The sequence below is a fragment of the Curtobacterium sp. YR515 genome (assembly GCF_900113095.1).
Lineage (GTDB): Bacteria > Actinomycetota > Actinomycetes > Actinomycetales > Microbacteriaceae > Curtobacterium.
The window spans coordinates 398,707-514,049 of the sequence record NZ_FOOD01000003.1 but is presented as its reverse complement, the minus strand read 5'-3'; the positions used below and the strand labels follow the sequence as shown (position 1 = coordinate 514,049).

Annotated in this window: 100 protein-coding genes, 6 tRNA genes, 1 other RNA gene and 1 pseudogene (2 of these 108 only partly in view); 34 read left to right on the top strand and 74 right to left on the bottom strand. The window is 71.6% G+C overall.

Annotated features, from left to right (window positions below; all coding sequences use genetic code 11):
• Nucleotides 1-1,891, top strand: the 3' portion of a protein-coding gene (acs, locus tag BM028_RS10595) for an acetate--CoA ligase (protein ID WP_092386413.1). 98 nt of this gene lie to the left of the window's left edge; only the last 1,891 of its 1,989 coding nucleotides appear in the window; its start codon lies beyond the left edge, outside the window; it ends in the stop codon at nucleotides 1,889-1,891.
• 78 nt (nucleotides 1,892-1,969) lie between these two features.
• Here acs and BM028_RS10590 read toward each other — a convergent pair whose 3' ends face one another.
• Nucleotides 1,970-2,431, bottom strand: a complete 462-nt coding sequence (locus BM028_RS10590) for a RidA family protein (protein ID WP_092386411.1) — start codon at nucleotides 2,429-2,431, stop codon at nucleotides 1,970-1,972.
• Nucleotides 2,428-2,586, bottom strand: coding sequence for a Sp36 family protein (locus tag BM028_RS18525; RefSeq protein WP_022907077.1), 159 nt, complete (start codon nucleotides 2,584-2,586; stop codon nucleotides 2,428-2,430). Before BM028_RS18525 ends, BM028_RS10590 begins: the two co-directional genes overlap by 4 nt.
• Nucleotides 2,587-2,636: 50 nt before the next feature.
• Between BM028_RS18525 and BM028_RS10585 the strand changes: the two genes are divergently transcribed.
• The 3 genes from BM028_RS10585 (at nucleotide 2,637) to BM028_RS10575 (ending at nucleotide 6,319) form a co-directional block, all read left to right on the top strand.
• Nucleotides 2,637-5,198 (top strand): transglycosylase domain-containing protein, encoded by a 2,562-nt coding sequence (locus BM028_RS10585; RefSeq protein ID WP_092386409.1) that lies wholly within the window; start codon nucleotides 2,637-2,639, stop codon nucleotides 5,196-5,198.
• Entirely contained in the window at nucleotides 5,195-6,151 is a 957-nt protein-coding gene (locus BM028_RS10580; protein ID WP_092386407.1) for a metallophosphoesterase, read from the top strand. The genes BM028_RS10585 and BM028_RS10580 overlap by 4 nt, the downstream gene beginning before the upstream one ends.
• Before the next feature lie 94 nt (nucleotides 6,152-6,245).
• Nucleotides 6,246-6,319 (top strand) — tRNA-Pro (locus BM028_RS10575).
• A gap of 177 nt (nucleotides 6,320-6,496) precedes the next feature.
• Here the strand turns inward: BM028_RS10575 and BM028_RS10570 are convergent.
• From BM028_RS10570 to ffs, 13 genes are all read right to left on the bottom strand, one after another.
• The gene (locus BM028_RS10570) at nucleotides 6,497-7,540 is read right to left on the bottom strand and encodes an LLM class flavin-dependent oxidoreductase (RefSeq protein ID WP_092386405.1); all 1,044 of its coding nucleotides are present in this window, start codon (nucleotides 7,538-7,540) and stop codon (nucleotides 6,497-6,499) included.
• Nucleotides 7,541-7,670: 130 nt separating this feature from the next.
• On the bottom strand, nucleotides 7,671-8,297 hold the full coding sequence (locus tag BM028_RS10565; protein ID WP_071295952.1) for a thymidine kinase: 627 nt from the start codon (nucleotides 8,295-8,297) through the stop codon (nucleotides 7,671-7,673).
• On the bottom strand, nucleotides 8,297-8,998 hold the full coding sequence (locus tag BM028_RS10560) for a response regulator transcription factor (RefSeq protein ID WP_229086463.1): 702 nt from the start codon (nucleotides 8,996-8,998) through the stop codon (nucleotides 8,297-8,299). The genes BM028_RS10565 and BM028_RS10560 overlap by 1 nt, the downstream gene beginning before the upstream one ends.
• Complete coding sequence (locus BM028_RS10555; protein WP_092386403.1) at nucleotides 8,985-10,223, bottom strand: hypothetical protein; 1,239 nt, start codon at nucleotides 10,221-10,223, stop codon at nucleotides 8,985-8,987. Before BM028_RS10555 ends, BM028_RS10560 begins: the two co-directional genes overlap by 14 nt.
• Nucleotides 10,220-11,443 (bottom strand): sensor histidine kinase, encoded by a 1,224-nt coding sequence (locus BM028_RS10550; RefSeq protein WP_070418406.1) that lies wholly within the window; start codon nucleotides 11,441-11,443, stop codon nucleotides 10,220-10,222. Before BM028_RS10550 ends, BM028_RS10555 begins: the two co-directional genes overlap by 4 nt.
• A gap of 170 nt (nucleotides 11,444-11,613) precedes the next feature.
• A complete protein-coding gene (locus BM028_RS10545; protein WP_092386401.1) occupies nucleotides 11,614-12,777 on the bottom strand; it encodes an Rv2578c family radical SAM protein in 1,164 nt (387 codons plus the stop codon).
• A gap of 46 nt (nucleotides 12,778-12,823) precedes the next feature.
• Complete coding sequence (locus tag BM028_RS10540; RefSeq protein ID WP_092386399.1) at nucleotides 12,824-14,311, bottom strand: malate:quinone oxidoreductase; 1,488 nt, start codon at nucleotides 14,309-14,311, stop codon at nucleotides 12,824-12,826.
• A 93-nt stretch (nucleotides 14,312-14,404) separates the two neighbouring features.
• Nucleotides 14,405-15,457, bottom strand: a complete 1,053-nt coding sequence (locus tag BM028_RS10535) for an aspartate-semialdehyde dehydrogenase (protein ID WP_092386397.1) — start codon at nucleotides 15,455-15,457, stop codon at nucleotides 14,405-14,407.
• Between the two features lie 17 nt (nucleotides 15,458-15,474).
• Nucleotides 15,475-16,740, bottom strand: a complete 1,266-nt coding sequence (locus BM028_RS10530) for an aspartate kinase (protein ID WP_070418403.1) — start codon at nucleotides 16,738-16,740, stop codon at nucleotides 15,475-15,477.
• 131 nt (nucleotides 16,741-16,871) lie between these two features.
• Nucleotides 16,872-17,471, bottom strand: a complete 600-nt coding sequence (gene recR, locus BM028_RS10525; protein ID WP_070418402.1) for a recombination mediator RecR — start codon at nucleotides 17,469-17,471, stop codon at nucleotides 16,872-16,874.
• Nucleotides 17,471-20,446: a DNA polymerase III subunit gamma and tau gene (locus tag BM028_RS10520; RefSeq protein WP_092386395.1), complete on the bottom strand. Its 2,976-nt coding sequence runs from the start codon at nucleotides 20,444-20,446 to the stop codon at nucleotides 17,471-17,473. Before BM028_RS10520 ends, recR begins: the two co-directional genes overlap by 1 nt.
• Nucleotides 20,447-20,588: 142 nt before the next feature.
• Nucleotides 20,589-28,157, bottom strand: coding sequence for a choice-of-anchor G family protein (locus BM028_RS10515; RefSeq protein WP_139219802.1), 7,569 nt, complete (start codon nucleotides 28,155-28,157; stop codon nucleotides 20,589-20,591).
• A gap of 163 nt (nucleotides 28,158-28,320) precedes the next feature.
• Nucleotides 28,321-28,417, bottom strand: an RNA gene (gene ffs, locus BM028_RS10510) — signal recognition particle sRNA small type.
• Nucleotides 28,418-28,454: 37 nt separating this feature from the next.
• Here ffs and BM028_RS10505 point away from each other — a divergent pair.
• Complete coding sequence (locus BM028_RS10505) at nucleotides 28,455-29,129, top strand: SDR family oxidoreductase (RefSeq protein WP_071302619.1); 675 nt, start codon at nucleotides 28,455-28,457, stop codon at nucleotides 29,127-29,129.
• Nucleotides 29,130-29,278: 149 nt separating this feature from the next.
• Here the strand turns inward: BM028_RS10505 and BM028_RS10500 are convergent, their stop codons facing one another.
• Nucleotides 29,279-30,475 (bottom strand): acetate/propionate family kinase, encoded by a 1,197-nt coding sequence (locus BM028_RS10500; RefSeq protein WP_092386391.1) that lies wholly within the window; start codon nucleotides 30,473-30,475, stop codon nucleotides 29,279-29,281.
• A gap of 52 nt (nucleotides 30,476-30,527) precedes the next feature.
• Nucleotides 30,528-32,636: a phosphate acetyltransferase gene (gene pta, locus BM028_RS10495; RefSeq protein ID WP_071302617.1), complete on the bottom strand. Its 2,109-nt coding sequence runs from the start codon at nucleotides 32,634-32,636 to the stop codon at nucleotides 30,528-30,530.
• Nucleotides 32,637-32,756: 120 nt separating this feature from the next.
• Here pta and BM028_RS10490 point away from each other — a divergent pair.
• Together BM028_RS10490 and BM028_RS10485 are read left to right on the top strand one after the other, a co-directional pair.
• Nucleotides 32,757-32,844 (top strand) — tRNA-Ser (locus tag BM028_RS10490).
• A 320-nt stretch (nucleotides 32,845-33,164) separates the two neighbouring features.
• Nucleotides 33,165-33,806 (top strand): hypothetical protein, encoded by a 642-nt coding sequence (locus BM028_RS10485; protein WP_070418396.1) that lies wholly within the window; start codon nucleotides 33,165-33,167, stop codon nucleotides 33,804-33,806.
• A gap of 4 nt (nucleotides 33,807-33,810) precedes the next feature.
• Here the strand turns inward: BM028_RS10485 and BM028_RS10480 are convergent, their stop codons facing one another.
• Both BM028_RS10480 and BM028_RS10475 read right to left on the bottom strand, forming a co-directional pair.
• Nucleotides 33,811-35,781 carry a helicase HerA-like domain-containing protein gene (locus tag BM028_RS10480; protein WP_092386661.1) on the bottom strand — a complete coding sequence of 657 codons (1,971 nt, stop codon included), beginning with the start codon at nucleotides 35,779-35,781 and terminating at the stop codon, nucleotides 33,811-33,813.
• A gap of 62 nt (nucleotides 35,782-35,843) precedes the next feature.
• Entirely contained in the window at nucleotides 35,844-37,100 is a 1,257-nt protein-coding gene (locus tag BM028_RS10475) for a multidrug effflux MFS transporter (protein WP_070419497.1), read from the bottom strand.
• Between the two features lie 271 nt (nucleotides 37,101-37,371).
• Between BM028_RS10475 and BM028_RS10470 the strand changes: the two genes are divergently transcribed.
• On the top strand, nucleotides 37,372-37,953 hold the full coding sequence (locus BM028_RS10470) for a TetR/AcrR family transcriptional regulator (RefSeq protein ID WP_070418395.1): 582 nt from the start codon (nucleotides 37,372-37,374) through the stop codon (nucleotides 37,951-37,953).
• Between the two features lie 19 nt (nucleotides 37,954-37,972).
• Here the strand turns inward: BM028_RS10470 and BM028_RS10465 are convergent, their stop codons facing one another.
• From BM028_RS10465 to BM028_RS10435, 7 genes are all read right to left on the bottom strand, one after another.
• Nucleotides 37,973-38,518: a substrate-binding domain-containing protein gene (locus BM028_RS10465; RefSeq protein WP_175496048.1), complete on the bottom strand. Its 546-nt coding sequence runs from the start codon at nucleotides 38,516-38,518 to the stop codon at nucleotides 37,973-37,975.
• 10 nt (nucleotides 38,519-38,528) lie between these two features.
• Nucleotides 38,529-39,917 carry an MFS transporter gene (locus tag BM028_RS10460; RefSeq protein WP_092386387.1) on the bottom strand — a complete coding sequence of 463 codons (1,389 nt, stop codon included), beginning with the start codon at nucleotides 39,915-39,917 and terminating at the stop codon, nucleotides 38,529-38,531.
• Nucleotides 39,918-39,990: 73 nt separating this feature from the next.
• Nucleotides 39,991-41,136: a cystathionine gamma-synthase gene (locus BM028_RS10455; RefSeq protein WP_092386385.1), complete on the bottom strand. Its 1,146-nt coding sequence runs from the start codon at nucleotides 41,134-41,136 to the stop codon at nucleotides 39,991-39,993.
• Nucleotides 41,137-41,183: 47 nt separating this feature from the next.
• Nucleotides 41,184-42,548, bottom strand: coding sequence for a cystathionine beta-synthase (locus tag BM028_RS10450; protein ID WP_092386383.1), 1,365 nt, complete (start codon nucleotides 42,546-42,548; stop codon nucleotides 41,184-41,186).
• A gap of 10 nt (nucleotides 42,549-42,558) precedes the next feature.
• Nucleotides 42,559-43,992, bottom strand: a complete 1,434-nt coding sequence (locus BM028_RS10445; protein WP_070418391.1) for a mechanosensitive ion channel domain-containing protein — start codon at nucleotides 43,990-43,992, stop codon at nucleotides 42,559-42,561.
• Nucleotides 43,989-46,214, bottom strand: a complete 2,226-nt coding sequence (locus BM028_RS10440; RefSeq protein WP_092386381.1) for an adenylate/guanylate cyclase domain-containing protein — start codon at nucleotides 46,212-46,214, stop codon at nucleotides 43,989-43,991. The genes BM028_RS10445 and BM028_RS10440 overlap by 4 nt, the downstream gene beginning before the upstream one ends.
• 226 nt (nucleotides 46,215-46,440) lie before the next feature.
• Complete coding sequence (locus BM028_RS10435) at nucleotides 46,441-48,327, bottom strand: ABC transporter ATP-binding protein (protein WP_254789540.1); 1,887 nt, start codon at nucleotides 48,325-48,327, stop codon at nucleotides 46,441-46,443.
• A gap of 92 nt (nucleotides 48,328-48,419) precedes the next feature.
• Between BM028_RS10435 and BM028_RS10430 the strand changes: the two genes are divergently transcribed.
• Nucleotides 48,420-49,889 carry an amino acid permease gene (locus BM028_RS10430; protein WP_441294443.1) on the top strand — a complete coding sequence of 490 codons (1,470 nt, stop codon included), beginning with the start codon at nucleotides 48,420-48,422 and terminating at the stop codon, nucleotides 49,887-49,889.
• Between the two features lie 193 nt (nucleotides 49,890-50,082).
• A complete protein-coding gene (locus tag BM028_RS10425) occupies nucleotides 50,083-51,009 on the top strand; it encodes a hypothetical protein (protein WP_139219801.1) in 927 nt (308 codons plus the stop codon).
• A 151-nt stretch (nucleotides 51,010-51,160) separates the two neighbouring features.
• On the opposite strand, the gene rplL is transcribed toward BM028_RS10425, so the two are convergent.
• From rplL to BM028_RS10405, 4 genes are all read right to left on the bottom strand, one after another.
• On the bottom strand, nucleotides 51,161-51,544 hold the full coding sequence (gene rplL / locus BM028_RS10420) for a 50S ribosomal protein L7/L12 (RefSeq protein WP_022907351.1): 384 nt from the start codon (nucleotides 51,542-51,544) through the stop codon (nucleotides 51,161-51,163).
• Nucleotides 51,545-51,595: 51 nt separating this feature from the next.
• On the bottom strand, nucleotides 51,596-52,111 hold the full coding sequence (gene rplJ, locus BM028_RS10415; RefSeq protein WP_070418388.1) for a 50S ribosomal protein L10: 516 nt from the start codon (nucleotides 52,109-52,111) through the stop codon (nucleotides 51,596-51,598).
• Between the two features lie 269 nt (nucleotides 52,112-52,380).
• Nucleotides 52,381-53,949 carry a sensor histidine kinase gene (locus BM028_RS10410; RefSeq protein ID WP_217647248.1) on the bottom strand — a complete coding sequence of 523 codons (1,569 nt, stop codon included), beginning with the start codon at nucleotides 53,947-53,949 and terminating at the stop codon, nucleotides 52,381-52,383.
• A gap of 10 nt (nucleotides 53,950-53,959) precedes the next feature.
• Nucleotides 53,960-54,700 carry a response regulator transcription factor gene (locus BM028_RS10405; protein WP_031274250.1) on the bottom strand — a complete coding sequence of 247 codons (741 nt, stop codon included), beginning with the start codon at nucleotides 54,698-54,700 and terminating at the stop codon, nucleotides 53,960-53,962.
• Between the two features lie 105 nt (nucleotides 54,701-54,805).
• On the opposite strand from BM028_RS10405, the gene BM028_RS10400 reads away from it, so the two are divergent.
• The 5 genes from BM028_RS10400 (at nucleotide 54,806) to BM028_RS10380 (ending at nucleotide 60,403) form a co-directional block, all read left to right on the top strand.
• The gene (locus BM028_RS10400; RefSeq protein WP_139219800.1) at nucleotides 54,806-55,882 is read left to right on the top strand and encodes an acyl-CoA dehydrogenase; all 1,077 of its coding nucleotides are present in this window, start codon (nucleotides 54,806-54,808) and stop codon (nucleotides 55,880-55,882) included.
• Nucleotides 55,879-57,237: a PIG-L family deacetylase gene (locus BM028_RS10395; protein WP_254789521.1), complete on the top strand. Its 1,359-nt coding sequence runs from the start codon at nucleotides 55,879-55,881 to the stop codon at nucleotides 57,235-57,237. The genes BM028_RS10400 and BM028_RS10395 overlap by 4 nt, the downstream gene beginning before the upstream one ends.
• Nucleotides 57,234-57,962, top strand: coding sequence for a glycosyltransferase family 2 protein (locus BM028_RS10390; protein ID WP_254789518.1), 729 nt, complete (start codon nucleotides 57,234-57,236; stop codon nucleotides 57,960-57,962). The genes BM028_RS10395 and BM028_RS10390 overlap by 4 nt, the downstream gene beginning before the upstream one ends.
• 87 nt (nucleotides 57,963-58,049) lie before the next feature.
• Complete coding sequence (locus BM028_RS10385) at nucleotides 58,050-59,588, top strand: ABC transporter permease (protein ID WP_092386371.1); 1,539 nt, start codon at nucleotides 58,050-58,052, stop codon at nucleotides 59,586-59,588.
• A gap of 83 nt (nucleotides 59,589-59,671) precedes the next feature.
• Nucleotides 59,672-60,403: an ABC transporter ATP-binding protein gene (locus tag BM028_RS10380; RefSeq protein ID WP_229087103.1), complete on the top strand. Its 732-nt coding sequence runs from the start codon at nucleotides 59,672-59,674 to the stop codon at nucleotides 60,401-60,403.
• 118 nt (nucleotides 60,404-60,521) lie between these two features.
• On the opposite strand, the gene BM028_RS10375 is transcribed toward BM028_RS10380, so the two are convergent.
• From BM028_RS10375 to BM028_RS10350, 6 genes are all read right to left on the bottom strand, one after another.
• Nucleotides 60,522-61,454, bottom strand: a complete 933-nt coding sequence (locus tag BM028_RS10375) for a TolB family protein (RefSeq protein WP_092386369.1) — start codon at nucleotides 61,452-61,454, stop codon at nucleotides 60,522-60,524.
• Nucleotides 61,455-61,644: 190 nt separating this feature from the next.
• The gene (locus BM028_RS10370; protein WP_092386367.1) at nucleotides 61,645-62,484 is read right to left on the bottom strand and encodes a carbohydrate ABC transporter permease; all 840 of its coding nucleotides are present in this window, start codon (nucleotides 62,482-62,484) and stop codon (nucleotides 61,645-61,647) included.
• On the bottom strand, nucleotides 62,477-63,472 hold the full coding sequence (locus tag BM028_RS10365) for a carbohydrate ABC transporter permease (protein ID WP_092386365.1): 996 nt from the start codon (nucleotides 63,470-63,472) through the stop codon (nucleotides 62,477-62,479). The genes BM028_RS10370 and BM028_RS10365 overlap by 8 nt, the downstream gene beginning before the upstream one ends.
• Before the next feature lie 262 nt (nucleotides 63,473-63,734).
• Entirely contained in the window at nucleotides 63,735-65,036 is a 1,302-nt protein-coding gene (locus BM028_RS10360) for an ABC transporter substrate-binding protein (RefSeq protein WP_070418380.1), read from the bottom strand.
• 92 nt (nucleotides 65,037-65,128) lie between these two features.
• Complete coding sequence (locus tag BM028_RS10355) at nucleotides 65,129-66,286, bottom strand: Gfo/Idh/MocA family protein (RefSeq protein WP_070418379.1); 1,158 nt, start codon at nucleotides 66,284-66,286, stop codon at nucleotides 65,129-65,131.
• Entirely contained in the window at nucleotides 66,283-67,029 is a 747-nt protein-coding gene (locus BM028_RS10350; protein ID WP_092386363.1) for a sugar phosphate isomerase/epimerase family protein, read from the bottom strand. Before BM028_RS10350 ends, BM028_RS10355 begins: the two co-directional genes overlap by 4 nt.
• A gap of 145 nt (nucleotides 67,030-67,174) precedes the next feature.
• On the opposite strand from BM028_RS10350, the gene BM028_RS10345 reads away from it, so the two are divergent.
• Both BM028_RS10345 and BM028_RS10340 read left to right on the top strand, forming a co-directional pair.
• Nucleotides 67,175-68,386: an ROK family transcriptional regulator gene (locus BM028_RS10345; protein ID WP_071302604.1), complete on the top strand. Its 1,212-nt coding sequence runs from the start codon at nucleotides 67,175-67,177 to the stop codon at nucleotides 68,384-68,386.
• A gap of 135 nt (nucleotides 68,387-68,521) precedes the next feature.
• The gene (locus tag BM028_RS10340; RefSeq protein ID WP_092386361.1) at nucleotides 68,522-69,241 is read left to right on the top strand and encodes a YqaJ viral recombinase family protein; all 720 of its coding nucleotides are present in this window, start codon (nucleotides 68,522-68,524) and stop codon (nucleotides 69,239-69,241) included.
• Here BM028_RS10340 and BM028_RS10335 read toward each other — a convergent pair.
• From BM028_RS10335 to BM028_RS10310, 6 genes are all read right to left on the bottom strand, one after another.
• Nucleotides 69,238-69,846, bottom strand: coding sequence for a Pr6Pr family membrane protein (locus BM028_RS10335; protein ID WP_092386359.1), 609 nt, complete (start codon nucleotides 69,844-69,846; stop codon nucleotides 69,238-69,240). The two genes, BM028_RS10340 and BM028_RS10335, sit on opposite strands and share 4 nt — an antisense overlap.
• Before the next feature lie 87 nt (nucleotides 69,847-69,933).
• On the bottom strand, nucleotides 69,934-70,623 hold the full coding sequence (gene rplA, locus BM028_RS10330) for a 50S ribosomal protein L1 (protein ID WP_070418374.1): 690 nt from the start codon (nucleotides 70,621-70,623) through the stop codon (nucleotides 69,934-69,936).
• A gap of 88 nt (nucleotides 70,624-70,711) precedes the next feature.
• Nucleotides 70,712-71,143: a 50S ribosomal protein L11 gene (gene rplK, locus BM028_RS10325; protein ID WP_022906459.1), complete on the bottom strand. Its 432-nt coding sequence runs from the start codon at nucleotides 71,141-71,143 to the stop codon at nucleotides 70,712-70,714.
• 142 nt (nucleotides 71,144-71,285) lie between these two features.
• Entirely contained in the window at nucleotides 71,286-72,335 is a 1,050-nt protein-coding gene (gene nusG / locus BM028_RS10320; protein WP_092386357.1) for a transcription termination/antitermination protein NusG, read from the bottom strand.
• Nucleotides 72,336-72,454: 119 nt separating this feature from the next.
• Complete coding sequence (secE, locus tag BM028_RS10315; protein WP_370871658.1) at nucleotides 72,455-72,718, bottom strand: preprotein translocase subunit SecE; 264 nt, start codon at nucleotides 72,716-72,718, stop codon at nucleotides 72,455-72,457.
• Nucleotides 72,719-72,753: 35 nt separating this feature from the next.
• Nucleotides 72,754-72,826: transfer RNA gene (locus BM028_RS10310), tRNA-Trp, on the bottom strand.
• 181 nt (nucleotides 72,827-73,007) lie between these two features.
• Between BM028_RS10310 and BM028_RS10305 the strand changes: the two genes are divergently transcribed.
• Nucleotides 73,008-74,189: a pyridoxal phosphate-dependent aminotransferase gene (locus BM028_RS10305; RefSeq protein ID WP_092386653.1), complete on the top strand. Its 1,182-nt coding sequence runs from the start codon at nucleotides 73,008-73,010 to the stop codon at nucleotides 74,187-74,189.
• Nucleotides 74,190-74,264: 75 nt separating this feature from the next.
• Here BM028_RS10305 and BM028_RS10300 read toward each other — a convergent pair whose 3' ends face one another.
• From BM028_RS10300 to BM028_RS10290, 3 genes are read right to left on the bottom strand one after another with little or no spacing between them, the layout of a single operon-like run.
• Nucleotides 74,265-75,293 (bottom strand): UDP-N-acetylmuramate dehydrogenase, encoded by a 1,029-nt coding sequence (locus tag BM028_RS10300; RefSeq protein ID WP_092386355.1) that lies wholly within the window; start codon nucleotides 75,291-75,293, stop codon nucleotides 74,265-74,267.
• A gap of 2 nt (nucleotides 75,294-75,295) precedes the next feature.
• Nucleotides 75,296-75,721, bottom strand: coding sequence for a MaoC/PaaZ C-terminal domain-containing protein (locus BM028_RS10295; RefSeq protein WP_092386353.1), 426 nt, complete (start codon nucleotides 75,719-75,721; stop codon nucleotides 75,296-75,298).
• Entirely contained in the window at nucleotides 75,718-76,167 is a 450-nt protein-coding gene (locus BM028_RS10290; protein WP_092386351.1) for a MaoC family dehydratase N-terminal domain-containing protein, read from the bottom strand. Before BM028_RS10290 ends, BM028_RS10295 begins: the two co-directional genes overlap by 4 nt.
• Nucleotides 76,168-76,284: 117 nt before the next feature.
• Between BM028_RS10290 and BM028_RS10285 the strand changes: the two genes are divergently transcribed.
• Complete coding sequence (locus tag BM028_RS10285) at nucleotides 76,285-76,656, top strand: hypothetical protein (RefSeq protein ID WP_071296713.1); 372 nt, start codon at nucleotides 76,285-76,287, stop codon at nucleotides 76,654-76,656.
• A 606-nt stretch (nucleotides 76,657-77,262) separates the two neighbouring features.
• Here the strand turns inward: BM028_RS10285 and BM028_RS10280 are convergent.
• From BM028_RS10280 to BM028_RS10260, 5 genes are all read right to left on the bottom strand, one after another.
• Nucleotides 77,263-77,336 (bottom strand) — tRNA-Met (locus BM028_RS10280).
• Nucleotides 77,337-77,368: 32 nt separating this feature from the next.
• Nucleotides 77,369-77,440, bottom strand: a tRNA-Thr gene (locus BM028_RS10275).
• A 91-nt stretch (nucleotides 77,441-77,531) separates the two neighbouring features.
• On the bottom strand, nucleotides 77,532-78,785 hold the full coding sequence (locus BM028_RS10270; RefSeq protein ID WP_092386349.1) for a M23 family metallopeptidase: 1,254 nt from the start codon (nucleotides 78,783-78,785) through the stop codon (nucleotides 77,532-77,534).
• Nucleotides 78,786-78,898: 113 nt separating this feature from the next.
• Nucleotides 78,899-79,720: an inositol monophosphatase family protein gene (locus BM028_RS10265; protein ID WP_092386347.1), complete on the bottom strand. Its 822-nt coding sequence runs from the start codon at nucleotides 79,718-79,720 to the stop codon at nucleotides 78,899-78,901.
• A 57-nt stretch (nucleotides 79,721-79,777) separates the two neighbouring features.
• Nucleotides 79,778-79,862 (bottom strand) — tRNA-Tyr (locus BM028_RS10260).
• A gap of 139 nt (nucleotides 79,863-80,001) precedes the next feature.
• Between BM028_RS10260 and BM028_RS10255 the strand changes: the two genes are divergently transcribed.
• Together BM028_RS10255 and cls are read left to right on the top strand one after the other, a co-directional pair.
• Nucleotides 80,002-80,490 (top strand): YajQ family cyclic di-GMP-binding protein, encoded by a 489-nt coding sequence (locus tag BM028_RS10255; RefSeq protein ID WP_069712130.1) that lies wholly within the window; start codon nucleotides 80,002-80,004, stop codon nucleotides 80,488-80,490.
• A gap of 16 nt (nucleotides 80,491-80,506) precedes the next feature.
• Nucleotides 80,507-81,967, top strand: coding sequence for a cardiolipin synthase (gene cls, locus BM028_RS10250; RefSeq protein WP_070418368.1), 1,461 nt, complete (start codon nucleotides 80,507-80,509; stop codon nucleotides 81,965-81,967).
• Nucleotides 81,968-82,094: 127 nt separating this feature from the next.
• Here the strand turns inward: cls and BM028_RS10245 are convergent, their stop codons facing one another.
• The 4 genes from BM028_RS10245 to BM028_RS10230 form a co-directional block, all read right to left on the bottom strand.
• A complete protein-coding gene (locus tag BM028_RS10245) occupies nucleotides 82,095-83,213 on the bottom strand; it encodes a heparan-alpha-glucosaminide N-acetyltransferase domain-containing protein (RefSeq protein WP_092386345.1) in 1,119 nt (372 codons plus the stop codon).
• Nucleotides 83,214-83,232: 19 nt separating this feature from the next.
• Nucleotides 83,233-84,615, bottom strand: a complete 1,383-nt coding sequence (locus BM028_RS10240) for an FAD-dependent oxidoreductase (RefSeq protein WP_070418366.1) — start codon at nucleotides 84,613-84,615, stop codon at nucleotides 83,233-83,235.
• A gap of 82 nt (nucleotides 84,616-84,697) precedes the next feature.
• Complete coding sequence (locus BM028_RS10235) at nucleotides 84,698-85,777, bottom strand: polyprenyl synthetase family protein (RefSeq protein WP_070418365.1); 1,080 nt, start codon at nucleotides 85,775-85,777, stop codon at nucleotides 84,698-84,700.
• Between the two features lie 33 nt (nucleotides 85,778-85,810).
• Nucleotides 85,811-86,602, bottom strand: coding sequence for a demethylmenaquinone methyltransferase (locus BM028_RS10230; RefSeq protein ID WP_070419487.1), 792 nt, complete (start codon nucleotides 86,600-86,602; stop codon nucleotides 85,811-85,813).
• Nucleotides 86,603-86,661: 59 nt separating this feature from the next.
• Here BM028_RS10230 and BM028_RS10225 point away from each other — a divergent pair, with 59 nt between their 5' ends.
• Nucleotides 86,662-87,921, top strand: coding sequence for an isochorismate synthase (locus BM028_RS10225; RefSeq protein WP_092386343.1), 1,260 nt, complete (start codon nucleotides 86,662-86,664; stop codon nucleotides 87,919-87,921).
• Nucleotides 87,922-87,977: 56 nt separating this feature from the next.
• Here the strand turns inward: BM028_RS10225 and menD are convergent, their stop codons facing one another.
• Together menD and BM028_RS10215 are read right to left on the bottom strand one after the other, a co-directional pair.
• On the bottom strand, nucleotides 87,978-89,726 hold the full coding sequence (gene menD, locus BM028_RS10220; RefSeq protein ID WP_092386651.1) for a 2-succinyl-5-enolpyruvyl-6-hydroxy-3-cyclohexene-1-carboxylic-acid synthase: 1,749 nt from the start codon (nucleotides 89,724-89,726) through the stop codon (nucleotides 87,978-87,980).
• On the bottom strand, nucleotides 89,719-90,117 hold the full coding sequence (locus BM028_RS10215; RefSeq protein ID WP_092386341.1) for a PLDc N-terminal domain-containing protein: 399 nt from the start codon (nucleotides 90,115-90,117) through the stop codon (nucleotides 89,719-89,721). Before BM028_RS10215 ends, menD begins: the two co-directional genes overlap by 8 nt.
• 65 nt (nucleotides 90,118-90,182) lie before the next feature.
• Between BM028_RS10215 and BM028_RS10210 the strand changes: the two genes are divergently transcribed.
• The gene (locus BM028_RS10210; RefSeq protein ID WP_071296706.1) at nucleotides 90,183-90,509 is read left to right on the top strand and encodes a DUF4229 domain-containing protein; all 327 of its coding nucleotides are present in this window, start codon (nucleotides 90,183-90,185) and stop codon (nucleotides 90,507-90,509) included.
• A 9-nt stretch (nucleotides 90,510-90,518) separates the two neighbouring features.
• Here the strand turns inward: BM028_RS10210 and BM028_RS10205 are convergent, their stop codons facing one another.
• The 4 genes from BM028_RS10205 to BM028_RS10190 form a co-directional block, all read right to left on the bottom strand.
• The gene (locus BM028_RS10205; RefSeq protein WP_254789514.1) at nucleotides 90,519-91,514 is read right to left on the bottom strand and encodes a 1,4-dihydroxy-2-naphthoate polyprenyltransferase; all 996 of its coding nucleotides are present in this window, start codon (nucleotides 91,512-91,514) and stop codon (nucleotides 90,519-90,521) included.
• An 86-nt stretch (nucleotides 91,515-91,600) separates the two neighbouring features.
• A complete protein-coding gene (locus tag BM028_RS10200) occupies nucleotides 91,601-92,737 on the bottom strand; it encodes an AMP-binding protein (RefSeq protein WP_092386339.1) in 1,137 nt (378 codons plus the stop codon).
• Nucleotides 92,737-93,666, bottom strand: a complete 930-nt coding sequence (locus BM028_RS10195; RefSeq protein ID WP_070418360.1) for a 1,4-dihydroxy-2-naphthoyl-CoA synthase — start codon at nucleotides 93,664-93,666, stop codon at nucleotides 92,737-92,739. The genes BM028_RS10200 and BM028_RS10195 overlap by 1 nt, the downstream gene beginning before the upstream one ends.
• A 22-nt stretch (nucleotides 93,667-93,688) precedes the next feature.
• Nucleotides 93,689-94,066 carry a hypothetical protein gene (locus BM028_RS10190; RefSeq protein WP_139219799.1) on the bottom strand — a complete coding sequence of 126 codons (378 nt, stop codon included), beginning with the start codon at nucleotides 94,064-94,066 and terminating at the stop codon, nucleotides 93,689-93,691.
• A 285-nt stretch (nucleotides 94,067-94,351) separates the two neighbouring features.
• On the opposite strand from BM028_RS10190, the gene BM028_RS10185 reads away from it, so the two are divergent.
• Nucleotides 94,352-95,329: an o-succinylbenzoate synthase gene (locus BM028_RS10185; RefSeq protein ID WP_092386335.1), complete on the top strand. Its 978-nt coding sequence runs from the start codon at nucleotides 94,352-94,354 to the stop codon at nucleotides 95,327-95,329.
• Between the two features lie 248 nt (nucleotides 95,330-95,577).
• Here BM028_RS10185 and ccsB read toward each other — a convergent pair whose 3' ends face one another.
• The 6 genes from ccsB to BM028_RS10155 form a co-directional block, all read right to left on the bottom strand.
• A complete protein-coding gene (gene ccsB, locus BM028_RS10180) occupies nucleotides 95,578-96,564 on the bottom strand; it encodes a c-type cytochrome biogenesis protein CcsB (RefSeq protein WP_071296730.1) in 987 nt (328 codons plus the stop codon).
• Between the two features lie 5 nt (nucleotides 96,565-96,569).
• Nucleotides 96,570-98,261, bottom strand: a complete 1,692-nt coding sequence (gene resB, locus BM028_RS10175) for a cytochrome c biogenesis protein ResB (RefSeq protein WP_254789512.1) — start codon at nucleotides 98,259-98,261, stop codon at nucleotides 96,570-96,572.
• Nucleotides 98,245-98,943: a cytochrome c biogenesis CcdA family protein gene (locus BM028_RS10170; RefSeq protein ID WP_071296728.1), complete on the bottom strand. Its 699-nt coding sequence runs from the start codon at nucleotides 98,941-98,943 to the stop codon at nucleotides 98,245-98,247. Before BM028_RS10170 ends, resB begins: the two co-directional genes overlap by 17 nt.
• A 45-nt stretch (nucleotides 98,944-98,988) precedes the next feature.
• Nucleotides 98,989-99,606 carry a TlpA family protein disulfide reductase gene (locus BM028_RS10165; protein ID WP_083413893.1) on the bottom strand — a complete coding sequence of 206 codons (618 nt, stop codon included), beginning with the start codon at nucleotides 99,604-99,606 and terminating at the stop codon, nucleotides 98,989-98,991.
• Nucleotides 99,603-100,259, bottom strand: coding sequence for a histidine phosphatase family protein (locus BM028_RS10160; protein ID WP_092386333.1), 657 nt, complete (start codon nucleotides 100,257-100,259; stop codon nucleotides 99,603-99,605). Before BM028_RS10160 ends, BM028_RS10165 begins: the two co-directional genes overlap by 4 nt.
• A gap of 68 nt (nucleotides 100,260-100,327) precedes the next feature.
• Entirely contained in the window at nucleotides 100,328-101,818 is a 1,491-nt protein-coding gene (locus tag BM028_RS10155) for a SulP family inorganic anion transporter (protein ID WP_092386331.1), read from the bottom strand.
• A gap of 53 nt (nucleotides 101,819-101,871) precedes the next feature.
• Here BM028_RS10155 and BM028_RS10150 point away from each other — a divergent pair, with 53 nt between their 5' ends.
• Both BM028_RS10150 and aspS read left to right on the top strand, forming a co-directional pair.
• Nucleotides 101,872-102,246 carry a MerR family transcriptional regulator gene (locus BM028_RS10150; RefSeq protein ID WP_092386645.1) on the top strand — a complete coding sequence of 125 codons (375 nt, stop codon included), beginning with the start codon at nucleotides 101,872-101,874 and terminating at the stop codon, nucleotides 102,244-102,246.
• A gap of 229 nt (nucleotides 102,247-102,475) precedes the next feature.
• On the top strand, nucleotides 102,476-103,816 hold the full coding sequence (aspS, locus tag BM028_RS10145) for an aspartate--tRNA(Asn) ligase (RefSeq protein WP_092386329.1): 1,341 nt from the start codon (nucleotides 102,476-102,478) through the stop codon (nucleotides 103,814-103,816).
• A 139-nt stretch (nucleotides 103,817-103,955) separates the two neighbouring features.
• Here aspS and BM028_RS10140 read toward each other — a convergent pair whose 3' ends face one another.
• The 5 genes from BM028_RS10140 to BM028_RS18520 form a co-directional block, all read right to left on the bottom strand.
• The gene (locus BM028_RS10140) at nucleotides 103,956-104,249 is read right to left on the bottom strand and encodes a Dabb family protein (protein WP_070418355.1); all 294 of its coding nucleotides are present in this window, start codon (nucleotides 104,247-104,249) and stop codon (nucleotides 103,956-103,958) included.
• The gene (locus tag BM028_RS10135; RefSeq protein WP_092386327.1) at nucleotides 104,246-104,500 is read right to left on the bottom strand and encodes a glutaredoxin family protein; all 255 of its coding nucleotides are present in this window, start codon (nucleotides 104,498-104,500) and stop codon (nucleotides 104,246-104,248) included. The genes BM028_RS10140 and BM028_RS10135 overlap by 4 nt, the downstream gene beginning before the upstream one ends.
• A 72-nt stretch (nucleotides 104,501-104,572) precedes the next feature.
• On the bottom strand, nucleotides 104,573-104,671 hold the full coding sequence (locus BM028_RS10130) for a 30S ribosomal protein bS22 (protein WP_003792170.1): 99 nt from the start codon (nucleotides 104,669-104,671) through the stop codon (nucleotides 104,573-104,575).
• A gap of 118 nt (nucleotides 104,672-104,789) precedes the next feature.
• Nucleotides 104,790-104,984, bottom strand: a complete 195-nt coding sequence (locus tag BM028_RS10125) for a helix-turn-helix domain-containing protein (RefSeq protein WP_022902482.1) — start codon at nucleotides 104,982-104,984, stop codon at nucleotides 104,790-104,792.
• A gap of 82 nt (nucleotides 104,985-105,066) precedes the next feature.
• Nucleotides 105,067-105,582: an ArsR/SmtB family transcription factor gene (locus tag BM028_RS18520; RefSeq protein WP_070418353.1), complete on the bottom strand. Its 516-nt coding sequence runs from the start codon at nucleotides 105,580-105,582 to the stop codon at nucleotides 105,067-105,069.
• 72 nt (nucleotides 105,583-105,654) lie between these two features.
• Between BM028_RS18520 and BM028_RS10115 the strand changes: the two genes are divergently transcribed.
• Together BM028_RS10115 and BM028_RS10110 are read left to right on the top strand one after the other, a co-directional pair.
• A complete protein-coding gene (locus BM028_RS10115) occupies nucleotides 105,655-107,088 on the top strand; it encodes a TrkH family potassium uptake protein (protein ID WP_071302595.1) in 1,434 nt (477 codons plus the stop codon).
• A complete protein-coding gene (locus BM028_RS10110; RefSeq protein WP_175473676.1) occupies nucleotides 107,081-107,773 on the top strand; it encodes a potassium channel family protein in 693 nt (230 codons plus the stop codon). Before BM028_RS10115 ends, BM028_RS10110 begins: the two co-directional genes overlap by 8 nt.
• A gap of 60 nt (nucleotides 107,774-107,833) precedes the next feature.
• On the opposite strand, the gene BM028_RS10105 is transcribed toward BM028_RS10110, so the two are convergent.
• Nucleotides 107,834-108,421, bottom strand: coding sequence for a TetR/AcrR family transcriptional regulator (locus tag BM028_RS10105; protein WP_092386325.1), 588 nt, complete (start codon nucleotides 108,419-108,421; stop codon nucleotides 107,834-107,836).
• A gap of 51 nt (nucleotides 108,422-108,472) precedes the next feature.
• On the opposite strand from BM028_RS10105, the pseudogene BM028_RS10100 reads away from it, so the two are divergent.
• Nucleotides 108,473-109,708: pseudogene (locus BM028_RS10100) on the top strand (MFS transporter); the annotation flags it as partial.
• A 196-nt stretch (nucleotides 109,709-109,904) separates the two neighbouring features.
• Here BM028_RS10100 and proC read toward each other — a convergent pair.
• Nucleotides 109,905-110,735, bottom strand: a complete 831-nt coding sequence (gene proC, locus BM028_RS10095) for a pyrroline-5-carboxylate reductase (protein WP_092386323.1) — start codon at nucleotides 110,733-110,735, stop codon at nucleotides 109,905-109,907.
• A gap of 64 nt (nucleotides 110,736-110,799) precedes the next feature.
• Here proC and BM028_RS10090 point away from each other — a divergent pair, with 64 nt between their 5' ends.
• Together BM028_RS10090 and BM028_RS10085 are read left to right on the top strand one after the other, a co-directional pair.
• Complete coding sequence (locus BM028_RS10090; protein ID WP_092386321.1) at nucleotides 110,800-111,756, top strand: cation diffusion facilitator family transporter; 957 nt, start codon at nucleotides 110,800-110,802, stop codon at nucleotides 111,754-111,756.
• Between the two features lie 48 nt (nucleotides 111,757-111,804).
• On the top strand, nucleotides 111,805-112,182 hold the full coding sequence (locus tag BM028_RS10085; RefSeq protein ID WP_092386319.1) for a hypothetical protein: 378 nt from the start codon (nucleotides 111,805-111,807) through the stop codon (nucleotides 112,180-112,182).
• 10 nt (nucleotides 112,183-112,192) lie between these two features.
• On the opposite strand, the gene BM028_RS10080 is transcribed toward BM028_RS10085, so the two are convergent.
• Entirely contained in the window at nucleotides 112,193-112,624 is a 432-nt protein-coding gene (locus BM028_RS10080) for a nucleoside deaminase (protein WP_070419477.1), read from the bottom strand.
• 76 nt (nucleotides 112,625-112,700) lie between these two features.
• Here BM028_RS10080 and upp point away from each other — a divergent pair, with 76 nt between their 5' ends.
• From upp to BM028_RS10065, 3 genes are all read left to right on the top strand, one after another.
• Nucleotides 112,701-113,336, top strand: coding sequence for a uracil phosphoribosyltransferase (upp, locus tag BM028_RS10075; RefSeq protein WP_070418346.1), 636 nt, complete (start codon nucleotides 112,701-112,703; stop codon nucleotides 113,334-113,336).
• 477 nt (nucleotides 113,337-113,813) lie between these two features.
• Nucleotides 113,814-114,584, top strand: a complete 771-nt coding sequence (locus BM028_RS10070) for a winged helix-turn-helix domain-containing protein (protein WP_092386317.1) — start codon at nucleotides 113,814-113,816, stop codon at nucleotides 114,582-114,584.
• Between the two features lie 282 nt (nucleotides 114,585-114,866).
• Nucleotides 114,867-115,343, top strand: partial view of a MarR family winged helix-turn-helix transcriptional regulator gene (locus BM028_RS10065; RefSeq protein ID WP_229086351.1) — the 5' portion only. 36 nt of this gene lie beyond the right edge of the window; the window shows 477 of its 513 coding nt (coding positions 1-477); its start codon is at nucleotides 114,867-114,869; its stop codon lies beyond the right edge, outside the window.

Below are 115,343 nucleotides of genomic sequence, written 5' to 3'. Positions count from 1 at the left end.
GGAGTTCGTCGCCGACGCCGTCGCGCACGAGGACCTGCACGAGGCCGCCTCCGCCGACCGCGAGGCGTTCTGGGCGGACCAGTCCCGCGCGCTCCTCGACTGGCGGACGCCGTTCACCCAGAACCTCGACTGGTCCGGAGCCCCGTTCGCGAAGTGGTTCGCCGACGGCACGCTCAACGTCGCCGAGAACTGCCTCGACCGGCACGTCCGCGCGGGCAACGGCGACCGGGTGGCGATCCACTTCGAGGGCGCTCCCGGGGACACCCGACGCATCACCTACGCCGAGCTGACCGCCGACGTGCAGCGCGCCGCGAACATGCTCACCGACCTCGGCGTCGGGCAGGGCGACCGCGTCGTCGTCTACCTCCCCCTCATCCCCGAGGCCGTCGTCACGATGCTCGCCGTCGCCCGCATCGGCGCCGTGCACTCGGTCGTGTTCGGTGGCTTCAGCGCCGAGAGCCTCCGCGCCCGCATCGAGGACGCCGGCGCGAAGCTCGTCGTCACGGCCGACGGCGGCTGGCGCCGTGGCGCGGTCTCCGCGCTCAAGCCCGCGGTCGACGAGGCACTCGAGGGCGAGGGCACCGACAGCGTCGAGCACGTCCTCGTCGTCAAGCGCGGCGGCAACGACATCGCCTGGAACGAGCGTGACCTCTGGTGGCACGACGAACTGGCGAAGGCGGACCCCACCCACGAGGCGCAGGCCTTCCCCGCGGAGACGCCCCTCTTCATCCTCTACACCTCGGGCACGACCGGGAAGCCGAAGGGCATCGTGCACACCTCCGGCGGGTACCTGACCCAGGCGGCGTACACGCACAAGAACGTGTTCGACATGCACCCGGAGAAGGACGTCTACTGGTGCACCGCCGACATCGGCTGGATCACCGGGCACTCCTACGTCGTCTACGGTCCCCTCGCGAACGGCGTCACGCAGGTGCTCTACGAGGGCACCCCGGACGAGCCGAAGCCCGGCCGCTGGTGGGACATCGTCGACGCGTACGGCGTCACGGTCCTCTACACCGCGCCGACCGCGGTCCGCGCTGCGATGAAGGCCGGCCGCGCGGTCCCGGAGTCCCGCAGCCTCGAGACCCTCCGCCTGCTCGGCAGCGTCGGCGAACCGATCAACCCCGAGGCGTGGAACTGGTACCGCCAGGTCATCGGCCACGACCGCACGCCCATCGTCGACACGTGGTGGCAGACCGAGACCGGCGCCATCATGATCTCCGCGCTCCCCGGCGTCACGAAGCTCAAGCCCGGTGCCGCCCAGACACCGCTGCCCGGCATCGTCGCCGAGATCGTCGACGACGACGGCCACCGCGCCGACCCCGGCGAGAGCGGCTACCTCACCATCACCGAGCCGTGGCCGTCGATGGCGCGCGGCATCTGGGGTGACCCGGACCGCTTCGTCGAGACCTACTGGTCACGCTTCCCCGGTCGGTACTTCGCGGGCGACGGCGCCCGGCTCGACGGCCAGGGCGACATCTGGATCCAGGGTCGGGTCGACGACGTCATGAACGTGTCGGGACACCGCCTCTCGACGGCCGAGATCGAGTCGGCCCTCGTCGGGCACGAGGGCGTGGCCGAGGCCGCGGTCGTCGGTGCCGCCGACGAGACGACCGGGCAGGCGGTCGTCGCCTACGTCATCCTCACGTCGGAAGCGGCGGCCGACGTCGACCGCGAGTCGGCCGCCGCGGAGCTCCGGAACTGGGTGGGCAAGCGGATCGGCGCCATCGCGAAGCCCCGGCAGGTGGTGATCGTGCCCGAGCTGCCGAAGACACGCTCCGGCAAGATCATGCGTCGCCTGCTCCGCGACGCGGCCGAGGGCCGTCGCATCGGCGACACGACCACGTTGGCGGACCCGACGATCATGGCGACCATCTCGGAACTCATGTAGCAGGAACGACGCGAGCCGCGCCTCCTGTCCGATCGGACTGGAGGCGCGGCTCGCGTGACGTGCGCTGCTGACGGTCCGTCAGTCGGTGAGCTCCACCACCAGCTCCACCTCGACCGGCGCGTCCAGCGGGAGCACGGCGACGCCCACCGCGCTCCGCGCGTGGACGCCGGCGTCGCCGAACACGTCGCCGACGAGCGTCGACGCGCCGTTCGCGACACCCGGCTGCCCGGTGAAGGACGCGTCGGACGCGACGAACACCGTGACCTTGACGATCCGGGCGACCCGTTCGAGCGAACCGGCGACCGACTCGACGGCGGCGAGGGCGTTGAGTGCCGCCACCCGCGCCTGGGCGGTGGCGGTCTCGGCGTCGACCGCGCCGCCCACCTTGCCGGTGACCGGCAGCGAACCGTCCACGAACGGCAGCTGACCGGCCGTGTAGACGTACCGGCCGGTGACGACGGCGGGCACGTAGGCCGCGACGGGGGCCGCGACCGCCGGCAGGGTCAGCCCGAGCTCGGCGAGCCGGTCCGCGACGGTCATGCGTCGGCCTTCGGGCGCTTCAGGTAGGCGACGAGTCCGCCCTCGGGGCCGGTGACGACCTGGACGAGTTCCCACCCCTCGTCACCGAAGTTGTTGAGGATGGCGGTGGTGTTGTGGATGATCAACGGGGTCGTGAGGTATTCCCAGCGAGTCATGGAGATCCTTGCCAGCCTTTCAGTCGGCGGTGTCGTTTAGGCTGCATTCTATGTCTGCCCAGAAGACGTCTGCCTCGCGGACCAAGCCCGTCTCTGCAGTCGGCGCCTTCGTCGGTTTCGTCGGTTTCAGCGTGCTCGCCGGTCTGCTCGTCACGATCGGTGTCACCCCGGCCATCGCGGTCGCCGGTGTCACGACGACGTCGACGATCGGCGTGTTCGAGTCCCTGCCGGAGTACATCGAGATCGGTGACCTCCCGCAGCGCAACGAGCTGTACGCGTACCAGGGCGGCAAGAGCGTGCACTTCGCGACGGTCTACGACCAGAACCGTCAGGAGCTGAAGTTCGACCAGATCAGCGACCAGCTGAAGAACGCGGCGATCGACGGCGAGGACAAGCGCTTCTACGACCACGGCGGCGTCGACATGACCTCGCTCGTCCGTGCGGGCGTCGGCTCCCTCGCGGGCGGCCTCGGCGAGTCGGGCGGTGGGTCGACGCTGACCATGCAGCTCGTCCGCAACATCAAGATGAACCAGGCGCTCGAGCTCACCACTCCGGAAGAGCGTCTCAAGGCGTACAACGACGCGGTCGAGCAGACCATCCCCCGCAAGCTCGAGGAGATGAAGCTCGCCATCGGGCTCGCGAAGAAGTACACCCACAAGGAGATCCTCACCGGGTACCTCAACATCGCGTACTTCGGCGACCAGACCTACGGCGTGCAGGCCGCCGCGCAGCACTACTACAACAAGAGCGCGACCGACCTGACCCCGGCCGAGGCCGCCTCGATCCTCGCGATCGTGCAGTCGCCGAACACGCGCAACCTGTCGAACCCGAAGTACTACGACGCCAACGTCGCTCGCCGCAACGTCATCCTCAAGTCGATGTACGCGCAGAAGCACCTGACGAAGGCCGAGTACGACGAAGCCGTCAAGTCGAACCCGAAGGACTACGTCCACCTGACGCAGCCGTCCCAGGGCTGCAAGGCCTCGGTCGGCGACGGCTCGCAGTTCTTCTGCGACTACGCCGTGCAGGTCGTCAAGGAGATGTCGCAGCTCGGCGCCACCCAGAAGGAGCGCGACGCCGCCTGGCGCAACGGCGGCTACAAGATCCAGACGACGCTCGACATCGACGCCAACGCGCAGCAGAAGCAGGTGCTCAACACCTACGACAACAAGGCCGAGACGAACTTCAAGCTCGGCGCAGCGCTCGACTCGGTCGAGGTCGGCACGGGTCGCATCCTGACGATGGCGCAGAACAAGGACTACGACCAGTCGCTGCAGTCCCCGCCGACGTCGACGTCGATCAACTACAGCGTCGACAAGAAGTACGGCGGCGGCATCGGCTTCCAGGTCGGGTCGACCTACAAGCTCTTCACGCTGCTGCAGTGGCTCAAGGCCGGCCACGGCCTCAACGAGACCGTGAACGGGACGCCGCACAACACCGCCGTCTGGCAGCACTGTGGCGAACCGAGCTACACGAACTGGGCGCCGAAGAACGACTCCGCGGGTGAGAACGGCAACTACACCGTCGCCCGTGCGACCGCCCTGTCGGTGAACGCAGCGTTCGCCTCGATGGCCGCCAAGCTCGACCTCTGCGACATCAAGCAGACCGCGCAGGACCTCGGCGTGCACTCCGGTGACGACAAGACCGAGCTCAACTCGTACCCGTCGTCCATCCTCGGCACGAACAACATCGCGCCGCTGACGATGGCCGCCGCGTACGCCGGCGTCGCCAACAACGGCACCTTCTGCGAGCCCATCGCGATCGACAACGTCACCAACGCCGAGGGCAAGAGCCTCGGCGGCCAGCCGAAGGCCTGCAAGCAGGTCCTCGACCCCTCCGTCGCGCAGACCGCGGTCTACGCGATGAAGGGCACGATCTCCGGCGGTACCGCGGTCGGCGCCCAGACCTACGACGGCACCCAGCTGTTCGGCAAGACGGGCACCACCGACGACGCCGACCAGATCTGGCTCGTCGGGTCGAGCACCCGCGTCGCCACGGCCTACTGGCAGGGCAACACCGACGGTGGCAAGAACAACCTCCGTCACTACGGCAACGGTGTCAGCGGCACGTACGCGAGCGCCCGTGCGGACGTCTGGCGGCAGGCGCAGACCCCGATGAACGCGCTGTACCCGGCCGGTGCCTTCACGGACCCGTCGTCCTCGGCCCTGCGCGGCAACGCGAAGGCCGTCCCGGACGTGACCGGCAAGACCGCTGCCGACGCGAAGGCCGCGATCGCCGGCGCCGGGTTCACCTACGTGGACGGCGGCGCGCAGCCGGGCTCCGCGAAGGCCGGCACCGTCTCGTCGACCTCGCCGTCGGCCAACTCGCTGCTCTCGAGCGGTTCGAGCGTCACCGTCTACACCTCCGACGGCTCGCAGATCGTCATGCCCGCGATCGCGGGAGCAACGCTGGACACGGCGCGATCGAAGCTCAACGAGCTCGGGTTCTCGAACGTGAGCATCTCCGACTCGTACGTCAAGGGCGGCGCCGGCAAGACGTGCCGTGTGGCCTCGGTCGACCCGGGCGTGCACGCCGCGGCGAGCAAGGACTCCGCGGTGACGCTGACCCTCTACGGCGACAAGAACGGCAAGGCTCCCAAGGACTGCAAGTGAGTCGCGGTCGCGCTGCGCTGGGGGTCATCGCAGCCGGCGCGGCCTTCGGTGCCGCGTCGGCGGCCTGGGGCACGCTCGTCGAGCGACGTCGGTTCGGCATCCGGTGGGAGACCATCCCGGTGCTCCCGCCGGGGTCGCGCGACGTCACCGTGCTGCACCTGTCCGACATCCACATGGCGCCGTGGCAGGCCGACAAGCAGCAGTGGCTGCGTGACCTGAGCCTCGTCGAGCCCGACTTCATCGTCAACACCGGCGACAACCTCGGGCACCCCACGGCCAACGCTGCGGTGGAGTACGCGCTCGAGCCGTTCCGCGGCGTCCCCGGGGCGTTCGCGTACGGGTCGAACGACTTCTACGGGCCGACGCCGCGCAACCCGCTCAAGTACTTCGGCGGTCCGAGCACCCACAAGCACGGCACCCGTCCGGTCGAGCTCGACATCGACCGGCAGACGGCGTTCTTCGAGTCCCTCGGCTGGCTGGACGTGAACGACCAGGCACACGCCATCGAACTCCGCGGGTCGCGGTTCGAGCTCTTCGGGACGTCGGACGCCCACCGCGACTGGGACCGGCTCGACCTGCTGCCGACCAACGTCGACGAGATGCGCGGCGACGTGCCCTGGTCGGAGGACGAGGACGGCCCCTCCCCCGTCGCCCTCGGCATCACCCACGCGCCGTACCGCCGGGTGCTCGACGCCTTCGTCACCCAGGGCGCCGACGTCATCTTCGCCGGGCACACCCACGGCGGACAGGTCCAGGTCCCCGGCGTGGGTGCCCTCGTCACGAACTGCGACCTGCCGCGTCGGTACGTCAGCGGGCTGCACAAGTGGCAGCACCGTGGGCACTGGTCGTGGCTCGAGGTCTCTGCGGGCCTGGGCACGTCGATCTACGCGCCGGTCCGCTTCGCCTGCCGACCCGAGGCCGTCGTGGTCACCCTGACCGCCCGCACGGACTGAACACGACGCGCCCGGGAGTTCGCCGGATGGTCACGACCACCCCCGATCATCGGATAGACTTCTGGGGTTGCTCCGGTACGGAGTGACCACACCGCGGGGTGTGGCGCAGCTTGGTAGCGCGCCTCGTTCGGGACGAGGAGGTCGCAGGTTCAAATCCTGTCACCCCGACACTGTGTTGAGACAGTACGAAGAAGGCCCTGGTTCTCCGGAACCAGGGCCTTCTGCCTTGCGTGGGGTGTCGGCCGGGGGCGCTCGCGCGTTCGTGAGCAGAAATGGTCGGGTGGCGTGCGGCGACCCGACCATTCCTGCTCACGAAGTGGCCGCGGGCAAGCGCCCGCGGGCGCGTCAGACCGCGGCGCCCTCCCCCGCAGCCACGAGCCGCCCCTCCGCGTGCAGCCCCGCCACCACGTCGAGCGCCTGGTGCCGGTACCGCGCCTGCGCCGCGCCAGGAGCGACGATCACGCCGTTCGCCCCGGTCGACGCCACGAGGGCGTTGATCTTCGCCGCGACCTCGTCCGCGGTGCCGTACGCCTGACGCTCGGTCCGTGCCTGGATGAACCGCCGCTCGAGGTCGCTGAACTCGTACGCGCGGGCCTCCTCCATGGACACCGGCTCGGGCTTCGCGCCCTGCCGCATCCGGATGAACGAGATCATGCCCGGGGCACTCTGCTCGTCGATCACGGCGGGGTCCTCGTCGGTGACGACCTGCACGCCGATCAGCGCGTTCGGGGTCTGTCGGAAGCGCGACGGCCGGAAGGAGTCACGGTAGAGCGCGAGCGCGGCCTCGGTGTTGTCCGACGCGAAGTGGTGCGCGAAGGCGAACGAGACACCGAGGGCACCGGCGACCTGCGCGCTGTACCCGGAGGACCCGAGCAGCCAGAACTCCGGCACGTCGCCGTAGCCCGGCACCGCTTGGATCCTGGCGAGGGGGTTCGCGGGGTCCATCCCGGTGAAGAAGCCGATCAGGTCGGCCAGCCGGTCGGGGAAGTCGTCGACGTCGAGCCGGTCGGTCCGGCGCAGCGCCATCGCGGTCGCGCCGTCGGTGCCCGGGGCACGCCCGAGGCCGAGGTCGACCCGGTCGCCGTAGAGCGCGCGGAGCGTGCCGAACTGCTCGGCGATGACGAGCGGCGCGTGGTTCGGGAGCATGACGCCGCCGGAGCCGATCCGGATGGTGGACGTCGCGGCACCCACGGCGCTGAGCAGCACCGCCGGCGCGGAGGACGTGATCCCCGGCATGCCGTGGTGCTCGGCGACCCAGAAGCGCTCGTAGCCGAGCTTCTCGGCGTGCACCGCCATGTCGATGGAGCCCTGCAGGGCTTCGGTGTTGGACTGACCGTACTCGCGGGTCGCCAGGTCGAGGACGGACAGGTGCACGGATGCGTCGCTCATGCAGTCGCCAACGCCACCCGGCCGACGTGCATTCCGCACCGCGTTCGGGCCTGGAGGCGCGGGTCGGCGCCGACCCGCGCCTCCAGTCCGGCAGACGGTCGCGTCTGCACGAGGCGGGCCGGCGGCCCCGTCAGTCGCCGTCGAGGCGTCCGCCGGACTCCGTGAGGTAGCAGTTGGCGCACAGCGACTCGTAGGTGACGTCGACGCCGTCGATCGCGACCTGCGATCCGTCGAAGACGAACCGTCCGTCGACCTTGCGGGCGTTGAAGACCGCCTTGCGGCCGCAGCGGCAGATCGTCTTGAGTTCCTCGAGCGAGTGCGCGACCTCGAGCAGCCGGGCGCTGCCGGGGAACGCCTCGGTGCGGAAGTCCGTCCGGATGCCGTACGTGATGACCGGCACCTCGTCGAGGACGGCGATGCGCAGCAGGTCGTCGACCTGGCGGGGCGTGAGGAACTGCGCCTCGTCGACGAGCACGCAGCTGACCGGCCGGACCATGCCGTCGAGCCGGTCCGACTCGGGGTCGGTGGCACCGGCCTCGGTGACCGCCGCGCGGACGTCGGCGTCGGGCGTGAACACGATGTCGACGGTGCGGGTCACCCCGAGCCGCGAGACGATCTCACGGTCGCCCTTGGTGTCGACCGACGGCTTCGCGAGGAGCACCCGGTGACCGCGTTCCTCGTAGTTGTAGGCCGCCTGCAGGAGCCCGGTGCTCTTGCCGCTGTTCATGGCGCCGTAGCGGAAGTAGAGCTTCGCCACTACGCGAGGAACCCGTCCTCGGCCGCACGACGGATGAGGTCGGACTTCTTGGACGCGGGCCGGCCGACCTTGCTGTACTTCTCGCGCACGCGGCGCAGGTAGGTCTTCGCGGTCTCGTACTGCACGTTCATCTGCGCGGCGACCTCGTTCGTCGAGTAGCCCGACACGTACAGGCGCAGCGCTTCCTCTTCGCCGTGGCTGAGCTTCGGCCGCTGGTGCGCGTTCGCCCCGGTCGGCAGCGGACGCCAGTCGCGCTGCGGCGGGGTGTCCCGCGCGACGCCCATGATCTCGCGCGCGACGTCCATGACCTCGCGCATGGGGAGCGACTTCGACAGGAAGGCGGCGGCGCCAGCGGCGAGAGCACGGTCGCGGGACTCTCGGCTGTCGACGCTCGACAGGACGATGACCTTGGCCCCGGCGGCACGGCAGGTGCGCACGCGGGCCTCGATCGAGACGGGTTCCTTGAGCTGGAAGTCGAGGAACACCAGGTCGGTCGGGAAGTTCTCGCTGTGCACCATCTCGAGCCACGTGTGGGCCGTCAGCGCGAGGTCGAAGTCGAACGCGTTCACCGCGATCCAGCTCGACAGGCTGTCCAACAGCACCTCGTGGTCGTCGAGGATCGCCAGCCGCACGCGTCGTGTCCCCGGGTTCGGGACGGCGGGCGCACCATCCGTGATCCGGCTCGGGTCAGTGCTGGTCATACGAGAACCTTAGTGCGAGGGCGGAGGGTCGGACCGCGACGTCCAGATCGGGGAACGTCACGCGGAGGACCGCGAAGTAGGGGTCGAAGGTGCGGTGGATGCCGACGTCGGAATCGGCGACGGCGAGGTCGATCGCGACGGTCACGCTGCGGCCGGTCGCGGGCGGCTGCGCGGTGCCGGTGGTCCGCTCGTCGCCGCCTATCCCTCCGTCCGAGTCGCCGGTCGCCCCGTCGTCCGTCCCCGTCCGTCGGATCGTGGCGCGGAACCCGGCGGGGTCGACCGTGGAGGCACGCAGTGCGGCCCGCAGGAACGTCCGGACGACGGTGCGCTGGTCGGCGTCGAGGGTGGCGATGAGCCCGTCGGGGTCGTCGACGACGGCGTCGGTACCCCCGTCGGTGCGGACGGCCTGCTCGAACCAGGTCCGGTCGGCGTCGGCCACCATCGAGCGCCGGATGCCGTCGGCGATCGACCGGGCCCGGGCACGGTCGGCGTCGGTGATGACCTCGCGCGTGCGGAGCTCGGCGAAGAAGGGTGCGACGTCGCGGGCGAGGATCGTCGAGCGGTCCTGCTGCACGCTGGCGTCGATGCCGTCGCGCTCCGCACGCTCGACCGAGTACGACCCGGCACGGATCTGCACGCGCTCGGCGAGCCCGGCGAACGTCCACGCGAACACCGCCGAGGCCGCGGTGAGCACGAGCGTCGGCGCTGCCGCCAGGAACGCCGCGACGCCGATCGGGACGTGGTGCGGGAACGCCCACGCCGCGATGCCCCACGAGACCCCGGTGACGACCGCGAGCAGCAGGCCGCCCAGGGCCAGGTCCGTCCAGGGTCGGTACGGCGCCGTCATGACGATGCCGGTCGCGGCGAGCAGGGACATGAAGTCGTTCAGTGCGCTGCGGTCCGGGCCCCACTGGGCGGCGACGCTCGTGATCGTCGCCGCGGCGAGGAGCAGCACGTGCACCACGAACGCCCAGCGCGGGAACGGTGCGCGGAACGGACTCGACGCGACGAACACGACCGCTCCGGAGGCCGCGACGAGCAGCACGGTGAGGGCGCTCAGGGTGGGGCTGCCGACGACGTCCCGGTCGAAGACGGACACGAACAGCGCCCACAGCACGCCGCAGGCGCCGAGCACGATGGCCAGCGGGCGGGACCCCATCGCGCCGAGCGGGTCGTACTGCTGCGCGGTGCGGCCGGCGTCGCGGGCGGGACCGGGGCGCGTCACCGGCCGACCTCGGACCCGGCGTTCGGCACCGGGGTCGTCCCGGTGACCGCACCGTACGGCACGGACATCATGACGCTCGTCCCCGAGCCCGGCGACGACCACACCTGCACGTCGCCGCCGACCCGGCCGATCCGCTCCCGCACGGATCCGCGCAGGCCCATCCGGTCGGGGCTCGTCGTGGACTCGTCGAAACCGCGCCCGTCGTCGACCACCATGACCGTGCACGCCACCCCGTCGTCGAACACGCTCACTTCGGCCGCGTCGGTTCCCGCGTGCTTCCGGACGTTCGCCAGGCACTGGCCGACGGCACGGAGGATCGCCGTCATCGCCGCCTGGTCCAACCGGACGAGGGCCGCGGGGTCACCGGTGACGGTCACCGTGAGTCCGAGCGCCCGGTGGTCGTCGACCATCTGCTCGAACGCGCGCACCGCGGCACCGGGTTCGGCGCGGGCCGGGCGGGCCCCCGGCGCGAGCCACTCCTTGCCCGTGAGCATCGCGACGTCCGCCTCGACCGTGCGGGCGAGCTGCGGGTCCATCGGGCCGTCGGGCGCGAGGGCGATCGCACCGAGGTGGTTGAGGACCGTGTCGTGCAGGATGGCCGCCGCCTCGGCCTCGACCCCGGCGCGGTACGCGGAGACGTGCTCCTCGCGCGCGGAACGGAGCAGCTCGGGCTGCACACGCTCGGAGCGGGCGGTGTTGCGGCTCGTGATGAGCACGAGGGCGATGACGAACGCGAGCGTCACCCACGCGAGCACGAGGGGGTGCGTGGGACCGCCCGCCTGCGCGATCGCGATCGACGTCGCGACCCGACCGACCAGGAACCCGGCGATCGACCACAGCGCCACCCGCCCCGCGACCGCGCCGGCACCGCCCACCAGCACGAGCGGGATGATCGACAGGGAGAGCAGGTACGAGGCGACCCACCCGGCGGGGACCTCGCGTTGCACGACCACGGCGAACCACCACGCGCACACCCCGCCGACGACGAGGAACGCGACGGCCGACCGCCACGTGCCGAACTGCACGTGGACGGCGATCATGCCGAGCATCGGGACCAGCGCCAGCACGGCACCGATCACCCGGACGTCCGGTTCGGCCAGGCGGTAGAGCACCAGGGCGATCGCGGCGGCGGCGAGCGAACCGATCGCCGCGGCGTGGAAGGCCCGAACGGTCGACCACGCGTTCACTCGCGGAGCGAGGTGCGTGGGGATGCCGAGCACGGGTGGGGGTCCTTCCGGACGTGGGGGAACGCCGCCCACGATCCAACCACGGTTGGTGCGACCGTGTACCCCGATTGTCGGAGTGATCGGCGACCCGCTCGATGATACCGGCACACGGGTGTTCCCGGTGTCCCCCGAACGCGGACCGACGCCCTCGTGCCCGAGGCTCGTCAGAAGAGCGTCGGCACGACCGGTGCAGCGCGTGGGACCAGGCGCTGGTCGAACCCCGGATCGGCGCGCTTGAGCGGCGAGGACGTCGGACGGGACTGCTCCTCGAACGGCGACGGTCCGGAGATCGCTCCCGCCGGCGTCGCGGGCGCTGCCCCGGGGTCGCTCAGCCGGTTCGAGAACCCCATCGAGCCCGTCGCCGGATCGACGTGGCCGAGCCCCATGCCGTGCGCGCGCAGGATCGGACGGACCCGCTCGGACAACCAGCGCCAGTAGTCCTTCGGCGCGAAGGTGTTGTCGAGGTACATCGACCGGTACCGCTCGACGAGGTCCGGCCGGGTGCGCTGGAGCCACGCGAACCACCAGGGCTTCACGCCGGGACGCAGGTGGAGTGCGGAGTACATGACGCTCGACGCCCCAGCGGCCGCGGCTCGCCCGACGGCGTCGTCGAGGTGGGCACGGGTGTCGGTGATGTACGGCAGGACGGGCATGAGGAACACGGAGCACGTCAGGCCCGCGTCACGGATGGCCCGGACCGTCGCCAGGCGCGCCGCCGTCGTCGGGGTGCCTGGCTCGACCTGCTGCTGCAGTTCGTCGTCGTAGACCGCGATCGACATCGCCAGGTCGACCGGCACCGACCGCGCGGCCTCGACCAGCAGCGGGATGTCGCGGCGCAGCAGGGTGCCCTTCGTCAGGATGCTGAACGGCGTGCCCGAGTCGGCCAGGGCACGGATCACACCGGGCATCAGCCGGTACTTGCCCTCGGCCCGCTGGTACGGGTCGGTGTTCGTGCCGAGCGCGACCGGGTGGCGGTCCCAGCTCGGCTTCGTGAGCTCGCGGTGCAGGACGTCGGCCACGTTGGTCTTCACGACGATCTGCTGGTCGAAGTCCGCTCCCCCGTCGAACTCGAGGTAGGTGTGCGTCGGGCGGGCGAAGCAGTACACGCACGCGTGGCTGCAGCCCCGGTACGGGTTGATCGTCCACCCGTACGTCCCGCTGCCGTCCGCGCTCGGGACGCGGTTCAGCGCGCTCTTGGCCAGGACCTCGTGGAAGGTGACACCCGCGAACTCCGGCGTCGTCATGCTCCGGACGAACCCGCTGTTCGACTCGAGCCCGGGGAGCGCATCGCTCCGCGAGGCATCGATCGCCTGCCCACTCCACCGCATGCAGTCATTCGAACACACGTTCGAACGACACGCAAGCGGGAACGGCTCAGTGGTGGAGTCCGAGCACCTTCGCCGTGCGCTCGAGCGTCGCGTCGGCGAGCTCCGCGTCGGACCCGAGGTCCTGCCCGTAGGTGGGCACCATCACGCGGACCGCGGATTCCCAGCGGTCCCAGCGGTCCGGGAAGCACTTCCGGAGCAGGCCGAGCATGATCGGCACCGCGGTGGACGCCCCCGGGCTCGCACCGAGCAGGCCGGCGATCGAGCCGTCGGCCGAGGTGATGACCTCGGTGCCGAACTGCAGGACGCCGCCCTTGTCCTTGTCGGGCTTGATGACCTGCACGCGCTGTCCGGCGGTGATGCGGTGCCAGTTGCCCGGCTCGGCGCTCGGCATGAAGTCGCGCAGGGCGTCGAACTTCGTCTGCTTCGAGGCGAGGAGCTGCCCGATCAGGTAGCGCACGAGGTCGAAGTTGGAGAACGCGACACTCAGCATCGGCCGGAGGTTGTGCGGCCGGATCGACTTCACGAGGTCGAAGAGCGAGCCCTGCTTGAGGAACTTCGGGCTGAAGCCCGCGTACGGCCCGAACATGAGCGAGGCGTTGCCGTCGACGATCCGGGTGTCGAGGTGCGGGACGGACATCGGCGGTGCACCGACGCTGGCCTTGCCGTAGACCTTCGCCGAGTGCTTCTGCACGACCTCGGGGTCGTCGGTGCGGAGGAACTCGCCGGAGACCGGGAACCCGCCGTACCCGCGGATCTCCGGGATGCCGGACTTCTGCAGCAGGTGGAGGGCCCCACCCCCGGCGCCGACGAAGACGAACTTCGCCGCGATGCGCTGGGTCGACCGACCGATCTCGTTGCGGACGTCGAGCACCCAGCCTTCGCTGACGGTCGAACGCGTGAGCTTCGTGACCTGGTGCGACGGCTCGAACTCGACACCGTCGATCTCGAGCTGGTCGAAGAGCTGCCGGGTGAGCGACCCGAAGTCCACGTCTGACCCGGCGGCGGAGTAGGTCGCCGCGATCGGCTGGTCCTTCTTCCGACCCGGGATGAGCGCGGGCGCCCACTTCCGGATCTGCTGCGGGTCGTCGGAGAACTCGAGCCCGGCGAAGAGCGGGTGGTCCTGCATCGCCTCGTACCGCTTGCGCATGTACTCGACGTTGTCGGCACCCCACACGAACGAGATGTGCGGCGTGGGGTTGATGAAGTTCGACGGTTCCGGCAGGTCACCGGTCTCGACGAGGTGGGCCCAGAACTGGCGCGAGACCTGGAACTGCTCGTTGACGGTCACGGCCTTGCTGATGTCGACACGGCCGTCCGACAGCTCCGGCGTGTAGTTCAGCTCACAGAGCGCGGAGTGGCCCGTCCCGGCGTTGTTCCACGGGTTCGAGCTCTCCTGCGCGACGGTGCCGAGGCGCTCGTAGACGCGGATCTTCCAGGTGGGTTCGAGCCGGTGGATGATGGCGCCGAGGGTGGCGCTCATGATCCCTCCCCCGACCAGGACGACGTCGATGGGGTCCACCTGCTTCACTGCCACCCGACAATGCTAGCGGCGTCGGCTGACAAGCCGGGCCGGGAACGCCAGGAGGCGCGGTGCCAGCTGGCACCGCGCCTCCTGGATCGCACAGGGTTACGCAGCGACCGTCCGGCGCGCGACGATCGCCTCGGCGATCTGCACCGCGTTCAGCGCGGCGCCCTTGCGGAGGTTGTCGTTGCTGACGAAGAGCGCGAGGCCGTGTCCCTCGGGTGCGGACTGGTCCGCACGGATGCGGCCGACGAAGGACGGGTCCTGCCCGGCGGCCTGCAGCGGCGTCGGGACGTCGGCGAGCTCGACCCCGGGTGCGTCGGCGAGGATCTCGGTCGCACGCTCGGGCGACAGCGGGCGCTCGAACTCGGCGTTGACCGAGATGGAGTGGCCCGTGAAGACGGGCACGCGGACGCAGGTCCCGGCGACGAGCAGGTCGGGGAGCTCGAGGATCTTGCGGCTCTCGTTGCGGAGCTTCTTCTCCTCGTCGGTCTCGCCCAGCCCGTCGTCGACGATGCTGCCCGCGAGCGGGATGACGTCGAACGCGATCGGGCGGACGTACTTGACCGGCTCGGGGAACGTCACGGCGGAGCCGTCGTGGGTGAGCGCCGCGGTGTCCTGCTCGAGCGCTGCCCGCGCCTGGCCGAGCAGCTCCTCGACGCCGGCGAGCCCGGAACCCGAGACCGCCTGGTAGGTGGTGGCGACGAGGCGACGGAGGCCGGCCTCGGTGTCGAGCACCTTGAGGACCGGCATGATCGCCATCGTCGTGCAGTTCGGGTTCGCGATGATGCCCTTCGGCGCATCGTCGATGGCGTGCGGGTTCACCTCGCTCACGACGAGCGGGACGTCCGGGTCCATGCGCCAGGCGCTGGAGTTGTCGACGACGAGGGCGCCCGCGGCGGCGAACTTCGGCGCGAGTGCCCGCGAGGCGGTGGCGCCGGCCGAGAACAGCGCGATGTCGATGCCCGACGGGTCGGCGGTCTCGGAGTCCTCGACGACGATCTGCTCGCCGCGGAACGGCAGCGTGGTGCCGGCGGACCGGGCGCTCGCGAAGAACCGGACGTGGTCGGCCGGGAACGCGCGTTCCTCGAGCAGGCGGCGCATCACGGCGCCGACCTGGCCGGTGGCGCCGACGACGGCGACGGTGAGGGTGCTCATGCGGTGCTCCTGACGGGTCAGCGGCCGGTGCCGGCGTAGACGACGGCCTCGGAGTCGGCGTCGAGGCCGAACGCGTTGTGCACCACGCGCATGGCCTCGTTGAGGGTGTCGGCACGGGTGACGACCGAGATGCGGATCTCCGACGTGGAGATCATCTCGATGTTGATCGACGCCTCGTGCAGGGCGCGGAAGAGCGCCGCGGAGACGCCCGCGTTCGTGCGCATGCCGGCGCCGACCAGGGCGAGCTTGCCGATCTGGTCGTCGTACTGGATGCCCTCGTAGCCGATGTCGGCCTTCGCGACCTCGAGCGCGGTCAGGACGCCCTGGCCCTGGTCCTTCGGCAGCGTGAACGAGATGTCGGTCCGCCCGGTGACGGCCTCGGACACGTTCTGCACGATCATGTCGATGTTCGCACCGGCGCGGGCGACGATCGTGAAGATCTCCGCCGCCTTGCCCGGGGTGTCGGGCACGCCGACGACGGTGATCTTGCCCTCGGAGAGGTCTCCGGCGATGCCGGTGATGATCGGTTCTTCCACGGTTTCCCCCTCTGCAGGGTTGTAGACGATGGTTCCCTCAGCGTTGCTGAAGGAGGAGCGGACGTGCAGGGTGACGCCGTGCCGACGGGCGTACTCGACGGCACGGATGTAGAGGACCTTCGCACCGGAGGCTGCGAGTTCGAGCATCTCCTCGCTGGTGATGCGGTCGACCTTCTTGGCCTTCGGCACCACGCGCGGGTCGGCGGTGAAGATGCCGTCCACGTCGGTGTAGATCTCGCAGATGTCGGCGTCGAGCGCCGCGGCGAGGGCGACGGCCGTCGTGTCCGAACCGCCGCGGCCGAGCGTGGTGATCTCGCCGGTCGTGCGGTTGAAGCCCTGGAACCCGGCGACGATCGCGACGTGCCCGGCGTCGAGTGCCTCGCGCACGCGCTTCGGGGTGACGTCGACGATGCGGGCCTTGCCGTGCTGGGCGTCGGTGAGCATGCCGGCCTGGCTGCCCGTGTACGACGACGCCTCGACCCCGAGGCTCTTGATCGCCATCGCCAGGAGCGCCATCGAGATGCGCTCCCCCGCGGTGAGGAGCATGTCGAGTTCACGTCCGGCGGGGATCGGTGTCACGGAGTGCGCGAGGTCGACGAGCTCGTCGGTGGTGTCGCCCATCGCCGAGACGGCCACGACGACGTCGTTGCCGGCCTTCTTCGTCTGGACGATCCGCTTCGCCACGCGCTTGATGCTCTCGGCGTCCGCGACGGACGATCCACCGAACTTCTGCACGATCAAGGCCACTGGTTGGTACTCCCGGGGACGACGGTTCCGCGACTGTCACGCGGTCTCATGATGGTAGTCGGTGTTTCGAGGATGTTGCGTCAGAGCCGGTGCAGACGCAAGGATCCTGCGCGCTACTCGGCTCCGGCAGGTCAGCCGCCGACGACCCGACGGCCCTCGAACGCGCGGCCGAGCGTGACCTCGTCGGCGTACTCGAGGTCCCCGCCGACGGGCAGCCCGGACGCCAGGCGGGTCGTGCGGATGCCCATCGGGACGAGCAGTCGGCTGAGGTACGTCGCCGTGGCCTCGCCCTCGAGGTTGGGGTCGGTGGCGATGATGACCTCGTCCACCGTGCCGTCCGCCAGTCGCGTCATGAGCTGCTGGATGCGCAGGTCGTCCGGGCCGATGCCGTCGATCGGGCTGATCGCGCCGCCGAGCACGTGGTACAGCCCGCGGAACTCGCGCGTCCGTTCGATCGCGGCGACGTCCTTCGCCTCTTCGACGACGCAGATGACCGCCGGCGACCGACGCGGGTCACGGCAGATGCTGCACTGCACGTTCTCGGTGACGTTGCCGCAGATCTCGCAGAAGCGGACCCGCTCCTTGACGTCCGCCAGGAGCTCGGACAGCCGGGTGGGGTCGAACGACTCGGTCTGGAGGATGTGGAACGCGATGCGCTGCGCCGACTTCGGTCCGATGCCGGGGAGGCGACCGAACTCGTCGATGAGGTCCTGCACGATGCCGTCGTACATCAGGCGCCTTCCTCGTGGAGGGAGGTCTCCTCGATGAACTGGGCGTTCAGGATCTCACGGACGACGGCCTCGCCGTAGCGGCCCGCGACGGGGGTCCGGCGGACCTGCGGGGCGGGTGCGGCGGGGCGCTGGGCCGGCGCCGGGCGCTGCTGGCTCGGCGCGGGGGCGGCGGGCTGCTGCGGTGCGGCGGACTGCTGCGAGTCCGGGTAGGGGTCGCCGTCGCCGTACGGGTCGTCGTCGAGCGGGTAGTCGTCGACGGGGACGTCCGGGCTGCCGCCCGGTGCGGCGGCCGGACCGTCGGACGGTGCGGCGGCCGGACCGGTGGACGGCGCGGCGCCCGGGCCACGGTCGACGTCGGTGTCCGGACTGCCGGGAGGCGCGGCCTGCGTCGACGGGGTCGCCTGCGGTGCGGGGGCGCCCAGCGAGGACGCGGGGCGCAGCTGTGCCGCGAGGGCCGCGTCCACCGTCGGGTCGGACGTGGTCGGGACGGGAGCGACGGGCTCACCGGTGTCGGTGGTGCCGAACGGTGCCGACCACGAGCGCTCGGCCCCGGCGGTGGGATCCGCGGCGGGGATCGTGGCGACGGCCCACTCGGTGACCGGGGCGCCGGTGGGCTCCGGGGCGGGGGTGGGCTCCGAGGCGGGGGTGGGTGCAGGGCGGGACTGCGTCGGGCGCTGGTCTCCCTGCGCGGGCGCCGCGTCCGGCCGTGCCGGAGCCGGTGCCGGTGCCGGTGCCGCGTGCTCCGACGCTGCCGCCTCGCGCGCGGCGGACTCCGGCGCCGAGGGTGCTCCCGTGGCGGATGCGCCCCCAACCGGCTCCCGCGCAGCGGACCGGTCGGCGGAGTCCCCCGCCGCCGGCTGCTCGGCGGACCCGTGCGGCTCGGCCGTCGTCGGCTCCGGACGCGCGGGAGCGGCCGGAGCCGTCTCAGTGGCCGGGTCGGCACCGGGCCGTACAGCACTCGCAGCACCGGCAGCACCGGCAGCACCGGCAGCACCGGCAGCACCGGCAGCACCGGCAGCACCCGCAGCGTCAGGGGCAGGCGCGGTACTCGGCGCCGGCTGCGCGGCCCCCTGCGGCGGCTGGGCCCCGGGCTGCTGCGGCGGTCGCTGCTGCCCCGGCCCACCGGGACCACGGGCGACGAACTTCACACGGAGCCCGAGCACGTCGACGATCGCGGCCCGCAGGAGCTCGCTGACGCTGGCGTTCGGGTCGGACATCTCCTTGAACGAGGCGACGTCCTGCTGGCTCGGGAACGTGAGGGTGAGGACGTCGTCGCGCAGCGCCGTGACCTGCGCCGTGACGACCACGGACCACGCCGAACGCTTCTGCCGCTGGACGTGCTCGACGATCTGCGGCCAGGAGTCGCGGAGCTGCTGGAACCCGACGGCGCCGATGGGACGCACGGCCGGCTCGTCGCCCGCAGCCGCGCCCTGGCCGGTCGAGGACGCGTTCGCAGCGCCCGCGGCGGGCGTCGGCGTGGCTCCGGGTGCCGGCGTGGACCCGGGTGCCGGCGTGGACCCGGGTCCGCTCGACGGAGCCTCGGGTGCACTCGGCACCGCGGCGGCCCACGAGGCAGCGGCATCCCGAGCGGTGGCACCGGGGTCGGTCGACGTCGGGGCCGGGGTGGCGGCCGGTTCGGCGGCGGCCGGAGCAGGAGCCGGCGTCTGGGCCTGGGTCTGGGTCTGGGCGGGAGCCGCGGGGGCCTGGGCCGCCCGAGGAGCGGGTGCGGCCGGCTGCGTGCTCGGCGCGGGCGCGGTGGTCGACCCCGCGGCCGGGAGCGACTCCGGCCCGGCCTGGTGCCCGCCGGCGTCCCCGACACCGATGCGTCGCTCGAGTCGCTCGACCCGGGCGAGGGCACCGCGCTGGGTGTCGTCGGCCTCGGGCACGAGCATCCGCGCGGTCATGAGTTCGAGGTGCAGCCGCGGCGAGGTCGCCCCGGTCATGTCCGTCAGCGCCCGGTTCGCGATGTCCGCCGCACGCGAGAGCCCGGTCGCACCGAAGACGCCGGCCTGCCGGGTCATCGTGTCGAGCTCTTCCGGTGAGACGCCCCGGAGGACGGCCGCGGCGCTCTCGTTGGTCGCGGCCACGACGATGAGGTCACGGAGGCGCTCGAGGAGGTCCTCGACGAAGCGACGAGGGTCCTGCCCGGTCTGCACGACCCGGTCGATGGCGGCGAACGCCGATGCCGGGTCGGCCACGGCGAGCGCGTCGACCACGTCGTCGAGCAGCGCGGCGTCGGTGTAGCCGAGGAGCGCGACGGCCCGCTCGTACGCGATCGCCCCGTCCTCGCTGCCGGCCATGAGCTGGTCGAGCAGCGACAGGGTGTCACGGACGGAACCACCGCCGGCGCGGACGACCAGGGGCAGCACGCCGGGCGCGACCGAGACCGATTCCTGCTGGCAGAGCTGCTCGACGTACTCGAGCATCGCGGCCGGCGGGACGAGGCGGAACGGGTAGTGGTGGGTGCGCGACCGGATGGTGCCGATGACCTTCTCGGGCTCGGTCGTCGCGAAGATGAACTTGACGTGCTCCGGCGGTTCCTCGACCAGCTTGAGCAGCGCGTTGAAGCCCTGCGGCGTCACCATGTGCGCCTCGTCGAGGATGAAGATCTTGTAGCGGTCGCGTGCCGGGGCGAACACGGCGCGGTCGCGCAGGTCACGGGCGTCGTCGACACCGTTGTGGCTGGCGGCGTCGATCTCGATCACGTCGAGCGATCCCCCGCCGCCGCGTGCCAGTTCGACGCAGCTCGGGCAGACGCCGCACGGGGTGTCGGTGGGGCCCTCGGCGCAGTTCAGGCAGCGCGCGAGGATGCGCGCGGACGTCGTCTTGCCGCAACCGCGCGGCCCGCTGAACAGGTAGGCGTGGTTGACCCGGTTCGTGCGCAGGGCCGTCCGGAGGGGATCGGTGACCTGCGACTGTCCGATCAGCTCGGCGAAGTTCTCGGGCCGGTAACGGCGATACAGGGCGGTGACCACGCCCCAAGGGTAGCCGGGACGACCGACACCCGATGGTCGGACCGGACCGCCTGTGGGAAGTGGGCGGCGGGCGCGTGACGAACCGCGCCTCCCGTCCGTGCAGACGACGGGACGGGAGGCGCGGTTCGTACGTGCGACGGACTCAGACGCGTCCGTCGCGGCGGAGGCCGCGGGCGAGCCGCGACAGGCCCAGCAGGAGGAAGCCGAGCACCACGAGGCCACCCGCTGCCCCGGCGAGCGGGGCCACGTCGGCACCGGTGAACGCGAGCCCACCGGACCCGGAACCGGTCCCGCTCCCGCTCCCGGCCCCGTAGCCGCCGGTCCCGGGCGCGCCCGGCGTCCCGGGCGTCCCGGGCGTTCCGGGTGTGCCGGGCGTTCCGGGCGTTCCGGGCGTTCCGGGCGTCCCCGGCGTGCCGGGGCCACCCGGCACCGCGGCGTCGACCACGACCGCGACCGACTGCACGGCCGACGTCGCACCCGCCACCGTCTGCGTCACGCGGATGGTGTGCTGCCCGACCGCCAGTCGCAGGACGACCGACCAGGTACCGTCCTCGGCCGCCGTCGTCGTGACGGGCGTGCCGTCGTCGGCGACGACCGTGACGGTCGCTCCCGGCTCGGCGGTCCCGGTGACCCGCCAGTCGACGGTCCCGGCGGCCGAGGCCGTCTGGTGCGCGCCCGGCGTGGGCGAGGTGACCGCGAGCGGCTCCACCGCGTCGACCACGATCGGGACCGGCTGCGAGACCGTCGTCGTGCCGTTCACGGACTGCGACGCCTCGATGGTCCACTCCCCCTCGGGGACGCGGTCGAACGTGACGCTCCAGTCGCCGTCGGCGTCCGCGGTCGTGGTGCGGACCTGCCCGTTCGACAGGCGCACCGTGACGAGCGCTCCCGGTGTGGCGTGCCCGGTCACCGTGAAGCTGCCGGTGTCGCCGGTGCCCGTCGCGGGGATGAGCTGGCCGGGGACCGGGCTCGTGATGGTCACGTCGGTCGGCTGGGCGACCACGACCCGCACGGTGCTCGTCACCGGGTCGGAGGTCACGCCGCCGACGGTCTCGGTGACCGACACGGTGTGGGTGCCCGGCGGGACCCGGGTGACGGTGACGGTCCACGAACCGTCACCACCCGCGGTCGTCGTCGCGGTCCGGCCGTCGATGTCGACGGAGACCGTGGCGCCCGGCTCGGCGGTACCGCTGACCGGGATCGACGTCGTGGCACCGGTCGTCGGGACGACCTGGCCGTCGGTCGGGCTGGTGACCCGGACCGGTGCGGCTGCGGCGACGGAGAACCCGACCTGCGGGGCGTTCGTCGTCGTCCCACCGACCGTCTGCGCGGCGGCGATCGTGTGCGGGCCGGTGCCGACGTCCGGCACGGTGACGGCCCACTCGCCGTCGCCGTCCGCCGTCGTCGTGACCGGGGTCCCGCCGTCGACGCGGACCGAGACGGCCGCGTTCGGGGCGGAGACACCGGTGACCCGGACGTCCGTGGTGCCGCCGAGCACGCGGTAGGCGGTGCCGTTCTCCGGGGAGGTGACGACGATCGCGTCCACCGCGGCGACCTCCACCGTCAGGTCGCGCTCGATCGGCGACGACGTCGTGCCGTTCACGACCTGCGTGACGACGATCGTGTGGTCGCCGGCGTCGAGACCGGTGAGCTCGGTCGACCAGCGACCGTCCGGGCCGACCGGGACCTGGACGGGGACGCCGTCGTCGGTCACGATCCGCACGGTGCCGCCGGGCTGCCCCTGGCCGCTGACCGGGACGCTCGCGGTCGTGGTGCCCGCCGGCACGGTCACGGTGTCGCCGTCGGCCGGCGTGTCGACCGTCAGCGCTGCCCCCGCGGCGACCGTGAAGGTCGTCGAGACCGGCGCCGAGGTCGATCCCTCGACCGTCTGGGTGGCGCGGACGGTGTGCTCGCCGGTGCCGAGGCCCTCGAGGTCGACGGACCAGGTGCCGGCGGCGGTCGCCGTCACGGTCCGGGGGTCGCCCCCGTCGACCGCCACCCGGACGGACGCCAGCGGCTCGGCGGCGCCGTTCGCGGTCACGGTCGCGATCGAGTCCTGCTGCGCGACGCGCACGGTCGACCCGTTCGCCGGGGTGGCGATCGTGATCGGGTCCGCGACGAGCACCCGGATGCCGACGGTGACCGGGGCGGAGACGGTGTCACCGATCCGCTGCGTGACGCTGACCGTCGGGGTGCCGGCGGGCACGTCGGGCACCGAGACGCTCCAGTCGCCGTCGGTGTCCGCGGTGGTGGACTCGCTCCGTCCGCCGCCGAGGTCGACCACGACGGTCGCACCGGGCTCCGCCGTCCCGCTGACGTCGACCGTGGTGGTCGCGCCCTCGCCGGCGACGGTGTACTCCTGGCCTGCCGTCGGTTCGGCGATCTCGACCGGGTCTCCGGCCTCGATCTCGAAGGCCGACTCGACCGGGGTGGCGGACGTGGACCCGTCGACCGTCTGCGTGACGCTGACGTCGTGCGTGCCGACGCCGAGTTCCGGCACGTCGACGCTCCACGCGCCGTCGTCACCGGCGGTGACCTCGACGGGGTCGCGGTCGTCGACGGTGACCGTGACGGTGGCGCCCGGCTGGGCGTCACCGGCGATCGTCACCGTGGTGGTGGCGTCGCCGTCCGCGACGGTGATCGGGTCGTCGCCGGGCTGGCGGACGGTCAGGTCGGCCGCGGCGACGACGGACACCGGTCGTGCGACCGCCGCGCTCGTCGTCCCGTTCACGGCTTGGGTGACCTCCGCCGTCCACGAACCGGTGGGCACGTCCTCGACCGTCGTGGCCCAGTCCCCGTCGTCGTCGACCCGTGCCGTCGCGGTCCCGCCGTCACCGAGGTCGACCGTGACGGTCGCCCCGGGCTGGCCGGTGCCGGCGAACCGCACGTCGGTCGTGGCGTCGTCGTCGGCCACCGTCACGGAGGTGGCCCCGGCCGGGGTCGTCACCGTGAGCGGCGCACCGGCGCGGACCGACAACGCCGCGGTGACGGGTGCCGACGTCTGCCCGCCGACGACCTGCGTCGCGCGGACCGTGTAGTCGCCGACCGGGACGTCCGCGAACGTCGTCTCCCAGGCGCCGTCGGCAGCGGCGGTCACCTCGTCGGAGTCGCCGTTCGACAGCGTCACCGTGACGGTGGCCCCGCCCTGTGCCCGGCCCGCGGCCCGCACGTCGGCCGTGCCGGCCGCGTCGGCGACCGTCAGGACGGCGCCGTTCGTCGGAGCGGTCAGGGAGAGCGCGGTCCCGGCACGGACGGTGACGGTCTGTGCGGGACTGGAGGCGCTGGTCCCGCCCACCGTCTGGGTCGCGGTGAGCGTCGGGTCACCGACACCGACCCCGCCGAACGTGACCGTCCAGTCGCCGTCGCCGTCCGCGGTGGTGGTCGCCTCGTCGTCGCCGAGTCGCACCGTGACCGGAGCGTTCGGCTCGGCCGTGCCGGTGACCGTGACGTCACGCGTCGCGTCGGCGTCCGGGACGAGCAGCACGGCGTCGGCGGCCGGGTTCGTCACCGTGACCGCGTCCGCGGCCTCGATCGTGACGGTGCGCGTCGCCGGGTCGGAGACCGCCGGGGACGAGACCGTCCCGGGCAGCGTCTGCGTCACCGACACCGGGTGCTCGCCGACGGCGAGGTCCGGGAAGGTCACCGACCAGGTGCCGTCCGGGGCGACCGTCGTCCGCTGGTCGTCCTCGCCGGTCGTGCTCGCGGTCACCGCGGCGCCGGGCTGGCCGGTGCCGGAGACCGTCACGTCACGTCGGACGTCGTCGCCCGCGACCGTGATCGGCGCCGTGCCGGGGGCGGTGATCGCGAGCTGCGCGGCCGTGACGACCTGGAACGTGGTCGGGATCGCGGTGGTGACCACGCCCTCGACGCTCTGGCTCGCGTTCACCGTGTACGTGCCGGTGGGTGCGAGACCGGTGGCGTCGACGCTCCACACGCCGTCGCCGTCGGCCGTGGTGGTGAACTGCGTGTCCGGGCCGAGCGAGACGGTGATGTCCGCGTCCGGCTCCGAGGTGCCGGAGATCGGGACGGTCGCGGTCGCGTCGCCGTCGACGACGACGAAGCGCGAACCGACGGCCGGCGAGTCGATCGCGACGGCGGTCCCCGGCACGACGGTGAAGTCGCGCGTCACCGTGGGTCCGGTCGTGCCGTTCACGGTCGGCACGGCGGTGACGGTGTGGTCGCCGATACCGAGCTGCGTCGGGTCGGTCGCCCAGTTGCCGGAGCCGTCGGCGACCACGTCGACCGGGTCGCCGTCGTCGACCGTGACCCGCACGCTCGCACCCGGCTCGGCGGTGCCGCGCACGACGACGCCGATCTGGCCGCCCGCTCCCGCGGGGACCTCCTGCGCGTCCGTCGGCGACTCGATCACCAGGTCGTCGCCGACGGCGATCCCGAAGTCCCGGTCGACGGCTGCGGACGTCTGCCCGCCGACCGTCTGCGTGACGCTCGCGGTGTGGTCGCCCGTGCCGACGTCCGGCAGGGTCACCGACCACGCACCGTCGTCGCCGGCGGTCGTGGTGACCGGGTCGCCCGTCCCGTCGAGGACGACGCTGATGCCGGCGCCCGGCTGCGCGGTGCCCGAGACGACGACGTCGATCGTCGAGTCGTCGGTCGCGACGTCGGTCGTGCTGTCCTGGGTCGGCGAGGTCACGGCGAGCGCCGCGCCGGCGACGACCGTCACGACCTGGCGGACGGCCGGCGAGGTGGTCCCGCCCACGGTCTGCGTCGCCTGGATCGTGTACCGGCCGACCGGGACGGCCTGGACCGTGGCGGTCCAGTCCCCGTCGCCGTTCGCGGTCGCGGTGGCGGTCAGCCCGCCGCCGAGCGAGATCGCGACGTCGGCGCCGGGCTCGGCGGTGCCGGTCACGTCGAGGTCGGTCGTCGTGTCCGCGTCGAGCACGGTGACGGTGGCACCGGGTGCCGGGGCGGTGATCGCGATCGGGTCACCGGCGGCGACGGTGAAGTCGCTCGTCACGGGGCCGGAGGTCGTCCCGCCCACGGTCTGCCGAGCGGTCGCGGTGCGGTCGCCGACCGGGACGCCCTGGAAGGTCGCCTCCCAGTCGCCGTCGCCGTTCGCGGTCACCGTCGCGGTGAAGGACCCGCCGATGCCGACCGTGACCTGCGCGTTCGGTGCGGCGGTGCCGGACACCGTGACGGGCGTGGTCGAGGTCGGGTCCGCGACGGTGATCGTGCTGCCGTCCTCTGGCGCGTCGATCGTCAGCGCCGGGGCGGCCGTGACCGTGAAGGCACGTGTCACGGGGGCACTCGTCGAGGACCCGACGGTCTGCGTCACCTGGGCGGAGTACGACCCCGCGGGGACACCCGTCACCGTCGTCGACCAGGTACCGCCGGCGTTCGCCGTGATCGTGGCCGTGCGGCCGCCACCGAGGTCGACGTCGACCCGGGCGCCGGGCTGCGCCGAACCGGAGAACGGCACGTCGCGGGTGGTCCCGGCGAGCGGGAAGTCCTGGCCGGCCGTCGGGCTGTCGACCGTGAGGCCGGCTGCGGCGACGACCCGGAAGGCCCGGGTCACGGGCGCCGAGGTGGTGTCCCCGACGGTCTGCGTCACGCTCGCGGTCGGTTCGCCGATCGGGACGTCCGGCACCGTGATGCTCCACGCGCCGCTCGCGTTCGCCGTGCCGGTCGCGGTGAGGCCGCCGCCGAGGTCGACGTCGATGCGGGCGTTCGCGGTCGCGGTGCCGGTCAGGGTCACCGGCGCGGTGGTGCCGGTGGTCGTGAAGGTCTGCCCCGCGGTCGGCGTCGAGATGGTCAGGGCCTGCTGCGCGACGACGGAGAACTGCTGCGTGGCCGAGCCCGCCGCTGCTCCCCCGACGGTCTGGGTCGCGGTCGCCGTGTACGAGCCGGTGGGCACGTTCGCCACCGAGGTGCTCCACGTCCCGTTGGCCGCCACGGTCGCGGTGCCCGTCCGGCCGCCGCCGAGGGTCACGGCGATCGTGGCTCCGGGTTCGCCGGCGCCGCTGACGGTGACGCTGCGGGTGGAGGACGCCGTCGGCACGCTGAACACCTGGTTCGCGGTCGGGGCCGTGATCGTCGGCGCGACGAAGGCCGAGGCCCGCACGGTCGACGTGGCGAGGTCGACGGTGGCGACGTTCGCCCCCGGCAGGATCGACAGCCGCAGGGCGTGCACGCTCCGCGAGCCGGGGTCGTACCCGCGGCCGTCGCGGAACCCGGTCGTGGTGTCCTGCGCGTTGACGGTGAGGTCGACGACCTGGCGGAGGAGCAGGACGACCGGCGACAGCAGCGTCGCCACGGCTGTGGTCGTGGTGGTCAGGGTGGTGCCGAGCTGCGTGAGGGCCATCCCGCCGATGATCGGCCGGAGCGCGGTCTGCAGGGTCGGGACGACGATGCCGGAGACGACCGGCGCGAGCACGGTGCCGAGGGGCAGCGGCAGGCCGACGAGACTCCCCGATGCGGTGACGGTCGGGTTCGCCGTCGCGGTGCCGGCCAGCGCGCCGAGGGTCGTGTCGACCTGCAGACCGATCGCGGCCGCCGACTGCCCGAGGACGGTGGCGTTGGTGGCGATGTTCACGCGCACCGCGGTGGAGTTGATCGTGTTGACGACCGCCGTCTGCAGCGTGGTGGGCAGCTGCGTGCCGAGGATCGTGGCGATGCTCTGGTTGATCGAGTTCACGGCGACCGTCGTCAGCACCGGGGTGTTCGCGGGCTGGCCGTTGAGGGCCGTGAGCTTGTCGAGGTCCACCGTGATCGTGCCGGTCGCCGGGACGATCGTCACGGCGCCGTCCGTGAGCGGCTGCTGGAGGACCTGGGTGAGGGTGCCGTCGAGGTTGAGGTTCACGTTCGCGGTGATGGTGGTGCCGCTCACGTTCACCGTGCCGAGCAGCGCCTGGCGGAGGAGCGTCTGGATCTGGCTCGACACCGCTGCGGTGGTGCCCTGCAGCGCTCCCCCGGTGCCGAAGACGCCGTTCACCGAACCCGACACCGTGCGGAGCTCGTCGCGGAGCGAGGTCGTCAGCCCCTGGACGGCGGGGCTCGTCAGCGTGAGGTCGGCTCCGGCGATCCGGTAGTCGCTCGTGGTGCTGACCGTCGCGCCGCGCGTCGCGGACAGGGTCGAGGCGAGCGCCCCGACACGCAGCTGCGCGTTCGAGAGCACCGTCGTGTCGGCACCGACCCGGCTGAAGAGCGGGTTGAGGTCGAGCGTCGACGCCCCGGTGCCGATCCCGGTCCCGACGCCGATGCCGCCGTCGTTCGTCAGGAGGCCGGAGGACGCCGTCGCACCGTTCGCCGAGGTCGTCGCGTACTGGCCGGCCACCCCGAGGGTGAGGATGCCGTTCGCCCCGAGCAGGTCGATGTCGTTGCCGAGGTCCACCCCCACGGTGTTCAGGGCCTCGACGTTGAGCGGCTGGTTCGTCGTCCCGCCGCCGGTCGTCGCACCGCGTGCGGAGTAGGCGCCGCCGAGCTGGGCGATGCCGTCGACGTCCACGATGCCCGAGCCGCTGAGCAGGAGCCCCTCGGCCTCGGAGACGTCGGTCTGTGCAGCCGCAGCGGGTTGGATCGCCACGGTGGCGGCGAGGAGCGCCGTCACCGTGGCGATGACGCCGCCGCGCAGGAGGAGACGCCGATCGTCCGATGCTCGTCGTCGAGCTCGGCCGCCAGCACCGAAGATCCGTCGTGTCCAGTCGCCCGCCGTCGTGGGTACACGGGTACCCCGCAGCGACACGTGCCTGCGCATGCGTGTCTCTTTTCCTGGCGAGCGCGCTCGCCACCTGATCCGGAACTCCCCCGCTGGTGAGGCGGTGGAGGGTCAGGAGCCCTGGTTGGGGGTTCCTGAGGGCGATCTTTGCACACGATCAGGTTGCTGTCCGCAACCCGTTACGAAAGAGACACCGGGCGCACGAAAAGACTCCTCACGCACCCGCCAGAGCCCGGTTACCCTTGCTGCGTTTCCGCCCTGGGGGAGTTGGCCTGGATGGCGTCACGTGAGGAGCCGCCGAGAAGTCTACCGGACGCGACGGGCAAGATCGGACACATGAAGATCGCCATCGCCGGAGGCCACGGCCAGATCGCCCTCCTCCTCGCCCGCCAGATCACCGACGCCGGCCACGACGCCGTCGCCATCGTCCGCAACCCCGCGCACGTCACCGACGTGGAGCAGCAGGGCGGACGGGCGATCGTCGCGGACCTCGAGCAGCTCGACGACGACGAACTCGGGCTCCGGCTGCGCGGGGTCGACGCGGTGGTGTTCGCCGCAGGGGCCGGTCCGGGGAGCGGCGCCGAGCGGAAGCTCTCGGTCGACCGGGACGGGGCGATCCTCCTGGCGGACGCGGCCGAGCGCGCCGGCATCCGCCGCTACGTGATGATCTCGGCGATGGCGGCGGACTCGTACGACCCGGAGCGTGCGGTCGTGCCCGCCCGGTCCGAGGCCGACGTCTTCCAGGTGTACCTCCGCGCGAAGGCCGAGGCGGACGCGAACCTGCGGGCGCGGAGCCTCCGGTGGACGATCGTCCGACCCGGGGGCCTGCTCGACACGCCGCCCCAGGGCACGGTCGACGTCGGCGCCACGGTCCCCCGCGGCACGATCCCACGCTCGGACGTCGCGGCGGTGGTGCTCCACGCGCTCCTCGACGACACCGCGGTCGGCGTGCAGTTCGAGGTCACGAGCGGCGACACCCCGATCCCCGCGGCGGTCGCGTCGCTCGGCTGACGCCCGCCGACGGCAGCGGCGTCGAACCACGGATCCGACATCGAACCGGGCGACGACGGTGGTTCGACGTCGGATTCGTGGTTCGATCGCGGCGCCGTGCCCGTCGCAAGCGCCCGCCGCGCGGCGCCCGCGCCGCGCCGCGCCGCGCGTCAGAGCGCGACCGCAGCCGACTGCCGGGCGATCTCCAGTTCCTCGTTCGTCGGGATCACGAGCACCGCGACGCGCGACGTGTCCGTGGAGATGAGCCGCGCCTCCCGAGATGCCAACTCGTTGCGGTCCGCATCGATCTCGATGCCCAGGTGCTCGAGCCCGGCGAGCACGCGCCGGCGCAGCAGCGCGTTGTTCTCGCCGACGCCCGCGGTGAAGACCACCGCGTCCAGCCCGCCGAGCTGCGCCGTGTAGGCGCCGACGTACCGACGGATCCGGTGCCGGTACACGGCGAGCGCCGCCTCGGCGACCTCGTCGCCGTGCAGCGCCGCGTCCTGCACGTCGCGCATGTCCCCGTTGCCGGTCAGGCCGAGCAGCCCGGACTCCTTGTTGAGCATGGTGTCGAGCTCGTCGAAGGAGAGCCCGGCCTCGCGGTGGAGGTGGATGAGGACCGCGGGGTCGAGGTCTCCGGAGCGGGTCCCCATCACGAGGCCCTCGAGCGGGGTGAGCCCCATCGAGGTCTCGATCGAGCGTCCACCGTCGATCGCCGCGGCGGACGCCCCGTTGCCGAGGTGCAGCACGATCGTCTTGAGCTCGGCGAGCGGACGGCCGAGGAACTCTGCCGCCTGCTCGGACACGTACTTGTGGCTCGTCCCGTGCATGCCGTAGCGGCGGATCGCGTACTTCGCGGCGAGGTCGGCCGGGATCGCGTACGTGTAGGCGTGCGGCGGCATCGTCTGGTGGAACGCGGTGTCGAACACGGCGACCTGCGGCACGTCCGAGAAGACCTGCTTCGCGGCGCGGATCCCCTCGAGGTTCGCCGGGTTGTGCAGCGGCGCGAGGCTGTTCAGCTCCTCGATCTGCCGCTCGACCTCGTCCGTCACCACGGTGGCCCGGTCGAAGGTGGTGCCGCCGTGCACGACACGGTGGCCGACCACGGCGGGCGGGTGCTCGTCGAAGGACGGCCCGACCTTCGCGAAGGCGTCGATCATGGCCTGGAAGCCGGCCGCGTGGTCGGCCACCGGGGTCGAGTCGTTCGACGAGGACTCCCCCGTGAGCGCGTTGGTGTGCTTCCACGCCCCAGTCGACTCGCCGATGCGTTCGACGAGCCCGGAGGCGAGCGTGCGCTCCCCCTCGAGCTCGATGAGCTGGTACTTGAACGAACTCGATCCGGAGTTCACGACGAGGGCTGCGGTCACGGGATGGGTCACTTTCTCGGTCGGACGGGAGGCGCGGTGCGGGTCGCGCGGGTCAGCCCGCGTCGGTCGCGGTGCCGGCCTGGATCGCGGTGATCGCGACGGTGTTGACGATGTCGCCGACGAGCGCACCGCGGGAGAGGTCGTTGATCGGCTTGCGCAGGCCTTGCAGGACCGGGCCGATCGCCACGGCACCGGCCGAGCGCTGCACGGCCTTGTACGTGTTGTTGCCCGTGTTGAGGTCGGGGAAGATGAACACCGTGGCGCGACCCGCGACGGGCGAGTCCGGCATCTTCGTCGACGCGACCGTCGGGTCGGCGGCGGCGTCGTACTGGATCGGCCCCTCGACGAGCAGGTCCGGGCGGCGCTCGCGCACGAAGGCGGTGCCGGCGCGGACCTTGTCGACGTCCGCTCCCGAGCCGCTGTCGCCCGTCGAGTAGCTGAGCATCGCCACGCGCGGGTCGATGCCGAACTGCGTCGCGGTCTCGGCGGACGAGATCGCGATGTCCGCGAGCTGCTCGCTCGTCGGGTCGGGGATGACCGCGCAGTCGCCGTAGACGAGGACCCGGTCGGCGAGGGCCATCAGGAAGACGCTCGACACGATCGAGGTGTCCGGCCGGGTCTTGATGATCTCGAACGACGGCCGGATCGTGTGCGCCGTGGTGTGCTTCGCGCCGGAGACCATGCCGTCGGCGAGCCCGAGCTGCACCATCATCGTGCCGAAGTAGGACACGTCGGTCACGGTGTCGCGGGCGAGCTCGATCGACATGCCCTTGTGCGCCCGGAGGCGGGTGTACTCCTCGGCGAAGCGCTCGCGGAGCTCGGGGTCGAACGGGGAGACGAGCTGCGCGGCGTCCAGGTCGAGGCCGAGCTCGGTCGCCCGGGTCCGGATCGCGGCGGGGTCGCCGAGGATCGTGAGCTCGCACACCTGACGCTGCAGGAGCGTGGACGCGGCGCGGAGGATGCGGTCGTCCTCGCCCTCGGGCAGGACGATGCGCTTGCCGTACCCGCGGGCCCGGTCGAGCAGTCCGTGCTCGAACATGAGCGGCGTCACGACCCCGGAGGGCGTGAGCTGCAGGCGGTCGCGGAGGGCGTCGGCGTCGACGTGCTGCTCGAACAGCGCGAGCGCGAGGTCGGCCTTGCGGGGCGAGTCCGCCGCGAGCCGTCCGCGGGTCTGGGTGATGCGGAGCGCGGTGTCGTAGGTGCCGAGGTCGTTCTGCGCGATCGGCAGCGAGCTCGACAGCCCCTCGAGCAGGCGGGAGATCTGCGGTGCCGTCTCGAACCCGCCGTTGAGGATCACCCCGGCGAGGCTCGGGAACGTCTCGGACTGGTTCGCGAGGAGCGTCGCGATGAGGACGTCGCTGCGGTCCCCCGGGACGACGACGATCCCGCCCTCGATCAGGCGCGGCAGGACGTTCTCCATGCTCATGCCGGCGACGACGGTGCCGAGGGCCTCGCGGTCGAGCAGCGCTTCGTCGCCGCGCACCAGGGTCGCCCCGGTGGCCTCGAGCAGGGCGCGGACGGTCGGGGCGACGAGGACGCGGTCCTCGGGGATGGCCCACACGGGCAGGTCGGGGTGGTCGTCGCTGACGGCCTGCCGGACGCTCGACACGACCGACGGCAGGGCGTCGGGGTCGGCGCGGTTCACGACGATGCCGAACAGCTGGGCGTGCGCGGCGCGGAGCTCGCTCGTCGTGACGTCGGCGACCTGGGCCATGTCCTCAGGGGTGCGGGCACCGCGTTCGGCGGCGTCGCGGCCACCGAGCACGAGCAGCACCGGAGCGCCCAGGTTGACCGCGACCTTGGCGTTGAACGACAGCTCCGTCGGGCTGCCGACGTCGGTGTAGTCCGATCCGAGCACCACGACCGCGTCGCACTGCCGCTCGACCTGGGCGAAGCGGGTGACGATCGTCGCGAGCGCCGCGTCCGGGTCGGCGTGCACGTCGTCGTAGGTGACGCCGACCGCGTCGTCGTAGGAGATGCCGACCGCGGTGTGCTGCAGCAAGAGCTCGAGCACGTAGTCCGGCTCGTCGACGGAGCGGGCGACCGGTCGGAACACCCCGACCCGTCCGACCGAGCGTGCGAGGGTCTCGAGGACACCGAGGGCGACGGTGCTCTTGCCCGTGTGTCCTTCTGCTGACGTGATGTAGATGCGGGTCGACACGCGTCCAGGGTAGTCGGCGCACACGGCACGACATCTGGGAGCCCCGGCACTTCCGACACGCGGTCGTGAGCACTCCGGAGAACCTGTACCATTGGGTGTCGTCGTCGGAAGACGGCGCCAGGAGAATTCGCCTAGTGGCCTATGGCGCACGCTTGGAAAGCGTGTTGGGTGCAAGCCCTCGGGGGTTCGAATCCCCCATTCTCCGCCAGAGCACGGAACGCCCCGGGAACCGATCGGTTCCCGGGGCGTTCGTCGTCCGGAGCACTCCGGTGCACTCCGGTGCACTCCGGCGCACTCCGGACAGGACGGTCCCCCACCCGGCGGACCCCGCCGAACCCCGTTCGCCATGGACTGGCCGGGAAACGATGCCGAGGGGTGGAACGGGCTGTCCCCGATACCCGTGGGTCGCCTAGACTGACCCAAAGGACGGCCCCGGGACGGGTCGGACACGGTGCACGGAGCGGCAGGGGCGCGCTCCCCGGGCGAGCGTCGAACGCTGCCCGGGCACCCGAGGGACGAGGAGTCCACGTGGGGGACCTGACGGCGCCGGCAGCAGCTCGGCCGAGCGCGACCGTGTACGACGTGGTCCTCCGGCCGCGTCGCTCGCTCGTGCGCTCGACGATCCTGAGCGTCGTGTTCTCGGCCGTCCCCCTCGCCGTCGCCCTCGTCTGGGTCTCCCTCCCGATGCGCCTCTGGCCGGTCGTCACGGGTGCGGTCATCCTGCTCGCGGCCGCCGTCGCCGTCGTCTTCGTGCGCCTGGGCACCGCGTTCATCGGCATCGACCCGGTGGCGATCACGGTGCGCGGCGTCCTCACGCAGAACCGTCGGGTGGACCGCGACCGCGTCCACAGCCTGGTCCTCGCCACCACGTACGGCAGCGCGGTCGAGCGCACGACGCGCGAGCTCATCGCGCTCGACGCCGCCGGCGCCCACCTGTTCCGCCTCCGCGCCGACACCTGGAGCGACGCCGGCATCGACAGCATCGTGGACGCCCTCGGCGTGCAGGTCACCGACGAGACCCGGCCGATGTCGATCCGCGAGTTCGTGCGGCGCTACCCGGCGAGCCGGTCCTGGTACGAGCAGCGCGGGGCGTACGTCGCCGTCGGTGCGGTGGCGGTCCTCGCGGTCGCCGGGCTGCTCGTGGTCGAGACCACCGGCCTCCTCGGCTGACCCCTCAGCGACGCCGGCGCAGGGTCGAGAAGATCCCCTGCACGACCTCCTTGGCGATCGTCCTGCCCAGCCCGGACCCGAGCAGGTCCGACAGCGGGTCGTCCGCCTTCCGTGACGTCGTCGTCCGGGACGACGTGCGCCCCGACCGCCGCGCATCGGCCGCCCGTTCGGCTCGCTCGAACTCCCGCTGCGCCCGCTCGTACTCCTTCTGTGCCGCGGCCCGTTCGCGCGCCTCGGTCTTCTCCTTCGCCGCGGCCTCCTTCGCCGCGGCGGCAGCGGCGCGGGCCGCCTCCTTCTCCGCCTCGGCGGCAGCGGTCGCAGCGGCCTTCTCGGCGTCCGCGGCAGCCGCGTCCGCAGCGGCAGCCTCCATCCGGCGGGCGAGCATCTCGTACGCCGAGTCGGGATCGAGCCGCGTGCCGTAGGTGGGCAGGAGCGGCGATGCCTGCACCCGCGCCGTCATCTCGGCCGCGGGCATCGGGTCCATCGAGCCCTCGGGGGCACGGAGGCGCGTCCAGGCCACCGGCGTCGGCGCGCCCTTCTCGTTCATCACGGTGACGATCGCCTCACCGGTGGCGAGCGAGGTCAGCACCTCCCCGAGGTCGTAGTCGCTCGTCGGGTAGGTCGACACCGTCGCCCGCAGCGCCTTCGCGTCGTCCGGGGTGTGCGCCCGCAGCTGGTGCTGGATCCGCGAGCCGAGCTGGGCGAGCACGTCGTTCGGGACGTCCTTCGGGGTCTGCGTGACGAAGAAGATCCCGACGCCCTTCGAACGGATGAGCCGGACCGTGCGGACGATCTGCTCGAGGAAGTCCGCCGACGCCCCGCTGAAGAGAAGGTGCGCCTCGTCGAAGAAGAACACGAGCTTCGGCTTGTCCTGGTCGCCCACCTCGGGGAGCTCGTTGAAGAGGTCGGCGAGGAGCCACATCAGGAACGTCGAGAAGACCTCGGGCTGGTCCTGCACGCCGGGTACCTCGAGCAGGCTGACGATCCCCCGGCCGTCGGCGGCGGTGCGGAGGAACACGGTCGTGTCGATCTCCGTCTCGCCGAAGAACTGGTCGGCGCCCTTGTCGGCGAAGGTGATCAGCTCGCGGAGGATCACCCCGGCGGTCTGCTTCGACAGCCCGCCGAGCTCGGCGAGCTCCGCCTTGCCCTGGTCGCTCACGAGGAAGGTCAGCACGCTCCGTAGGTCGGACAGGTCGACGAGCGGCAGCCCGGCCCGCTCCGCGTAGTGGAACACGAGCCCGAGGGAGGACTCCTGCGTGTCGTTCAGCCCGAGCACCTTCGACAGCAGGAGCGGTCCGAACCCGGACACGGTCGCACGGATCGGCACGCCGGTCCCCTGCCCGCCGAGCGAGTAGAGCTCCGCCTCGCTCGCCACCGCGCGCCACTCCTGGCCGATCCCGGCGGTGCGCGCGAGGAGCTTGTCGTTCGGCGTGCCCGCGACCGCCAGCCCGGACAGGTCGCCCTTGATGTCGGCGGCGAAGACGGGCACCCCGTTCGCGGCGATCTGCTCGGCGAGGACCTGCAGCGTGCGCGTCTTGCCCGTGCCGGTCGCGCCCGCGACGAGACCGTGTCGGTTGAGCATGCCGAGCGGGATCCGGACCTGCACGTCGGGCACCGCGGCACCGTTCACGAGGGCACCGAGCTGCAGCGCGCTGCCCTCGACCTCGTAGCCGGCGCGGATCGCCGCGACGGCGTCCGCGCCGAGCGGCCCCTCGGTGGTGGTCGGCTCGGGAGGCACGGTGCCGGTCGTCGACGTCGGCTCGCCCGCCGGGGCGCTCGCGTCCACCGCCGGGGCCGGGGCGTCGACGACCGCCGGCTCCGCGTCGGGCTCGAGCCGCGCCTCCTGGCCCTGCGCCACCGCGGCGGCGAGTTCCTCCGCCCGCTGCACCGCCTCGTCCGCGAGGCGCCGGGCCTCGTCGGCCGCCTGCTTCGCTGCCTCGGCCGCTGCCCGTGCCTGCGCCACCACGTCGCTCATGTCCACAGCATACGAACGGCCGGACGCTCCTGTCCGGCGCGTGCCGTGGCACCGTGCGACGGTCAGTGCGTGAGCGCCGGGACCGTCCTCGGTCGGACGACCGCCCAGAGCAGCACGATCGCGACGGCCGACGTGCACGCCATCACCACTGCCATCGGGGTCGCCGTGGTGATGCCGATCCACCCGACCACGGGCGAGATGATCCCCGCCACGCCGAAGTTCAGCGCGCCGAGGAGCGAGGCGGCGGTGCCGGCCTCCTTGCCGTGGGCGGCGAGTCCGATCACCTGGACGAGCGGGAACGAGAAGCCGCACGCGGCGATGAAGAACCAGAGCGGCACGAGCACCCCGACGAGTCCGGCGCCGAGCTGGTCGAGCACCATGATCGCGACGGCGGCGAGGAACAGGGTCGCGGTCGAGCACGCGAGGATCCACTGCGGTCCGACGCGCTGCGCCAACCGCGCGGAGACCTGCACGCCGACGACGACGCCGACCGAGTTCACCGCGAACAGCAGGCCGTACTGCTGCGCGTCGAGCCCGTACAGGCCCTGGAACAGGAACGGTGACGCGCTGAGGTACGAGAAGAGCCCGCTGAAGACCATCGCCCCGATGAGCGCGACCCCGACGAAGACGCGGTCGGAGAAGAGCGCCCGGTACCGCTGACCGATGGTGGAGTGCCCGGCCTCGTGCCGACGTGCCGGCGGGAGCGTCTCGACGATGAGCAGGACCGCGGCGAGCACGACAGCGGCGCCGTAGCAGGCGAGGAAGACGAAGATCCCGTGCCAGCTCACGAACCGGAGCATCTGCGAGCCGATGAGCGGGGCGAGGATGGGCGCCAGGCCGTTCACCATCGCGAGGCGGGACAGCATCCGCACGAGCGGCTTGCCGCCGAACAGGTCGCGCACCGTCGCCATCGCCACGACGCCACCGGCCGCTGCACCCATGCCCTGCAGGACGCGGAAGAGCGCCAGCACCTCGACGTTCGGCGCCAGTGCGGCTCCGAGTGACGCTGCGACGTGCAGGCTCGTCGCGATGATGAGCGGGAGCCGGCGACCGACCTTGTCGCTCCACGGGCCGACCAGCAGCTGTCCGGCCGCGAAGCCGAGCGTCGTCGCGGTGAGCGTGAGCTGCACCGCCCCGTCGGTGATGCCGAACTCGTCCTTGAGCGACGGGAACGCCGGCAGGTAGAGGTCGATCGTGAACGGTCCGAGCGCGGTGAGGGCGCCCAGGACGAAGACGTAGACGAGTCGCTGCCGGCGGGAGAGCGCGTCTCCCGGGTGCAGGACGACACGGAGCGAACCGGTGGTGGCGGGCGCGGTCACGAGCAGGAGTCCTTCGACGGTGAGGGGTGGGGAGGTGATCGCGGCGTCGATCGAATCGATTCGTCCGCGGAACCATCCTACGGGTCCCCCGAGCACCACCGCAGCAGTCCGGGGCGTTCTCCCGCGTGTTGCCACGGCTCCCGCCCCGCTCGGACGCGGCACATGCGGTACCGTCGGACTGCTCGCCGCCGGTCGACCGCCGGCGGACGTCGTCCCGCCCGTTCCGCCGGAACACCGGCGGGACGGAACCGGATCAGAAGGGGGTGGCGTCATGGTGGATGCCCGCATCCTGCACACGACCGCTGCCCTGCGCGAGGCCATCCTGCGACTGGCCGCCGACCGGCCGGTGTCCGAGATCACGGTCGCCGACGTCACCCGGGCGGCCGGCATCAACCGCGCCACGTTCTACTCGCACGCGGTCTCCCCCGGGTCGTTGCTCGCCGACGTCCTCACACCGGAGCTCGACCGCATCCGCGAGGACGACGCCGAGGTCCGACGCGCGGCGTTCGCCCGGGGTGCCGGCGTCGACGAGTTCGCGACGATCACCCGACGCGGCATCAACGCCGTCGTCGAGCACGTCGTCGCGCACCGCGAGATCTACGGCAAGGCGCTGCCGGACCCGAACGATGCGTCGCTGCACCGTCTCCTCGTGGAGCACTTCACGGTGTCGAGCGAGCAGCACATCCGGACGCTCGAGCGCGAGCACCGGCCGGAACTCCTCGACGACGTCGCCGCGGGGTTCGTGGCGCAGGGCTTCGTCGGCGCGATCGAGGCCTGGCTCGCCGGACCGCGACGGTCGCGGAAGGCACTGGTCGACACGATCGTGCTGTCGTTCCCGTCGTGGTGGCGCTGACCGCCCTGCCCGACGGACGTCAGTCGGTCGTGGGCTTCTCGCCGCGCTGGAGCGACTCGACCACGTCGACGGCCCCGCTGACGAGGTCGGCCTGGTCGTCGCCGGCCGGCACCCGGTAGTCCGCGGAGACGCCGTCGCCACCCGTGCCGCTCGTCGGCAGCGGGTCCCCCAGCGACACCACGACGACACCGGCGTCGTGCGCCGTCTGGATGACCCCGGTCAGCGCCGAGGCGTCGACCGCCCGCACGAGCAACGCCTTCGCGCCCGTGCGCACGAGCTGGTCCACCGCGGTGCGCTGCGCGGCGGCGGACCCGTCGGCCGGTGCGACGCGGACGTCCGGGGCGAAGCCGGCGTCGGTCAGTCCGGCCCGCAGGTCTGCGCCGAGCGTGTCCTGCCCGGGTTCGAGGACCACGCCGATGACCGCGTGCCGGTCGAACCCGCCGTCGGAGCTGGTCAGGTCCGTGCTCTGCACCGGCGTGGGCGCGGCCGACGTCGTGCCCTGGCAGCCGGCCAGGGCGAGGGCCGCACCGATGACGACGGTGGCGGTGACGACGCGGAGGAGCACGACCGCCACGCTACCCGCCCACCGCGACGACGGACGGTGCCGGGACGGGGCCGAGCCGACGGACCGCGGCGACGGCGAGGACCGCGATCAGGGTCATGCCGCCGAACACGAGCGGGAACGACACCGCGGCGTCGGCACCGCCCGTCCCGATGAACAGCAGCCCGGTGACGGCGAGCCCGATCACGCTGCCCGAGGCGTCGGCGATGGTCAGGGCCGAGCTCGCGAACCCGTCGTCGCCCTCGCCGGAGAAGCGCAGCGTCAGCATCGAGGTCCGCGGGTAGATCGCCCCCATGCCCGCGCCGCCGACGAACCACCCGACGACGAGCAGCCACCACGGCAGGCCGAACGTGGCGACCGTCAGCGCCGTGAGCAGGCTGACGAGCACGAGCGCGAGCCCGATCGCGAAGGTCCGGGTCGCGGTGAGCCGTTCCTCGCCCAGGCGTCCGTGCAGCCAGCTCGACCCGGCCCAGCTGAGCGCCGCGACCGTCAGCGCGAGCCCCGCCGCCGAGGCGGACAGGCCGTCCTTCGCCTGCAGCAGGAACGGCACGTACGCCTCGCTGCCGAAGAACGAGGCGGCGACGAGCCCCCGCAGCAGGATCACCGACGGCAGCCCGGGGGCGGCGCGGAAGGTGCCGGCGGGCAGCAGCGGGCGGAGTGCGAACCACGTCCCGACGAGGCCGATGAGCACGGCGGCGACCCGCGCCCACGCGCCGAGGTCCGGGGCGACGTTGAGCAGCAGGATCGCCACCGCGGCGGCGACCGACCAGCCGATCCGGGACCGCTGCCACGCCGGACGGAGCTCGGGTGCGGGTGGGTGCAGCCGGCCGAGGGTCGGGACGAGCAGCGAGAACGCGCCGACCGCGATGACGAGTGCACCCGCGAACACCCAGTGCCAGTTCCAGACGTCGGTGACGATGCCTGCGAGCGCCGGACCGACGAGCGCCGGCACCACCCACGCGGCGGCGAACCCGGCGAACACCGGGCCGTGCAGGTCGGCGGGGAAGATCCGGGCGACGAGGACGTAGAGCACGACGTCGATCGCGCCGGCACCGAAGCCCTCGACGAGCCGGCCGACGAGGAAGACCTCCATCGTCGGGGCCAGCATGACGACGGCGGTGCCGACGGCGAAGAGACCGGCCGACACCCACGCCACGATGCGTCCACCTGCGCGGTCGGTCCAGTTGCCCGCGAGGACCATGCCCGGCACACCGGCCGCCAGGGGTGCGGCGAAGGCCAGCGCGTAGAGGGTCTCGCCGTCGAGGTCGCGGCTGATCTCCGGCATGACGGTGGTCATCGCCAGGTTCTGGAACGCCGCGACCGCGACGATCGCGACCATGCCGACGGTGGCGAGGGCGTACGGTCCGCTGAACAGACTGGTCCTCGTCGCCGCGGTGCTCACCCGATCATCGTAGGGCCGCCCACCGACGCCGGGCGGGCCGCCGAGGTCGTGCCCGCCACCGGCGTCGAGCGGGTCAGCGCGCGAGCGCCTGCTGCAGGTCCGCCACGAGGTCGCCGGCGTCCTCGATGCCGACGGACAGGCGCACGACGTTCTCCGGCACCGCCAGCTCCGTGCCCTTCACCGACGCGTGCGTCATCTCGGACGGGTACCCGATGAGCGACTCGACCCCGCCGAGCGACTCGGCGAGCGCGAACACCTCGGTCGACTCCGCGAAACGGCGCGCCGCCTCGGGCCCACCGCTCAGCGCGACCGAGAGCATGCCCCCGAAGCCGCGCATCTGGCGTGCCGCGACGTCGTGGCCGGGGTGCTCCACGAGCCCCGGGTAGTACACGCGCTCGACACCCGGCGCACCGACGAGTGCCTCGGCCACCGCCTGGGCGTTCCGCGAGTGCCGCTCCATCCGGACCGCGAGGGTCTTGATGCCGCGCGTGGTGAGGAACGCGTCGAACGGCGACGAGATCGCCCCGGCGCCGAACTGCAGGAACTGCACCTTCGCGGCGAGCTCCTCGTCGGCGAGCACCACGGCGCCGCCGACGACGTCGGAGTGGCCGCCGAGGTACTTCGTCGTCGAGTACACGACGACGTCGGCGCCGAGCGACAGCGGCTGCTGCAGGTACGGCGACGCGAAGGTGTTGTCGACGACGACCACGGCACCGGCCGCGTGGCCGATCTCGGCGAGCGCGGCGATGTCGGCGATCTTCATGAGCGGGTTCGTCGGGGTCTCGACCCAGAGGACGGTCTGCGCCGGAGCACCCTCGAGCGCGGCACGGACGCGGTCGGTGTCGCTCATGTCCACGACCACGAGCTCGACGCCCCACGGCACGTGCAACCGGCTGACCAGGCGGTGCGTCCCGCCGTACACGTCGTTGCCCATCACCACGCGGGCACCGGGGACGAGCGTGGCGCGCAGCAGGGCGTCCTCGGCGGCGAGCCCGGACGCGAACGAGTACGCTGCGACGCCGCCGTCGAGGTCCGCCAGGAGGGTCTGCAGCGAGTCGCGCGTCGGGTTGCCGGCGCGGGAGTACTCGTAGCCGTTCCGCATGCCGCCGACACCGTCCTGCACGTACGTCGACGTGAGGTGGATCGGGGGGATGACGGCGCCGGTGGGGCCGTCGGGCTCCTGGCCGGCGTGGACGGCGCGGGTGCTGAACTCGGTCATGCGGGCTTCGTTCCTCGTTGGGTCGGGGGCGTCACGCGGGACGCGGGTCACTCGGACAGGTAGGCGAGCAGGTCGTGGCGGGTCAGCACGGTGACGGGCTTGCCGTCCTCGACGACGAGCAGGGCGTCCGCCGACTCGAGCGCACGGCGCGCCGACGAGACCGACTCGCCGACGCCGATGAGCGGGAGCGGGTCGCCCACGAACCCGGACAGCGCGTCCGTCATCTTCGCGGCGCCGGTGAAGACCTGCTCGAGCAGGTCCTTCTCCGCCACCGCGCCGACGACCTCGCCGATGACGACGGGCGGCTCGGCGCTGAGCACGGGCATCTGCGAGACGCCGTACTTCGTCATGATGTCGACGACCTCGCGCACGGTGTCCGCCGGGTGGGCGTGGACGAGGTCGGGCAGCCGGCCGTCCTTGCCCGCGATGAGCGACCCCACGGTGCGCTCGTCGTCGGTCTCGGCGAAGCCGTAGGAGCGCATCCACCGGTCGTTGAAGATCTTGCCGAGGTAGCCGCGGCCGCCGTCCGGCAGGAGCACCACGACCACGTCGTCCTCGGTGAGGTCGCGGGCGGCGCGGAGCGCGGCGACGACCGCCATGCCGCTCGAGCCACCGACGAGCAGGCCCTCTTCGCGGGCGAGCCGACGGGTCATCGCGAACGAGTCGGCGTCCGACACGGCGATGATCTCGTCGGGGACCCCGGGGTCGTACGCGGTCGGCCAGAAGTCCTCGCCGACGCCCTCGACCAGGTAGGGGCGACCGGTGCCGCCCGAGTAGACGGAGCCCTCGGGGTCGGCACCGACGATGCGGACCCGCCCGTCGGACGCCTCCTTCAGGAAGCGTCCGGTGCCGGAGATCGTGCCGCCGGTGCCCACGCCCGCGACGAAGTGCGTGATGCGCTGCTCGGTGTCGCGCCAGATCTCCGGACCGGTGGTCTCGTAGTGGCTGCGCGGGCCGTTCGGGTTGGCGTACTGGTTCGGCTTGTAGGCGCCGGGGATCTCGCGCACCAGCCGGTCGGACACCGAGTAGTACGACTCCGGGTGCTCGGGCGGGACGGCCGTCGGCGTGACGACGATCTGGGCGCCGTACGCGGTGAGCACGTTCCGCTTGTCCTCGCCGACCTTGTCCGGCAGGACGAACACGCACCGGTAGCCGCGCTGCTGGGCGACGAGCGCGAGGCCGACGCCGGTGTTGCCGGAGGTCGGCTCGACGATGGTGCCGCCGGGGCCCAGGTCGCCGGAGGCCTCGGCCGCGTCGATGATCCTGGTGGCGATCCGGTCCTTCGACGACCCACCGGGGTTGAGGTACTCGACCTTCACGAGGACGGTCGCGCGCACCCCCTCGGTCACCCGGTTGAGCTTGACGAGCGGGGTGTCGCCGACGAGGTCGACCACGGAGTTCGCGTAACGCACGCGGTCGAGTCTAGGCGGCGGACACCGTCTTCCGCTGGGATGCGACGTGGGCGGACACCGCCGCGGAGACCTCCTGCCGGCGGCGGTCGATGACCTCCCCCATGTCCCGGGCGAGCGCCGGCGTGCCGCGCACGATCTGGTCGAGCGCGGTGGCGGGCACGACCAGCACCGCGACCTCGGTGAGCGCGACGGCGGTGGTGAGCAGCGCCTCCCGGGTCAACGCCGTCTGCCCGAGGTAGTCGCCGGTCTCGACGCGGGTCGCCGGCAACTCGGCGTCCTCGAACGGGACGCGCAGGTCGACGCTGCCGGACAGGACGAACCGGACCGCGTCCGGCACCGTGCCGGCCGTGACGATCGTCTCGCCGGCGGCGTACCGCTCGAGCCGGACGAGCGGTGCCAGCGCGGCCCCGTCGTCGCCCGTCAGGTACAGCGTGGGCGCGATCGACGCCAGGGCGGCGTCCCGACGCTCGTCGGTGACGAAGTCGTCGGTCGTGTCGCCGTCGAGGCCGAGCCCTGCGCGCCGGGCCGCGTACCAGAGCCACATCCGGAACTGGGCGAGCGCGTCGCCCTCCTGCGACGGTCCGCGCACCTCGAAGGACACGGTGTACGACGATCCGCCGGTCGGCACCGCCACCGGCTGCGTGCCGGGGTACCGCTGGGGCAGGCCGGACGCGACCCGCTGCAGCAGGGCGACCACCGCTGCCGGAGGGTCGTCCGTCGTGAACGTGACGTCCGTGGCGACCGGGAACGTGCCTCCTGTCCGGCTGAGGTTCGTGAACGACGCCCCCGCCAACGAGGAGTTCGGCATGATGAGGATCCCGGCGCCCGTGTCGATGTGCACCGACCGCCAGTTCACCTCGACCACCCGGCCGCGCACGCCACCAGCGTCGAGCCAGTCCCCCAGCCGGAACGGCTGCTCGAACAGCAGGAACAGCCCGGCGATCACCGGACCGACGGCGGACTGCAGCGCGAGGCCGATGACGAGCGAGCCGACACCGAGCGCGGTGAAGATCCCGCCGACGTCCGCACCCCAGACGATCTTGAACACCAGCGCCAGCCCGAGCGCGATGAGCACGATGCGGGCGATGTCCACGAAGATCGACGGGATCTTCTCGCGCCAGGTGCCCTTCCGGGCGTTCGTGAACAAGACGATGTTCAGCCCGTTCAGGACGAACACGATCACGAGGAACCCGAGCACGGTGCCGATGATCTGGTTCACCACGGGCTTGCCCGGGTCGACCGCGTCGGTGACCTGGACGGACAGGACGAGGATCGCGATGATCGGCACCACGGCGTTCCGCAGCAGTCCGACCACCTTGTGCAGCGAGTTGCCGCGCCGCTCGAGGTTCGACTGCAGCTCGGTCAGGACGAGCAGCAGCAGCGGCAGGCCGACGATGACGCTGATCGCCGGCCAGAACCACGGCTGCTCCCAGAACGCGGTCACGACGCCGCTCCGGTGCGCTCGAGCTTCCAGACCCGCTGCGGGCCGGCCTGCGTCTGCACCTCGCCGGCGTCCTGCACGCCCCCGCGGTCGCCGAGCTTGTCGACCACGCGCTGCGTCGCGTACACACCGGGCGCCGGGGCGATCCCCTGCACCCGGTAGGCCAGGCTGACGGCGTCGCCCCACATGTCGTAGACGATGCTCGAGCGGCCGACGAGCCCGCTCGTGACCTGGCCGGTGTCGATGCCGGCGCGCAGGCCGATCTTCGACCCGTGCTGCGCGTTGAAGCGCTCGAGCACGCCCTGCGCCTCCTCCGCCCAGTCGACGACGCGGCGGACGTTGTCCACGCGCGGCACGCTCAGACCGCAGCTGGCGAGGTACCCGCTCCGGGTCGTGCGCACCCGCTCGACGCCGTGGCGGGTGGCCGCCTCGTCGAGGGAGCGCCAGACGTCGTTGACGAGGGACAGGGACTCCTCGGCGGTGAGGCCGGCGGCGAACTCGTCGAACCCGATGATGTCCGCGTAGACGACGGCGACGTCCTGGTGGTCGGCCGCGATCGTCTCGTCGCCCTGCTTGTAGCGACGGGCGACCTCCTCCGGCATGAGCGTCAGCAGCAGGGTGTCGTTCTGCCGCCGCTGCTCGTCGAGCAGGTCCTGCTTCACCTGCAGGCTGCGGCTCATGTCGTTGAACGCGAGTCCGAGGTCGCCGATCTCGTCGCCGGCCTTCGTCTGCACCTCGACGCCGAGGTCGCCGGACGACACCCGGTTCACCGCCGTCTGCAACCGCCGGATCGGCCGGACGAACACCTGGGCCAGCAGCAGGGACAGCAGGCTGACGAGGACGATGATCCCGACGAGCGCGAGGCCGATGTTCCGGGCGAAGTCGTTCACCGGGGCGAACGCCTCGGCGGTGTCCATCTGCGCGACGACGACCCACCGGAGCCCGTCGACCTCGAGCGGCGCGTACGCCGCGAGCACTTCCTTCCCGCGGTAGTCCGTCGAGATCACGGTGCCGGACTTCCCCTGCAGCGCCCGTGTCACCGGGGTGGTGTTCACCTCCTGCAGGAGCACGGAGCCCTTCACCGCGACCTGGCGGGCCGCCGTCGACGGCGCCGTCCCGGCAGCGACGACGTCGCGCTGGTACTGCTTCGGGTGCTCGATGAGCTGGCGCGGGTACGACCGCATGAGGTGGTCGGCACCGACGAGGTACGACTCCCCGGTGTCCCCGAGGCCGTCGTCCTTCCACTGCTCGTTGCCCGTCATGACCTGCGTGATGAGGTCGACCGGCACCTGGACGGCCATCACCCCGATGATCTTGCCGTCCTCCCCCACCGGCGACATCACCCAGAGCGTCGGGACGTTGAGGCTCGGCACGTACCGCGCGAAGTCCGTCACCACGAAGTCGTCCGAGCTCGTCAGCTGCAGTGCCTGCTGGTACCCGGTCGCGAGGTTCGACTCGCGGTAGGGCCCGCTCTCGAGGTTCGTGCCGAGGTCCGCGCCGGAGTACGCCGAGTACACGACGTCCCCGTCGGTGTTCATGAGCAGGAGGTCCTCGTACCCGGCGGCCTCGACCGCCTGCTTGAAGTACGGCTGGTACTCGGCGTGCGCCGCCGACCACGCACTGCCGTCACCGGCGTCGTCCTGGTCGATGGCCTTGTCGTAGTCGGTGAACGGCGCAGTGTACCGCGCCTGCAGGTAGGCCTGCGGGTCCTCGGTCGGCGCGAACTGGTCCGGGTTGGCGGTGCCGCCGTTGCGGTCGTCGAGCTGCGGGACGAAGGAGTCCCGGTACCAGTCCTCGACCTTCGTGTGGTCGTCGTCGGACACCGGCCGCGACTGCAGGTCGTCCCACCCCGACTCGAACGCCTTCGTCGCGCCGATGACGCTCTCGTTGCGGGTCTGCGCGACGACCGTCTGGGTGAACTGGCCGAACGAGCGCTGCAGTTCGGTGATCCTCGCCTCGCGCAGCGAGGTCACCTGGTTGAACGCCGCGGCCTCGAGCGAGCTCCGGCCGTTCAGGTAGCCGACGACACCCACGACCAGCGCCGCCACGATGCTCACCGCGAGGAGCATCACGAGGAGCTTGGACTGGATGTCGAGGGAGCCGCTCGTGAGGAACGCGCGGAACTTCCCCTTCTTGCGGGGCGCGTCCTCGACGACGCGTGGTGCATCGGGGGCGATCGGGCCCGTCGGCGGGATGGGGTCGGACGTCGGTGGGACAGCTGTCACTTCGGACTCCGCTCAGGGGCACGGTGCGCTTGCGTGTGGTTCCTTCACAGCTACCACACGAGCATCGTTCGTGTCCGTCGGGTCGGCCGGAAACTGCCGTGGTCGCGACCCGGCGACGGACGGGAGGCGCGGTGCGGGCCCGCACCGCGCCTCCCGTCCCGCCTGCGGTGCGCCTGGTGCGCGCTCGGCTGGTGCGCGCTCGCCTGGTGCGCGCTCGCTTCGTGCGTCAGCTGCCGACGGCGTCGGCGGGGGCGTTCTGCTGGTGGTGCAGCATCGCGTAGGTGCCGTCCCGTTCGAGGAGCTCCTCGTGCGTACCCTGCTCGACGATCCGGCCGTGGTCGAGCACGAAGATGACGTCGGCGTCGCGGATCGTCGAGAGCCGGTGCGCGATCGAGATCGTCGTCCGGCCCGCCGCGGCGTTGTCGAGCGCCGTCTGCACGACGCGCTCGGAGATCGAGTCGAGGGCGCTCGTCGCCTCGTCGAGCACGAGTACCGGTGGGTCCTTGAGCAGCACCCGCGCGATCGCGATCCGCTGCTTCTCGCCGCCGGACAGCCGGTAGCCGCGCTCCCCGACGACCGTCTCGTAGCCGTCCGGGAACGAGGCGATCGTCTCGTGGATGTTCGCCGCGCGCGCGGCCTGCTCGATCTCGTCGTCGGTCGCGTCCGGCTTGGCGTAGCGCAGGTTGTCGCCGATGGTGGCGTGGAAGAGGTAGGTCTCCTGGCTGACGATGCCGACGTGGCGCATGAGGTCCTCGTGCGCCAGCTCGCGGACGTCCTGCCCGGCGAACCGGACCGAGCCGGCGGTCGCCTCGTACAGCCGGGGCACGAGGTACGACACGGTCGTCTTCCCCGCACCCGACGGCCCCACGAACGCGGCGAACTGACCGGGCTGGAGCTCGAACGACACCCCGCGGAGGGTCGGCTTGTCCGCCTCGCCGTCCGGGTAGGTGAACGTCACGTCGTCGAAGGCGACGTGCCCCACCCGGGACTCGTCGACGGGCTTCGCCGTGGGTGGGTCCGTGATCGCGGGCTTGAGGTCCAGGTACTCGAAGATGCGGGCGAACAGCGCGCCGGAGGTCTGCAGGTCGAGGACGACCCGGAGCAGACCGACGGTCGGGAACAGCAGCCGGGACTGCACGGTGGTGAAGGCCACGATCGTGCCGGCCGTGATCGGCACGTCGCCGATGATGAGGTACGCGGCGACGACGTAGATGATCGCTGGGATGATCGACAGGAAGATCGACACGATCGCGAAGAACCACTGACCGGACATCTGCTGACGGACCTGCAGGCGGATCTGGTTGCGGTTCTCGTTGCCGTACCGCTGCGTCTCCGCACGCTGCTGGTTGAAGCTCTTCGCGAGCAGGATGCCGGAGACGCTCAGCGCCTCCTGCGTGATCGCGGTCATGTCCGACAGCGACTCCTGCGTCTGCGCGGCGATCTTGGCGCGGACCTGGCCGACCCGTCGCTGCGCGATCACGAGGAGGGGCAGCAGGACGACCGCGACGAGGGTCATCTGCCAGCTGAGGAGCAGCATCGCAACGACGGCGGCGATCACCGTCACCGTGTTGCCGAGGATCGACGAGATCGTGTTGTTGAGCACGCTCGCCACGCCACCGACGTCGTTCTGCAGGCGGGACTGGATGACACCGGTCTTCGTGCGGGTGAAGAACGCGAGCTCCATGCGCTGGAGGTGTCCGAACAACCGCATGCGCATCGCGCCCATGACCTTGTTGCCGACCGTCGCGGTGAGGTACGTCTGCCAGACGCCGATCCCCGCGCTCGCGATCCAGAGCACCACCATGGCACCGACGAGGACGTACAGCACGGGCAGGTCGGGCCCGCCGCCGCCCTTCGGGAAGAGGCCCTCGTCGAACGCTCGCTGGGTGAGGAGCGGCGGGACGACGGAGATCGCGGCGCCGATCAGCACCAGCACGACGGTCAGGATGATCGCGTTCCGGTGCGGCACGAACAGCCCGGCGATGCGCTTGAGGAGGTTCGGGATCTTGGGCGCCTCGGCGTTGGCGGCCTTCTGCGCTTCGAAGTCGCCGCTGGAGATCCGGCCGCCACCGCGACCGCCACCACCGCCGCCGCCGCGCATCCCGCCGTGCATGCTCACGACGCGTCACCCCGATCCATGCTGCAAACCTAGCCCCGGGGTGGGACATCGGGCCGCCGTGGCTCATTTGACCCCGTTCAGGGGGCATGCGACCATTTCCCGTCCCCTTCCCCGCACCACTCGAGGTCCCATTGACGTCCGCGCCCACCCGCCCCACGTCCCTCCGCGCACAGCTCGCCCGACGGAAGCCGATCGAGCAGCTGCAGGCCGAGGCCTCGGCGGGGGTGGACGGCGAGCCGCTCCGGCGGTCGCTCGGGGTCTGGCACCTCACGATGATCAGTGTCGGCGCCACGCTCGGCACCGGCATCCTCGTCGTCCTCGGGACCGCCGTGCCGCTCGCCGGTCCCGCGGTCTGGATCTCCTTCGTCGTCGCCGGTGTCGCCGCCCTCCTCTCGGCACTGTCGTACGCCGAGATGGCGGGTGCCGTGCCGACGTCCGGGTCGAGCTACTCGTACACCTACGCCACCATGGGCGAGGGCATCGCCTGGGTGTGCGGCTGGTGCCTCGTGCTCGAGTACGCCGTCTCCGTGGCCGCCGTCGCGGTCGGCGCGAGCGAGTACGTCGACGAGACCCTGCGGGTGTTCGGGCTGCACCTGCCGACCGCCCTGTCGGCGCCTCCGGGCGAGGGCGGCATGGTCAACCTGCCGGCCGCCGTCCTGGTGCTGCTCGCCACGGCGATCCTGCTCCCGGGTGCGCGCGAGAGCGCCTGGGCGAACACGGTCATGGTCATCGTGAAGATCGCCCTGCTCGTGTTCTTCGTCGTCGTGGCCTTCTCGGCGTTCCGGGCGCAGAACTTCGAGCCGCTCGCACCGATGGGTGCCGCCGGGGTCACCGCGGCCGCGTCCCGGCTGTTCTTCTCGTACATCGGGTTCGACGCCGCGTCGACCGCCGGAGAAGAGGCGAAGAACCCGCGGCGGGACCTCCCCCGCGCGATCATCGGGTCGATCGCGCTCATCACGGCGCTGTACATCCTCGTCGCGATCGCGGCCATCGGCGCCCGCTCGTGGACGTCGTTCTCGTCGACCGAGGCCTCGCTCGTGCGCATCGTCGTCGACGTCACCGGACAGCCGTGGGTCGCCCTGGTGTTCTCGATCGGCGCCGTCATCGCGATCGCGAGCGTCGTGCTCACCGTGCTCTACGGGCAGACCCGCATCCTGCTCACGATGGCCCGCGACGGACTCGTGCCGAAGGTGTTCGGGCGGGTCTCGCACCGCACCGGCACCCCCGTCTGGAACACCCTCATCATCGGGGTCGTCGTGACGATCGTCGCCGCGCTGGTACCGCTCGGGGAGCTCGCGGACGCGACGAGCATCGGCACGCTCGTGGCGTTCGCCCTCGTGAACGTGTCGGTCATCGTGCTCCGTCGGACCCAGCCGTCGCTCGAGCGGTCGTACCGCGTGCCGCTGTTCCCCGTCGTGCCGATCGTCGGCGCGCTCTGCTGCGTGCTGCTCGCGGTGTTCCTCGGCATCGGCACCTGGATCGCCTTCGGCATCTGGATGGTCGCCGGCGCCGCGCTCTACCTGGCCTACGGCCGCCGCCACAGCACGCTGCGCTGACGCGCCCGCCGCCCGCCGACCCGTCTCTTCCGCCGGACTTCACGCGCTCACCGACACTTCACGCGCGCCGCAGCCCGTGAGGTGTCGCTCAGCGCGTGAACTCCTCCGTCCACAGGCGTCGCGGCGGTGGCCGCTCATCCACAGATTGCGGCCGGTCGAGTCCGGGCCGCCGGCGAACGGTCAGCCTGAGCGCATGAACTCGCCAGCACAGCGCCCCCTCCTGCTCCGAGCGACCGCGGCGGACCCGTCGCACGCCCGGCTGCTCCAGCGGCGACATGCGGCCGGGTCACTGGTGCGACTCCTCGCGGGTGTGTACATCTGCACTGCCGACTGGGATCGACTGGACCCGGTCGGCCGCCATCTCGCCAGGGCTCGGGCGGTGGCACCGCGACTGCGTCCGGGATCGGTCTTCTCCCACCTCAGCGCCGCCCTCATCCACGGCTGGCCGCTGATCGGCGATGCACCGGACCGTGTCCACGTCACCGATCGGGCGGCCCCGGTCATCCAGCACCGGGCCGGGCTCATCCGTCACCCGAGCAGCCGAACCCCCTGCACCCGAGCGCGCCCGTTCGACGGCGTCCCGGTCACCTGCACCTTGGACACCGCGTGCGCCGTCATCGCGACGGAGCCGGCGCACGTCGCCGCGGTCGCCGTCGACGCAGCCATCCGAGGCGGCACCCTGGCCCTCGCGGACCTCCGGCAGACGGTGCCAGTGCGCCCGGCCCGAGGTTCAGTGCGCGCCGAGACGGTGCTCGCAGCGCTCCACGTGCGCCACGAGTCGGTCGGCGAGTCCTTCACCGCAATCCGCTTCGTCCAGCTCGGACTCCCACCCTGCGAACCACAGGTGGAGTTCCGCCACGCGGACGGCTCGGTGGATCGAGTCGACTTCTGGTTCCCGTCGCTCGGTGTGGTCGTCGAGTTCGACGGTCGGCAGAAGTACGTGGACCCGACCATGCTCGACGGGCGCGACCCCGCCGACGTGCTCTGGGCGGAGAAGCGGCGGGAGGACCGGCTCCGATCGCTCCCGGCTGTCCGCACGGTCATCCGCGTCACGTGGTGGCACCTCGTCGAACTCGATCGCCTCCGAGCGCTGTTCCGCGCACACGGCGTCCGGGTGTGACGGAGACGATCTCACGCGCTCAGCGACACCTCACGGGCGTCGGGCGGCGTGAAGTGTCGCTCAGCGCGAAAAGGCCCGGCCGCAAGCCCCCCGCACGCGACGAAGGCCGCCGCCCCGAGGGGCAGCGGCCTTCGTGACCGAACGGTCGAGACTACGCGAGCTCGATCGTGGCGCCGGCGGCCTCGAGGGCCTCCTTCGCCTTGTCGGCCGTCTCCTTGTTGACACCCTCGAGGATCTTGGCGTCGGCGGTCTCGACGAGCGCCTTGGCCTCACCGAGGCCGAGCGACGTCAGGCCACGGACCTCCTTGATGACCTGGATCTTCTTGTCACCAGCGGACTTGAGGACGACGTCGAACTCCGACTTCTCCTCAGCGGCCTCGGCCGGGGCGCCGGCGGCGGCCGGAGCGGCAGCGGCGACCGGGGCGGCCGCGGTGACCTCGAAGACCTCTTCGAACTTCTTCACGAAGTCCGAGAGCTCGATGAGCGTGAGCTCCTTGAAGGCCTCGATGAGCTCGTCCTGCGAAAGCTTCGCCATGATTTTCTCCTACTACTAGCTAGATCGTGTGGTTGTGGAACGCGAGCCTGATCAGGCCGCGGACTCCTGCTTCTCGCGAAGGGCGTCCACGGTGCGGACGGCCTGCGAGAGGGGGGCCTGGAACAGGTACGCAGCACCGAACAGCGAGGCCTTGAAGGCGCCGGCGAGCTTGCCAAGCAGGACTTCACGGGACTCGAGGTCGGCGAGCTTGTCCACCTCGGTCGCGGAGAGCGGGTTACCGTCGAAGTAACCACCCTTCACCACGAGCTCGGGGTTCGCCTTGGCGAATGCACGCAGCGACTTCGCGACGGCGACGGTGTCACCGTGGACGAAGGCGAGAGCGGACGGACCGGCGAGCTCGTCGTCGAACGACGAGATGCCGGCGTTGTTCGCCGCGATCTTGGTCAGCGTGTTCTTCACCACGGCGTACGTGGCGTGCTCACGGATCGAGTTGCGGAGCTCCTTGAGCTGCGCGACCGTGAGACCGCGGTACTCGGTGAGCAGAACGGCGTTCGAGCTACGGAAGGACTCCGTGAGCTCGGCGACCGCAGCTTCCTTGTTCGCCATGGTTCTCCTTGGGGTTCTTGCCGGCAGCCCCAGGACTCCACCACATGAAAAAAGCTCCGGCGCAGAGGCTCGGAGCTGCTCCCCCGCGAACGGAAGGAGAGGTTCGGAACACCTGCGCGGGCTGCCTCATGAGTGAGGACCTTCGTTCGCGCTGCGAGCAGCACGACAACCGGCGGTCTTTGGCTTCGAGAACTGTAGCACGGCACGACGGTCGCGACCAACCGTCGGACGGGAGGCGCGGTGCCGGCCCGCACCGCGCCTCCCGTCCGTCAGTCGGTGGCGGACGGGACCGGGGTCGCCGACCAGTCGTCGGACGCGGACGCGGACGACGCAGCAGGCGCAGCGGCCGCTGCCGACGCCCCGCCAGCCGCGGCCGACGCCGCCTCGGTCGCCGGCCGCTCCGACGGCAGGTGCACCGTGAACACGGTGTCCCCCGGCTCGCTCGTCACGTCCACGGACCCGCCGTGCGCCTGCACGACCGCGTCCACGATGGCGAGCCCGAGCCCCGTCGAGCCCGCGGTGCGCGAGCGGGAGCTGTCGGCGCGGGCGAACCGCTCGAACAGTTTCGGCAGGAACTCCGGGTCGATGCCCTGCCCGGTGTCCCGCACGGTCAGGTCCACGCCGGTGCCCGAGGCCGACGGCGCGAGCCCCACGGTGATGCGGGTGCCGTCCGGGGTGTGGGTCCGGGCGTTGGTGACGAGGTTGACGATCACCTGGTGCAGGCGCGCGGCATCGCCCACCACCGTCACCGGGGTCGACGGGACGTCCACCTCGATCGGGTGGTCCGGCGATGCCGCGTGCGCGTCGTTCACCGCGTCGAGCACGAGGCCGGTGAGGTCCACGTCGTCGAACTGGATCTCGCGGCCCTCGTCGAGTCGGGCGAGCAGCAGCAGGTCCTCGACCATGCTCGTCATGCGCTTCGACTCGGACTCGATCCGGCTCATCGCGTACACGACGTCCTTCGGCAGGTCCGCACCCATCCGACGGGTGAGCTCGGCGTACCCGCGCACCGATGCCAGGGGCGTCCGGAGTTCGTGCGACGCGTCGGCGACGAACTGGCGGACCTTCTGCTCGGAGCGCTCGCGGGCCTGCATGGCGCCGGCGATGTGGCCGAGCATCCGGTTGAAGGCGCTGCCGACGCGGCCGACCTCGGTGCGGGGGTCGGTGTCGGGCACGCGGACGTCCTGCAGGGCGTCGCTGCGCTCGAGTGGCATGCGGGCCACGGTCGAGGCGGTCTCGGCGACCCGCTCGAGCGGCCGCAGGGACCGGCGGACGACGACCGCGGCGACGACGGACGCGGCGACGAGCGCTGCCGCGACGACGATGATGACGACGAGCAGCAGCGACCGGACGCTCTCGTACACGGGCGACATCGGGAGTCCGACCACGAGGACGGCGTTGCCGAGCACCGGGTTGTCGACCTGCACGGCGGCCACGCGGTAGCGGCCGAGCGATCCGCCGAGGTCCATCGTGGCCGGGTCGACGCCGACCTTGACGTTGCCCAGTCGGTCGAGCTGCGTCGTCGTGAGCTGCAGCCGCGAGCTGTTGTCGGTCAGGACGATCCCGCCCGCGCCGCCACCGGAGAAGTAGTACGCGGTGAGGGTGCCGGCCGCCTGGCCGAGGGGTTGCAGGGCGTCGTCGTTCGGGCGCTGCCCGTTCGGGTTCTGCTGTCCCTCGCCGAACTTCGTGCTCGCACGGTCGGTCGCCTTCGAGAGCTGGCTGTCGATCGTGCCCGTCTGGATGGACGCGAGCGCGATGATGCTCCCGGCACCGATGACCGCACTGACGGCGACGACGAGCGCAACGATGCTCAGGACGAGCCGACGACGGAGGGTCACTGCACCGACCTCAGGACGTGGGCTTGATGACGTACCCGACGCCGCGCACGGTGTGGATCATCGGGGTCTCGCCCGCGTCGATCTTCTTGCGCAGGTAGGAGATGTAGATCTCGACGACGGAGGACTTGCCCCCGAAGTCGTAGGACCACACGCGGTCGAGGATCTGCGCCTTCGACAGCACGCGGCGCGGGTTGCGCATCAGGAAGCGGAGGAGCTCGAACTCGGTCGCGGTCAGCTCGATCGGCCGCCCGGCGCGGGACACCTCGTACGACTCCTCGTCGAGCACCAGGTCGCCCACGACGATGCGCGAGTCGCCGGCCTCGGAGATCGAGATCTGCGAGCGACGGATGAGCCCGCGGAGCCTCGCCACGACCTCTTCGAGGGAGAAGGGCTTCGTGACGTAGTCGTCGCCGCCCGCGGTGAGACCGGTGACGCGGTCCTCCACGGAGTCCTTGGCGGTGAGGAACAGCACCGGGGTGTCGTCGTTGTTCTGCCGCAGCCGGCTGAGCACCTGCAGACCGTCGAGGTCCGGCATCATCACGTCGAGCACCATCGCGTCCGGCTTCCACTCGCGCGCCGTGCTCAGTGCGTCCTGGCCGCCGTTCGCGCTCTTGACGTCCCAGCCCTCGTAGCGGAGCGCCATGGACAGGAGGTCGGTGAGGCTGGCCTCGTCGTCGACGACGAGGATGCGCAACGGGGTTCCGTCGGCACGCGTGAGGCGCGGGGCTGCTGCAGGCTGGGAGATGGTCACGTCTTCGAGTATCGAGAGTTTCCTATGAGCGGTCTGTGGAGCGCCCCTCGGCGCTCTGTGGATTCCCGAGCAGGCACTCGGCGTCCGCTCCGTACCGTGAGCGCCATGCTCCGATCCTCGGCCTGGCCGGCCTCCGCCCGATCCGTCGACACCGCGCGCATCGAGGAGTCCGCCCGGATCGCAGGCGGTCCCGGGAGGCGCGGCGCGACCCCGGCGGACCGGCTCGCGTTCGCGCGGTCGGTCGCCGCCACGGCCCCGCTGCTGTCCGCGGGGACGGCCGGTGGCTCCTTCGCCGCGCTCGCTGCCGTCGCGGCCGCGGACGTCGCCCTCGCGCGCACGGTCGAGCCGCACCTCGACGCACTCGGCATCCTCGCGCAGGCCGGGGTGGACGCTCCGGAGGGGTCGACGTGGGGCGTGTTCGCCGCCGAGGGCCCGGGGCTGCGGCTCACGGCGACGTCGGGCGGCTCGGGCGGCTCGTTCGCGCTCGACGGTACCAAGCCGTGGTGCTCCCTCGCGTCGAGCCTCTCGAACGCGCTCGTCACCGCGCACGTCGGGGACGACCGGCAGCTGTTCGCGGTGGACCTCCGGCAGGACGGTGTGACGGTGCACGACGAGGCCTGGGCCGCCCGTGGCATGCCGGACGTGCCGAGCGGCCCGGTCGACTTCGCCGGGGTGCACGCGACGCCCGTCGGCGCTCCCGGGTGGTACCTCACGCGTCCGGGGTTCGCCTGGGGCGGGATCGGTGTCGCGGCGTGCTGGTGGGGTGGCGCGGTCGGACTCGCCCGCGTCCTCCGCTCCCTGGTGGTGTCCCGGCCCGAGTCCGAGCTGCTGCAGGCCGCCCTCGGCGCGACGGTCGCCGACCTCGCCGACGCCGAGGACGCCCTCGCCGACGCCGCGGCCCGGATCGACGGCCCGGGCACCGACTCCGGCGCCACGGCCGCCCCGATCTCCGACGACGACTGGTCGCTGCTCGCCCAGGTCGTGCGCTCCCGGGTCCGCCGGGCCGTCGACGCCGTCCGGGAGCGGGTCGTGCGGACGATCGGCCCCGCTCCCCTGACCTCGGACCCGGCGGTCGCCGCGCGCGTCGCCGACCTCGAGCTCTACGTGCTGCAGGACCACGGCGAGCGGGACCTCGCCCGCACCGGCCGCATCGTCGTCGAGCGCGGCGGTGTCGCGTGGTGAGCTTCGACCACCGCGAGCCGGGCACCGACCCCGCCGACTGGACGTCCTTCCTGCGGTCGGTGCCCTCCCTGCCGGTGCGGCTCGACGGGGTCGCCGCGGTCGTGGTCGTCGCGCCGCACCCCGACGACGAGACCCTCGGCGCCGGCGGGCTGATCGCGTCCGCCGCGGACGCTGGTGTCCCCGTGCACGTGCTGCTCGTGAGCCGCGGCGAGGGCTCGCACCCGGACTCGCCGACCACCTCCCCCGAGCGGCTCCGGGCGATCCGGGACGCCGAGTTCCGGGCGGCGCTGGCGGCACTCGCCCCCGTGGCGAGCGCGACGGTCCTGGACGTCCCGGACGGTGGGCTCCGTGAGCACCCGGACGGGCTCCGGGCGGCGCTCACCGAGCGGGTCGGGCCGGTCGACGGTCCCGTGCTCGTCGTCGCGCCGTGGCGTGGGGACGGGCACCGGGACCACCGCATCGCGGGCGAGGTCGCCGCGGACGTCGTCGCGGGCACTCCGGGAGCGGAGCTGCTCGAGTACCCGATCTGGGCGTGGCACTGGGACGACCCGTCCGACCCCGCGGCGCCCTGGGACCGGGCCCGGTCGCTGGCGCTGTCGTCGGCGGTCCTGGACCGGAAGCGCGCCGCACTCGACGCCTACCCCTCGCAGACCCGGCCGCTCTCGCCGGCCCCGGGCGACGAGGCGATCGTCGACGCCCGGCACGCCGCGCACCACCTGCGGCCGACCGAGTGGTTCTTCGCCGTGTCCGCGGTGCAGTCGTCCCGCTCCCGGGAGTCCTTCGACGCCCACTACGAGCGGAAGCCGGAGGGCTGGGACTTCGAGGGCTCCTGGTACGAACGGCGGAAGCGTGCCGTGACCCTGGCGGCGCTCCCTCGCGAGCGGTACCGGTCCGCGCTCGAGCTCGGCTGCGCGACGGGGGTGCTGACGGCCGCGTTGACCGAGCGCGCCGACGCCGTGCTCGGGACCGACATCGCCGCGGCACCACTGGAACGTGCCCGGCTGCGTGCGCCGGCCGCCCGGTTCGTCCAGGCCGAGCTGCCGTCGGAGTGGCCGGACGGTCGATGGGACCTCGTCGTGGTGTCCGAGGTCGGGTACTACCTGTCGCCGGCGGACCTCGACGCCACGATCGACCGGGTGCTCGGTTCCCTCGACGACGACGGTGTCCTCGTCGCCTGTCACTGGCGGCACCCCGACGACGACGCCGTGACCTCGGGTGACGCCGTGGACGCCCGGATCGCCGACCGGTGGCCGCGGTCCGCGCTCGTCCGGCACGTCGAGGAGGACTTCGTCCTGAGCGTCTTCCCCGGTCCGTCGGTGGTCTCCGTCGCGACGACGGAAGGGCTGACCCCGTGACGCTCCCCGCACGCGTCGACGTCGTCGTGCCGGCACACGACGAGGAGGACGGCATCGGCGGCTGCGTCGACGCTCTCGCCGACGCGGTCCGGGTCCTGCGGCGAGCGCACCCCACCGTCGAGGTGTCGGTCGTGGTCGTCCTGGACGGGTGCACGGACCGGACCGCGCTCGTCCTCCGGTCGGCGGCGGCCGCGGACCCGCTCTGGTCCGAGGTCCCCCTCGAGGTCGTCGAGACCGCGCACCTCGGCGTCGGACGAGCACGGGCCGTCGGGACCACCCGTGCCCTCGCGACGGGACCGGAGCCGTCCGCGCGGTGGACGGCCCACACGGACGCCGACTCCCGCGTCGACCCGGGCTGGCTCGTGCAGCAGGTCGAGGCCCACGCCGACGGCGCGCACGTCCTGGTGGGCGCGGTGGTCCCGGACCCGGACGACCTCGACCCCGTGGTCCTCGCCCGGTGGACGCACGCGCACCCGCCGGGGTCGACGCTCGGCCACGTGCACGGTGCGAACCTCGGGCTGCGGGGGGACGTGTGCCTGGCGATCGGCGGCTTCGACCCGGTGCCCGAGCACGAGGACGTCCGGCTCGTCGAGCGTGCACGAGCCCTCGGGTTCGACGTGCGTGCGACGACGGACCTCCCCGTGGTGACGAGCGGCCGGTTCGACGGTCGGACACCGGGCGGCTACGCCGAGCACCTCCGCCGGACGTACGGCGACGCCAGCTGAGGCTTCATCGGAAGTTCTTGGGATCCCGCAGCGCCGCTCATCGACTGCCTCCCTACGGTCTCCTCGACCCCAACACCGAGGAGAACCATGTTCCTGACCTACCTCAGGCGCGAACTCACGAACCGCAAGAAGCAGACCGTCATCATCGCGATCGGCATGGCGCTCGCCATCGCCCTCGTGGTCATCGTGTCCTCGATCGCGGGCGGCGTGAAGGCCGCGCAGGCGAGCGTGCTGCAGTCCGTCTACGGCGTCGGTACCGACATCACCGTGACGAAGACCGAGACCCCGACCGGCTCCGCCACCGGGCGTCCGAGCTTCGACTTCGGCAGCCAGGGCGGCTCCGGCAGCGGCAGTGGTTCGACCGACCTCTCGCAGTCCCGGCTCGCCGTCTCCCGCGGGTCCAGCACGCTCAGCGCGTCGGACGTGCAGACCGTCACGAGCACGAGCGGGGTGAAGGCCGCGACCGGTGTCCTGACCCTCGAGAACAGCACGTTCTCGGGCCAGGTGCAGCAGCAGTCGGACAGCAGCAGCAGCTCGAGCGACAGCAGCGGCACCGGGACCCAGCAGGGTCCGCCGAGCGGCGGCGAGGGCGGCGGCGGCTTCGGCGGCGGATCGTTCAGCGTCGACTCGTTCACCGTCACGGGCATCCCGGTGTCCGGTGACACCGTCGGGCCGCTGACGAGCACCGAGCTCACGAAGGGTCGCGCGTTCACGTCGGCGGACGCGGGCAAGGACGTCGTCGTGCTCGACGCCGCCTACGCGAAGAGCGAGTCGAAGGCCGTCGGCGACACCGTCTCCATCGGCGGGAAGGACTTCTCGGTCATCGGCATCGTGTCGTCCACCGGTTCGTCGTCGACCACCGGTTCGAACACGTACATCCCGCTGGACACCGCGCAGGCCCTGGCGGACCTGGACGGCAAGGTCACCTCGATCTACGTCTCGGCGTCGTCCTCGTCGGACGTCGGCACGATCAAGTCCGCCCTGCAGAAGCAGCTCACCAGCGCCACCGTCTCGACCGAGGCCGACCTCGCGTCGAGCGTCTCCGGCTCGCTGAGCACCGCCTCGAGCCTCGTCTCGAACCTCGGCACCTGGCTGTCGATCGTCGTCCTCGCGGCGGCGTTCCTCATCGCCATCCTCTTCACGATCTCCGGCGTCACCCGACGCACGCGGGAGTTCGGCACCCTCAAGGCGATCGGCTGGTCGAACGGCCGCATCACGCGCCAGGTCGCCGGCGAGTCCCTCGTGCAGGGCATCATCGGCGGCGTGATCGGTGCGGCCGCTGGTCTCATCGGCATCCTCGTCGTGAACGTCATCTCCCCGACGATCTCGGCGAGCGCCTCGTCCACGACGAACCGCGGCGGCATGGGCGGCGGCGGGATGCCCGGCGGCGCGGCGACGGCGGCGGCCGGCAGCGGCACGACCGGTGGCGCTCCGGCCGGTGGGTTCGGCGGCGGCGGTGCGAGCACGGCCTCGACGACCGACGTCGTCCTGCACGCCCCCGTCACCGTCGAGGTGATCCTGCTCGCGATCGGCCTCGCCGTGCTCGGCGGCCTCATCGCCGGCGCACTCGGCGGCTGGCGGGCGAGCCGGCTCCGTCCGGCCGAGGCACTGCGGAGCGTGGCCTGATGCCCGGGCCGACCACCGGTACGACTCCCGTCGTCGCCGACCCCGACAGCACCGCATCGACACCGGAACCGACAGGAGCCCCCGTGACCAGCATCGACACCGCGCCCTCCGCTGCGGAGGCGAGCCGCGCCTCCAGGCCGATCTACGCCCTGAAGAACGTGAGCAAGACGTACAAGCAGAAGAACCGGACCGTCACCGCGCTGACGAACGTCGACCTGACCATCCCGCAGGGGCAGCTCGTCGCGATCCAGGGGCCGACCGGCGGCGGCAAGTCGACCCTGCTGCAGATGCTCGGCGCGCTCGACCGTCCGAGTGCCGGCAGCGTGCTCCTCGGTGACCAGGACGTGGCGAAGCTCGGGGACGGGGCGCTGACGAACCTGCGGGCGACCGAGATCGGGTTCGTCTTCCAGAGCTTCAACCTCATCCCGACGTTGACGGCGCTGGAGAACGTCGAGACCGCGTTCGCCGGGTCCCTCGCGAACCGGTCGCGGTCGGAGATCCGCGACCGTGCGACCGCGGCGCTCCGGGAGGTCGGCCTCGGCGAACGGCTCGACCACCTGCCCGCGGAGCTGTCCGGCGGGCAGCAGCAGCGTGTGGCCATCGCGCGGGCGCTGGTCAAGAACCCGAGCGTGCTGCTGGCGGACGAGCCGACCGGTGCGCTCGACGAGGCGACCCGTGACGAGATCATGGGGCTCATCGAGAAGCAGTGGAAGGAGCGCGGGCTCACCGTGGTCATCGTCACGCACGACTCGTGGGTGGCGAAGCGGGCCGAGCGCCGCCTGCACATCAAGCAGGGTCAGGTGCGCGAGGTGTAGGCGGGGCCGTCCGCCGGGGCCGCCGGGGCCGCTGCTCCGCCGGTGTTTCGCGCTGAGCGACAGTTCACGGGCCACCGAGCGCGTGAACTGTCGCTCAGCGCGTGAACTCGCGGCGCCCCTACGCCGCCGGGTAGTCGCAGTACGCGAACCAGCGCGAGTCCGGCGACCACGGCGGCACGTTCACGGTCCCCTGCCCGCCCTCGAGCGTGACGAGGGTCTCCGGCTGGACGGCGATCCGGGCACCGCGCACGAGCGAGCCGGGCAGGAGCCGGAGCTCCACGCGGTGGTCAGCGGGGTGGCCCTGCACGCCGGGCTCGTACGACAGGTAGAGCAGGTGGGCACCGTCCGGCGAGACGTGCGGGAACCAGTTCACCCGGTCGTCGTTCGTGATCCGGACCGGGTCGGTCGCCCCGGGCCAGAGGGCGACGAGCTGCGCAGTGCCCGGCGTGAACCGCTCCGAGTTCCACACGAGCATCTCGCCCGCGAACGAGACGCCGTCGTCGGGGTGCTCGTCGCGGGTCAGGAACGTCGGGTCCCCGGTGGCCGGGTCGACGAGGGCGACGTCGGTGGTCCAGACGCCCTCCTCGGTGCGCTCCCCGACGATCGCCGCGAGGGTCTCGCCGTCGGGCGCGATGCCGTGCAGGTAGAACTTCCGGACGACCGGCAGCGCGGTGGTGACGTCGGTGAGGGTCGCCGCCGCTCCCCCGGCGGGCACGGGCACCCGGTACAGGTCCCCGTCGCGGGCGCTCACCACGACGGAGTTGCCCGAGGGGTCGAGCACGTGGTCGTTGTTGATCTCGGGGACGCCGGGCATCGGGACGCGCACGAGGGCGGTCTCGTCGAGCACGGCGTCGCCGTCGGCAGGGGGCCGCAGCAGCCAGAGGTCGCCGTCCCCGTTCAGCACGAGGGTGCCGTCGGGCAGCACGTTCGGCGCCTCGACGAGCACCGAGCTCGACTCGAACACGAGCCGGCTCGTCCGGCTCTCGACGTCGTACACGTGCACCCGGCTGGTCTGTCCCGGCAGCAGTTGCCGCCCGCGTGGCTCGCTCATGGTCCCATCCTGTCCGGATTCCGTCCGCCGAGTCTCGCCCCGGCGGACACCTTCGTGGCCTCGCGGACGCGAAAGCGTCCGCCCGGCCGAGTCTCGGTGCCAGCGCACACACCCGCGCACCAGCGCACGCACGGACGGGAGGCGCGGTGCGGGTCGGACCCGCACCGCGCCTCCCGTCAGGCGGTCCCGCCTACTTCACCGCACCGGCCGTCAGGCCGGCGACGAACTGCCGCTGCACGATGAGGAACGCGATCACGACCGGGATCGAGACGACGAGGGACGCCGCCATGATCTGGTTCCAGTACACGTTCGTCTGCGTGGAGTACTGCTGCAGACCGACGGCCAGCGTCTGCCCGTCGCCGTTCGTCATGACCGAGGCGAAGAGCACCTCGCCCCATGCCGTCATGAACGAGTAGATGCCGACCGCGACCAGACCCGGACGCGCCGAGGGCAGGATGACCCGGAACAGGGCACCCATCGGGCCGGAGCCGTCGACCATCGCGGCCTCGTCGAGTTCACGCGGGATGGTCTCGAAGTAGCCCGCGAGCATCCAGATCGAGAACGGGAGCGTGAACGTCAGGTAGGTGATGATCAGGCCGGTCCAGCTGCCGACCAGCTGGATGCCGAGCGCGTTCCCGAGGTTCGTGAAGATGAGGAACAGCGGGAGCAGGAACAGCACACCGGGGAACATCTGGGTGGAGAGCACCGCGGTGGTGAAGGTGCTCTTGCCCTTGAAGTTCCAGCGCGAGACACCGTAGGCGGCGAAGGTCGCGATGATCAGCGAGAACACCGTCGCGACCGTGCAGACCACGAGCGAGTTGATGAAGTACTTGCCGAGCGGGACCGTCGACCACATGTCGATGAACGGCTGGATGGTGATGTTCGTCGGGATCCACGTGAAGTCGTTCTGCACGTCACCGAGCGGCTTGATGGCCGTGGTGATCATCACGTAGAGCGGGAGGACCGTGAACAGGGTCAGGACGACCAGGGTCACGACCTTGAAGGACTTGGCGCCGAATGTCTCACGCACGGACGGACCTCCGGTTGGTCACGGCGAGGTAGATGCCGGTGACGATGAGCAGGAAGATGAGGAGCAGGACGCTCATCGCGGCACCGGAGCCGAAGTTCCAGGTGATGAAGGACGCGTTGTAGATGTGGAAGCTCAGCAGGTCCGCCGCCGGGGGCTGGGCGGTCGAACCGAACAGCACGAACGGTGTGTTGAAGTCGTTGAACGTCCAGAGGAACATCACGAGCACGAGCGTCACGTTGACCGGGCGCACCATCGGCAGCGTGATCGAGCGCCACTGCCGGAAGGGCTTCGCGCCGTCGACCGAGGCGGCCTCGTACACGTCGTTCGGCACGGACTGCAGGCCGGCCATGAGCATGAGGAACGCGAACGGCCAGGTCTTCCAGATCGCCACGACGACGACCGAGACGAAGGCGTTCGAGCCGATCAGCCAGAACGGGCCGGTGCCGTTGAACAGGTGCAGCTGGTCCACGAGGATGTGGTTGATCGCACCCGAGTCACGCTGGAACATGAACTTCCAGGTGATGATGCCGGCGTACATCGGCAGCGCGTACGGCACGAGGAAGAGCGTGCGGAAGAGCCCGCGGCCCTTGAACGGCTTCTGCAGCGCGACCGCGGCGGCCATGCCGAAGGTCCACGAGAGCCCGACCACGAGGACCGTGAAGCCGCACGTGATGAGGAACGAGTTCAGGACGCCCTTGCCGATCGCCTGGTCGAAGTCGATGACGACCGAGTAGTTGCGCAGCCCCGCGAACGGTGCGGCACCCCAGTTGGCGATGAAGTACTTGGTGAGCTGGATGAACGAGATCCAGATGCCGGTGAGCATCGGCACGATGTGGATCAGCAGCTCGAAGAGGATGGCGGGCGCGACGAGCGCGTAGGGCAGCCAGTGTCCCTTGCGCTTCCGACCGGGCGGACGGCCCGACGTGGTCGGGCCCTTCGTGTGGGTCAGGTCGATGCGCTCGGAGTCGGGCAGGACCGAGGTGGACATGAGCGGGGGCCTTTCGGCAGGAGGGGGATCGGGTGCTTCGCGCGGACCGTGGCAGCGGTCGGGAGGCGCGGCATGCGTGAGCCGATCGGCTCACCCCCGGCGTGTGGCCGGGTGCGGAACCGCAGGTCGCGGGCTCGACGTGGGCGGGGCCGTGGACCTGAGGGGTCTGGAAACGACCGTCCCGGAGCGGGAGGGGCCGTGGACCTGAGGGGTGGAGGCCCGGACGCGTCCTTGCGGACGCGACCCGGGCCTCCTGGGCGGATCAACCAGCGGCCTGGGACACCTGGTCCTGGGCGGTCTGGAGCGCCGACTTGATGTCGCTGTCCGAGACGGTGGAACCGGTCGCGATCTTGGCGAACATGTCGTTCATCGCCTTGCCGACCGTGGACTCGAACTGGTCCTCGGCGGGCACCAGCGGGAGCGGCTTCGCCTTGTTGTTGTAGATGTCGAGGAACGTCTTCGTCTGCTCGTCGGTGACCGAGTCAGCAGCCGCGGCGAGCACCGGCAGCGCCGAGTACGGCTTGTCGAGCGTCGTCTGCGTGTCCGCGCTCGTCATGTACTTGACGAACTTGAGCGCGCCGTCCTTGTTCTTCGTGTTCTTGAAGATCGACAGGTTGATGCCGGCCGGGAAGGACGCGATGTCCTGACCGTCAGCGGTGGTCGGGAACGGCACGACGCCGAACTCGTCCGTCTTCATGCCCTGCGACGTGATGGTCGCGTTCGCGTTGTTCTGCGTGAGCATCATCGCGGCCTTGCCGTTCGCGAAGTCCGAGACGGCCTGGGTGCCGTTGTCGTACTGCGCGTTCGACGGGTTGACGACCTTGTCGGACTGCATCAGGTCGAGGTAGCGCTTGATGCCGTCGACGTTCGCCTTCTGGGTGAAGGTCGGCTTGCCGTCCTTGTCGAACCACTCGCCGCCGTTCTGGGCGGAGGTGATGAACGCGAAGTGCGAGTTCTCGGTGTACGAGCCACCGGCGATGGTGAAGCCGTACTTGTCACCCGAGGTGAGCTTCTTCGCGTCGGCGGTGAGGTCCTCCCACGTGGTCGGCGCTTCGATGCCGGCGTCCGAGAACATCTTCTTGTTGTAGTACAGGCCGTAGGCGAGGCCGTAGAGCGGGACGCTCGTGACGGTCTTGCCGGGCGCGCCACCGGTCGAGAGCGCGACCTTGCCGAACTTGTCGGACCCGCCGATCGCCTTCATCTCCGAGTCACCGAACTCCTGGAAGGCGCCGGTGGCCTGGAGCGAGGTCGCCCAGGTGTTGCCGATGTTGACGACGTCCGGGCCCTGGCCCGAGGTGACGGCGGTCTGGATCTTGTTCTGCAGGTCGTTCCAGCCGATGACCTGGAGGTCGACCTTGATCCCGGTCTCCTTGGTGAACTTCTTGAGGACGGGGGTCAGCACCTCCTTGTCGTTCTGGAGCGACGTGCCCTGGTTGGACGCCCAGTAGGTGAGCGTCTTGGAGTCGCCGGACGAACCGGAGCCTCCGGAGGAGCAGGCTGCGAGGCCGGTCACGGTGAGTGCCGCGGCCGCGGTGATGGCCAGTGCGCGGATGGCAGTGCGCATGACTCTCTACTTTCTCGTCGTTGAGATGGTGCAGGGGGTGGTACTGGTCGTGCTGTCGGGTGCTGCCGTGTGTGCGGTACCGCTCCGGCCGGTCAGGCCAGGGTCGACGCCGCGGGGTCCCAGCCCTCGGGGAGGGTCGGGGAGGGTGCGACGGTGCTCTCCACGAGCACCGCCTCACCACGTTCGGCTGCCTCGGCGATGGAGACCATCACGTCGAGGACGTGGAAGGCGAGGGCACCGGGGACCCGGTTCTCCTCTCCTGCACGGAGCGAGCGGGCCAGGTCGACCACGCCGGTGCCGCGCGAGTAGGTGGACCCCACGGCGGGGATCGTCTCGGGTTCCTCGGAACCGAGTGCGTACAGCTCGGTGTCGCCGTCGAAGTTGTTCGGGTCGGGGAACACGACCGTGCCGGTCTCGCCCGCGATCTCGACGAAGCCGGTGCGGCCGCGGTCGGACTCGAACGAGAAGACGCTCTGCGCGCTGCCGCCGTTCTCGAACTCGATGAGGGCCGAGTGGTTCGTCGGGACCTCGACCGGGAACTCGGTGCCCGCCTTCGGGCCGGAGCCGATGGTGCGGGTCGCGCGGGACTTCGACGCGGTCGCGGTGACCTTCTTCACGGGGCCGAACGCCTGCACGAGGGTCGTGATGTAGTACGGGCCGATGTCGAACAGCGGGCCGGCGCCGTACGCGAAGAGGAACTCGGGGCTCGGGTGCCACGACTCCGGGCCGGGGCTCTGGAAGAGCGTCAGGCCGTTGAGCGGGGTGCCGATGCGACCGTCGCGGATGGTGCGCAGCGCAGTCTGGAGCCCGGCGCCGAGGAACGTGTCCGGGGCGACGCTGACGGTCTTGCCGGCGGCACGGGCGGCGTCGCGCAGTTCGGCGGCGCTCGCACGGTCGAGGGCGTAGGGCTTCTCGCCCCACACGTGCTTGCCGGCGGCGAGGGCCTGCAGGGCGACCTCGACGTGGGCGGCCGGGATGGTCAGGTTGACGACGATCTCGATGTCGTCGTTCGCGAGCAGCTCCTCGACCGTGCCGGATCCGGCGACGCCCCACTTCTCCGCCTGTGCCGCTGCGCGGGGCAGGTCGATGTCGGCGATGAAGTGGACCGTCACGTCGGGGAAGACCGTGAGGTTCGAGAGGTACTGGTCCGAGATGACCCCGGCGCCGATGACGCCGACGCCGACCGGGCCGGTGCGGGTGGTCTCGGTGGCGTCGACCTGCGTGTCGGTCGCGGTGGTGGTGTCGGTCATGCGCGGGCCCCCTCGAGGAACGTGTAGGAGTCGGTGACGGCCTGGAAGACGTCGCCCTCGTGGTCGTCGAGCTCGACGACGTGCAGCGCGTCCGGCGCCGCGGCGATGATCTCGCGGATCGGCATGACACCGTTGCCCACGGCGACCTGCTTCTTGTCGTCGTGCGAACCGTCGCCGTCCTTGACGTGCAGGAACTGGACCTTGTCGCCGTACTTGCCGATGATCGCCACCGGGTCGTCGCCGCCGACCTTCACCCAGTAGGTGTCGAGCTCGAGCACGACGTCGTCGGAGAGCGCGTCGGCGAAGACCTCGTAGGCGGAGACGCCGTCGATGCGGTTCGAGAACTCGAACGCGTGGTTGTGGTAGCCGAGAGTGAGACCGTGGTCCGCTGCGCGCGGCGCGAGGGCGCTCAGCTCGCGGGCGATGGCCTCGACGTCCTCGCGGGTGGTCCAGCGGGCCTCGTCGATGTGGGGGTCGATCAGGGTCGTGAGGCCGACGGTGACGCTCGCGTGGAAGATCTGCTCGAGGTCCTGCTCGCCGGCGTCGAGGAGCCGGGCGTGGCCGCTCGGGCTCTGCAGTCCGGCCGCGGCGAGGGCGTCGCGCAGCGCCTCGGCGCGGTCGACGAATCCGAAGGCCTCGACGTTCGTGTAGCCGATGTCGGCGATGCGCTGCAGCGTGCCGGGCAGATCGGCAGCGAGGGCGTCGCGGACTGTGTAGAGCTGGACCGAGAGCGGTTGGGTCACCAGGGGTTCTCCTCGTCGAGATGGTGTGGTCGACGTCGACCGAGCGTCACACTATGACCACTTTTGTCGGCGGTCAAGCAGAAGTTCGTGGTTCTTCGACGAACTTCGTTGCGTGGCGCGTTCGATGTGTGCTTCACTCCCCCACATGGTCGACTTGAACCGGACGGCAGCGTCGCCTCCGGTCGGGACGAGCGAGCTCTTCCAGATCCTCCGCGACGGCGTGCCGCGGACCCGGGCCGAGCTCGCCAGCCTGACGGGACTCGCGCGCTCCACGATCGGCGTGCGCCTCGATGCCCTCATCGAGGTCGGGCTCGTCGGACCCGTGGACACCGCGGCGTCCACGGGCGGACGCCCGCCTGCGCAGGTGGCGCTCATGCCCCGCGCACGCCTGGTCATCGCCGCCGACCTCGGGGCCTCGCACGGCCGCGTCGCCGTCACCGACCTCGTCGCCGAGCCGCTCGCCACCCGCGAGGCACGCATCGACATCGCGGCCGGCCCGGTCCCCACCCTGACGTGGCTCGTCGAGACGATCGACGCGCTCCTCGACGAGGTCGGCCGCGCCCGGGACGACGTCATCGCGATCGGCATCGGCGTCCCGGGGCCGGTCGAGTTCTCCACCGGACGCCCCGCGAACCCGCCGATCATGCCGGGCTGGGACGGCTTCGACGTGCCCGGATGGCTGCGCGCGCACATCGCCGCCCACGTCCTGCTCGACAACGACGTGAACATCGCGGCCCTCGGGGAGCGCGAGCACGGCTGGCCCGGCGTCGACCACCTGCTCTTCGTCAAGGTCGCCACCGGCATCGGCTCCGGGATCGTCTCGGACGGCGAGCTCCAGCGCGGCGCGCAGGGCACCGCCGGTGACATCGGTCACGTCCGGGTCTCGAGCGCCGGCGACGTGCCGTGCCACTGCGGGAACACCGGGTGCCTCGAGGCCGTCGCCTCCGGTCCGGCCATCGCCCGACGACTCCGCGCGAAGGGGCACGACGTGCACTCCAGCGCGGACGTCCTCGAACTCGTCAACCGGTCGGACCTCGACGCCATCCAGGCGGTGCGCCAGGCCGGACGTGACATCGGCGAGGTCCTCGCCACGTGCGTCTCGCTCATGAACCCGTCGGTCATCGCGCTCGGCGGATCGATCACCCAGGCCGGTGAGCACCTCCTCGCCGGGGTCCGCGAGGTCGTCTACTCCCGCTCCATGCCCCTCGCCACGGAACACCTGGTGATCGCGCAGTCGCGGGCCGGGTCGCTCGCTGCGCTCCAGGGAGCGGCGGCGCTCGCCATCGGGTACGCGCTCTCCCCCGCGGGGGTCGACGAGCTGGTGACGTTCGCCGAGGGGCGCCAGCTGGTCTCCTGACCGGTGCGTCGCGTCCGTGGATCCGCCGGTGCGTCTGCCGGTGCGTCGCGTCCGTGCGTCTGCCGGTGCGTCGCGTCCGTGGGTCCGCCGGTGCGTCGGTTTCGTCTCGTCGGTGCGTGGGGAGAGAATCGACGGGTGACGATCGTGCAGCCCACCCTGTGGGGCGACCTGGACCCCGGCCTGGAGGCGCAACCCGCCCCCGGCACGCCGGCGTCGGTCGTACCCGTGGCCGGCTCCACGGCATCGGGCCCCGTCGTCCACGACGCGTTCACCGCGCTCCGCGGGCACACCGAGCGCATCGTCGCGCACTCGTCCGACCGCGTCGCGTGGCTCCGCGCCCGCGCCATGGGCATCACCGCCACCGACGTCGCCCGGCTCGCCTCCCTGCGCGCCGTCGACGCGGTCGTCACCGACAAGCGGTACGGCTCGCGGTTCTCCGGCAACTCGTACACGGAGCACGGCAAGGAACGCGAACCGGTCATCGCCGCCTGGGTCGCCGCGACGCACGGCATCCAGCCGTCCGCGCACCTCTTCCACGCCGCCACCAACCGCGCCCACCTCGCGACCCCGGACGGCGTCGGCGTCGACGGTTCGTCACGGGTCGTGCTCGCCGAGATCAAGACCACCGGCAAGGGCTGGCGGAGCATCCCCCGGCACTACCTCCGCCAGATCTGGTGGCAGCAGTACGTGCTCGGTGCCGACCGCACCCTGTTCGTCTGGGAACGCCACGACGGCTTCGTGCCCGTCGCCGACGAGCCCGAGTGCCGGTGGGTCGACCGCGACGACGACCAGATCCGCGGGCTGATCCAGCTCGCCGACCTCGTGCTCGACCGGCTGCGCGACTTCCGGAGCTAGACCTTCACGATCCGCAGGCGACTCATCCCGATGACGAGCACGCCGAGCAGGACGATCGACACCGCCACCCCGAGGCAGTACAGCGCCACCACGCCGTAGCCGAGGTCGGGGTTCAGGAACGGGTACGGCACCCATCCGTCCGTCGCGCCGCGGACCAGCACCACGATCGTCCAGACAGCCGGGTAGACGAGGAACCACCACACGTGGCGGAGCAGGAGCTTCGACCGGTCGGAGAACAGCAGCCAGTCCAGCACCGCGTACGCGGGGAGGACCTTGTGCAGGATGTCGTTCGACCACTGCACGTTCGCCGACACGTCGACCCCGGTGAGCAGGGTGTTGTAGACGATCCCCGTCGTCGCGATGTACACCGTCGCCGCGCCGCGGAACAGACTCACGCGCAGGTCCCCGCGCTTCCGGCGGGCCGCCGCGACGAGGGTCACGGCGAAGGCCAACGCGATGATGATGTTCGACTGGATCGTGAAGTAGCCGAAGAAGTTCCACGGGTTGTAGCTCGGGAGCTTCGAGCTGACCAGCCACTGCCCGACGATGGCGGCCACGACGGCGATGACCGCGAGCAGCCGGAGCGAGTTCACGAGGGTGCGCACCAGGCCACGCTACCGGCACACAGCCCCGGGTACGCGAAAGGACCCGCACCGGGAGCGGTGCGGGTCCTTCCGAGACTGATCAGTGGATCAGATGCTGTTGACGTCGAGCGGGATGCCCGGGCCGAAGGTCGTCGAGACGGCGCCCTTCATGATGTAGCGGCCCTTCGAGGCGCTCGGCTTGAGGCGGTTGATCTCCTCGAGCGCGGTCGAGATGTTCTCGTCGAGCTGCTCCGGCGTGAACGAGGCCTTGCCGACGACGAAGTGCACGTTGGCGTGCTTGTCGACGCGGAACTCGATCTTGCCGCCCTTGATGTCGTTGACGGCCTGCGCCACGTTCGGGGTCACGGTGCCGGTCTTCGGGTTCGGCATGAGGCCACGCGGGCCGAGCACCTTACCGAGACGACCGACCTTGCCCATGAGCTCCGGCGTCGCGACGGCGGAGTCGAAGGCGGTGTAGCCCTCGGCGACCTTCGCGATGAGCTCGTCGCCACCGACCTCGTCGGCGCCGGCGGCGATGGCGGCCTCAGCCGCTGCGCCGACCGCGAAGACGATGACGCGGGCGGTCTTGCCCGTGCCGTGCGGCAGGATGACCGTGCCACGGACCATCTGGTCCGCCTTGCGCGGGTCGACACCGAGCTTGAGGGCGACCTCGACGGTGGAGTCGGTCTTGGTGGAACCGGTCTCCTTCGCGAGGGCGACTGCCTCGGTGGGGGTGTAGAACTTGTCGGCCTCGATCTTCGCGGCCGCGGCCTGGTAGGCCTTGGACTTCTTCGCCATGGTGTTCTCCTTGGGAGCTACGTGGTTGACGAGCCGGCGCGGCTCTCCCACGGAAGGGTGTTCGGTTGTGTGCCTGAGCAGGTGGGGCTTACGCCTCGACCGTGATGCCCATCGAGCGAGCGGTGCCGGCGATGATCTTCGCGGCCTGCTCGATGTCGTTGGCGTTCAGGTCGGCCTGCTTGGTCTCGGCGATCTGACGGACCTGGTCCATCGAGATCTTCGCGACCTTGACCGTGTGCGGGGTCGCGGAACCCTTCTGCACACCCGCGGCCTTCTTGATCAGCTCTGCCGCCGGCGGGGTCTTGAGGACGAACGTGAACGAACGGTCCTCGTAGACGGTGATCTCGACCGGCACGACGTTGCCACGCTGCGACTCGGTCGCCGCGTTGTACGCCTTGCAGAACTCCATGATGTTGACGCCGTGCTGACCGAGCGCCGGACCGATCGGCGGGGCCGGGTTGGCGGCGCCCGCGTTGATCTGCAGCTTGATCAGGCCCGTGACCTTCTTCTTCGGTGCCATGACTTGTCTTCCTCCTGGAATCGAACGCACGGGGATCCGTGCACTCTCCCGCTGGCCCGGCCGTTCCGGACCGCGGTGAAGCCCCGCACGCACGAAGCGTGCGGGGCCAAACTCGTTGAGTCTACCCGATGATCGGGTTGGACTACAGCTTGGTGACCTGGTCGAAGCTGAGCTCGACCGGGGTCTCGCGCTCGAACAGCGAGACGAGGACCGTGAGCTTGCCACTCTCCGGCTTGATCTCGGAGATCGACCCCGGGAGACCCGCGAACGAGCCTTCCTTGATGGTGATCGTCTCGCCGATCTCGAAGTCGACCTCGGCCGCCGGCTGGGACTGTGCGCCGCCGGAGCCCTTCGCGCCACCCTTGGTCGGAGCGGCCTCGGCCACCTGGACCAGGGACTTCAGCATGCCGAACGCCTCGTCGAAGCGGAGCGGCGTCGGGTTGTGGGCGTTGCCGACGAAGCCGGTGACGCCCGGGGTGTGCCGGACGACGGACCACGAGTCCTCGTTGAGGTCCATGCGGACGAGCACGTACGAGGGGATCCGGACGCGGGTGACCAGCTTGCGCTGCCCGTTCTTGATCTCGACGACGTCCTCCATCGGGACCTCGACCTGGTAGATGTAGTCCTCCATCGACATCGAGACCATGCGGTTCTCGATGTTCGACTTCACGCGGCGCTCGAAGCCCGCGTAGGAGTGGATGACGTACCACTTGCCCGGCTTCATCCGCAGCTCGGCCTTGAAGGCCTCGTACGGGTCGACCTCGGCCTCTTCTTCGGCTTCTTCAGCGTCGAGGGCCTCGTCGGCGGCGAGGGTCGCGTTGGCCTCGGCCGAGGTCTCCTCTTCCAGCTCGACCTCTTCTTCGTCCTCGACTGCCTCGACGGCGGCCTCGGCCTCGTCTGCGGTGTCGATCTCGAGCGCGTCGTCCACGACGGCGTCGGCCTCGGGGTCGCGCGACTCCGCCAGCGCGGTGAGCGCCTCGTCGATGCCGGCGTCGACGGTGCCGTCGTCGGGCTCGTCGCTCAGGCCGAGGGACTCGTCGTTCTCGTCCTCGATCTCGATGGCTCGCTCTTCGGCAGACTCGGCCGAACGCTCCTCGCCGGTCTCGACGTCGCCTTCCTGGTTCTCCTCGACTTCGGAGGACTGCTCGGCAGCCGTGGCGAGGTCGATGTCGTCGCGGGAGTTGTCAGACACTGTCGAATCTTTCCGTTCGGTGATGCGGATCGGGTTGGCGGGCGGATCGGTTCACGATCGGCGCCGTCTCGGGCGACCGTACTCCTGTCCGCGAGCGGTCAGGACAGCCGGCGTCCGGCTCAGGCCGTCGGCCCGTTGCCGAACACGTACCCGACGCCGAGTCCGAACACGAAGTCGAGGACCGACACCAGGATCATCATCACGACGACGAAGACCAGGACGACGCCCGTGTAGCTGAAGAGCTCCTTGCGGGTCGGCGTGACCACCTTGCGGAGCTCGCCGAGGACCTGACGGATGAAGAGCACGATGGCAGCGAACGGACCACGGCGCTCGGCCCGGTCCTGCTTCGCCTTGGCGACGACGTCATCCGCCGTCGTCTCCATGTCTTTGCTCGCCAACTTCTACCCTTCCAGATGTGCAGGGCGGACAGGACTCGAACCTGCAACCTGCGGTTTTGGAGACCGCTGCTCTACCAATTGAGCCACCGCCCTTCGGACACGGTTCGTCACCGATCCGTGTTCCGGTGGTCGAGTGTACGGGAGTCCGTCACACGGTGTCCACTTGACGGATGCTCCGGCGTGCCGCGCCGGTAGGCTGGGCCCCGTGAGCACCGAAGCCCCAGGCCCCGAGTCCACCGCCCACCCCGCTGCCGCGACCACCGATCGGCCGCGCATCGCGTCCCGCATCGCCGCGATCGCCGAGTCCGCGACGCTCAAGGTCGATGCGAAGGCCAAGGCGCTCAAGGCCGCCGGCCGCCCGGTCATCTCGTTCGCCGCCGGCGAGCCGGACTTCGCCACGCCGCAGCACGTCGTCGACGCCGCCGTGCAGGCAGCGCAGGACCCGAAGAACCACCGGTACACGCCCGCGACCGGCCTGCCCGAGCTCAAGCAGGCGATCGCCGAGAAGACCGCCCGCGAGTCCGGCATCACCGTCGACCCCGCCCGGGTGATCGTCACGAACGGCGGCAAGCAGGCCGTCTACCAGGCGTTCCAGACGATCGTGGACGACGGCGACGAGGTCCTCCTGCCGGCGCCGTACTGGACCACCTACCCCGAGGCCATCCGGCTCGCCGGGGGCGTCCCCGTCGAGGTCTTCGCCGGCAGCGACCAGGACTACCTCGTCACGGTCGACCAGCTCGAGGCAGCCCGCACCCCGAAGACCAAGTCGCTGCTGTTCTGCTCGCCGTCGAACCCGACCGGCTCGGTCTACACCGCCGAGCAGACGAAGGCCATCGGCGAGTGGGCGCTCGAGCACGGCATCTGGGTCATCAGCGACGAGATCTACCAGGACCTCGTGTACGACGGTGTGCGGTTCACCGGCATCCTCGAGGCGGTCCCTGCCCTCGCCGACACGACGATCCTCGTCAACGGCGTCGCGAAGACGTACGCGATGACCGGGTGGCGTGTCGGGTGGTTCATCGGCCCGTCCGACGCGGTCAAGGCGGCGTCGAACCTGCAGTCGCACCTGTCGAGCAACGTGTCGAACGTGTCGCAGCGCGCCGCGATCGCCGCACTGACCGGCCCGCAGGAACCCGTCACGGCCATGCGCGAGGCCTTCGACCGCCGTCGTCAGGCGATCGTCGCGGGTCTGAACGCGATCCCGGGCTTCGTCACGCCGACCCCCCATGGAGCCTTCTACGTCTACCCCGACGTCACGGCGCTCCTCGGCCGCGAGTGGGCCGGCTCGACTCCGACCACGACGCTCGAACTCGCCGACCTCATCCTCGAGCACGCCGAGGTCGCGGTCGTCCCCGGTGAGGCGTTCGGCCCCTCCGGCTACCTCCGCCTGTCGTACGCGCTCGGTGACGACGACATCGCCGAGGGCGTCGCGCGGCTCGCGAAGTTCTTCGCGTAGTCACCCGGTACGCAGAACGGCCCACCTCGTCGAGGTGGGCCGTTCTGCATCGCGGGCCAGGAGGCGCGGCTCGGCTCAGGCGAGCAGGTCGCCCACCACGACGGGTTCCGGCACGAGCGAGACACCGAAGCGGTTCAGGACGGTCACCTGGACGTAGCGGGCGAGTTCGGCCACCTGGGCGGCGGTCGCTCCCCCGCGGTTCGTCAGCGCGAGCGTGTGCTTCGACGAGATCGCGGCGCGGGACCCGGGGACGGCGTACCCGCGGTGGACGCCGGCGTGCTCGATGAGCCACGCGGCGCTGAGCTTGACGTCGTCGCCCGCCGGCCAGCGCGGCACCTCGGCCGGCAGGGCCTCGGCGAAGGCGGCGGACACGATCGGGTTCGTGAAGAACGACCCCGCGCTCCACGTGTCGTGGTCGTCCGCGTCGAGGACCATCCCCTTCGACCCTCGGAGCCGCAAGACCTCGGACCGCACCGTCGCCGGCTCGACGAACGCCCCGAGCTCGACGCCGAGCGACCCGGCGAGCTGGGCGTAGCGGACCGGGACCCCGGCGCCGCTGACGGTACCGAGCCGGAACTCGACCGTCAGCACGGCACCGCGCCGTCCGTGCTTGAGGGTCGAGGTGCGGTAGCCGAGCGCCAGCTCGGCCGCTGGGACCCACGCGCGCTCCCCCGTCGACGCGTCGAGGAACTCGATCCGGGTGAGCACGTCGGACAGCTCGACCCCGTAGGCGCCGATGTTCTGCACGGGGGCGGCGCCGACGGTGCCCGGGATGCCGCTCAGCGCCTCCAGGCCCGTCCACCCGTTCTCGACCGTCGTGGCGACGAACGCGTCCCACGGTTCGCCGGCCGCGACGCGGACGGTGACGCCGTCGTCGTCCGCGTCGTGTTCGATGCCCGTCGTGCGCACGAGCACGACGGTGCCGTCGAAGCCGTCGTCGGCGACGAGCAGGTTGCTGCCGCCGCCGAGGACCAGCCACTCGTCGTCGTCCCACGCCGCGGTGACGTGCGCGACGAGCTCGTCGGTGGTCGACGCCGTGAGCAGCCGCGCCGCGGGACCACCGACGCGCAGCGTCGTGAGGTCGGCGAGCACCGGCTCCGTCACGGTCAGCGGAACGCCACCGTGACCTGCGCCTTGCCGAGCACGGTATGCCCGGCGGCGGTCACGGTGAGGTCGATGCGCTGCGGACGGCCGTCGTCGTCGACGGTGCCGACCTTGGCGACGACGCCGACGGTGGCGCCCTGCTCCGGGTCGACGACCACGGGGCGGGTGAACCGGACGCCGTAGCGGACCACCCAGCCGCGGTCGCCGAGCCACTCGGAGACCGGCTGCACAGCCAGTCCCATCGTGAGCATGCCGTGTGCCAGGACACCGGGCAGGCCGACGGAGGCGGCGACGTCGTCGCGGTAGTGGATCGGGTTGAAGTCGCCGGACGCGCCGGCGTAGCGGACGAGCGAGTCGCGGGTGATGTGGACCTCGCGCTCGGCGACGACGGTGCCGACCTCGAGCGCGGTCACGGGTGCGGTGGTCATGCGTCGTCTCCTCGGACCACGAGGGTGGAGGTCGCCGTGACGACGTGCTCCCCCGCGGCGTCGTTCATCGTGCTCTCGGCGGTGACCATGGCGTTGCCGCCGAGGGTCTTCACGCTCGTCACGGTCAGGGTCGCGGTGAGCTCGTCCCCGGCGACGATCGGTCGCTCGTAGGCGAAGGCCTGCTCGCCGTGGACCACGCGGGAGAAGTCGATGCCGGCGTCGGGCTCGGCGAGGAGCTGGGCGAGCGTGGCCTCTTGCACGACGACCGCGAAGGTCGGCGGGGCGACGACGTCGTCGTAGCCGGCGGCGCGGGCGGCCTCGGACTCGTGGTGGATCGGGTTCGTCGCGAACACGGCGCGGGAGAACTCGCGCACCTTCTCGCGACCGACCAGGTAGGGCTGGGCCGGCGGGAACGTCCTGCCGACGAGCTCGGGGTTCACAGACACGTCCGGCAGTCTAGCGACGCCCGCTCGGGGGGCCTGTGTTCATGAGTATGCATCGGCTATGCTGACCCGACGCGGTTCGGGGGAACCGACACCGATCTCCGGGGATGGGGAGGAACGATGGACCACACGACCGAGTTCGCCGTGCACACGGGCGACCGCTGTACCGCGATGGAGGCCGCCGGCGCCGCACTGCAGCAGGCGGGGCACCACGTCGAGTCGACGGGCGGGACGCTCACCGCGACGACCGGCAACCGGGTGCTCACGATCCTGCTCGGGGCGCTCGTGCACCCGTCGCGGGAGTTCCGGCGGTACGAGCTCTCGACGACCGTCACGGGGACGTCGACCACGATCACGTTGCGGCACTCCGGGCACGGCACCGCGGTGTCGGGCGGGGAGATCGGTGCGAAGCGGCGGCACGATGCCTGGCGCAGCACGGCCGCGGTGATCGAGCGGGCGCTCCGGCAGGCGGGCGTGCTCAGCGCGCGGTAGCGCGGCGCGGGCCGCGGGGCGCGCGCCACGCGGGCGCGGGCCGCGCAGGCGCGTCGCCGGGCGCCGCACAACGCAAATCGCTGCGAACCGCGTCTTCGCACGGTTCGGCGTGACTTGCGTTGTGCGCCGGCGCCCGGCGTGGCCGGGGCCGCGGCCGGGGCCGGGGGACGAACCACGGGAACGACACCGAACCAGGCCGTGGGGCCGGTTCGACGTCGGGAACGTGGTTCGACGCCGCCCGCGGACCGCGACGGCGAGCGGTCGCCCGCGCCGGCACGCGTGCCGCACAACGCAAGTCGCGCCGAACCGCGCACTCCCGCGGTTCGGGGCGACTTGCGTTGTGCGCAGGCACCCGACGCCGCGCGCGGGGCCGGGCAGCGCCGCGGCGCACCACCGCCAAGAGCGGGCGCCGGGACGAACCACGGGAACGACACGGAACCAGGTCGCGGGCCCGGTTCGACGTCGGGAACGTGGTTCGACGCCGCAGCCCACGCTGCGACGCGCACCGACGCCGACCCGCACGCGAGACGCGCACGCGCGGCCGCACGCGCGCGACACCGCCCCGAGAACGACGAAAGCCCGGCGAACGGATCGCCGGGCTTGCGGTAGCGAGGGCGGGACTTGAACCCGCGACCCCACGATTATGAGTCGTGTGCTCTAACCAACTGAGCTACCCCGCCAAGGATCCGGCACGACTACCGCACCGGGTCGGAGCCCCGAGTCAGGATTGAACTGACGACCCCTTCCTTACCATGGAAGTGCTCTACCACTGAGCTATCGGGGCATGTGCCGCTCGGCGGCACCACACGAGGATAGCAGACCCGCGACGGTGGTCAGGAACCGGCCGTGACGCCCGGGCGTGCCGCGTGGAACCGCTAGTTCGCGTTGGCCTCGAGCCACGCCAGCGGGTCCACCGGGACACCGTCGACGTGCACCTCGAGGTGCAGGTGCGGACCGGTCGAGTTGCCGGTGCTGCCGACCAGACCGAGCTCGTCGCCGACCTCGACCTGCTGGCCCTTGACGACCTTGAAGGAGTTGTCCTCCATGTGGCCGTAGACGCTGACGAACTGCTTGCCGTCGACGTCGTGCTCGACCCAGACGTCGTTGCCGAAGCCGCCGTCGTTGGCCTGCACCTTGAGGACGGTGCCGGCGGCGATGACCCGGATCGGCGTGCCCTCACCCGGAGCGAAGTCGACGCCCATGTGGTTCGTCGAGCAGAAGGAGCACCCCTCGACCTGGCGTCCGCCGAACCCGGAGGTGATCGGCACACCGGTCAGGAAGGGCCACTGGATCGTGCCGTTCGGGTCGTTCGTGAAGCTCGAGGAGTCGACGTTCTTGTACTGCGTCGCCGAGGACACCGAGTACTGGTCGCGGTTCGTCTCGGCGTCGGTCGCACCGGCACCGACGCTGAGGGACTGCGTGTCACCCGAGGCCGTCGCCCGCGCCGACGTCGAGCCGGGCTCGGGGGTGTACAGCGCCTGTGCGGGCAACGAGGTCGACACGACGAGCCCCGCGACGAACAGCAGCGCGCCGACGGCCGTCACCCGCGAGGCCGCCCGACGGAACGACGCACCCTGCGACCCCCGCGCGGCACGTGGCGCGACCCCGGCGACCGGAGTCGCTGCAGCGGGAGCCGTGCGAGCGATGTGACGCGTGGCACGGTCGGCCTGCACGGGGGCGGTGGCGGCACACCCGGTCCGACGGGACGCCGGCACCTGCCCGAGGACACGGCGCGCGGCCGGCGCGGCCGACGTGGGGGCCGCGACCGCCGGGGCAGCAGCCACGACCGGCGACGAGGGCGCCGGCGGCGTCACGGGCGATGCGGTCGCCGCGGGCATCGCGGGCGAGGCCGGCGCGAGGTCGATGGGCGACACGGGCGCGGCCGGGGTCGCGGGTGTCCCCGGGCTCACCAGGTCGTCGAAGGTCGCGTCACCGAGGGCGGCCCGGGAGGCGCGGCTCGTCTCCGCCACGTCCGTCGCGTGCTCGACGCGTTCCGGTGCTCCCCCGGAGGACGCCGTCGCCGCCGCGCGTTCCGCCTCGATGCGGGCCCGTCGGGTCAGGTGGACGACCGGTGCGGGAGCGTCCGCGGAGCCGTCGGTGTGCACGGGCGTGAGGGGAGCGTGGGGCATGTGTTCGGCGTGGATCCTGATCGGGGCGAGACGCGCTCGTTGGTAACGAGCAGATAACGGGACCCGAGCACGCTAGCAGGAGCGTCCGGGAGACGCCAGTCCTCGGGATGTCCTCACCCGGCGAGCACGGACTCCTCGAGGCGCCGCAGCAGGTCCGCGAGCTCGTCCGCGACCGCGGGTGCGGCGAAGAGGAACGACCGCGTGCCGCCGGCCTCCCAGATCCGGGTCTCGGCGCCGGCCTCACGGGCGACGATCGACCCGGCGGCCATGTCCCACGGGTTGATCCCGCGCTCGTAGTAGGCGTCCACGGTGCCGACGCCCACCGCGCAGCAGTCCAGCGAGGCCGCTCCCCCACGGCGGATGTCGCGGACCTCGCCGATCAGTCCGGCGAGCACCGCGACCTGCTGCCGTCGGCGCTCGGCGGTGTACCCGAAGCCGGTGGCGACGAGCGTCTCGGCGAGCGAGGCCGGCGTCCCGACGTGCAGCGGCACCCCGTCGCGCGTGGCATCTTCGCCGGCGGCCGCGCGGAACACGACGCCGGTCGCGGGCTGGACGACGACGCCGGCGATCGGCTCCCACGAGGTCGGGTCGGCCGGGCCGCGCACCACGCCGATGCTCACGCCGTACTCGGCGCTGCCGTAGAGGTAGTTGACGGTGCCGTCGATCGGGTCGACCACCCACGTGATGCCCGAGGTTCCGGCGCCGGTGCCGGACTCCTCACCGAAGAATGCGTCGTCCGGCCGGGCCTCGGCGATCCGGGCCCGGACGAGTGCCTCGACCTCACGGTCGGCAGCCGTGACCACGTCGACGATGCTCGACTTCCGGTCGGCGACCTCGACCCCCTCGACCCGTCGGCGTGCGGCGAGCGCTGCTGCCTCTCGGGCGATGGACTCGGCGAGGTCGGCGAACTGGACGGGGGTGAGGTCGGAGGGCATGTGTCCATCCTCGCGGAAACGGAACGGCCCCGTCCGATGAGGACGGGGCCGTTCCGATGGTGGCAAGTGAGGGATTCGAACCCCCGAAGGCTACGCCGGCTGATTTACAGTCAGATCCCTTTGGCCGCTTGGGTAACTTGCCATGTGCGCACCCGGCCCGTGTAGTCACCAACCGAAGGCGCGCATGAAAGCATAGCCGATCCGAGACGGTGCTCGTGACCACCGTGGGCCGATCCACGGGTGCCGAACCGCGCCTCCCGTCCGCCGTTAGGCTGTCCCGCATGGCAGACAGTTCCTTCGACGTGGTCAGCAAGGTCGACAAGATGGAGGCGGAGAACGCCCTCAACCAGGCCGCCAAGGAGATCGAGCAGCGGTACGACTTCAAGGGCGCCGACGCATCGATCGCGTTCAGCGGTGAGGACGTCCTCATCAAGGCGAACTCGGAAGAGCGCGCGAAGGCCGTCCTCGACGTCCTGCAGAGCAAGGCGATCAAGCGGAACATCAGCCTGAAGAGCCTCGACGCGGGTGACCCGTACCCGTCGGGCAAGGAGTACCGCATCGAGGTGAAGTTCAAGAACGGCATCGAGCAGGACGTGGCGAAGAAGATCGGCGCGTTCCTCCGGGCCAACGCCCCGAAGACCGTGAAGAACCAGATCCAGGGCGACGAACTGCGCGTCTCCTCGAAGAGCCGCGACGACCTGCAGAACACGATCCAGCTCCTCAAGGGTGAAGAGTTCGACGTGCCGCTGCAGTTCATCAACTTCCGCTGACGCGCCGCCCGCCGCTGTGGAGCACTGGCTCACCGTCGCGATCACGGTCTTCCTGGTCCTGCTGGACCTGGCGATCCGCGTCTTCTCGATCATCTACGTCCCGATCAACCGGAAGCCGCAGACCGCGACGGCCTGGCTGCTGGCGATCTTCCTCATCCCCTACATCGGGTTCATCGTCTTCCTCGTCATCGGGTCGACGAAGCTCCCGCACGCCCGGCGTGAGAAGCAGACCGAGATCAACGCGTACATCCTCGAGCAGACCGAGGGGATCGAGCGCGTCCGGCGCGACCACCCGTGGCCGGCGTGGCTGGACAGCATCACCCGCCTGAACCGCGAACTCGGCGCCATGCCCCTGGTGGGCGGCAACTCCGCGGAGCTCTACCCCGACTACGACGAGTCGATCGCCGAGATGACCCGCGCGATCGACGGCTCGCGGCGGTTCGTGCACGTCGAGTTCTACATCGCGACCCTCGACGACACCACGCGCCCGTTCTTCGAGGCGCTCGCCCGCGCCCAGGCCCGCGGCGTCACCGTCCGGGTCCTGCTCGACCACTGGGCGAGCCGCGGCTACCCGGGCTACAAGGACACCCTCGCGTTCATGGACCGAGCGGGCATCGAGTGGCACCTCATGCTCCCGCTGCTGCCGCTGCAGGGGAAGTTCCAGCGCCCGGACCTCCGCAACCACCGGAAGATCGTGGTCATCGACGGGTCGATCGCGTTCACCGGGTCGCAGAACCTCATCGACAAGTCCTACGACCTGAAGTCCCACATCGACAAGGGCATGCAGTACAAGGACCTCTTCGCGCGGTTCGAGGGTCCCGTCGTCGCCGGCCTCAACGCCCTGTTCGTGACCGACTGGTACAGCGAGACCGACGAGCTGCTGCTCCGCGAGAGCGACCCCGTCCAGCGGGCCGACCGCGGTGACGCACTCGACTGCCAGGTCGTCCCGTCCGGCCCCGGGTTCGACGGCGAGAACAACCTGCGCCTCTTCAACGCCCTGCTCTACTCGGCCCAGCAGAAGGTGTCGATCACCTCGCCGTACTTCGTCCCCGACGACTCCATGCTCTACGCCATCACCACCACGGCGCAGCGCGGGGTCGAGGTCGAGCTGTTCGTCGGCGAGATGGGCGACCACGCGATGACCTGGCACGCGCAGCGCTCCTACTACGAGGGGCTGCTCCGGGCCGGCGTGAAGATCTGGCTGTACCGGGCGCCGACGATCCTGCACGCGAAGCACTTCACGATCGACGACGACGTGGCGGTGATCGGGTCGAGCAACATGGACATGCGTTCGTTCAGCCTCAACCTCGAGGTCTCCGTGATGGTCCGCGGCAGCCGCTTCGTCGATGCGCTGCGCGAGGTCCAGGACGCCTACAAGGAGCACAGCTTCGAGTTGACGCTCGACGCGTGGGTGGAACGGCCGCGTCGGTCGCAGGTGCTCGACAACGTCGCGCGGCTCACGGCGGCGCTGCAGTAGCGGCCGGCCCAGGAGGCGCGGGTCGCGACCGGCGGGCAGGTGCGGTCGGCGGGTGGTCGCGCGGGCGCGGGTGCGCGACGGCGGTGCCGCGCGCGGCTGCGCGGGCGCGGGTGCGCGGCGGCGGCGGTCAGCGCGGGTCCGGCACCAGGCGGGTGAGCCGGGCGGTCACGCGCTCGAGCGGCCCCCGCCCGAGGAACCGCCTCCAGAGCATCGCGAACACGATCGACCCCAGCGCGAACCAGCCCCACGCCGCCGCCGAGTCCGGGTACGTCGGCAGCGCCGCGAGCACGACGAGGTGCCCCGCGTAGACCGTGAGCGGCATCGACCCCACGGCGGCCAACGGGTACCCGATTCGTCGGACGACCTCGCCCCGTCCGTCGAACACCAGCGTGCAGAGCGCGATGACGGCGACGGCCACCCCCGCGGTCCCCACGACGTCGACGATCGACGAGGAGTGGTCCCGCGGCGACAGGAACAGCTGCGCCGTGGCCTCGGCGGCGGTGCTCCCCTCCCCCGCGTACGGCACGCCGGGGAACGCGAACCCGGCGTCGGCGGGTACCGGCGCGACCGCGTTGCCGACGATGTAGGCGAGGGCGGCGACCACCGCGCCGGACGCGAGGAGGACCACCTGGGTGCGCCGCGCCTCCAGTCCGACACGGGCGACCGCGAGACCGACCAGCACGTACGCCAGGAAGGTGACCACGGGGTAGACGAGGCCGAGCTGGACCTCCCACATGCCGGCGTCCGCGTAGAGCGGGACGATGCCGAGGGCGACGACGGGCGACAGCACGGCGCACACCGCAGCGAGGACCAGCAGCCAGCGCGCACGGACCCGGAGCACCGGGATCGCCAGCAGGAACAGCACGCCGTAGGTGGGGAGGATGACGTAGACCGGGGTCTGCAGCGCCATGAGCAGCAGGCCGACCGCGACGACGACGAGCGCGCGGATCGCGAGCCGGCCACGGACCCGACCGATCCGCGGCGGGCCGGGCGGCGACGTCCGACCGCTCGTCAGACCGATCGAGACCCCGGCGAGCACCGCGAAGAGCGACGACGAGCGACCGTGGGCGACGGCGGCCCAGGTGCCGGGGTCGGACCAGTCGACCTGGTCGGCGATGCCCCCGACGTGGGTCGCCATCATGCCGAGCAGCGCCAGCGCACGGGCGACGTCGACGCCCTCGAGCCGGACCCCGGAGACGGACACGCCCCGCAGCGCGGTGGGCGGTGCGGGGCGTGCGGTCGTCATGGTGTTCGCGGGCTGCCGGTCAGCTCGTCGCCGAGCCCGTGCGGGCGTCGACGCGGCCGAGGGACACGTCGACCATGTCCTCGCGCGGGACGACCTTGATGCGCTCGCGGCCCTCGGCCTCGCCGAGGGCGAGCTCGTGGGTGTCGAGGTTGTGCCAGCCGTCGAGGTCGGTGTACTCGACACCGCGCTCGGCGAGCAGGGCCGGGATCGCGCCCTCGGACGGGTCGGCCGGGGTCCACCAGCTCGCCTGGTCGTTCACGATGTGCTGGACGGTCTCCATCGCGTCGGACTTGGTGTGGCCGATGAGCCCGACGGGGCCGCGCTTGATCCAGCCGGTCGCGTAGACGCCCGGGATCTGCTGGTTGTCGTCGTCGAGGACCTGGCCCTCGTGGTTCGGGATGACGCCGTGGCGCTCGTCGAACGGGACGCCCGGCAACGGCGAGCCGAAGTACCCGACCGCGCGGTAAGCGGCCTGGATCGGGATCTCGCGGATCTCGCCCGTGCCCTCGACGCCGCCCTGGCCGTTCGGCCGCGTGCGCTCGTACCGGATGGCGGTGAGCTTGCCGTCCTCGCCGACGAACTCGAGGGGCTTCGCGTAGAAGTGCAGGTGCAGTCGGCGGCTCGCCTGGCCGGTCTCACGGGTGCGCCACTGCTCGAGGACGCGGTTCATCACCATGACCTGCTTGTTCGTGGCGATGGCGGTCTTCGAGGCCTCGTCGTGGTCGAAGTCCTCGTCGTAGACGATCATGTCGACGTCGCGGAGCTCGCCGAGCTCGCGGAGCTCGAGCGGGGTGAACTTCACCTGCGCCGGGCCGCGGCGGCCGAACACGTGCACGTCGGTGACCGGGGACGCCTTGAGTCCCTCGTACACGTTCGCGGGGATCTCGGTCGGCAGCAGGTCGTCGGCGTGCTTCGCGAGGATGCGCGAGACGTCGAGGGCGACGTTGCCGTTCCCGATCACCGCGACGCTCTCGGCCTCGAGCGGCCACGTGCGCGGGACGTCGGGGTGGCCGTCGAACCAGCTGACGAACTCGGCGGCACCGTACGACCCCTCGAGCTCGACACCGGGGACGTCGAGGTCGGCGTCCTTGATCGCACCCGTCGAGAACACGACCGCGTGGTAGTGCTGCCGGAGGTCGTCGAGGGTGATGTCCTCGCCGAAGCGGACGTTGCCGAACAGCCGCACGACACCGCGGTCGAGCACGTCGCGCAGCGCGTTGACGATGCCCTTGATGCGCGGGTGGTCCGGGGCAACGCCGTAGCGGACCAGGCCGTAGGGGGCGGGCAGCTGCTCGAACAGGTCGATCGACACGTCGTGGCCGTGGGCCTCGCGCAGCAGGATGTCGGCGGCGTAGATGCCGGCGGGGCCTGCGCCGACGATGGCGACTCGGAGGGTGGGCACTGATCGTCTCCAGTTCGTTCGGGTGGGGTGCTCCCGAGGGGGTTCGAGGGGCAGGACCGTCGGTCTCCGCGGCGGTCCGGCGCTAGCGGCTGCGTTCGACGACGGACTCGGCGAAGCGGACGAGTGCCCGCTTGACGGTGCCGTCCGGCAGGGGTGCGAGGGCGTCGACGGCGTCCGTCGCCCAGCGGACCGCGACGGCACGGGTCGCGGCGGTCGCCTCGTGCTCGCGCAGGGCGGCCACGGCGGACTGGTACGGCGCCGAGTCGACGACGTCGTCCGGTGCGGCGTTCACGTCGCGCTCGATGCGCCCGAGCAGGTCCACCGCGTCGGGAGCACCGGTCGCGGCGAGGCGCTTGAGCTGCAGCAGCGGCAGGGTGTCGACGCCGGCGCGCAGGTCGTTGCCGGCGATCTTGCCGGTCTTGGCCTTCGCGGGGGCGAGGTCGATCACGTCGTCGACGAGCTGGAAGGCCACGCCGACCTTCTCGCCGAAGGTGCCGACGGCGTCGAGGTACGTGCGGTCGGCGCCCGAGAACATCACGCCGGCACGGGCGGCCGTCGCGATGAGCGAGCCGGTCTTGTCGCTGAGCACCTGGATGTAGTGCTCGACCGGGTCGTCCTCGGGCTGGGGGCCCGTCGTCTCGTGGAGCTGCCCCATGCAGAGCCGCTGGAAGGTCTCCGCCTGCATCCGGATGCCCTCGGTGCCGAGGTCGGCCGTGATGAGGCTGGCACGCGCGAACAGCAGGTCGCCGGTGAGGATCGCCACGTTGTTGCCGTAGGTCACGTGGGCCGCGGGGACACCGCGTCGGACGGGCGCTTCGTCCATCACGTCGTCGTGGTAGAGCGACGCCAGGTGGGTCGTCTCGATGCTCACGGCGGCCTTCACGACCGCGTCGGTCACCCCGTCACCGAGCTGTGCGATGAGGAGCGTGAGCGTCGGCCGGATCCGCTTGCCCCCGGCCGACAGCAGGTACCGGCTCGTGGTGTCGGCGAGGGTGTCGGTGGAGCGCATGGCTTCCTCGAGCCCCTGCTCGACGAGCTCGAGGCCGTCGTCGACCGCGGCGATGAACCGGCGTTCCGCGGGCGTGGCGAACAGTCGCTCGCCGATGCCCAGCGATGCGCGGAGACTCGGTGCGCGACGTGCGACCGGGACGCTCGGATTCAAGTGCTGCTCCGTGTTCGGGGGTGGAGGGACCGGTCAGGCGTCGGTGGGGTCGACGCTCGGCTGCTCACCGGTGTGCTGGTGCTCGCGACGGGCCTTGGCACGCCGGGCGACGGACTCGCGGACCTCGCCCGCGACGGGCTTGCGACCGCGGTGCAGTGCGACGATACCCGCCGTGAGGTTCCGGTAGGCGACGACCGAGAACCCGACGCCGCGCAGCCACTGGCTGAGGACCTGCTGGTCGGGCCACGCCTCGATCGACTCGGCGAGGTAGCGGTAGGCCGCCGGGTTGCTGCTGGACAGCCGTGCCACGCCCGGGAGCACGCGCTTGAGGTACGTGCCGTACCCGAAGCGGAGCAGGGCGAGCGGCGGCGTGGAGAACTCGCAGATGACGACACGTCCGCCGGGCTTGAGGACCCGGAGCATCTCGCCGAGGGCCTGCATCGGGTCGTTCACGTTGCGCAGCCCGAACGAGATCGAGACGGCGTCGAAGGTGTCGTCGTCGAAGGGCAGCTGCTCGGCGTCGCCCTCGACGAAGGTGATCTCGGGGTGGCGTTCACGGCCGACGGCGATCATGCCCGCGGAGAGGTCGAGCGCCGTGACCTCGGCACCCTTCTTCGCGAAGGCCGCCGCGCTCGTGCCCGTCCCCGCGGCGATGTCCAACACCTTCTCGCCGGGCTGGGGGTCGACCGCGCGGACCGTCGCGACACGCCACAGCGGAGCGTTGCCCGCCGAGAGGATGTCGTTCGTGAGGTCGTACTTCGCGGCGACGTCGTCGAACATGGCCGCCACCTCGTCCGGCCGCTTGTTCAGGTCCGCTCTGCTCACCCACAACATCCTAGAGGTCGTGCCCGGACGTTCCCCGCGCGGCGCGTACGATCTGTGGGGTGACCCGAACCACCACGGCGGCCCCACCGCTGACGGTCTCGACCCGGATCCTCGACGACCCGGGCGCCGTCCTCCGCCACACCCTCCGGGACAGCCCGCTCGCGTTCGTCCGGAACGGCGACGGGATCGTCGGCATCGGCGAGGCCGTGCGGTGGACGTTCACCGGCCCGGACCGGATGCGCGAGGCCTCGGCAGCCTGGCGGTCCCTGGTCCGCGACGCCGTGGTCGACGACCCCGTGCAGCTGCGCGGCACCGGACTCGTCGCGTTCGGCTCGTTCGCGTTCGCCGACGACTCGACCGAGACGAGCGTGCTCATCGTCCCGCGCGTCGTGATCGGCCGCCGCCGCGGGAAGGCCTGGCTCACCGCCGTCGACACCACGCTCGACCCCGAACCCCTCACCTTCACGCGCACGTCGGTGCCGGTGCCGCGCGTCGGTCCGCACGTGTCCGTCGCGCTCCGTCCCGGTGCCATCGACGAGGACGCCTACGCCGAGACGGTCGCCGACGCCGTCCGGCGGATCACCGCCGGCGACGCCGAGAAGGTGGTGCTGGCGAGGGACCTCGTCGGGACCCTCCCCGACGGCGCCGACCAGCGAGCGATCCTGCTCGACCTCGCCGAGGCGTACCCGCAGTGCGTCACGTTCGCCGTCGACGGGATCGTGGGCGCGACGCCCGAGACCCTCGCCCGGACCGACGGCACCCGGCTCTCGGCACGCGTGCTCGCGGGCAGTGCGGCGCGCGGGACCGACCCGGTGTCCGACCGCGCCGCCGCCGAGGCCCTCGCCGCGAGCGCGAAGGACGTCGAGGAGCACGGCTTCGCCATCCAGAGCCTGCTGGCCGCGCTCGCCCCGATCGCGTCCGACCTCCGCGCCGACCCGGAGCCGTTCCGGTTGCAGCTGCCGAACCTGTGGCACCTCGCGACCGACGTCCAGGCGACGCTGCCCGTCGGTACGACCTCGCTCGACGTCGCCGACGCCCTGCACCCGACGGCCGCGGTCGCGGGGACCCCGACCGACGTCGCCGTCCGGCTCGTCTCCGAGCTCGAGGGCGTCGACCGCGGGCGCTACGCCGGGCCGGTCGGGTGGCTCGGGGCGAACGGGGACGGCGAGTGGATGCTCGCGTTGCGGAGCGCCCGGATCACCGACGACGGCACCGTGCGGGCGTGGGCCGGCGCGGGCATCGTGGCCGGGTCCGACCCGGCGCGCGAGGTCGCCGAGACGGCCCTGAAGTTCCGACCGGTCACCGACGCGCTCGCCTAGCCGACTGCCAGGAGGCGCGGTGCCGGCCCGGCGCGCCCGCCGCGGCCCGGTGCCGCTCAGTCGGCCAGCGGCACCTCGATGACGACGCGCTCGGCCGGGTCCGTCAGGACCCGCTCGAGGTCGCCCCAGGTCGCCGCGCGCCGGTACTCCCAGCCGAGCCCGGTCACCACCGGCTCGACGTCGACGTGCTGCGGCGTCGTCATCATGCGGCGCATGTCGGCCTCCGGTGTCGTCGCCGCGACCTCGAGCCCCCGGAAGATCGCTCCCCCGCCGTCGTTCCCGACGATGACCTGCACGCGGTGCGGGCGCTCCTCGGTGCCGGTCACGAGCGCCCCGATGTCGTGCAGCAGCGTGAGGTCGCCGAGCAGGACGCGTGTCGTGCCGACCGAGGCCGTGGAACGCTCGAGCGCGGCGGCGATCCCGAGCGCGGTCGAGATCGTCCCGTCGATGCCCGCGAGTCCGCGGTTCGCGTGCACGCGGATCGCCTTGCCCGCGACGTGCCCGTCGGCCACGCGGATGATCTGCGAGGCGCCGAGCACGAGGCGGTCGTGCGGCCAGGTCGCACCCCAGACGGCGTCCGCGAGCATCGTGCGGTCGACGGCGCGGCGGCGGAGCGCCACCTCGTCGCGGAGGAACTTGTTGCGCTCGGCGCGGTCGCTGGAGCGCTTCGCATCGAGGTCGGGGCCGGCGTCGCCACCACCGAGCAGCGCGCGGCTCGTGGCGACCCACCGGCCGACCCAGGCGCGGTGCTCCGGCCGGGTGCGGCCCGTCACGCGGACGTCCGACACGAAGGTGGTCGCGGCGTCGGGCCGGGAGGCGCGGGCCGGGTCGTAGGGATCGGCCCCCGGTCCGCGGACCACGATCGTCTCGACGTCGGCGCGCTGGAGGAGGGCGGGGACCTCGCGGCTGAGGGTCGGGTGGCCGAGCACGACGGCGCGGCGGACCGCGCCGCCGAAGTCCGGGTCACGCAGGAGCTCACGGTAGGTGACGACCAGGTTCCGCCCGAACCGCGCACCGCTCGACACCTCGGCGAGCAACGGCGCACCGAGCTCCCAGGCGATCCGCTCGGCGTCCGCCCCCGCGTCGTGTCCCGCGATGACGACCGTCGCGGGCTCGTCGTCCGGCGCGAGGTCGACGACCGGCAGACCGGAGTGCACCCGCCTGGTGGCGAACGCGAGGTCGACCTCGTCGTCGGGCACCGGCTGGACCGTCCCCTCGCCCAGTCCGGCCGACAGCGGTTCGCGGAAGGCGACGTTGAGCTGCACCGGCCCGGGCTGCCCCGTGTGGCCGGCGGCAGCGGCGACGACTTCGCGCACGAGTTCCTGGACGGTGGCGGCGGTGTCGGCGTCGACCCCGTGCGCGGTGGGTGCCTCGACGTCGCGGACGACGGCGACGGCCGGCCCGAAGAGCCCGGGCTGCACCGTGGTCTGGTTGCTGCCGATGCCCCGGAGCTCGTCGGGGCGGTCCGCGCTGACGACGATCATCGGCACACCGGAGTGGTGCGCTTCGAGCACGGCGGGGTGCAGGTTGGCGACCGCGGTGCCCGAGGTGGTCACGACCGCGGCGGGCCGACCGGACTCGACGGCGAGCCCGAGCGCGAAGAAGCCGGCGGTGCGCTCGTCGAGCCGGACGTGGACGCTGATGCCGCCCGCCCGCTCGACGGCGACGGCAGCGAGGGCGAGCGCCTGCGACCGGGAGCCGGGGCTCACCACGACGTCGGTCACACCGGCCCGGGCGAGCTCGGTCAGGAGCGCGACGGCGAAGTCGGTCGCCGGGCTGCCGGAACCGGCCGGGCCGTCAGCGATCGGTGCGGCCGTCGTCGTCGCGGTGCTGGTCGCGGCGGTCTCGGTCCGCGCGTCGTTCTCGTTCGCGGAACTGCTGTTCGAGGTCTCGGAGGGTCTCGTCGTCCTGGTCCTTGTCCGTGCGGTGCTGCTCGGGGCCGTTGGGGCCGCCGAGGAAGTCCGGGTCGTCTTCGGGACCACGGTACCCGGAGCCACCGCCAGGACGGGTCGCCGGTGCCCGGCCGAGGACGAACCAGAGGACGCCGCCGAGGACGGGGAGCACGACCACGAGGAGGACCCACACACCACGGCTGAGGGAACGGACACGCTCGCGGGGCATCGTGGCGCAGTCGATGGCCGCGTAGACCGTGAACGCCACGGCGGCCACGACGACGATCAGCCACAGTCGGATCATGGCCGGGAGTCTAGGTCGGCAGCCTGTGGGGTCCCTGCCGGTTGCGCATCCGTAGACTTGCGCAGGTGAAAGCGTGGCTCGTGTACACCCTGGCCCGCCTCGGCATCTTCGCCGCGGCGCTGGCACTGCTCCTGCTCCTGACGCCGATGCCCGGCTACTGGGCGACGATCGTCGCCGCGCTCGTGGCGCTGCTCATCTCGTACATCGCCCTGCCGAAGCTGCGCGGTCGCGTCACCGAGAGCCTGGCGAACCGTCGACCGGCGCCCGAGCACGACGTCGACACCGACTTCGAGGACGACTTCGTCGACGCGGCTGACAGCGACTCCCCGGTCGAGCAGCCGGTCTCCGACGCCGACCGCCACGCAGCGCGCCGCGAGCACCGCGACGACTGACCCGCCGGGCTACGGCTGGACGGCGAGCGTGATGCCGAGCACGACGCCGAACACGAGCGACGCGAACGACGACAGCTGGAGCGCCGTGATGAGCTCCCGCGGCTTCCGCGACGAGACGCCGATCGCGAGTGCCGGCAGCGCCAGCAGCAGCGAGAAGTACGTGAACCCGGTGCGGAAGTAGAGCAGCACGAACCAGAGCAGCACCACGTACGGCAGCATCAGGAAGAGGCCGTAGAGCACCCGGGCGACCGGCCGTCCGACCACGACCGCGAGGGTGCGCTTGCCCGCGAGACGGTCCTCGTCGATGTCGCGGATGTTGTTCACCATCAGCACCGCACAGGCGAAGAACCCGGCGGCGATCGCAGCGGCCCACCCGCTCGGGGTGATCCGGTCGATGAGGACGAACTGCGTGCCGAGAACGGCGACGAGTCCGAAGAACACGAACACGAAGACCTCGCCGAGGGCGTTGTACCCGTACGGCTTCTTGCCGCCGGTGTAGAACCACGCCGCGACGATGGCGGCAGCGCCCACGAGCAGGAGCCACCACAGCTGCGTGAGCACCACGATGACGATGCCGGCGACGGCTGCGAGCCCGAAGAACGTCAGCGCGACGGTCAGCACGGTGCGGGGCTTCGCGAGTCCGGCTCCGGTGAGACGGGCCGGCCCGACGCGGAACTCGTCCGTGCCGCGCACCCCGTCGGAGTAGTCGTTGCTGTAGTTCACGCCGATCTGCAGGAACAGCGCGACGAGCAGCGCCAGGATCGCGATGGGCAGGTGGTGGCCCTTCGCGATCCAGTCGCCGAAGTCACCGGCCTCACCGCTGTCCACGAACCCGACCGTCGTGCCCATCACGACGGGGACGACACCGAGCGTCAGGGTGCGCAGGCGCGCCCCGCCGATCCAGTCGCCCGCGGTCGCGCGGCGCTTCGTGCGCTGCGGTGCCGCGGCCTTGGCCGGGTTGCCGGAGCGGTTCCTGGAACGGTTCGTGTTCTTCGTGCGTGCCACGACCGTCCATCGTATCCGCGTCCGCCGTGCGTCCGGGACGCCGGCCCAGGAGGAACGGATCGCGATCGGCGGTCGACCCGCCTCCGTCAGGCGGTCGGGTCCGCGATCGCGCGGATCGCCCGGCGGTCCGGCTTGCCGGTCGCGAGCATCGGGAGCCGCTCGACGACGACCACGTCGGCCGGCCGTGCGGCCCGCCCGAGGACGTCGCCGACCGCGACGCGGACCACGTCGAGGTCGAGCGGATGGTCGGTCACGACGACGGGGACCTCGCCCCACTCCCCCGACGCCCGACGCGTGACCACCGCGCCCTCCTGCCCGTCGAGCCCGCGGACGATCCGTTCGACGGCGCCGAGCGGGACCTTCTCGCCGCCCGAGATCACGACGTCGTCGAGCCGGCCGAGCACCCGCACGACACCGTCGACGACCTCGGCGGCGTCGCCCGTGCGGTACCAGCGGTGTCCATCGCGCTCGGTGAAGGTCGCCGCCGTGCGGTCGGGGTCGTCCAGGTAGCCCTCGGCGAGCATCGGCCCGGACAGGAACAGCTCGCCGTCCACGAGCTCGGTGCGGACGGTGCCGAACGGGACGCCGTCGTAGACGCACCCGCCGCTCGTCTCGCTCGCGCCGTAGGTCGTCACGATCCGGACGCCGGCGGCGCGGGCCCGGTCACGGAGCGGCGCCGGGGTCGCCTGCCCGCCGACGAGCACGGCGTCGAACCCGGCGAGGGCACGGGTGGCCCGCTCGTCGTCGAGCACCCGGGCGAGCTGCACCGGGACGAGCGAGGTGTAGCGCCGCGGTGCCCCGGGACCGGTGACGAGCCGGTCGGCCGCGTCGGCGAACGCACCCGCGTCGAAGTGCCCGGGAGCGACGACGACGGGCACCGTCCCCGCGGTGATCGACCGGGTCAGGACGTTGAGCCCCGCGATGTAGTGCGTCGGCAACGCGAGCACCCAGCCGCCGGGGCCCCCGAGTGCCGCGTCCGCCGCAGCGGCACCGGCGAGGAGCGCCTCCGACGAGAGCGCCACGCGCTTGCCGGTGCCGGTGGACCCGCTCGTCTCGACGACCAGGGCGACCCGCTGCGGGACGGTGGCCGGAGCAGGTGTCGGCAGCGCCGGGGCGCCGTCCGCGACCGGGAGCAGGGCGGGGCCGCCGGCGAGTGCCGCCTCCAGGCCCCGCAGCACGACCGACGGGTCCGACGTGCCGGTCGCGACCAGCGGACGGGCCATCAGTAGTGCCAGGGGAAGGACGTCCACTCGGGCGCGCGCTTCTCGAGGAAGGAGTCACGACCCTCGACCGCCTCGTCGGTGCCGTAGGCGAGCCGCGTGGCCTCACCGGCGAACACCTGCTGGCCGACCATGCCGTCGTCGACCGCGTTGAAGGCGTACTTGAGCATCCGGATCGCCGTCGGGGACTTGCCGAGCACGATCTCGCCCCAGCGGATCGCCTCGCGCTCGAGGTCCTCGTGCGGGACGACGGCGTTCACGGCGCCCATCTCGTACGCGCGCTGCGCCGAGTACTCCTGCGCGAGGAAGAAGACCTCACGCGCGAACTTCTGGCCGATCTGCTTGGCGTAGTAGGCGCTGCCGTAGCCGCCGTCGAACGAGCCCACGTCGGCGTCGGTCTGCTTGAACCTGCCGTGCTCGGCGCTCGCGATGGTGAGGTCGCAGATCGCGTGCAACGAGTGGCCCCCACCCGCCGCCCACCCCGGGACGACGGCGATGACGACCTTGGGCATCATCCGGATGAGCCGCTGGACCTCGAGGATGTGCAGCCGCCCCATCGACGCCTGCGCCGCTGCCGGGTCGACACCCTCGGGCGGGGCGCCCTCGTCACCGACGTACTGGTAGCCGCTCCGGCCGCGGATGCGCTGGTCGCCGCCGGAGCAGAACGCCCAACCGCCGTCCTTCGGGCTCGGGCCGTTGCCGGTGAGGAGCACGACGCCGACACGCGGGTCCTGCCGGGCGTCGTCGAGTGCGCGGTACAGCTCGTCGACGGTGCGCGGACGGAAGGCGTTCCGCACCTCGGGCCGGTCGAACGCGACCCGGACGATCCCGTGGGAGACGTGCTTGTGGTACGTGATGTCGGTGAACTGCTCCGCGATCGGAGCCGCGGTCCAGACGTCGGGGTCGAACAGGTCGGAGACGGGAGCAGCCATGCTCCAACGCTACCGCCGCGTGCTACAGCCCCGCGCCGTCCGTCGCGGCCGAACCACCCATGTCGGTCAGCAGCTCGGGGGCGACGATCACGAGCAGCACGATGAGGATCACCGGGTTCGCGAAGAACGCCACGACGACCCCGACGGCGCCGTACCAGCGGCCGAACGACCCCACCGCGGCGACGAACCCGAGCACCGCGGCGATGAGCGTGAGGAAGACCACCACGAAGCAGATGCCGAAGGCGAAGTCGGTGTCGCCACCCATGAAGACGGCGAAGGCGCTCGCGTCGACCGCGGCGGAGACGACCGCGAGCCCCAGGGCGATCTTGCCGACCACCGGGTTGCGCTTCTTGCGCCCCTTCTGGGCTTCCTGCCGGACGTCGACAGTGTTCCGCTGCATGAGCCGGGCGAACTCGCCGGTGTCGCGACCGGGGGCCTGCGCACGCGCACTCGGAGACTGCGCACGCGCCGAGGACGGTGCTGCGGATCGCTGCGACGCGCGCTGCTGCGGTTCCGGCGCCACAGGTCCTCCCTCGTCCTCGGTGCTGGTGCTGGGGTGCCGACCGTGGCCGACGTTCAAGCTGGGGTGCCGACCGTGGCCGACCGATGCAGACTAGTGCGCTGCCCTGGCGGTCCGCTCCGAGGAACCGTGGGGTGCCCTGGGTGCTCCTGGGATGATGGCCAGGTGCTCCCCGACCTCGACGACCTCCTCTCCGACGCGCACGTGGTGGCGCTGCCCATGCGGGTGCGGTTCCGCGGCATCACGGTGCGCGAGGCCCTCGTCCTGCGCGGTCCGGCCGGGTGGACCGAGTTCTCCCCGTTCGTCGAGTACGACGACGCCGAGGCCGCCGCGTGGCTCCGGGCCGCGGTCGACTTCGGCTGGACGACGCACGAGCCCGCCGCAGACAGCGTCCCCGTGAACGCCACCGTGCCGGCGATCGCTCCGGACGGCGTCGCGGACCTCCTCGCGCGGTACCCGGGCTGCACGACCGCCAAGGTGAAGGTCGCCGAACCCGGCACCACGATCGACGACGACGTGGCCCGCGTCGCCGAGGTCCGACGGGTTATGGGCCCCTCAGCCGCGGTCCGCGTGGACGCGAACGGGCTCTGGAGCGTCGACTCCGCCGCAGAGGCCCTCGAGCGCCTCGCCCCGTTCGACCTGCAGTACGCCGAGCAGCCGTGCCGCACGGTGCCGGAACTCGCCGAGCTCCGGCAGCGGATCGCCGGACTCGGCGTGCCGATCGCCGCGGACGAGAGCGTCCGCAAGGCCTCGGACCCGCTCGCCGTCGCCCGGGCCGGTGCCGCCGACGTCCTCGTCGTGAAGGCGCAGCCCCTCGGCGGCATCACCGCCGCGCGTGCGGTCGTCGCCGACGCCGGGCTCCCCTGCGTGGTGTCGAGTGCGCTCGACACGTCGGTCGGGCTGGGGATGGGGGCGTTCCTCGCGGCCGAGGCGATGTCGCCCGGGTACGCCGCGGGGCTCGGCACCGCGGCGATGTTCACGTCGGACGTGTCGGCGGCGCCGCTGCTGCCGGTGGACGGGCGGGTGCCGGTGCGGCGGGTCGAGGTCGACCGGGATCTGCTGGAGCGGAACGCGGCGTCGCCGGAGCGTGCCGCGTGGTGGCTCGCGCGGCTCGAGCGGGTGCACGCGCTCCTCGCCGGCTGACCGCCCGCCCGGGCGCACGGCCGGCCCGGTCGCACGACCTGCCGCTCGCGTTCGCCGAGGTCGCACGTTCGGTCGCTCCGACGCGCGCCGGGCGACGGATTGCGCGACCTCGCGCTCGCGCCTGGGCTCGCACCGGGGCTCGGCCTCGGTCTCGCGCCGACGACGGACGGGAGGCGCGGTGCCAGCTGGCACCGCGCCTCCCGTCCGGTGGTGGTCGCGACCAGGGCCGCGTCAGCGACCCGTCCGGATCAGAGTCCGGAGTAGCTGTGCAGGCCCTTGAAGAACACGTTCACGACCGAGAAGTTGAACATCACCGCGGCGAAGCCGATGAGGGCCAGCCACGACGACCGCGCGCCACGCCACCCGCGGGTCGCACGTGCGTGGATGTACCCGGCGTAGACCACCCAGATGATGAAGGTCCAGACCTCCTTCGTGTCCCACCCCCAGTAGCGACCCCAGGCGCGCTCGGCCCAGATCGCACCGGCGATGAGCGTGAAGGTCCAGAGGACGAACCCGACGAGCAGGACGCGGTAGGTGAGGACCTCGAGCCGGTCGGCGTCCGGCAGCGTCTCCATGAAGCGGAGCTTGCCCGAGGCGGTCCGCCCCTGGCGGTAGGTCTGCACGAGCTGCGCCACGGCGAGCCCGGCACCCAGGGCGAAGAAGCCCGTGCCGGCGATGGCGACGAAGACGTGGATGACGAGCCAGTACGACTGCAGCGCGGGCTGCAGCGGCACGACGGGCACCCAGTAGTTCACGGTCGCGATGCCGAGCAGGATGATCGTCAGGCCGGTGATGAAGACGCCGAGGAACTTCAGGTTCTGCCAGAACTGCACGAGCAGGAAGATCAGGGTGATCAGCGCCGTGCCGGTCAGCGAGAACTCGAACATGTTGCCCCACGGCACGCGGTCGGCCGCGATCCCGCGCAGGACGACGGACGCGACGTGCAGCACGAGCGCGAGGATCGTCATCGCCATGCCGACCCGCTCGAACTTCGTCCCGCGGCGCCCGGCTCGTTCGTCGGTGACGGCGACCTGCTCGAGGACGACGGTGCCGCCCTGGACGGTCGCGACGGTCCGCTCCGCGCCGGCGGCGGGCGCCGCAGCGGCGTCGGACGCAGCCGTCACGTTGCCGGCCCGCTTCGCCATGTCGAGGGCGAACGCGATGAACGCGATGACGTAGACCGCCATGGCGGAGTACGTCAGCACGACCGAGTAGGTCGCGAGGTTCGTGGTCATGTCGTTCACTGGGGCATCCTAACTCCGAGGTCCGACGTGTGGCGCTTGGCGATGTCCGCCACGGCCCGTTCGAGGTTCGGGTCCTCGCCGCGTGCGAGGCCCGCGTACTCGAGGTCGTAGCCCGGCTCGGCGTCGGCGCTGCCGTCGCGGCGCGGCACGACCTTCACCCACACGCGACGGCGCGGGACGAAGAGCGACGTGAGGAGCCCGAGGACGGACAGCACGGCGAACCCGCCGACCCACAGCTGCGACGGGTCGTGGTGGACGTCGAGCGAGACGTAGCGCTTCACCCCGTCGAACGTGATCGACCCCGCGCCGTCCGGCAGCGTCTTGGTCTGCCCGGGCTTCAGCTCGACACTGGCGGTCTTGGACTGGCGGCCCGCGATCTGCTGCAGCCCGCTGGTGTCGAGCGTGTAGACGCTCTGCGGGACGCCGTCGTCGAGCCCGAGGTCACCCGTGTAGACCTGCAGGGTCAGCAGCGGGTTCTGGTCGTCCGGGTAGGCGCTCGCGTACGCGCCGGTCGAGAGCTTCGACGCCGTCGGGTAGAAGAACCCGACCATGCCGAGCTGGTCCGGCAGCGCGTCCGGCACCTTGATGACGCCGGTCGACGTGTAGTTCGCGTCCTCGGGGAGGAACGGAACGGTGTCCTGGAACGCCACGTTGCCGTCGCCGTCGCGCACGGTGACGTCCATCGCGTAGCCGTTGCCGAGGAGGTAGACGTTGGTGCCGCCGACGCTCACCGGGTCGTTGACGCCGAGGCGGCTCGTCTGCTTGGAGCCGCCCTTCTCCTGCGTCGTGACCGTCGCCGAGTAGTCGAGCGCCTGGCCGAGGGCGTCGAGGTTCCGCTCCTCGTACTTGGTGACGAACTTGTCGAGCGTGAAGTTGTAGCCCTTGAGGTCGCTCTGCTGGAACCAGCGACCGGGGTTGAACGAGTCGTACGAGCCGAGCACGTTCGAGAACGTCTGGCCCTCGACGAGGAGCCGCTGGCCGGTGTACCCGAACCCGCCGCCGACACCGACCGCGAGCAGCACGCCCACGAGCGCCGCGTGGAACACCAGGTTGCCGGTCTCGCGCAGGTAGCCGCGCTCGGCGCTCACCGAGTCGCCGAAGCGTTCGACGCGGTAGCCGGAGCGCTTGAGGATCGCCATCGCGCGGGTGACGGCGTGCTCCGGCGTGACGCCCTCGCCGTCGACGGCGACCGAGCGGTAGCCGGCCAGACGACTCAGGCGGACCGGGGTCTTCGGCGGTCGGGTGCGCAGCGCCTGCCAGTGGTGCTTCGTGCGCGGGACGATGCAGCCGATCAGGGAGACGAAGAGCAGCAGGTAGATCGCCGAGAACCACACCGACGTGTAGGTGTCGAAGACCTGCAGCTTGTCGAGGACCGGGAAGAGCTGCGGGTGGTCCGCCTTGTACTGGACGACGCCGTTCGGGTCGGCCGTGCGCTGCGGGACCAGGGACCCCGGGATCGCCGCGAGTGCCAGCAGCATGAGGAGGAACAACGCCGTGCGCATGCTCGTGAGCTGCCGCCAGAAGAAGCGGAGGTACCCGACGGGCCCGAGCTTCGGCTGGTTGACGCCGGAGTCGCCCGACCCGCCTGCAGCCGTCTCCGGGCCGGATCCGTCGACGTGGTCCGACGGTCGCTGCGGGTCCGCCGAGGTGTCGGTGGAGTCGATGTCGGGGTCAGACTGCGGGGACAAAGGTCTGGATCACCGCCCCGACGCTCGACATGACGGCCGACCAGATGCCGGTGACCATGAGCAGACCGATGACGATCAGGATCGCTCCTCCGATGATGTTGACGATGCGCATGTGGCGCTTCACGGCGCGGATCGCACCCGTGGCCCAGCCGGCGCCGAGCGCGACGAGGACGAACGGGACGCCGAGGCCGAGGCAGTACGCGACACCGAGCCACATGCCCTGCCAGGCGCTGCCGGACTGGACGCTGAGCAGGTTGATCGCCGCGAGGGTCGGGCCGAGGCAGGGCGTCCAGCCGAGCCCGAACACGATGCCCAGCAGGGGCGCACCGACCAGGCCGGTCGCGGGCGTCCACCCGGGCTTGATCGTGCGCTGCAGGAAGGTGAAGCGGCCGACGAAGACGAGACCCATCGCGATGACGACGACGCCGAGGATCTGCGTGATGAGGTCGCGCCACCGGACGAGCCAGAACCCGAGCGCGCCGAAGACCGTCGTGTACGCCACGAACACCGCGGTGAAGCCGAGGATGAACAGCAGCACCCCGAGCACCACGCGACCGCGGCGCTGTCCGCCCTCGGCGACGCCGCCGACGTAGCCGAGGTAGCCCGGCACGAGGGGCAGCACGCACGGGGACAGGAACGACACGAGCCCGGCGAGTGCCGCGACGGGGAGCGCCACGGCCATCTGCCCGCTGAGGATCGCGTCGGCGAAGGGGTTGCTGGACACGGGTCAGGAAGCCTTGCCCGACAACTCGTCGGAGACGAGCGTGTTCAGGATGCCCGGGCCGTCGACCGCACCGAGGACGCGGGCGGCGACGCGGCCCTGCTTGTCGAGCACGATCGTGGCGGGCACGGCGTTCGGGGCAATCTGCCCGGAGAGCGCGAGCTGCATCGCGCCGGTCTTCTGGTCGAGCACCGTCGGGTAGTCGACCTTGAAGGTGCGCTCGAACGCCTCGGCGGTGGCCTGCTCGTCACGCACGTTGACGCCGATGAACTGGACGTCGTCGTCGGCGAACTGGTCGTGGACCTTGTTGAGGTACTTCGCCTCGGCACGGCACGGCGGGCAGCCGGCGTACCAGAAGTTGAGGACGACGACCTTGCCCTTGAGCTCCTTCGACGACAGGGTCTCGCCGTCGATGTCCTTCGCCTCGAAGTCGACCGCGTCGGTGCGCTTGTCGGCGGCGACCTCGGTCACGGCGCCGTCACCGGAGATGTAGTTCTGGGTCGTGCCGCTGCCGTACTGCTTCGACAGCGAGTCGTTGTCGGACGAGCACCCCGTCAGGACGAGGGCGGCGGTCACCGCCGTCGCCGCGAGCACCGCGAACCGCTTGCTCCTGCTGGTGATCACACTGCTCCTTCGTCGATGGCGGTCGCGCGCAGGGCCTGCGCCGGGTCCGCGTACCCGACTTCGGTGAACCGACCGGACGAGGTGGCGGGTACACGCTCGACGGTGGTGATGCTGGAGAGGTCGCAGCGTCGCTTGCGCGGGTCGTGCCAGAGCTGCTCGCCGGCGAGACGGCGGTGCACCATCCAGATCGGCAGCTGGTGGCTGACGAGGACGACGTCACCGTCGTCGACGCTCTCCCACGCCGTGGCGATCGCCGCGAGCATCCGGTTCGCGATGGACTCGTACGCCTCACCCCAGCTCGGCCGGAACGGGTTCGCGATCCAGGGCCACTCGGCCGGGCGTCCGAGCGAACGCTTGGTGAAGCCCGGGGGCTGCCCCTCGTACCGGTTGGTCGGCTCGATGAGCCGCTCGTCGAGGGCGACCTCGAGCCCGAAGGCCTCGGACCAGGGCGCCGCGGACTCCTGCGTGCGCTGCAACGGCGAGGCCACGATCCGCCGGACGTCGACGCCGGCGTCCTTCCACGCGGTCGCGGAGGCGAGGGCCATCTGCTTGCCGAGGTCGCTCAACCCGAAGCCGGGGAGCCGCCCGTAGAGGACACGGTCCGGGTTGTGCACCTCGCCGTGACGGACGAGGTGGATTCGGGACGCGGGCATGGGTTCCAGTGTAGGTCGCTCAGGGGTTCCCACCGCCCGCACAGGGGATTCACCGGATGCGGAACCACTCAGCCCATTTCGCCGGAGAGCCGCCCGTGGAGCGCCGTGGACCCGGTGTCGAGGTGCACCACCTCGACCGTCGACCCGTGCTTGGCGAAGCGCTGCTCGACCCCGTCGAGGGCCGCGACCGTGCTCGCGTCGAACACGTGCGCGTCGGACATGTCGATGACGACGTGCTCGGGGTCCTCGGCGTAGGAGAAGCGGGTGACGAGGTCGTTCGACGAGGCGAAGAACAGCGCCCCGCGGACCCGGTAGCGGACCGTGTGCTCGTCGACGACCTCACGCGCGACGGTCACCACGTGGGCTGCTCGGCGGGCGAAGACGAGCGCGGCGACGACCACCCCGACGAGCACGCCGGTCGCGAGGTTGTCCGTGGCGACGACGACCACGACGGTGATCACCATCACCGCGGTCTCGCCGAGGGGCATCCGCCGGAGCGTGCGGGGTCGGATGCTGTGCCAGTCGAAGGTGGCGACGCAGACCATGATCATCACGGCGGTGAGCGCGGCCATCGGGATCTCGGCCACGAGGTCGTGCAGGACGATCGTCAGCACGAGCACCGACGCTCCGGCGGCGAACGTGGAGATGCGCGTCCGGGCCCCGGCCGTCTTCACGTTGATGACGGTCTGGCCGATCATCGCGCAGCCGCCGGTACCGCCGAAGAAGGCCGACGCGACGTTCGCGATGCCCTGGCCCCACGACTCCCGCCACTTGCTCGAACCGGTCTCGGTGATCGAGTCGACGAGCTGCGCGGTGAGGAGCGTCTCGATGAGCCCGACGATCGCGACCCCGAACGCGTACGGCGCGATGGTCTGCAGCGTGTCCAGCGAGAACGGCGTGGTGATGCCGCTGAACCCGGGCAGCGCGCTCGGCAGCGCACCCTCGTCGCCGACCGTGGGCACGGCGACGCCGAACAGGATCGTGATCGCGGTGATCACGACGACGGCGACGAGCGGTGCCGGGACCGCCTTCGTGACGAACGGGAACCCGATGATGACGGCGACGCCGAGCGCCGTCAGCGCCCAGACCACCGCCGGCACGTCCGGACCGAACAGGTTCGGCAGCTGCGCGGTGAAGATCAGGATGGCGAGGGCGTTCACGAACGCGACGTTCACGCTGCGCGGGATGAACCGCATCAGCCGGGCGACCCCGAGGAAGCCGAGCACGATCTGGATGAGGCCGCCGAGGACGATCGTCGGGACGAGGTACGCGATCCCGTGGTCGCGCACGAGCGGGGCGATCACGAGCGCCACGGACCCGGCAGCGGCGGAGATCATCGCCGGACGGCCGCCCACGATCGAGATCACGACGGCGATGACGACGCTCGAGAAGAGCCCCACCGCCGGGTCCACGCCGGCGACGACCGAGAAGGAGATCGCCTCGGGGATGAGGGCGAGCGCGGTGACGATCCCGGCGAGGACCTCGCGCGTGAGGAGGCGGGGCGAACGCAGGGCGCTGAGGACGCTCGGAGCGGTGGGAGCGTGTGTGGTCACGGACATCGCCCTGAACTCTACCCTCACGTGAGGGTAGAGTCGTCCCCGTGAGCACCACGATGCACATCGGCGAACTGGCCGACCGCGCCGGGATGTCCCTCCGCACGATCCGGCACTACGACGAGGTCGGGCTGCTCGTGCCGAGCGGACGGACGACCGGCGGGTTCCGCGTCTACACGGAACAGGACCTCGAACGGCTGCTCGTGATCCGGCGGATGAAGCCGCTCGGGTTCACGCTGGACGAGATGGCCGAGCTGCTCCGGGTCGTCGACGGTCTGGCCGCGAAGGACCCCGGGGACGCGCCCGCGCTGGCCGCACGGCTCGACGAGTTCCTCGTGGACGCGCGGGCGCGGCACGCGAAGCTCGTCGAGCGGGCGGGCATGGCCGAGGAGTTCATCGGGACACTCGGCACCCTGCGCGCTTCACTCCCGTAATAACTCCCCCCGCCGCGGGCGGCCGGGCCGCGAGCCCCTCGACCCCTGCCGTCGTGCGGGGCCTCCCTCCAGCTCGCGACCCGGCCACGTCAGGAACACTACGGAGACATCGGACCTGGCCCGCGCCTCCAGGCCCACCCTGTGGACGATGCCGGACGCCAGCCGACCTGTGGAGGGACGAACGCACCCGACGACGGCGCCCGAGGCGCAACCGGTAGACTCGACCACCGTGATCGAACGCACCCGCATCGCCGACCTCGCCGCACGCCCCGACGGCCCCGTCTCCGTCGCCGGATGGGTGGAGACCGTCCGAGACCAGAAGAAGGTGCAGTTCGTCGTCCTCCGTGACGAGTCCGGCGCCGCACAGCTCGTCAACCCCGCCACGCGCGAAGCGGTCGAGGGCGACGACGCCTCCGCCGCCGCACTCGCGACGACCGAGGCGATCTCCGGCCTCGCGCACGGCACCTTCGTGCACGTGCAGGGCACCCTGAAGCACGACGAGCGCGTCAAGCTCGGCGGGCTCGAGGTCAAGGTCGGCGACCTGACCGTCATCAGCGCCGCCATCCCGGAGACCCCGATCGCGGACGACTCCTCGCTCGACAAGCGCCTCGACTGGCGCTTCCTCGACCTGCGCAACCGCAAGCAGAACCTCATCTTCCGCATCCAGACGACGATGGAGCACGCGTTCCGCACGTACTGGGTCGAGCGCGACTACATCGAGATCCACACCCCGAAGCTGATGGCCTCGGCGTCCGAGTCGCGTGCCGAGCTCTTCCAGCTCGAGTACTTCGAGACGACGGCGTACCTCGCGCAGTCGCCGCAGAACTTCAAGCAGATGGCGCAGCCGGCCGGCTTCGGCGCGGTCTTCGAGATCGCCGACGCCTTCCGTGCGGACCCGTCGTTCACGAGCCGCCACGCGACCGAGTTCACGAGCGTCGACGCCGAGATCTCGTGGGTCGAGTCGCACGAGGACGTCATGGCCATGCACGAGGAGCTCCTCGTCGCCGGCTTCACCGCCGTCAAGGAGAAGTACGGCACCGAGATCGAAGCGGTCTTCGGCTTCGAGTTCGTCGTCCCGACCGCACCCTTCCCCCGCGTGACCCTGGCCGAGGCCCGGAAGATCGTCGCCGACAGCGGCTACGAGGTCGTCCGCGCCGACGGTGACCTCGACCCCGAGGGCGAGCGCCGCGTGAGCGCCTGGGCGAAGGAGACGCACGGTTCGGAGTTCGTCTTCGTCACCGACTACGACGCGTCGATCCGCCCCTACTACCACATGCGTCACGCCGACGACCCGACCCTCACGAACAGCTACGACCTGCTGTTCAACGGCGCCGAGATCTCGACGGGTGCACAGCGTGAGCACCGTGTCGACACCCTGACGGCACAGGCCGTCGAGAAGGGCCTCGACCCCGAGGAGCTCGGCTGGTACCTCGACTTCTTCCGCTACGGCGTGCCGCCGCACGGCGGGTTCGGCATGGGCCTGGCGCGCGTGCTGATGCTCGCGCTGCACGAGCCGTCGATCCGCGAGGTCACGTACCTGTTCCGCGGCCCGACGCGCCTGACCCCGTAGTCCGCGGCACCGCCGCCGGCCTTCGTGTGCAGAAATGGTCGCTTCCCGAGTCGGGAGGCGACCATTTCTGCTCACGAAGCGAGCACGGCGCGGGCGGCGCGCGCGGGGAGCGCGCGCGGCGCGGGCCCGGAGGCGCGGCTCAGCTCTCCCAGTCGATGGCCGCCCGCCCCGTGACCAGGCCACGGATCTCCGCTGCCGCGGCCTGGTGCTGCGGGTGCACCTGGTACTCGTCGAGGCCGGCGAGGTCGTCGAAGGTCGCCACGACGGCGACGTCCTGGTTCTTCCCGGGGTAGGCGACGTTCTCGACGACCTGCAGGGAACGGATCGAGTCGACGGTGCCGATCAGCCCGACGAGGAGCTCGCGGATCCGCTCGACGGACTCTGCGCGGTCGAGGTCCTCGCGCAGGGTCCAGGAGACGACGTGGTGGATCATGCGCGGGCCTCGGCCTTCTCGAGGGCACGGCGGAGCCGGTCGGCGTCGACGTGCCAGTTGCTGTGGACGCGCCCGTCGACCAGGACGACCGGGATGTCCTCCGCGTACTCCAGGCGGAGGGTGTCGTCGTCGAGGATGGACAGCTCCTGCAGGGTCGTCCCCGGGTGTTCGGCCACGACGCGTTCGACGACCGGTCGGGCGTCGTCGCAGAGGTGGCAGCCGGGCTTGGTCAGCAGGGTCACGGCGGGCATGGGACCACCATATCCGCCCCCGGAAACGCGAAAGCCCCGGCGAACCGGGGCGTGACGCTGCAGGCTCGAGGCCTACTTCTTGTTGCGACGCTGGTGGCGCGTCTTGCGAAGCAGCTTGCGGTGCTTCTTCTTCGCCATGCGCTTGCGACGCTTCTTGATGACAGAACCCATACGGACCTCACTCGGACTGATGTTGTGTGGACACCGGGCCAACGAGACCGCGGAAAAACAACCCCGCCGAGTCTAGCGGAGGCCTGACGCGATGTCGAACGGGCCGGTTCGGACCCGCCTAGCCGACGTCGGCGATGCCACCGCGCAGGACGTCCGCGACGGCGGACTCCGGGACGCGGAAGGACCGGCCGAAGCGGATGGCGGGGAGTTCCCCCGCGTGGACCATGCGGTAGACGGTCATCTTGGAGACGCGCATCATCTCGGCGACCTCAGCGACGGTGAGGAAGCGCACGTCGTCGAAACTGCCGGTCATGGTCCGCCTTCGGGAAATCGGTGTGACCTGTGTGGTCACTGGCAACTGTAGGGGCCGGTGCGACCCGGTGTCCAGGTCCCGTTCAGTCCTCGTCGCCGCGACGCGTGAAGCGCTTCCGGCTGCGGTCGACGACCCGTTCCCAGCCCTGCTGCGCGCCGGACAGCGCCGCGGTCGCGCGGTAGGACGCCTCGGCCATCACGCGGCCGAGCTCGGTGCCGACCTCGACCGTGGCCTTGCCCGCCGTGCCGGAGCGTCGGACCGAGACCGGTTGCCCGTCGAGCGTCCAGGCCGTCGTGGCCGGAGTGCCGTCGGCGTCCACCGCGCCGGTGAACGGGAGGACCCACTCCTCGATGCCGACGAGTGGCTCCGGGTCGAGGCGGTAGTAGCGGTGCTGCCCCTCTTCGCGGCTCGTCACGAGGCCGATGTCGCGGAGCACGCGCAGGTGCTTCGACACGGTCGGCTGGCTGACGCCGAGGCGTTCCACGAGCTGGCCGACGCTGAGCTCGCCGCCGGTGACGTCCGAGCCGTACGCGGACAGGAGCGTCCCGAGCAGCTCACGCCTGGTGGGGTCCGCCACGACGCTGAAGATGTCGGCCATGGGGCAAGGCTAGCCGGGGCGTCACGGATGTACCATGACGAACCGTCCCGCCCATGTCCACGGAGGCATACGATGCTCGACCGACACGAGCCGCCGTCCCGCTCGGCGGGAGCGACCCGTCGACGGCCGTCACGTCTCGGCACCGCCCTCCGCTCGTCGCCGTCCCGCTTGGCGATCGTCGTCTTCGTGGCGCTGATCTTCGTCTTCACGAGCCTGTTCATGACGCCGTGGGCCGCGGCGGACGGACGCTCGACGCACTTCGCGGACGCCCTCTTCACCGCGGCGTCGGTGGTCTGCGTCACCGGGCTCGCCACCGTGGACATGGCGACGCACTGGTCGGTGTTCGGCAAGACCCTCGTGGTGATCGGCACGCAGATCGGGGCCGTGGGCGTCCTGACGTTCGCCTCGATCCTCGGCCTCTTCGTCACCCGGAAGCTCGGACTCCGCGCGAAGCTCATGGCAGCCGGCGACTCGAACCCCCTGCGGACCCACCACGGCGCCGTGCCCGAGGGCCAGGCCGTCCGTCTCGGCGAGGTCGGCACCCTGCTCGCGACGGTCGCGGTGAGCACCCTGTCGATCGAGATCGTCCTCGGGCTCCTCCTGCTGCCGTCCGTCCTCATCGCCGGGATGCCCTTCTGGACGGCGGTCGGGGACTCCTTCTACTACGCGGCGATGGCGTTCACGAACACCGGCTTCGCGCCGAACGCCAGCGGACTCACCCCGTTCGCGCACGACTACTGGTTCCTCTCGCTCCTCATGGTCGGTGTCGTCGCCGGCTCGATCGGCTTCCCGGTGATCCGTGCCCTGACGAAGCAGCTCCGCACGCCCCGCCGCTGGCCGATCCACGTGAAGCTCACGCTCGCGACGAGCGCGGTCCTGCTCGTCGGCGGCGCCGCCGTGTACATCGCGCTCGAGGCATCGAACCCGACCACCTTCGGTGAGGAGGGCGCTGGTCGCACCGCGTTCCAGGCCCTCTTCCTCTCCACGATGACCCGGTCCGGCGGGTTCTCCCTCGTCGACTTCGACCAGCTGAACGGGTCGAGCCTGCTCGTCACGGACATGCTCATGTTCATCGGCGGCGGCTCGGCCTCGACCGCCGGCGGCATCAAGGTCACGACGCTCGCGGTCCTGTTCCTCGCCGCCGTCGCCGAGGCCCGCGGGCGCCAGAGCATGGAGGCGTTCGGCCGGCGGATCCCGAGCGACGTCCTGCGCGTGGCCGTGGCGGTCGTGCTCTGGGGCGCCACCATCGTGGCCGTCGCGACCGTCGTGCTCCTGCAGATCACCCACGAGTCCCTCGACCGCGTGCTGTTCGAGGTCATCTCGGCGTTCGCGACGTGCGGGCTGTCCTCCGGGGTGTCCGCGAACCTGCCCGAGTCCGGCAAGTACGTGCTCGCGGCGACGATGTTCCTGGGCCGTGTCGGTACAGTGACCATCGCCGCTGCACTGGCCGCCAGCCAGAGCCGGCAACTGTTCCGCCGTCCCGAGGAGAGGCCGATCGTTGGCTGACCGCAACCGTCCGCACCCGCTCGGTGCCGTCAGCCACGACGCTCCGGTGCTCGTCATCGGCCTCGGACGGTTCGGCGCCGCCACCGCCGGGCAGCTCGAGCGGCAGGACCGCGAGGTCCTCGTCGTCGACACCGACGCCGGCCTCGTGCAGAAGTGGTCGGACCGCGTCACGCACGCGGTGCAGGCGGACGCGACCGACATCGACGCCCTGCGGCAGATCGGTGCGCAGGACTTCCCGATCGCCGTCGTCGGGACCGGCAGCGACCTCGAGTCGAGCGTGCTCATCACCGCGAACCTCGTCGACCTCGGCATCCCGCAGATCTGGGCGAAGGCGATCAGCCGGTCGCACGGCACGATCCTGTCCCGCATCGGCGCGAACCACGTCGTCTACCCCGAGCGCGAGGCCGGCGAGCGCACCGCACACCTGGTGTCCGGCCGGATGCTCGACTTCATCGAGTTCGACGACGACTTCGCCGTGGTCAAGATGTTCCCGCCGGCGTCGGTCCGCGGCAAGGACCTGGCGACCACGGTGATCCGCACGCGCTTCGGCCTCACCGTGCTCGGCATCAAGACCCCCGGCGAGGCCTTCGTCCCGGCGACGCCGGAGAGCGTGATCGGCCAGAACGACGTCATCATCGTCTCGGGGACCGAGAGCGCCTTGGAACGGTTCGCCGCCCTGGAGTGAGGACGGGACGGACAGGAGGCGCGGGGCGGGCCCGCACCGTCCCTCCAGTCCGTCAGCCGGTCACGTCGCGGACGCGACGCCGTCCCGGAGTGCGCGGAAGAGCCGTTCCAGCCCGGCGCGGTGCGCCGTGACGACGGTGTCGTCGTCCTCCCCCGCGAGGACGGCACGTGCCGTCCCGACGAAGACCGTGGCGTAGCCGGCGACGAAGAGCGCTGCGAGGAGTCGGTCGCCGACGGCGTCCCCGAGCGCGCGCTGCGCCCCCGCCACGAGCTCGAGCGCGCGCGACTGCAGGGCGGACGAGTCGGCGATCGTCCGGAAGAACGCGTGTGCGCCGGGCGCCAGCCCGGAGACCGGCGCGCGCTCGTCGACCAGGCGCAGTGCGAGCGCCTCGAGCGCGTCGAGCGCCTCGTCACGTGGAACGTCCTCGACGGCTGCGACGAACAGCGCGACCGTCTCGGCGGAGCGGTCGAGGAACAGGTCCTCCTTGCGCGGGAAGTGCTTGAAGACCGTGACGCTCGAGACCCCGGCGGCCTTCGCGACCTGCGCGACGGTGACGCCGTCGAAGCCGTGCTCGGCGAACATCCCGGACGCGGTCTCGGCGATCCGCGCACGGGTCTCCGGCCCGCCGCGGGGCGCGCTCCTGGGCATGCGGACTCCTCGCTGATTGACTCACTCAGTTTACTGACTTAACCTAGACGTATGAACGCCGTCCGGTCCCCCCACTCTCCCCGATCCCTGCGCGGATCGCGTGTCGCCCTCGCCGGGCTCGCCGCGGTCTTCCTGTTCGAGATGCTCGACAACTCCGTCCTGAACGTCGCGCTCCCCACGATCGGTCGTGAGCTGCAGGTCGGCGCGACCGGGCTGCAGTGGGTGACGACGGCGTACTCGGTGGTGTTCGGCGGGCTCATGCTCGCTGCGGGTGCCGTCGCGGACCGGTACGGCAGACGCCGGGTGATGCTCGTGGGGCTCGTGCTCCTCGGGCTGGCGAGCCTCGCGACCGCGTTCGTCACCACCGCCGACCAGCTGATCGCCGTCCGGGTCGCCACCGGGATCGCGGCGGCGATGACCACCCCCGGGTCGATGGCCCTCGCGTTCCGGCTCTTCGACGACGACGAGCGGCGGGTCCGGGCGATCACGGTGATCTCCACCGTCGGCCTCGTCGGGCTCGCGGTGGGACCGACGGTGGGCGGACTCGTCCTCGCCGTCGCGCCCTGGCAGGTGCTCCTGCTCGTCAACGTCCCGATCGCCGGACTCGCGTTCGTGGGGATCCGCGTCGGCGTCACCGCGGACGATCCAGCGGGGCTGCACCGGGCTCCCGTGGACTGGACCGGAGCGGCGCTGGGGACCGTGACGATCGTCCTCGCCCTCGTCGCGCCGACGCGGTTCGCCGACGGCGGGCTCGACGACTGGACGGCCTGGGCGGCCACGGCCGTCGCGATCGGCGGCGGCGTCTGGTTCGCCGTGCGACAGCGCCGCGTCGAGCACCCGCTGCTCGACCTCGCGCTCGTCGCCCGGCCGCTGGTCTCGAGCGGCCTCGCGTACAAGGCGGCCACGGGCCTCGCGGTCGCGGGCCTCGGATACCTGGTGACGCTGCACCTGCAGCTCGCCTGGGGGTGGCCGCCGGCCCTCGCCGCGATCGGCATGCTCCCGCAGGTGGCCGTGCTCGTGGCCGGGAGCGCGTTCGTCGGACCGTTCGTCCGGCGCGTCGGCCTCGGGCACGCCGCCTGGTCGAGTGCGGCCGCCGTCGTCGTCGGGCTCGCGGTGTACACGCTGCTCGGGCCGCTCGGCTACGGGTGGATCGCCCTGGCGCTCGTGCTCGTCGCCGCCGGCATGCGGGTCGTGGGGGTGGTCGCCGGCACGAACGTCCTGCGCGGGCTGCCGGAGGACCGCACGACGATCGGTGCCGCCCTCGTCGATACCTCCTCCGAGGTGGCCTCGGCCGTCGGGGTGGCGATCGCCGGCACGGTGCTCGGTGCCGTGTTCACCGGGTCGCTCACCGCGACGCCGTGGACCCACGCCCAGGGGGTGGCGTTCGACCACGCGGTGACGATCGGCGGGTCGGTGCTCACCGTGCTCGCCGGGGTGCTCGTCGTCTGGGCGATGGTCCGGGCCGGACGTGCCCGACCGACCGCTAGCCCTTCGCCAGCTCCTCGGCGCGGGCGATCGCCGCGCGGGACGCCCGCTCGAACGTCCCCGCGAGATCGGCGTCCTGCAGCACCGCGACGGCGCGCTCGGTGGTCCCCTTCGGGCTCGTGACGGCCCTCCGCAGGTCGGTGGGCTCCCTGCCGGAGGCGGCGAGCAGTTCGACGGCACCGCGGAGCGTGCCCTGCACCATCGCCTCGGCCTGGTCGTGAGAGAACCCGAGCGACTCGGCGGCCTGCTGCCACTGCTCCACGAGGAGGAAGACGTAGGCGGGCCCGGAGCCCGAGACGGCGGAGAGCGCGTCGAGCTGGGACTCCGGCACCTCGATCACGACACCGGACGCGTCGAACACCGACGACGCGAGCGCGACGGCGTCGGCGTCCGCGGAGGCACCGGCGCTGATCCCGGTCACCCCGTGCCCGACGCCGATCGGCGTGTTCGGGAGCGCTCGGACGACCCGGACACCGGTCGGCACCTTCGCCTCCATGCTCGCGGTCGTCGTCCCCACGGCGACGCTCACGACGACGGTCCCCGGCTCGAGGTCCGCCGAGACCTCGTCGAGCAGGTCACCGATCGCGTAGGGCTTCACCCCGAGCACGACGAGCGACGCGCCGCGCACCGCTGCCCGGTTCGCGTCGGGGTCGGTGTCGGTGGCGGTGGCGTCCAGGCCACGCTCCCGGTGTGCCGCGGCGGACTGCTCCGACTTCGTCGTCAGGGTCACGGTGGCCCGGTCGAGACCGGCGGCGAGCAGGCCGTCGAGGACCGCGCCGGACATGGAGCCGACGCCGAGCAGGGCGGTGCGGGGCAGTTCGATCGTCATGCCCCAGACCCTACCGAGCGCCCTCGCCTAGGATCGTCCAACAGATCGGGAGAAGGGGACAGCTGTGAGCGCTTCTGGAGGCACGAGGGCGATCCTCGCCGCACTCGGTGCGAACGTCGGGATCGCGATCGTGAAGTTCATCGCCGCGGCGATCAGCGGTTCCGCGTCGATGCTGGCCGAGGGCGTCCACTCCCTCGCCGACTCCGCCAACCAGCTCCTCCTGCTCCTCGGCGGCCGTCGTGCCCGGCGTGCCGCCGACGAAGAGCACCCGTTCGGCTACGGGCGTGAGCGCTACGTGTACGCGTTCGTCGTGTCGATCATCCTGTTCTCGGTCGGCGGGGTGTTCTCCCTCTACGAGGGCATCGAGAAGCTCACCCACCCGCACCCGCTCGAGAACTGGTGGCTGCCGCTCGTGGTGCTCGTCATCGCGATCGGGCTCGAGGGCTTCTCCCTCCGCACCGCACTGCAGGAAGCACGACCGCAGAAGGGCCGGCAGAGCTGGGTGCAGTTCGTCCGCCGCGCCAAGGCCCCGGAGCTCCCCGTCGTGATGCTCGAGGACACCGCGGCACTGCTCGGCCTCGTCTTCGCCCTGTTCGGCGTCGGCCTCACCGCGATCACGGGCAACGGCGTGTTCGACGCGATCGGCACGATCTGCATCGCCGCGCTGCTCATCGCCGTGGCGGTCGTGCTCGGCATCGAGACGAAGAGCCTCCTCGTCGGCGAGGGTGCCACCGCGGCCGACGTCGAGCGCATCAAGCAGGCGGTGCTCGACGGTCCCGAGGTCGACTCGATCATCCACATCAAGACCCTGTACCTCGGCCCCGACGAGCTCATGGTCGGCGTGAAGGTCGCGGTGGACGGCGACCGACGGCTCGGCGACGTCGCCGCCGGCATCGACACGGTCGAGCACCGGGTGCGCCAGGCGGTGCCGATCGCACGCGTGATCTACGTCGAACCCGACGTGCTCCGGACGGGCCCCCGCCCGCCGACCGAGGCGATCGTGATCCGCGCCGCAGACTAAGGGGAACCTTGCTGGCGAGCGCCGTGGCCGGTCATCCACGATGGTCACATGTCGGCGCTCTTCAGCATCCTGCTCGTCCTCCACTTCCTCGGTCTCGCTGCCGTCATCGGTGCCTTCCTGGTGCAGGTCCGCCGCAAGGGCGGCTTCCAGACCTCCTGGCCGATCACCGGTCTCGTCGTGCAGCTCGTCACGGGCCTCGGGATGATGGGGATCATCGACGCGACGCAGGACGGCGGCGCGAACCACGTCAAGCTCGGCGTGAAGCTCGTCGTCGCGGCGGTCGCACTCGTGCTGGCGCTCGTCGCCCGGGCGCGTCAGAAGCGGGCGGACGCCGGCACCGCGACGGCGAAGGCCGCCCTGCCGTTCTTCCACTCGGCCGGGGCGCTCGCGATCGTCAACGTGTTCGTCGCGGTCCTCTGGAAGTGACGCCCACAGGTCAGCGACGCTCGGCGAAGAACGCGTCGAGCAGCGCGGCGCACTCCCCCTCGAGCACTCCGCCGATCACCTCGGACCGGTGCGGCAGCCGGCGGTCCCGCGCGACGTCGTAGACGCTCCCGCTCGCGCCGGCCTTCGGGTCCCACGCGCCGAACACGATCCGCGGCACCCGGGCCGCCATGACCGCACCGGCGCACATCGGGCACGGCTCGAGCGTCACCACCAGGGTGTGCTCCTCGAGGTGCCAGTCGCCGATCGCCGCCGCGGCCGCCCGGAGCGCGAGGACCTCGGCGTGCGCCGTGGGGTCCTGTCGCGCCTCGCGCTCGTTCCGTCCCACGGCGATGACCGCGCCGTCCCGGTCGAGGACGACCGCCCCCACCGGGACGTCGCCGGTCGCGAGGCACGCGCGGGCCTCGTCGAGCGCGCGTTCCATCGCGGGGACGAACGGGCGGGCGGCGGGTGCTTCCACGGAACCTCCTGGCGGTCGGCAGCACGGTAGGCTCGACCCTATGCGAGTCCACGTCGCCGACCACCCGCTCATCACCCACAAGCTCTCGGTGCTCCGCGACCGTACGACGCCGTCCCCCACGTTCCGCGCCCTCACCGAGGAGCTCGTCACGCTCCTCGCGTACGAGGCGACGCGCAACGTCCGGGTCACCGCGACGCCGATCGACACCCCGGTGGCACACACCATGGGCGTCTCGATCGCGAAGCCGCGCCCGCTCGTCGTGCCGATCCTGCGTGCCGGGCTCGGCATGCTCGAAGGCATGGTCAAGCTCGTCCCGACGGCCGAGGTCGGCTTCCTCGGCATGGCGCGCAACGAGGAGACCCTCGAGCCGCAGACCTACGCCGAGCGCCTGCCCGACGACCTCTCCGGCCGGCAGTGCTTCGTCCTCGACCCGATGCTCGCGACGGGCGGCACCCTCGCGGCCGCGATCGACTTCCTGTTCGACCGCGGTGCGGAAGAGGTCACGTGCGTCTGCATCCTCGGCGCGCCCGAGGGACTCGCCGCGGTCGAGGCCGCCGTCGGCGACCGCAACGTCTCGATCGTGCTCGGCGCGCTCGACGAGAAGCTCGACGAGAACGGCTACATCGTTCCGGGCCTCGGCGACGCGGGCGACCGCCTCTACGGTCTCGCCGAGTAGACGCGACCACGTTCCGCCAGGAGGCGCGGTGCCGGCTGGCACCGCGCCTCCTGTCCGTCTTCCCCGTGCGTTCGCAGAACGCACCGTCCGTGCGGACGGTTGACACGACGTTGGTATCCCACCGATACTCGTCCCATGACTGCAACCGTGTCCACCCGCGTCCTCTCCGAGGCCCAGGGGACCGCCGGCATGATGATGCCGGCCACGGCCGTCATGCGTTGTCGAATGTGTGCCTGATCGGCACCCGTTCCAGCCGGATCCCCCGCGACACCACCCCCGTCGCGCGAGCGTGATCCCCGGGTGACGACCACGTCGACGACGCGCACCACGTCACGAGGTCTGTCCCCCGTACCCCCGGGTCGGCCCCGGTCCGCAGCAGGACCGCAGGGCCCACGGCACTCGCCGTACCCGGACCGACGCATTCGACACGGCCGCGGCACACCTCGACACCGCAGCCACATCGCCCGGAGAACCGCCATGTCGCTCACCATCGCTCAGCCCCGCACCGCCCTCCGCACCGCCGCACCCGCGCCGACCGACCTCGGCACCGTGACCCCGATCCGTCCGCGTCGCGAGCCCGTCGCCCCGCCCGTCGCCAGCGGCGTGCCGACCAGCCCGGTCGTCGCCCCGCAGCGCAACCGTGCCCTGCCCGAGGGCACCGAGGCACGCGGCTTCGCCCTCTACGTCGGCATCGACGAGGCGAAGGCAGCGGCGGCGGGCACGACCCTCGCTGCGGTCGTCGAGCAGCTCAAGGCCCTGACCGCGCAGCTCGTCCCGACCTCGGAGACGTACGCCGCCGTGGCCGTCGCCGCCGAGGGCTCCGGCGGCCGTGACGTCGACGTCGTCCGGCTCGCCCTGCAGGACCGCTCCGCCGTGGCCGCGCGCAAGCAGGCAGAGAAGCCCGAGCCGGAGGAGACCGGGGTCGTCATCGACATCTCCCGGAAGCGCGTCACGCTCGACGGCGAAGCCGCTCCCCTGACGTACAAGGAGTTCGAGCTCCTGCAGTTCCTCGTCCTCCGCGAGGGCCAGACCGTCGACCGCTCGGCGATCATCGACGGCCTGTGGTCGGACGGCGAGGACGAGACCCCGAACGAGCGCACGATCGACGTCCACGTCCGTCGCCTCCGCTCGAAGCTCGGCGCCTTCGAGGAGATCGTCCGCACCGTGCGCGGTGTCGGCTACCGCTTCGACCGCCACGCGGACGTCGCCGTGCGCTACGCCTCCACGCCGTCGCCGGACCTCTTCTGATCCTGATCGGTCGTTCTTGGTGAACTCGCAGCGAACGACGGCCGCGTCCGGTAGCGCGCCGTTACCCGTTCGTTATACAGTCGTGCGTGCAGACGGTGTTTGCTGTGGCACCGCCTGTGGAATGTGATTGCAGGACACTCTTGGTGCAAGGGAGAGGGCCGGTCATCCCCGTGATGACCGGCCCTCGTTGCGTCCCGGGGGACACGGCTGCGCGTCAGCAGCATCGCGTGTCCGAGGCCGTCGGTAGTGTGGCATGACCGTACGACCAGAGGGAGCGCGACCGTGAACGAGCCACGCCGCAGCGAGAAGGCGACCGCCGTCGCTGCCTGGGAAGCGCTCTTCCGCGCCCAGGTCACGGTGATGCGCGCGCTCAACGCCGACTTCCCGGGCGGCGAGATCTCGTTCAACGAGTACGACGTCTGCTTCAACCTCTCCACGCAGCCCGGCCGCCGCTGCCGGATGCGCGAACTGACCGGCCACCTGCTCCTGACGCAGCCGAGCGTCAGCCGCCTGGTCGACCGGCTCACCGCGCGCGGCATCGTCGAGAAGCAGCCGGACCCCACCGACGCCCGGGGCGTCATCGTGGCCCTCACCGCGCACGGCTTCGACGTGTACCGCGCCGTCGCCGTCCAGCACGCGCAGACCATCGCCGACCAGGTCGGTGCCGGCCTCGACGACGCCGAGCTGCGCACGCTCACCGAACTCTGCACGAAGCTCCGGACCGCGGCGGGTGCGGCCTCACCCCGACGTGGCGCGACC

Coding starts and splice junctions, on each gene's coding strand:
- BM028_RS10590 (WP_092386411.1), bottom strand. CDS start 2,431: ATGACCGTCGCGGACCGGCTCGCCGAGCTCGGGCTGACCCTGCCGGCG.
- BM028_RS18525 (WP_022907077.1), bottom strand. CDS start 2,586: ATGACTCGCTGGGAATACCTCACGACCCCGTTGATCATCCACAACACC.
- BM028_RS10585 (WP_092386409.1), top strand. CDS start 2,637: ATGTCTGCCCAGAAGACGTCTGCCTCGCGGACCAAGCCCGTCTCTGCA.
- BM028_RS10570 (WP_092386405.1), bottom strand. CDS start 7,540: ATGAGCGACGCATCCGTGCACCTGTCCGTCCTCGACCTGGCGACCCGC.
- BM028_RS10560 (WP_229086463.1), bottom strand. CDS start 8,998: ATGACCAGCACTGACCCGAGCCGGATCACGGATGGTGCGCCCGCCGTC.
- BM028_RS10545 (WP_092386401.1), bottom strand. CDS start 12,777: ATGCGGTGGAGTGGGCAGGCGATCGATGCCTCGCGGAGCGATGCGCTC.
- BM028_RS10535 (WP_092386397.1), bottom strand. CDS start 15,457: ATGAGCACCCTCACCGTCGCCGTCGTCGGCGCCACCGGCCAGGTCGGC.
- recR (WP_070418402.1), bottom strand. CDS start 17,471: ATGTACGACGGCATCGTGCAGGACCTCATCGACGAGTTCGGTCGCCTC.
- BM028_RS10515 (WP_139219802.1), bottom strand. CDS start 28,157: ATGCGCAGGCACGTGTCGCTGCGGGGTACCCGTGTACCCACGACGGCG.
- BM028_RS10505 (WP_071302619.1), top strand. CDS start 28,455: ATGAAGATCGCCATCGCCGGAGGCCACGGCCAGATCGCCCTCCTCCTC.
- BM028_RS10480 (WP_092386661.1), bottom strand. CDS start 35,781: ATGAGCGACGTGGTGGCGCAGGCACGGGCAGCGGCCGAGGCAGCGAAG.
- BM028_RS10470 (WP_070418395.1), top strand. CDS start 37,372: ATGGTGGATGCCCGCATCCTGCACACGACCGCTGCCCTGCGCGAGGCC.
- BM028_RS10455 (WP_092386385.1), bottom strand. CDS start 41,136: ATGACCGAGTTCAGCACCCGCGCCGTCCACGCCGGCCAGGAGCCCGAC.
- BM028_RS10435 (WP_254789540.1), bottom strand. CDS start 48,327: ATGCACGGCGGGATGCGCGGCGGCGGCGGTGGTGGCGGTCGCGGTGGC.
- BM028_RS10430 (WP_441294443.1), top strand. CDS start 48,420: ATGCGACCATTTCCCGTCCCCTTCCCCGCACCACTCGAGGTCCCATTG.
- BM028_RS10425 (WP_139219801.1), top strand. CDS start 50,083: ATGAACTCGCCAGCACAGCGCCCCCTCCTGCTCCGAGCGACCGCGGCG.
- rplL (WP_022907351.1), bottom strand. CDS start 51,544: ATGGCGAAGCTTTCGCAGGACGAGCTCATCGAGGCCTTCAAGGAGCTC.
- rplJ (WP_070418388.1), bottom strand. CDS start 52,111: ATGGCGAACAAGGAAGCTGCGGTCGCCGAGCTCACGGAGTCCTTCCGT.
- BM028_RS10400 (WP_139219800.1), top strand. CDS start 54,806: ATGCTCCGATCCTCGGCCTGGCCGGCCTCCGCCCGATCCGTCGACACC.
- BM028_RS10385 (WP_092386371.1), top strand. CDS start 58,050: ATGTTCCTGACCTACCTCAGGCGCGAACTCACGAACCGCAAGAAGCAG.
- BM028_RS10375 (WP_092386369.1), bottom strand. CDS start 61,454: ATGAGCGAGCCACGCGGGCGGCAACTGCTGCCGGGACAGACCAGCCGG.
- BM028_RS10365 (WP_092386365.1), bottom strand. CDS start 63,472: ATGTCCACCTCGGTCCTGCCCGACTCCGAGCGCATCGACCTGACCCAC.
- BM028_RS10360 (WP_070418380.1), bottom strand. CDS start 65,036: ATGCGCACTGCCATCCGCGCACTGGCCATCACCGCGGCCGCGGCACTC.
- BM028_RS10355 (WP_070418379.1), bottom strand. CDS start 66,286: ATGACCGACACCACCACCGCGACCGACACGCAGGTCGACGCCACCGAG.
- BM028_RS10345 (WP_071302604.1), top strand. CDS start 67,175: ATGGTCGACTTGAACCGGACGGCAGCGTCGCCTCCGGTCGGGACGAGC.
- rplA (WP_070418374.1), bottom strand. CDS start 70,623: ATGGCGAAGAAGTCCAAGGCCTACCAGGCCGCGGCCGCGAAGATCGAG.
- rplK (WP_022906459.1), bottom strand. CDS start 71,143: ATGGCACCGAAGAAGAAGGTCACGGGCCTGATCAAGCTGCAGATCAAC.
- secE (WP_370871658.1), bottom strand. CDS start 72,718: ATGGAGACGACGGCGGATGACGTCGTCGCCAAGGCGAAGCAGGACCGG.
- BM028_RS10295 (WP_092386353.1), bottom strand. CDS start 75,721: ATGACCACCGCACCCGTGACCGCGCTCGAGGTCGGCACCGTCGTCGCC.
- BM028_RS10285 (WP_071296713.1), top strand. CDS start 76,285: ATGGACCACACGACCGAGTTCGCCGTGCACACGGGCGACCGCTGTACC.
- BM028_RS10270 (WP_092386349.1), bottom strand. CDS start 78,785: ATGCCCCACGCTCCCCTCACGCCCGTGCACACCGACGGCTCCGCGGAC.
- BM028_RS10265 (WP_092386347.1), bottom strand. CDS start 79,720: ATGCCCTCCGACCTCACCCCCGTCCAGTTCGCCGACCTCGCCGAGTCC.
- BM028_RS10255 (WP_069712130.1), top strand. CDS start 80,002: ATGGCAGACAGTTCCTTCGACGTGGTCAGCAAGGTCGACAAGATGGAG.
- BM028_RS10245 (WP_092386345.1), bottom strand. CDS start 83,213: ATGACGACCGCACGCCCCGCACCGCCCACCGCGCTGCGGGGCGTGTCC.
- BM028_RS10215 (WP_092386341.1), bottom strand. CDS start 90,117: ATGATCCGACTGTGGCTGATCGTCGTCGTGGCCGCCGTGGCGTTCACG.
- BM028_RS10200 (WP_092386339.1), bottom strand. CDS start 92,737: ATGGCCCGTCCGCTGGTCGCGACCGGCACGTCGGACCCGTCGGTCGTG.
- BM028_RS10195 (WP_070418360.1), bottom strand. CDS start 93,666: ATGGCTGCTCCCGTCTCCGACCTGTTCGACCCCGACGTCTGGACCGCG.
- BM028_RS10190 (WP_139219799.1), bottom strand. CDS start 94,066: ATGCAGCGGAACACTGTCGACGTCCGGCAGGAAGCCCAGAAGGGGCGC.
- ccsB (WP_071296730.1), bottom strand. CDS start 96,564: ATGACCACGAACCTCGCGACCTACTCGGTCGTGCTGACGTACTCCGCC.
- BM028_RS10170 (WP_071296728.1), bottom strand. CDS start 98,943: ATGGCCGTGGCGCTCCCCGTCGCGGCACTCGCCGGGCTCGTGTCGTTC.
- BM028_RS10160 (WP_092386333.1), bottom strand. CDS start 100,259: ATGCCCGCGTCCCGAATCCACCTCGTCCGTCACGGCGAGGTGCACAAC.
- BM028_RS10155 (WP_092386331.1), bottom strand. CDS start 101,818: ATGTCCGTGACCACACACGCTCCCACCGCTCCGAGCGTCCTCAGCGCC.
- BM028_RS10150 (WP_092386645.1), top strand. CDS start 101,872: ATGCACATCGGCGAACTGGCCGACCGCGCCGGGATGTCCCTCCGCACG.
- BM028_RS10140 (WP_070418355.1), bottom strand. CDS start 104,249: ATGATCCACCACGTCGTCTCCTGGACCCTGCGCGAGGACCTCGACCGC.
- BM028_RS10135 (WP_092386327.1), bottom strand. CDS start 104,500: ATGCCCGCCGTGACCCTGCTGACCAAGCCCGGCTGCCACCTCTGCGAC.
- BM028_RS10130 (WP_003792170.1), bottom strand. CDS start 104,671: ATGGGTTCTGTCATCAAGAAGCGTCGCAAGCGCATGGCGAAGAAGAAG.
- BM028_RS10125 (WP_022902482.1), bottom strand. CDS start 104,984: ATGACCGGCAGTTTCGACGACGTGCGCTTCCTCACCGTCGCTGAGGTC.
- BM028_RS18520 (WP_070418353.1), bottom strand. CDS start 105,582: ATGGCCGACATCTTCAGCGTCGTGGCGGACCCCACCAGGCGTGAGCTG.
- BM028_RS10115 (WP_071302595.1), top strand. CDS start 105,655: ATGCTCGACCGACACGAGCCGCCGTCCCGCTCGGCGGGAGCGACCCGT.
- BM028_RS10105 (WP_092386325.1), bottom strand. CDS start 108,421: ATGCCCAGGAGCGCGCCCCGCGGCGGGCCGGAGACCCGTGCGCGGATC.
- proC (WP_092386323.1), bottom strand. CDS start 110,735: ATGACGATCGAACTGCCCCGCACCGCCCTGCTCGGCGTCGGCTCCATG.
- BM028_RS10085 (WP_092386319.1), top strand. CDS start 111,805: ATGTCGGCGCTCTTCAGCATCCTGCTCGTCCTCCACTTCCTCGGTCTC.
- BM028_RS10080 (WP_070419477.1), bottom strand. CDS start 112,624: ATGGAACGCGCGCTCGACGAGGCCCGCGCGTGCCTCGCGACCGGCGAC.
- upp (WP_070418346.1), top strand. CDS start 112,701: ATGCGAGTCCACGTCGCCGACCACCCGCTCATCACCCACAAGCTCTCG.
- BM028_RS10070 (WP_092386317.1), top strand. CDS start 113,814: ATGTCGCTCACCATCGCTCAGCCCCGCACCGCCCTCCGCACCGCCGCA.